The organism is Marinomonas piezotolerans (assembly GCF_003362755.1).
Taxonomy (GTDB): Bacteria; Pseudomonadota; Gammaproteobacteria; order Pseudomonadales; family Marinomonadaceae; genus Marinomonas; species Marinomonas piezotolerans.
Map to the genome: position 1 here is coordinate 1 of NZ_QKRA01000002.1, position 115,343 is coordinate 115,343.

General features: G+C 46.9%; 103 protein-coding genes, 1 tRNA gene, 1 rRNA gene, 2 pseudogenes and 1 riboswitch (1 of these 108 running past the window's edge). Of the genes and pseudogenes, 55 read left to right on the forward strand and 52 right to left on the reverse strand.

What is annotated here, in order from left to right; genetic code table 11:
- The 5 genes from DN730_RS03970 to DN730_RS03990 all read right to left on the reverse strand — a co-directional run.
- Positions 1 to 76: ribosomal RNA gene (locus DN730_RS03970) — 16S ribosomal RNA — on the reverse strand; the annotation flags it as partial.
- 416 nt (positions 77 to 492) lie between these two features.
- Positions 493 to 1,299, reverse strand: coding sequence for an ABC transporter permease (locus DN730_RS03975; RefSeq protein WP_115466822.1), 807 nt, complete (start codon positions 1,297 to 1,299; stop codon positions 493 to 495).
- Positions 1,296 to 2,183 carry an ABC transporter permease gene (locus DN730_RS03980; RefSeq protein WP_115466823.1) on the reverse strand — a complete coding sequence of 296 codons (888 nt, stop codon included), beginning with the start codon at positions 2,181 to 2,183 and terminating at the stop codon, positions 1,296 to 1,298. The genes DN730_RS03975 and DN730_RS03980 overlap by 4 nt, the downstream gene beginning before the upstream one ends.
- The gene (locus DN730_RS03985) at positions 2,176 to 3,258 is read right to left on the reverse strand and encodes an ABC transporter ATP-binding protein (RefSeq protein ID WP_115467480.1); all 1,083 of its coding nucleotides are present in this window, start codon (positions 3,256 to 3,258) and stop codon (positions 2,176 to 2,178) included. The genes DN730_RS03980 and DN730_RS03985 overlap by 8 nt, the downstream gene beginning before the upstream one ends.
- Positions 3,259 to 3,341: 83 nt before the next feature.
- On the reverse strand, positions 3,342 to 4,454 hold the full coding sequence (locus DN730_RS03990) for an extracellular solute-binding protein (protein WP_115466824.1): 1,113 nt from the start codon (positions 4,452 to 4,454) through the stop codon (positions 3,342 to 3,344).
- 304 nt (positions 4,455 to 4,758) lie between these two features.
- Here DN730_RS03990 and DN730_RS19150 point away from each other — a divergent pair, with 304 nt between their 5' ends.
- A complete protein-coding gene (locus DN730_RS19150) occupies positions 4,759 to 6,735 on the forward strand; it encodes a methyl-accepting chemotaxis protein (protein ID WP_115466825.1) in 1,977 nt (658 codons plus the stop codon).
- Positions 6,736 to 6,802: 67 nt separating this feature from the next.
- Here the strand turns inward: DN730_RS19150 and serA are convergent, their stop codons facing one another.
- Positions 6,803 to 8,032 (reverse strand): phosphoglycerate dehydrogenase, encoded by a 1,230-nt coding sequence (gene serA, locus DN730_RS04000; protein ID WP_115466826.1) that lies wholly within the window; start codon positions 8,030 to 8,032, stop codon positions 6,803 to 6,805.
- A 220-nt stretch (positions 8,033 to 8,252) separates the two neighbouring features.
- Between serA and DN730_RS04005 the strand changes: the two genes are divergently transcribed.
- The gene (locus DN730_RS04005; protein ID WP_115466827.1) at positions 8,253 to 8,651 is read left to right on the forward strand and encodes a hypothetical protein; all 399 of its coding nucleotides are present in this window, start codon (positions 8,253 to 8,255) and stop codon (positions 8,649 to 8,651) included.
- A gap of 23 nt (positions 8,652 to 8,674) precedes the next feature.
- Here DN730_RS04005 and trmA read toward each other — a convergent pair whose 3' ends face one another.
- The 10 genes from trmA to tkt all read right to left on the reverse strand — a co-directional run bounded on the left by trmA (position 8,675) and on the right by tkt (position 21,097).
- A complete protein-coding gene (trmA, locus tag DN730_RS04010) occupies positions 8,675 to 9,769 on the reverse strand; it encodes a tRNA (uridine(54)-C5)-methyltransferase TrmA (RefSeq protein ID WP_115466828.1) in 1,095 nt (364 codons plus the stop codon).
- A gap of 86 nt (positions 9,770 to 9,855) precedes the next feature.
- Positions 9,856 to 10,830, reverse strand: a complete 975-nt coding sequence (locus DN730_RS04015) for a hypothetical protein (RefSeq protein ID WP_115466829.1) — start codon at positions 10,828 to 10,830, stop codon at positions 9,856 to 9,858.
- Complete coding sequence (gene mtnN, locus DN730_RS04020) at positions 10,831 to 11,526, reverse strand: 5'-methylthioadenosine/S-adenosylhomocysteine nucleosidase (protein WP_115466830.1); 696 nt, start codon at positions 11,524 to 11,526, stop codon at positions 10,831 to 10,833.
- Between the two features lie 11 nt (positions 11,527 to 11,537).
- Positions 11,538 to 14,096, reverse strand: coding sequence for a PAS domain-containing protein (locus DN730_RS04025; RefSeq protein WP_115466831.1), 2,559 nt, complete (start codon positions 14,094 to 14,096; stop codon positions 11,538 to 11,540).
- Positions 14,084 to 15,202 (reverse strand): type 1 periplasmic-binding domain-containing protein, encoded by a 1,119-nt coding sequence (locus DN730_RS04030; protein ID WP_115466832.1) that lies wholly within the window; start codon positions 15,200 to 15,202, stop codon positions 14,084 to 14,086. Before DN730_RS04030 ends, DN730_RS04025 begins: the two co-directional genes overlap by 13 nt.
- A gap of 107 nt (positions 15,203 to 15,309) precedes the next feature.
- Positions 15,310 to 15,394 (reverse strand) — tRNA-Leu (locus DN730_RS04035).
- A gap of 93 nt (positions 15,395 to 15,487) precedes the next feature.
- On the reverse strand, positions 15,488 to 16,555 hold the full coding sequence (fba, locus tag DN730_RS04040; RefSeq protein ID WP_115466833.1) for a class II fructose-bisphosphate aldolase: 1,068 nt from the start codon (positions 16,553 to 16,555) through the stop codon (positions 15,488 to 15,490).
- A 250-nt stretch (positions 16,556 to 16,805) separates the two neighbouring features.
- The gene (locus tag DN730_RS04045; protein ID WP_115466834.1) at positions 16,806 to 17,969 is read right to left on the reverse strand and encodes a phosphoglycerate kinase; all 1,164 of its coding nucleotides are present in this window, start codon (positions 17,967 to 17,969) and stop codon (positions 16,806 to 16,808) included.
- A gap of 27 nt (positions 17,970 to 17,996) precedes the next feature.
- The gene (locus tag DN730_RS04050) at positions 17,997 to 19,031 is read right to left on the reverse strand and encodes a type I glyceraldehyde-3-phosphate dehydrogenase (RefSeq protein ID WP_115466835.1); all 1,035 of its coding nucleotides are present in this window, start codon (positions 19,029 to 19,031) and stop codon (positions 17,997 to 17,999) included.
- A 65-nt stretch (positions 19,032 to 19,096) separates the two neighbouring features.
- The gene (gene tkt, locus DN730_RS04055; protein WP_115466836.1) at positions 19,097 to 21,097 is read right to left on the reverse strand and encodes a transketolase; all 2,001 of its coding nucleotides are present in this window, start codon (positions 21,095 to 21,097) and stop codon (positions 19,097 to 19,099) included.
- Between the two features lie 364 nt (positions 21,098 to 21,461).
- Between tkt and metK the strand changes: the two genes are divergently transcribed.
- The 6 genes from metK (at position 21,462) to DN730_RS04085 (ending at position 27,613) form a co-directional block, all read left to right on the forward strand.
- On the forward strand, positions 21,462 to 22,625 hold the full coding sequence (metK, locus tag DN730_RS04060; RefSeq protein ID WP_115466837.1) for a methionine adenosyltransferase: 1,164 nt from the start codon (positions 21,462 to 21,464) through the stop codon (positions 22,623 to 22,625).
- A 51-nt stretch (positions 22,626 to 22,676) separates the two neighbouring features.
- Positions 22,677 to 23,408: a 16S rRNA (uracil(1498)-N(3))-methyltransferase gene (locus tag DN730_RS04065; protein WP_115466838.1), complete on the forward strand. Its 732-nt coding sequence runs from the start codon at positions 22,677 to 22,679 to the stop codon at positions 23,406 to 23,408.
- Positions 23,409 to 23,542: 134 nt separating this feature from the next.
- Entirely contained in the window at positions 23,543 to 25,069 is a 1,527-nt protein-coding gene (locus tag DN730_RS04070) for a TolC family outer membrane protein (protein ID WP_115466839.1), read from the forward strand.
- On the forward strand, positions 25,063 to 25,671 hold the full coding sequence (locus tag DN730_RS04075) for an OmpA family protein (protein WP_115466840.1): 609 nt from the start codon (positions 25,063 to 25,065) through the stop codon (positions 25,669 to 25,671). Before DN730_RS04070 ends, DN730_RS04075 begins: the two co-directional genes overlap by 7 nt.
- A gap of 119 nt (positions 25,672 to 25,790) precedes the next feature.
- On the forward strand, positions 25,791 to 26,744 hold the full coding sequence (gene gshB / locus DN730_RS04080) for a glutathione synthase (RefSeq protein ID WP_115466841.1): 954 nt from the start codon (positions 25,791 to 25,793) through the stop codon (positions 26,742 to 26,744).
- Positions 26,745 to 26,749: 5 nt separating this feature from the next.
- On the forward strand, positions 26,750 to 27,613 hold the full coding sequence (locus DN730_RS04085) for an energy transducer TonB (RefSeq protein WP_115466842.1): 864 nt from the start codon (positions 26,750 to 26,752) through the stop codon (positions 27,611 to 27,613).
- A gap of 100 nt (positions 27,614 to 27,713) precedes the next feature.
- Here the strand turns inward: DN730_RS04085 and rpoH are convergent, their stop codons facing one another.
- The 4 genes from rpoH to ftsY all read right to left on the reverse strand — a co-directional run bounded on the left by rpoH (position 27,714) and on the right by ftsY (position 31,727).
- The gene (rpoH, locus tag DN730_RS04090; protein ID WP_115466843.1) at positions 27,714 to 28,580 is read right to left on the reverse strand and encodes an RNA polymerase sigma factor RpoH; all 867 of its coding nucleotides are present in this window, start codon (positions 28,578 to 28,580) and stop codon (positions 27,714 to 27,716) included.
- 128 nt (positions 28,581 to 28,708) lie between these two features.
- Entirely contained in the window at positions 28,709 to 29,725 is a 1,017-nt protein-coding gene (ftsX, locus tag DN730_RS04095) for a permease-like cell division protein FtsX (RefSeq protein ID WP_115466844.1), read from the reverse strand.
- Positions 29,725 to 30,396: a cell division ATP-binding protein FtsE gene (gene ftsE / locus DN730_RS04100; protein ID WP_115466845.1), complete on the reverse strand. Its 672-nt coding sequence runs from the start codon at positions 30,394 to 30,396 to the stop codon at positions 29,725 to 29,727. Before ftsE ends, ftsX begins: the two co-directional genes overlap by 1 nt.
- A 35-nt stretch (positions 30,397 to 30,431) precedes the next feature.
- The gene (ftsY, locus tag DN730_RS04105) at positions 30,432 to 31,727 is read right to left on the reverse strand and encodes a signal recognition particle-docking protein FtsY (protein WP_115466846.1); all 1,296 of its coding nucleotides are present in this window, start codon (positions 31,725 to 31,727) and stop codon (positions 30,432 to 30,434) included.
- Between the two features lie 169 nt (positions 31,728 to 31,896).
- On the opposite strand from ftsY, the gene DN730_RS04110 reads away from it, so the two are divergent.
- The 12 genes from DN730_RS04110 to DN730_RS04165 all read left to right on the forward strand — a co-directional run bounded on the left by DN730_RS04110 (position 31,897) and on the right by DN730_RS04165 (position 45,228).
- On the forward strand, positions 31,897 to 33,189 hold the full coding sequence (locus DN730_RS04110) for a hypothetical protein (RefSeq protein WP_115466847.1): 1,293 nt from the start codon (positions 31,897 to 31,899) through the stop codon (positions 33,187 to 33,189).
- On the forward strand, positions 33,186 to 33,776 hold the full coding sequence (gene rsmD / locus DN730_RS04115; RefSeq protein WP_115466848.1) for a 16S rRNA (guanine(966)-N(2))-methyltransferase RsmD: 591 nt from the start codon (positions 33,186 to 33,188) through the stop codon (positions 33,774 to 33,776). Before DN730_RS04110 ends, rsmD begins: the two co-directional genes overlap by 4 nt.
- A gap of 104 nt (positions 33,777 to 33,880) precedes the next feature.
- A complete protein-coding gene (locus tag DN730_RS04120; protein WP_115466849.1) occupies positions 33,881 to 35,764 on the forward strand; it encodes a methyl-accepting chemotaxis protein in 1,884 nt (627 codons plus the stop codon).
- A gap of 149 nt (positions 35,765 to 35,913) precedes the next feature.
- Positions 35,914 to 37,074 carry a homoserine O-succinyltransferase MetX gene (metX, locus tag DN730_RS04125; RefSeq protein ID WP_115466850.1) on the forward strand — a complete coding sequence of 387 codons (1,161 nt, stop codon included), beginning with the start codon at positions 35,914 to 35,916 and terminating at the stop codon, positions 37,072 to 37,074.
- Positions 37,075 to 37,665 (forward strand): methionine biosynthesis protein MetW, encoded by a 591-nt coding sequence (metW, locus tag DN730_RS04130; RefSeq protein ID WP_115466851.1) that lies wholly within the window; start codon positions 37,075 to 37,077, stop codon positions 37,663 to 37,665.
- A gap of 15 nt (positions 37,666 to 37,680) precedes the next feature.
- Positions 37,681 to 38,115: a DUF4426 domain-containing protein gene (locus DN730_RS04135; protein WP_158541173.1), complete on the forward strand. Its 435-nt coding sequence runs from the start codon at positions 37,681 to 37,683 to the stop codon at positions 38,113 to 38,115.
- An 8-nt stretch (positions 38,116 to 38,123) separates the two neighbouring features.
- Positions 38,124 to 38,732, forward strand: coding sequence for an RdgB/HAM1 family non-canonical purine NTP pyrophosphatase (gene rdgB, locus DN730_RS04140; RefSeq protein WP_115466853.1), 609 nt, complete (start codon positions 38,124 to 38,126; stop codon positions 38,730 to 38,732).
- Positions 38,729 to 39,898, forward strand: a complete 1,170-nt coding sequence (gene hemW / locus DN730_RS04145) for a radical SAM family heme chaperone HemW (protein WP_115466854.1) — start codon at positions 38,729 to 38,731, stop codon at positions 39,896 to 39,898. Before rdgB ends, hemW begins: the two co-directional genes overlap by 4 nt.
- Before the next feature lie 326 nt (positions 39,899 to 40,224).
- Positions 40,225 to 41,811, forward strand: a complete 1,587-nt coding sequence (locus tag DN730_RS04150) for a BCCT family transporter (RefSeq protein WP_115466855.1) — start codon at positions 40,225 to 40,227, stop codon at positions 41,809 to 41,811.
- A gap of 84 nt (positions 41,812 to 41,895) precedes the next feature.
- A riboswitch (yybP-ykoY riboswitch) is annotated at positions 41,896 to 42,082 on the forward strand.
- Positions 42,083 to 42,089: 7 nt separating this feature from the next.
- On the forward strand, positions 42,090 to 42,653 hold the full coding sequence (locus tag DN730_RS04155) for a TMEM165/GDT1 family protein (RefSeq protein WP_115466856.1): 564 nt from the start codon (positions 42,090 to 42,092) through the stop codon (positions 42,651 to 42,653).
- A gap of 13 nt (positions 42,654 to 42,666) precedes the next feature.
- On the forward strand, positions 42,667 to 44,523 hold the full coding sequence (locus tag DN730_RS04160) for a DUF294 nucleotidyltransferase-like domain-containing protein (protein WP_115466857.1): 1,857 nt from the start codon (positions 42,667 to 42,669) through the stop codon (positions 44,521 to 44,523).
- Positions 44,524 to 44,529: 6 nt separating this feature from the next.
- Complete coding sequence (locus DN730_RS04165) at positions 44,530 to 45,228, forward strand: 3'-5' exonuclease (RefSeq protein WP_115466858.1); 699 nt, start codon at positions 44,530 to 44,532, stop codon at positions 45,226 to 45,228.
- Here the strand turns inward: DN730_RS04165 and DN730_RS04170 are convergent.
- The 7 genes from DN730_RS04170 to DN730_RS04200 form a co-directional block, all read right to left on the reverse strand.
- Complete coding sequence (locus DN730_RS04170) at positions 45,225 to 46,283, reverse strand: LacI family DNA-binding transcriptional regulator (RefSeq protein WP_115466859.1); 1,059 nt, start codon at positions 46,281 to 46,283, stop codon at positions 45,225 to 45,227. The genes DN730_RS04165 and DN730_RS04170 overlap by 4 nt on opposite strands.
- 55 nt (positions 46,284 to 46,338) lie before the next feature.
- Positions 46,339 to 47,958, reverse strand: coding sequence for an alpha-glucosidase family protein (locus DN730_RS04175; RefSeq protein ID WP_115466860.1), 1,620 nt, complete (start codon positions 47,956 to 47,958; stop codon positions 46,339 to 46,341).
- 82 nt (positions 47,959 to 48,040) lie between these two features.
- Positions 48,041 to 49,138, reverse strand: coding sequence for an ABC transporter ATP-binding protein (locus tag DN730_RS04180; RefSeq protein ID WP_115466861.1), 1,098 nt, complete (start codon positions 49,136 to 49,138; stop codon positions 48,041 to 48,043).
- Positions 49,139 to 49,194: 56 nt separating this feature from the next.
- A complete protein-coding gene (locus DN730_RS04185) occupies positions 49,195 to 50,337 on the reverse strand; it encodes a carbohydrate ABC transporter permease (RefSeq protein ID WP_115466862.1) in 1,143 nt (380 codons plus the stop codon).
- A 1-nt stretch (position 50,338) separates the two neighbouring features.
- On the reverse strand, positions 50,339 to 51,349 hold the full coding sequence (locus DN730_RS04190) for a carbohydrate ABC transporter permease (protein WP_115466863.1): 1,011 nt from the start codon (positions 51,347 to 51,349) through the stop codon (positions 50,339 to 50,341).
- 103 nt (positions 51,350 to 51,452) lie between these two features.
- On the reverse strand, positions 51,453 to 52,811 hold the full coding sequence (locus tag DN730_RS04195) for an ABC transporter substrate-binding protein (protein ID WP_115466864.1): 1,359 nt from the start codon (positions 52,809 to 52,811) through the stop codon (positions 51,453 to 51,455).
- A gap of 421 nt (positions 52,812 to 53,232) precedes the next feature.
- Positions 53,233 to 54,207: a carbohydrate kinase family protein gene (locus tag DN730_RS04200; RefSeq protein ID WP_115466865.1), complete on the reverse strand. Its 975-nt coding sequence runs from the start codon at positions 54,205 to 54,207 to the stop codon at positions 53,233 to 53,235.
- 188 nt (positions 54,208 to 54,395) lie between these two features.
- On the opposite strand from DN730_RS04200, the gene DN730_RS04205 reads away from it, so the two are divergent.
- Together DN730_RS04205 and DN730_RS04210 are read left to right on the forward strand one after the other, a co-directional pair.
- Entirely contained in the window at positions 54,396 to 55,145 is a 750-nt protein-coding gene (locus DN730_RS04205) for a response regulator (RefSeq protein ID WP_115466866.1), read from the forward strand.
- Positions 55,132 to 56,583 carry an ATP-binding protein gene (locus tag DN730_RS04210; protein WP_115466867.1) on the forward strand — a complete coding sequence of 484 codons (1,452 nt, stop codon included), beginning with the start codon at positions 55,132 to 55,134 and terminating at the stop codon, positions 56,581 to 56,583. The genes DN730_RS04205 and DN730_RS04210 overlap by 14 nt, the downstream gene beginning before the upstream one ends.
- On the opposite strand, the gene DN730_RS04215 is transcribed toward DN730_RS04210, so the two are convergent.
- From DN730_RS04215 to DN730_RS04225, 3 genes are read right to left on the reverse strand one after another with little or no spacing between them, the layout of a single operon-like run.
- Entirely contained in the window at positions 56,563 to 58,281 is a 1,719-nt protein-coding gene (locus DN730_RS04215) for a putative bifunctional diguanylate cyclase/phosphodiesterase (protein ID WP_115466868.1), read from the reverse strand. The genes DN730_RS04210 and DN730_RS04215 overlap by 21 nt on opposite strands.
- 8 nt (positions 58,282 to 58,289) lie before the next feature.
- Positions 58,290 to 58,718 (reverse strand): response regulator, encoded by a 429-nt coding sequence (locus tag DN730_RS04220; RefSeq protein WP_158541174.1) that lies wholly within the window; start codon positions 58,716 to 58,718, stop codon positions 58,290 to 58,292.
- On the reverse strand, positions 58,702 to 60,072 hold the full coding sequence (locus DN730_RS04225) for a sensor histidine kinase (RefSeq protein WP_115466870.1): 1,371 nt from the start codon (positions 60,070 to 60,072) through the stop codon (positions 58,702 to 58,704). Before DN730_RS04225 ends, DN730_RS04220 begins: the two co-directional genes overlap by 17 nt.
- A gap of 270 nt (positions 60,073 to 60,342) precedes the next feature.
- Here DN730_RS04225 and DN730_RS04230 point away from each other — a divergent pair, with 270 nt between their 5' ends.
- The 6 genes from DN730_RS04230 to DN730_RS04255 all read left to right on the forward strand — a co-directional run bounded on the left by DN730_RS04230 (position 60,343) and on the right by DN730_RS04255 (position 66,845).
- On the forward strand, positions 60,343 to 61,593 hold the full coding sequence (locus DN730_RS04230) for an ABC transporter substrate-binding protein (protein ID WP_115466871.1): 1,251 nt from the start codon (positions 60,343 to 60,345) through the stop codon (positions 61,591 to 61,593).
- Between the two features lie 65 nt (positions 61,594 to 61,658).
- The gene (locus DN730_RS04235) at positions 61,659 to 62,588 is read left to right on the forward strand and encodes a carbohydrate ABC transporter permease (RefSeq protein WP_115466872.1); all 930 of its coding nucleotides are present in this window, start codon (positions 61,659 to 61,661) and stop codon (positions 62,586 to 62,588) included.
- Positions 62,581 to 63,462: a carbohydrate ABC transporter permease gene (locus DN730_RS04240; protein ID WP_115466873.1), complete on the forward strand. Its 882-nt coding sequence runs from the start codon at positions 62,581 to 62,583 to the stop codon at positions 63,460 to 63,462. Before DN730_RS04235 ends, DN730_RS04240 begins: the two co-directional genes overlap by 8 nt.
- A 68-nt stretch (positions 63,463 to 63,530) precedes the next feature.
- Positions 63,531 to 64,640 carry an ABC transporter ATP-binding protein gene (locus DN730_RS04245; RefSeq protein WP_115466874.1) on the forward strand — a complete coding sequence of 370 codons (1,110 nt, stop codon included), beginning with the start codon at positions 63,531 to 63,533 and terminating at the stop codon, positions 64,638 to 64,640.
- A gap of 245 nt (positions 64,641 to 64,885) precedes the next feature.
- The gene (ushA, locus tag DN730_RS04250; RefSeq protein ID WP_115466875.1) at positions 64,886 to 66,496 is read left to right on the forward strand and encodes a bifunctional UDP-sugar hydrolase/5'-nucleotidase UshA; all 1,611 of its coding nucleotides are present in this window, start codon (positions 64,886 to 64,888) and stop codon (positions 66,494 to 66,496) included.
- A gap of 157 nt (positions 66,497 to 66,653) precedes the next feature.
- Positions 66,654 to 66,845, forward strand: coding sequence for a YgaP family membrane protein (locus DN730_RS04255; RefSeq protein ID WP_115466876.1), 192 nt, complete (start codon positions 66,654 to 66,656; stop codon positions 66,843 to 66,845).
- Between the two features lie 44 nt (positions 66,846 to 66,889).
- Here the strand turns inward: DN730_RS04255 and DN730_RS04260 are convergent, their stop codons facing one another.
- Together DN730_RS04260 and rph are read right to left on the reverse strand one after the other, a co-directional pair.
- The gene (locus DN730_RS04260; protein WP_115466877.1) at positions 66,890 to 67,405 is read right to left on the reverse strand and encodes a hypothetical protein; all 516 of its coding nucleotides are present in this window, start codon (positions 67,403 to 67,405) and stop codon (positions 66,890 to 66,892) included.
- A 165-nt stretch (positions 67,406 to 67,570) separates the two neighbouring features.
- A complete protein-coding gene (gene rph / locus DN730_RS04265; protein WP_115466878.1) occupies positions 67,571 to 68,290 on the reverse strand; it encodes a ribonuclease PH in 720 nt (239 codons plus the stop codon).
- Positions 68,291 to 68,495: 205 nt separating this feature from the next.
- On the opposite strand from rph, the gene DN730_RS04270 reads away from it, so the two are divergent.
- Positions 68,496 to 69,362 (forward strand): YicC/YloC family endoribonuclease, encoded by an 867-nt coding sequence (locus tag DN730_RS04270; RefSeq protein WP_115466879.1) that lies wholly within the window; start codon positions 68,496 to 68,498, stop codon positions 69,360 to 69,362.
- 24 nt (positions 69,363 to 69,386) lie between these two features.
- Here the strand turns inward: DN730_RS04270 and DN730_RS04275 are convergent.
- Positions 69,387 to 69,581, reverse strand: a pseudogene (locus tag DN730_RS04275) (type II toxin-antitoxin system HipA family toxin); the annotation flags it as partial.
- Entirely contained in the window at positions 69,571 to 69,861 is a 291-nt protein-coding gene (locus DN730_RS04280) for a helix-turn-helix domain-containing protein (protein ID WP_115466880.1), read from the reverse strand. The pseudogene DN730_RS04275 and the gene DN730_RS04280, both read right to left, overlap by 11 nt.
- A 129-nt stretch (positions 69,862 to 69,990) precedes the next feature.
- Here DN730_RS04280 and DN730_RS04285 point away from each other — a divergent pair.
- Positions 69,991 to 70,209, forward strand: a pseudogene (locus DN730_RS04285) (AAA family ATPase); the annotation flags it as partial.
- Between the two features lie 182 nt (positions 70,210 to 70,391).
- Here the strand turns inward: DN730_RS04285 and DN730_RS04290 are convergent.
- The 5 genes from DN730_RS04290 to DN730_RS04320 form a co-directional block, all read right to left on the reverse strand.
- Entirely contained in the window at positions 70,392 to 70,733 is a 342-nt protein-coding gene (locus DN730_RS04290) for a type II toxin-antitoxin system RelE/ParE family toxin (protein WP_158541175.1), read from the reverse strand.
- Complete coding sequence (locus DN730_RS04295; protein WP_067221141.1) at positions 70,726 to 70,950, reverse strand: type II toxin-antitoxin system Phd/YefM family antitoxin; 225 nt, start codon at positions 70,948 to 70,950, stop codon at positions 70,726 to 70,728. Before DN730_RS04295 ends, DN730_RS04290 begins: the two co-directional genes overlap by 8 nt.
- 431 nt (positions 70,951 to 71,381) lie before the next feature.
- Positions 71,382 to 72,494 carry a protein adenylyltransferase Fic gene (fic, locus tag DN730_RS04300; RefSeq protein ID WP_115466882.1) on the reverse strand — a complete coding sequence of 371 codons (1,113 nt, stop codon included), beginning with the start codon at positions 72,492 to 72,494 and terminating at the stop codon, positions 71,382 to 71,384.
- Between the two features lie 801 nt (positions 72,495 to 73,295).
- Positions 73,296 to 74,951 carry a SulP family inorganic anion transporter gene (locus DN730_RS04315; protein WP_115466883.1) on the reverse strand — a complete coding sequence of 552 codons (1,656 nt, stop codon included), beginning with the start codon at positions 74,949 to 74,951 and terminating at the stop codon, positions 73,296 to 73,298.
- A 110-nt stretch (positions 74,952 to 75,061) separates the two neighbouring features.
- Positions 75,062 to 75,961 (reverse strand): LysR family transcriptional regulator, encoded by a 900-nt coding sequence (locus DN730_RS04320; RefSeq protein ID WP_115466884.1) that lies wholly within the window; start codon positions 75,959 to 75,961, stop codon positions 75,062 to 75,064.
- A gap of 111 nt (positions 75,962 to 76,072) precedes the next feature.
- Here DN730_RS04320 and DN730_RS04325 point away from each other — a divergent pair, with 111 nt between their 5' ends.
- From DN730_RS04325 to DN730_RS19330, 3 genes are all read left to right on the forward strand, one after another.
- Entirely contained in the window at positions 76,073 to 76,693 is a 621-nt protein-coding gene (locus tag DN730_RS04325; protein WP_115466885.1) for a DsbA family protein, read from the forward strand.
- 170 nt (positions 76,694 to 76,863) lie between these two features.
- Entirely contained in the window at positions 76,864 to 77,541 is a 678-nt protein-coding gene (locus DN730_RS04330; protein WP_115466886.1) for a type 1 glutamine amidotransferase domain-containing protein, read from the forward strand.
- 85 nt (positions 77,542 to 77,626) lie between these two features.
- Positions 77,627 to 77,761, forward strand: coding sequence for an entericidin EcnAB (locus DN730_RS19330; protein ID WP_115466887.1), 135 nt, complete (start codon positions 77,627 to 77,629; stop codon positions 77,759 to 77,761).
- Positions 77,762 to 77,849: 88 nt separating this feature from the next.
- Here the strand turns inward: DN730_RS19330 and DN730_RS04340 are convergent, their stop codons facing one another.
- The 3 genes from DN730_RS04340 to DN730_RS04350 form a co-directional block, all read right to left on the reverse strand.
- Positions 77,850 to 79,622 carry a sensor domain-containing diguanylate cyclase gene (locus DN730_RS04340; protein WP_115466888.1) on the reverse strand — a complete coding sequence of 591 codons (1,773 nt, stop codon included), beginning with the start codon at positions 79,620 to 79,622 and terminating at the stop codon, positions 77,850 to 77,852.
- Between the two features lie 204 nt (positions 79,623 to 79,826).
- Positions 79,827 to 80,549 carry a TrmH family RNA methyltransferase gene (locus DN730_RS04345; RefSeq protein WP_115466889.1) on the reverse strand — a complete coding sequence of 241 codons (723 nt, stop codon included), beginning with the start codon at positions 80,547 to 80,549 and terminating at the stop codon, positions 79,827 to 79,829.
- A gap of 3 nt (positions 80,550 to 80,552) precedes the next feature.
- Positions 80,553 to 82,172, reverse strand: a complete 1,620-nt coding sequence (locus tag DN730_RS04350; RefSeq protein WP_115466890.1) for an NAD(P)/FAD-dependent oxidoreductase — start codon at positions 82,170 to 82,172, stop codon at positions 80,553 to 80,555.
- 194 nt (positions 82,173 to 82,366) lie between these two features.
- On the opposite strand from DN730_RS04350, the gene DN730_RS04355 reads away from it, so the two are divergent.
- The 3 genes from DN730_RS04355 to rluF all read left to right on the forward strand — a co-directional run bounded on the left by DN730_RS04355 (position 82,367) and on the right by rluF (position 84,760).
- The gene (locus DN730_RS04355) at positions 82,367 to 82,996 is read left to right on the forward strand and encodes a LysE family translocator (protein ID WP_115466891.1); all 630 of its coding nucleotides are present in this window, start codon (positions 82,367 to 82,369) and stop codon (positions 82,994 to 82,996) included.
- Between the two features lie 71 nt (positions 82,997 to 83,067).
- Complete coding sequence (rlmE, locus tag DN730_RS04360) at positions 83,068 to 83,688, forward strand: 23S rRNA (uridine(2552)-2'-O)-methyltransferase RlmE (RefSeq protein ID WP_115466892.1); 621 nt, start codon at positions 83,068 to 83,070, stop codon at positions 83,686 to 83,688.
- Positions 83,689 to 83,692: 4 nt separating this feature from the next.
- Positions 83,693 to 84,760 (forward strand): 23S rRNA pseudouridine(2604) synthase RluF, encoded by a 1,068-nt coding sequence (gene rluF, locus DN730_RS04365; protein WP_115466893.1) that lies wholly within the window; start codon positions 83,693 to 83,695, stop codon positions 84,758 to 84,760.
- Between the two features lie 12 nt (positions 84,761 to 84,772).
- Here the strand turns inward: rluF and DN730_RS04370 are convergent, their stop codons facing one another.
- A complete protein-coding gene (locus tag DN730_RS04370; RefSeq protein WP_115466894.1) occupies positions 84,773 to 85,648 on the reverse strand; it encodes an AraC family transcriptional regulator in 876 nt (291 codons plus the stop codon).
- A 187-nt stretch (positions 85,649 to 85,835) separates the two neighbouring features.
- Between DN730_RS04370 and DN730_RS04375 the strand changes: the two genes are divergently transcribed.
- Entirely contained in the window at positions 85,836 to 87,023 is a 1,188-nt protein-coding gene (locus tag DN730_RS04375; RefSeq protein ID WP_115466895.1) for an MFS transporter, read from the forward strand.
- Positions 87,024 to 87,038: 15 nt separating this feature from the next.
- Here the strand turns inward: DN730_RS04375 and DN730_RS04380 are convergent, their stop codons facing one another.
- Positions 87,039 to 88,880 carry a sensor histidine kinase gene (locus DN730_RS04380; protein WP_115466896.1) on the reverse strand — a complete coding sequence of 614 codons (1,842 nt, stop codon included), beginning with the start codon at positions 88,878 to 88,880 and terminating at the stop codon, positions 87,039 to 87,041.
- A gap of 2 nt (positions 88,881 to 88,882) precedes the next feature.
- Entirely contained in the window at positions 88,883 to 91,090 is a 2,208-nt protein-coding gene (locus DN730_RS04385) for a bifunctional diguanylate cyclase/phosphodiesterase (protein ID WP_115466897.1), read from the reverse strand.
- Positions 91,091 to 91,320: 230 nt separating this feature from the next.
- On the opposite strand from DN730_RS04385, the gene gmk reads away from it, so the two are divergent.
- The 4 genes from gmk (at position 91,321) to DN730_RS04405 (ending at position 94,855) form a co-directional block, all read left to right on the forward strand.
- A complete protein-coding gene (gmk, locus tag DN730_RS04390; protein ID WP_115466898.1) occupies positions 91,321 to 91,941 on the forward strand; it encodes a guanylate kinase in 621 nt (206 codons plus the stop codon).
- A gap of 70 nt (positions 91,942 to 92,011) precedes the next feature.
- Positions 92,012 to 92,239, forward strand: coding sequence for a DNA-directed RNA polymerase subunit omega (gene rpoZ / locus DN730_RS04395; RefSeq protein WP_115466899.1), 228 nt, complete (start codon positions 92,012 to 92,014; stop codon positions 92,237 to 92,239).
- Positions 92,240 to 92,303: 64 nt separating this feature from the next.
- Complete coding sequence (locus tag DN730_RS04400) at positions 92,304 to 94,424, forward strand: RelA/SpoT family protein (RefSeq protein ID WP_115466900.1); 2,121 nt, start codon at positions 92,304 to 92,306, stop codon at positions 94,422 to 94,424.
- Between the two features lie 44 nt (positions 94,425 to 94,468).
- The gene (locus DN730_RS04405) at positions 94,469 to 94,855 is read left to right on the forward strand and encodes a RidA family protein (protein WP_115466901.1); all 387 of its coding nucleotides are present in this window, start codon (positions 94,469 to 94,471) and stop codon (positions 94,853 to 94,855) included.
- Between the two features lie 54 nt (positions 94,856 to 94,909).
- Here DN730_RS04405 and DN730_RS04410 read toward each other — a convergent pair whose 3' ends face one another.
- Positions 94,910 to 95,767, reverse strand: a complete 858-nt coding sequence (locus DN730_RS04410) for an NAD-dependent epimerase/dehydratase family protein (RefSeq protein WP_115466902.1) — start codon at positions 95,765 to 95,767, stop codon at positions 94,910 to 94,912.
- 104 nt (positions 95,768 to 95,871) lie between these two features.
- On the opposite strand from DN730_RS04410, the gene DN730_RS04415 reads away from it, so the two are divergent.
- Together DN730_RS04415 and recG are read left to right on the forward strand one after the other, a co-directional pair.
- Positions 95,872 to 96,780, forward strand: a complete 909-nt coding sequence (locus tag DN730_RS04415) for a hydrogen peroxide-inducible genes activator (protein WP_115466903.1) — start codon at positions 95,872 to 95,874, stop codon at positions 96,778 to 96,780.
- Position 96,781: 1 nt separating this feature from the next.
- On the forward strand, positions 96,782 to 98,863 hold the full coding sequence (gene recG, locus DN730_RS04420) for an ATP-dependent DNA helicase RecG (protein ID WP_115466904.1): 2,082 nt from the start codon (positions 96,782 to 96,784) through the stop codon (positions 98,861 to 98,863).
- Between the two features lie 63 nt (positions 98,864 to 98,926).
- Here the strand turns inward: recG and lrp are convergent, their stop codons facing one another.
- The gene (gene lrp, locus DN730_RS04425) at positions 98,927 to 99,403 is read right to left on the reverse strand and encodes a leucine-responsive transcriptional regulator Lrp (protein WP_115466905.1); all 477 of its coding nucleotides are present in this window, start codon (positions 99,401 to 99,403) and stop codon (positions 98,927 to 98,929) included.
- A gap of 545 nt (positions 99,404 to 99,948) precedes the next feature.
- Between lrp and DN730_RS04430 the strand changes: the two genes are divergently transcribed.
- The 9 genes from DN730_RS04430 to phoR all read left to right on the forward strand — a co-directional run bounded on the left by DN730_RS04430 (position 99,949) and on the right by phoR (position 109,136).
- A complete protein-coding gene (locus DN730_RS04430) occupies positions 99,949 to 100,971 on the forward strand; it encodes an amino acid ABC transporter substrate-binding protein (RefSeq protein WP_115466906.1) in 1,023 nt (340 codons plus the stop codon).
- 107 nt (positions 100,972 to 101,078) lie between these two features.
- Positions 101,079 to 102,251 carry an amino acid ABC transporter permease gene (locus DN730_RS04435; protein ID WP_115466907.1) on the forward strand — a complete coding sequence of 391 codons (1,173 nt, stop codon included), beginning with the start codon at positions 101,079 to 101,081 and terminating at the stop codon, positions 102,249 to 102,251.
- 10 nt (positions 102,252 to 102,261) lie between these two features.
- A complete protein-coding gene (locus DN730_RS04440; protein ID WP_115466908.1) occupies positions 102,262 to 103,362 on the forward strand; it encodes an amino acid ABC transporter permease in 1,101 nt (366 codons plus the stop codon).
- A 24-nt stretch (positions 103,363 to 103,386) separates the two neighbouring features.
- A complete protein-coding gene (locus DN730_RS04445; RefSeq protein WP_115466909.1) occupies positions 103,387 to 104,166 on the forward strand; it encodes an amino acid ABC transporter ATP-binding protein in 780 nt (259 codons plus the stop codon).
- 102 nt (positions 104,167 to 104,268) lie between these two features.
- The gene (locus DN730_RS04450) at positions 104,269 to 105,537 is read left to right on the forward strand and encodes an HDOD domain-containing protein (protein ID WP_245957887.1); all 1,269 of its coding nucleotides are present in this window, start codon (positions 104,269 to 104,271) and stop codon (positions 105,535 to 105,537) included.
- The gene (locus DN730_RS04455) at positions 105,534 to 106,094 is read left to right on the forward strand and encodes a chorismate--pyruvate lyase family protein (protein ID WP_115466911.1); all 561 of its coding nucleotides are present in this window, start codon (positions 105,534 to 105,536) and stop codon (positions 106,092 to 106,094) included. Before DN730_RS04450 ends, DN730_RS04455 begins: the two co-directional genes overlap by 4 nt.
- 25 nt (positions 106,095 to 106,119) lie before the next feature.
- Complete coding sequence (gene ubiA / locus DN730_RS04460) at positions 106,120 to 106,974, forward strand: 4-hydroxybenzoate octaprenyltransferase (RefSeq protein ID WP_115466912.1); 855 nt, start codon at positions 106,120 to 106,122, stop codon at positions 106,972 to 106,974.
- An 83-nt stretch (positions 106,975 to 107,057) separates the two neighbouring features.
- Positions 107,058 to 107,753, forward strand: a complete 696-nt coding sequence (phoB, locus tag DN730_RS04465; RefSeq protein WP_115466913.1) for a phosphate regulon transcriptional regulator PhoB — start codon at positions 107,058 to 107,060, stop codon at positions 107,751 to 107,753.
- Between the two features lie 6 nt (positions 107,754 to 107,759).
- Positions 107,760 to 109,136, forward strand: coding sequence for a phosphate regulon sensor histidine kinase PhoR (gene phoR / locus DN730_RS04470; protein WP_115466914.1), 1,377 nt, complete (start codon positions 107,760 to 107,762; stop codon positions 109,134 to 109,136).
- Between the two features lie 40 nt (positions 109,137 to 109,176).
- Here phoR and DN730_RS04475 read toward each other — a convergent pair whose 3' ends face one another.
- Positions 109,177 to 109,998, reverse strand: a complete 822-nt coding sequence (locus tag DN730_RS04475) for a response regulator (RefSeq protein ID WP_115466915.1) — start codon at positions 109,996 to 109,998, stop codon at positions 109,177 to 109,179.
- A gap of 9 nt (positions 109,999 to 110,007) precedes the next feature.
- Complete coding sequence (gene cysZ / locus DN730_RS04480) at positions 110,008 to 110,778, reverse strand: sulfate transporter CysZ (protein WP_115466916.1); 771 nt, start codon at positions 110,776 to 110,778, stop codon at positions 110,008 to 110,010.
- 237 nt (positions 110,779 to 111,015) lie between these two features.
- Between cysZ and DN730_RS04485 the strand changes: the two genes are divergently transcribed.
- Genes DN730_RS04485 through DN730_RS04495 form a run of 3 tightly spaced genes read left to right on the forward strand, consistent with a single transcriptional unit; the run spans position 111,016 to position 113,674 of the window.
- Positions 111,016 to 111,537, forward strand: coding sequence for a putative pterin-binding protein (locus tag DN730_RS04485; protein ID WP_115466917.1), 522 nt, complete (start codon positions 111,016 to 111,018; stop codon positions 111,535 to 111,537).
- Positions 111,538 to 111,540: 3 nt separating this feature from the next.
- On the forward strand, positions 111,541 to 113,334 hold the full coding sequence (locus tag DN730_RS04490) for a sensor histidine kinase (RefSeq protein ID WP_115466918.1): 1,794 nt from the start codon (positions 111,541 to 111,543) through the stop codon (positions 113,332 to 113,334).
- A 7-nt stretch (positions 113,335 to 113,341) separates the two neighbouring features.
- Positions 113,342 to 113,674, forward strand: a complete 333-nt coding sequence (locus DN730_RS04495; RefSeq protein WP_158541176.1) for an Hpt domain-containing protein — start codon at positions 113,342 to 113,344, stop codon at positions 113,672 to 113,674.
- Positions 113,675 to 113,736: 62 nt separating this feature from the next.
- On the opposite strand, the gene phoU is transcribed toward DN730_RS04495, so the two are convergent.
- The 3 genes in view from phoU to pstA are tightly spaced (at most 23 nt apart) and all read right to left on the reverse strand, a layout consistent with a single transcriptional unit that may run on beyond the window.
- Entirely contained in the window at positions 113,737 to 114,462 is a 726-nt protein-coding gene (gene phoU, locus DN730_RS04500; RefSeq protein ID WP_115466920.1) for a phosphate signaling complex protein PhoU, read from the reverse strand.
- A 17-nt stretch (positions 114,463 to 114,479) separates the two neighbouring features.
- A complete protein-coding gene (gene pstB, locus DN730_RS04505; RefSeq protein ID WP_115466921.1) occupies positions 114,480 to 115,310 on the reverse strand; it encodes a phosphate ABC transporter ATP-binding protein PstB in 831 nt (276 codons plus the stop codon).
- Positions 115,311 to 115,333: 23 nt separating this feature from the next.
- Positions 115,334 to 115,343, reverse strand: the 3' portion of a protein-coding gene (gene pstA, locus DN730_RS04510) for a phosphate ABC transporter permease PstA (protein WP_115466922.1). It continues 1,691 nt past the right edge of the window; 10 of the gene's 1,701 nt are visible here — the last part of the coding sequence; the start codon falls outside the window, past its right edge; its stop codon occupies positions 115,334 to 115,336.

Sequence of the window (115,343 nt, forward strand, 5' to 3'; positions counted from 1 at the left end):
AATGTTACCGCTCGACTTGCATGTGTTAAGCCTGCCGCCAGCGTTCAATCTGAGCCATGATCAAACTCTTCAGTTTAAAAGTTTGCTCAAACTCATGATTACGTCTGACTTTAACTATTGTCGTTCAACCCAAAGGCCAAACAACCGTAAAGCGAATTGACGTGTTCACTCATCTAAGACTTCAATCTTTTTTGACCTCTAAGAGGTCTGCTGAAGTCTCCAGCGAGCGCCCACACAAATTATCTGATTATCTATTTTAAAGAGCGTCTGACTCGTTGTGCTTCGTTGCTCTGAAGCGTTGTCCGTGTCAGTGGGTGCGTATAATACCCACCTAAGATTTCAGCGCAAGTACTTTTTAAATTAATTAATAAAAAAGTCATTCACACGTAACATTTTCTTGGTGGGCGTTAAGTTTTAGTCGTTTTTTTGGTTTAAAGCAAGCCAATTCGTTTATTTTTTAAACAAACTTCCCCACAAACAAACCAATACGCATTACAAAGCCTCTCTTTTACTCTTCTGCTCGCTTCGACGCTTCATTTCATACACAACTGCTAATACTACTGTGATAGCAATTAAAACCAGTCCAAGTGCATTAACTGCTGGGGTTAATCCAGTACGAACCTTTGAAGCGATATAGACGGTTAGAGTTGTATCATAGCCCTTCACGAATAGAGTAGTGTTGTAGTTTTCAAAAGACTGCAGAAACGCTATCGCAGCTGCAGAAAAAATGGCAGGTTTTAAATACGGCAATAATATCCGACGAAAAGTTTGCCACTGCGTAGCCCCCAAGCTAAGTGCTGCATTTTCTAGGGTGCGATCAAAGCGTTGCAACCGTGCTAGCACCATGAGCATGACATAAGCAGCAATAAACGTTGTCTGTGCAATGACAGTTAATGCTATCCCTCCACTAACCGACATACCCCGCCAAAAAATCAGAGTAGAAATACCAACTATTACACCGGGTGTTAATAGCGGTGACATCATAAGAGAGTAAAGAAAGGTTTTACCCTTTCCCTCTACAGTCGAGAGAAAAAGGGCACAAGACACCCCGATAGGTACGGCCACAACCAAAACACCGACAGCAACTATGACACTGTTACCCAAAGCCACCCACATCGCTCCGTCTTGTGCGAGCGCCTCAAACCATTTTAATGTCCCCCCTTTCCAAGGCGACACGGTAGGAAAACGGCTATCGTTAAATGTCGCAAGCCCCATCACGATTAGAGGAGTAAAAAGGTATAGGAAAAAGACACCTATATAGAACCGAATACCATATTTCATGATGACATCAGATCTCATCGCGCAATGTCCCCCAAACCGACTTTAAAGAGCTTCATTACTAACCCTATAAAACCAATACATATAACCAAGAGCAAAAAAGCATAGGCTGCGCCTTGATTCCAATCTCCTCCTTCAAAAAACCAGTTGTAGATAATCTGCGTAAACCAACGACTTCCAGGAGAGCCTAGTAATGCAGGGACAGCATAGCTACCTGCAGCCAGCATGAATGTCATAATGCAACCCGTTGCAATCCCCGGCTTGGCGTGGGGAATGATCACGCGATAATGCGTTCTGATCCAGCCAGCCCCAAGGTTTCGTGCTGCTTTTACTTGATTACCGTCTAAACTCTCGATTGCGTTATAAATGGGGAATATCATGAATAGAATGTAGGCATATACCATCCCAATCAATACACCACCGTCTCCTGAAAGGAAGCGCACGGGACGATCAATAAGCCCAAGGCCTAATAGCAAAGCATTTAATGGGCCTTTGTACGCCAAAATGATGTACCAAGAAAAAGTACGCAGTATCTCATTAATCCAAAAAGGAATTAGAAGAAGTAATAGACAAAGTGCTGCCTGCTTTGGGGTTGCCACTTTTGCCATATAGAATGCCAATGGGTAACTCACTATAAGAGTTAGCAACGTCACCAATACACTCGACCAAATCGTTTTAAAAAAAATGGACAAATGAATCGTGTTACCAAATAAAGTTGCATAGTTGACCAATGAATACTGATCTTTTGGTCCGCCTTCTTCACTGGGTAGCAAATTAGGTTTAAGCGAATAGTCGACCATCAACAACTGGGGCAGAATCACCATCCCAATTAGCCATATTGCGATCAAACCAATAAGCGCAGCAGATAGGGGACCACCAAAGCGATTTGTAAGTTGGCTAAACATCACTAGCCTCCCCAGCAATTACAATCGCATCTTTACTGTTGTAGGATAAGCTTAAAGCTCGGCCAGCAATCATGTCTTCGTGATATTGATTTGCTGCCAACTGCACAGACAGTGTTCGCTGATCAGCTGCTGAGCTGTTCAGCGTCAAATAAGACCCTTCGAAATTCACTTCTTCTAATATCGTTGGCAGCGTGAAATCTAAGCCACTACCTAACTGGAATGACTCGGGACGAATAAATAAAGTCGCACGCTGCCCTTTCTCAATTGGCTGAGTTACGCGGCCAGCCAATTTACCCAATACGCCAGCATCAATCACCACCTCTCCACTGCGGGATTCGACGACCGTACCGGCAATACTGTTGTTTTCTCCAACAAACGACGCAACAAATGATGTTTTAGGATCACGATACAAGGCAATAGGGTCAGCCACCTGCTGCAATCTCCCAGCGGACATAACGGCAACCCGATCAGACATCGTTAACGCCTCGCCTTGATCGTGAGTAATGTAGATAAAAGTGATGCCGGTTTTACGCTGAATTTCTTTTAACTCCGTTCGCATATGTTGACGTAGTTTTAAATCCAAAGCAGATAGCGGCTCGTCGAGAAGCAAAACTTGTGGCTCAACTGCCAACGCTCGTGCAATCGCTATTCGCTGCTTTTGACCGCCCGACAACTCTGAGACTTTCTTGGTGCCACTTCCTTCGAGCGCCACCAACTCAAGCAGTCGATCCGACGCCTTTTTACGTTCAGCTTTTGAAACGCCACGCACTTCTAGCCCAAACTCGATGTTCTCTGCAACGGTCATGAGAGGGAACAAAGCCAAGTTCTGAAAGATCATCGATGTTGGACGTTTGTTCGCTGGCACGGACGTCATGTCTTCACCACCAATTCGAACAACGCCTTCACTTGGCTTTAAAAAACCGCTAACCATATTTAAGATGGTTGTCTTGCCACACCCAGATGGTCCTAAAAAGCTAAAAAACTCCCCTGAGTGGATCCGCAAATCCATTTTTTGAACCGCGGTAAACCCACCAAAACGCATAACGACATTATCTAAATGAACACTACTGTCCATGAGACCTCTCAACTTATTCTTTAATAAACGACAAAAGCCCGCTGGCGCACCAGCAGGCATAGAGATGTGCTTAAGTCTTAAACTTATGCAGATAAATAGCGATCTTGGTACTCATTGCGCAGTGCCACATACCATGGTTCTTGTATTGGCCACCACCATAGGTTCGCTAAATCTTGCTGCGTGTATGAATCATTAAAGAATTGTTTCGTCGCTGTCGGTAAAAGTTCCGCTGCGCCTTTCGCCGTTGAATTATAACCCGTAGCTTTTACAAACATCGCTCCAGCCTCAGGCGTGTAGTACCAATTAATGAACTCGTATACCGAGTCAACATTGTTGGCATTCTTAGGTATCACAAAACCTTCCATCCAAGCTAAGGCACCTTCTTTTGGAGCGCCATAGGCAATAGGCTCGCCTTCTTGACCTAGTTTAAAGGCGGTACTGTCCCAAGTTTGGCCAATTAAAGCTCCATTGGTACGAAACGCACCTTGTGCTTCATTCTCTGTGGACCAGAACTGAGCAATCATATCCTTATGTTTCACAGCTTCTTTTAAGATCACATCAAAATTAGCACGCATCGCTTTTTCGGTTTTGTAGGATTCTAAAAGTGGGTAAGGCAATTTGCCCATTTTCTCTAGCCATAAGCCAACACCCACCAACGCCGAGTGACCACGAACCGTCACACCACCTGCATGCTCAGGTTTCCACAAGTCACCATAGCTTAGGTTACTTGGGTCGACGTCAGCGTAATCTGTATTATAAGCGATCGCCTCAGTCCCCCAATCGGACGGAGCAAAGTAACGTTTGCCATCTACCACACCCCCTACTTCAGAGCCAGAGATTGCACTATCCAAGCAGCCATCCCACTGAATGCGTGATGTGTCTAAAGGCTGAACTAACTCATAATCCACATAACCTGGCACACGATCTACTGTCGGCATGATGATGTCGAACCCCGTACCATCTGTCGCACGTAGTGAGTTCATTAGTTCATCATTTGTGCCATATGGGGTAAACGTAGCATTGATACCTGTTTTCGCTTTGAAGTCTGCCAACATTTCGTCAGTAATGTAGCCAGCCCATGCGTAAATCTTTAATTCTTTGTTCGCTGCGATCGCATTACCGATCGAGAAGGACGTTGCAGCAACAGCACCTGCGGCTGAAGCTCCTTTTAAGAATTGGCGACGAGAGATAGTCATAATTGCTCCTTTAATCCTTGTGACAGTCGTTTCCGCTAAGAGATTTGAGTGCCGTCTTTTATTAAATGATTGTTCAATTATTGACGACAACCATGACAATTTAGTGACGAAAAAATGAACAGTCAATAAAAACTGACCATGAAGTCAATATTAACTATGAATGACTAAGCCCATCTCTATTTTTTAAGCGACCAAAAAGAAACGAAAACATCATTCCCTAGTGTCCCGAAACAAATTCGTAATATTTTGATAATAAAGTGGTTTCCATTCGAATGAGACAGCCAAAAACTTAAGAGAAACTACCGTGAAGATTTCCCACGTTACTCGCATCACAACCTCTAGCTACATTGTCATTGCCGTGGCGTTAATCGCTCTATTACTATGGAGTACGCATAAATACCGTGCCGCCTTCGATCAAAACGATGCATTTAATGCGGTGTGGGAAGCGTCCGCTATAGAGTTAAAGCAAACAATTGAGTCCTATTTATCCACAGGCGAGGCCTCGATTCTTAACGAATCAGAGCTATTCATTACAGATCATATTCTACCTAAGCTTGATCCTCTGCCGACATCGCTAAAGGAATCGCTCACTGAGCGCTTTGACGCCATTCTTCAAAGCCTACAATCTGATGTACGTGCTGCGGGTAAACTTTCTGGTAATCCTTACGCTCTAGTCCACAACAATGAACGTCAAATGTTACTGTCTTTGGACTATCTCAATCAGAAATTAAACGACAAAGATGATGACGTTGATCAACGCCTAGCTGTGCGCTACCTCACAGCACAAGGTAATATATTTGCTGCACTTTCTAGTCTACAACAAGCAGCTGGTAACTATTTGAACAACCCAAGTAGTGATAACCGCAATAGGTTAATTCAAACTAACCAAGATCTAATTAATCAAATAAACACGTTTACACAATTACCTCCGTGGCAGGCTCAGGCGACCGACGATAACTCGTCTAATGATGACTTATCTGCGCTGATGGGGTGGGGAAGTGATAGCGAAGAAGACGAAGCAAGTGACGCTTTCGAAGAAACAAAAAGTGAGCTCAATACCTGGGCAAATCGCTATATGAAAGATATCGACACCACTAGAGCCGTCATCACTCAAGCAGAAACGGCTAAAGTTCGCATCAGACGCCTTATTACTGAACTAGAGGAGGAGCTAAATCAAGGCACAGCGACCATACAAGAAGCGACTGCCGCGACAGAACGCAATACCTTAATCGCCTTCGGTACATTCGTCGTCATTATGATACTCACGACAGTGATCACTCACTTATTCCAAACACGCATCGTCGTAAACAGTGCCAAAGACCTATATAACGCAGTGAAAGCGCTGGTAGAAAGTGATGATATCAATACCTTAAGTGTGCGTAATAACAAAAATGAATTATCAGATATTGCTCGATACCTAAACCGCTATCTTGAACAAATCGCCACTCAACGAATTCAACGAGATACTGAATTAAAGAATATATCGAGCTCACTCAATGAAATGCTCAATGCCTTTGGTCAAGTGCACGATATCAGTGTCACCTCGAAGCAAGCATTAGAGCACACGGTCGAACAAGCCTCTCATGTCGACGTCCTCGCTAACAAAGCCGAGGTAAGGGCAAAAGAAGTCGAAAGTTATGCGGGCGAAACCAGCATTGCCATGCAAACTAGTTTACAACAAGCCTCCACATTAGAAGCCGCGAACCATACCACGGTGGAGCGTCTGCAAAAAAGCAAAACGGCGTTAGAAAACCTTGAGGACTCTGTCTCAAGTGCTAACTCAATTGTTGGAGGTATCAGGGACATTGCTGAACAAACCAACCTCCTCGCCCTGAATGCCGCCATCGAAGCAGCACGAGCAGGCGAGCATGGGCGCGGATTTGCAGTGGTTGCAACGGAAGTTAGGACACTGTCTGGCCGAACACAGCAATCATTAGAAGAGATCACTGCAATCTTTGAATCCCTCACGCAATCTACTACCAACTTGCGTAAAAACTTAAATCTAATTGAGTCAGCAACAGGTGAACAGAAAAACCTAACCACAGAGCTAGGCCAGTCCGCTCAGGAAGTACAAACCAAGTCAGAACAATCCACTAGACTCTCACGCAAGGCCACAGGTTATGCTGCAGAGCAGAAACAAAGCGTGCGCAAATTAACCGAGGCTGTCGAAAGAGTTAAAGAACAAGCAGAAGAGTCAGAACGATTTTTAGCCCAAATGACGACCAATGTTCGCCAGAAAATCCAAGATATCACGACCACCCTCGGCATTCACTCTAAGTAGCCAAAAACAAAAAAACCGATACTATTTGTATCGGTTTTTTATTCGAATTAATCGCTCAGCAAAAATATTAGAACAATACGCGTGCTTTCACCGTACCTTCGACTTCTTTTACCTTCTCAAGCGCTAACTCACCTTCTTCAGCATCCACTTCCATTACCATGTAACCAAGCTTCTCTGTAGTACGAAGAAACTGACCTGTAATGTTGATGTTATTTTCGGAGAAGATCGCGTTGATCTTAGACAAAACGCCAGGGCGGTTTTCGTGTATATGCAAGATACGATGCTTGTCAGCCTGCGCTGGAAGCGCTACTTCAGGGAAATTAACCGCGGCGGTGGTTGTACCCACATCGGAATACTGGATAAGCTTTTCAGCCACTTCCACACCAATGTTTTCTTGCGCTTCCATCGTCGAGCCACCAATGTGTGGTGTCAGGATAACATTATCTAAACCTCGTAACGGCGAAACAAACTCTTCAGCATTACCTTTTGGCTCAACTGGGAACACATCAATCGCTGCACCCGAAATATTGCCGGCTTTAATAGATTCTGCTAACGCTTCCAAATCTACCACTGAACCACGTGACGCATTGATAAAGATGGCGCCTTTTTTGATCTGCGCGATTTCTTCTGGCCCAATCATCATTTTAGTGCTTTGGGTTTCAGGCACATGCAAACTAATAACGTCAGACGTAGATAAAAGCTCACTTAAAGACTTAGTTTGACGCGCATTACCTAATGGCAGCTTCGTTACAATGTCATAGAAACACACATCCATACCAAGGGATTCAGCTAACACACTCAATTGAGTGCCGATACTGCCATATCCCACAACACCCAAGCGCTTCCCGCGAGTCTCGTATGAACCAACCGCAGATTTCATCCAGCCACCACGGTGACAAACAGCATTCTTCTCTGGGATGCCGCGGAGCAATAAAATCAGTTGTCCAATGACCAACTCCGCAACACTTCGAGTGTTGGAGTACGGAGCATTAAACACAACTACACCTTTATCTGATGCAGCATCAAGGTCAACTTGGTTTGTACCAATACAGAAACAGCCGATCGCAACTAGCTTATCTGCATGCTCTAGCACTTTAGCCGTTAACTGAGTACGTGACCGAATACCAATAAAGTGTGCTTCGGAAATTTTATCAATCAGGTCCGCTTCCGATAAAGCAGTCTTGTGGTACTCAATGTTTTCATAGCCAGCTGCATTCAGCGCGTCAATAGCAGACTGATGCACGCCTTCCAATAACAAAATTTTGATTTTTGATTTATTTAAAGAGGTATTGCTCATCGCTTCTTCTGACTTCTCTGTGGTGGTGGGGGAATTTTAAGACGCTATGTTAACACACAACGAAAACTGACCAAGCACAGGATAGAGGAATGTGGCTCATCTTAAGAGGATTGATACTCAACTCAACGAGAAATTACACCATTGATACGCAATTGAACTGGAGAAAATAACGCTTTCAAACTAGAATACACTGATCAATTAATAGTCAGCGAGGTGTTCAATGGACATCGAAAACGTTAACAATGGCTTTGTCAGTCCGATTTCAAGTCAGGCATCTGCCCCGCCGAGCACCAGTAACGCGCCCAGCGTCGCGCCTGCTTCCGTGGACGTTAGTGTTGAGATCTCACCTCAAGCTCAACAACTTGCGCAAGAAAGTATCCAACAAACCACTGTTGCACAAAGTTCGTCTAGTAATACAGTTGGTGATGCCAATACCCCATCGCAGTTTGGGGCCAATGCCACGGCCAACAACGCGACATTAGCCTCTGAGGTGTCAGGCACATCCGGTGATACTTTGAATGCGTCGCCTTCAAACTCTTCGCAAAGTGCGAGCGTGGCCTCTCAATACAACATCAGTCCTGATACTGCACTAGGGCAAACGATTAGTTTTTCTGTTTAGGTTATTTCGGTTTCTAAAGCGACTTAACGTCGCTCTAGAAACACACCTGCTTCGACATGGTGGGTGTATGGGAACTGATCAAACATTGCAAAACGCGTGACCTCATGCGTTGAACTGAGAGACTCAAGGTTCCTTTTCAATGTTTCAGGGTTACATGAAATATAAAGAATCTTATCTATCTTACGAACTAGCTCAACGGTAGCATCATCTAACCCTGCACGTGGCGGATCAACTAATACGACGGAAGGAGACAGTGTATCCATACCCGCTTGAGCCAAAGGTTTTGGAAGCTCACCTTCACCATTTAATGCAGCCGAAACATCCTCACTCGCCATTTTAACGACTTGAACGTTCTTCATGCCATTTATTGCAATATTTAGGGTGGCAGAGTTCACTGATACTTTAGCTATTTCAGTACCAATTACTCGATCAAATCGACGTGCAAGAGGAATCGAGAAATTGCCATTGCCGCAATACATTTCGAGAAGCTCTCCGCTACAGCTTTGAGTCACATCCATCGCCCATTCAAGCATCTTTTCACTGATCCCAGCATTCGGCTGAGTAAAGCTATTCTCCACTTGTTGATAATGATACTTACGACCATGAACAGTAAGCGTTTCCATCACAAAGTCACGTGTCAGTATCTGTTTACGCTTTCGACTACGACCAATAAAGTGGCACGCTGGAAACAATTCATTGAGCGCGACAGCCGCTTCATGCCAGGCCTCGTCTATAGGTTTGTGATAAAGCAGGCTGATAAGTGCCTCGCCTGTTGTGGTGGTCAGAAAATCCACTTGAAAGAGTTTGTGCCGCAAAATGGAAACATCACGAATAGCATCCAATAGCTTCGGCATTAGCTCATTAATCAAACTAGACGCTGGAATAAACTGATCAACACGTATGGGTTGTCGCGGATCTGCGGAATCAAACATGGCGTAGAACAAATCATCGCCTTCGTGCCAAATACGAAATTCCGCTCGCATACGATAATGGCTTGGCGCGCTTTCAAACACCTCTAGCTCAGGTAGGTCTAGACCTTCCATCAACGCTATTAGGGTCTCTTTTTTGCTAATCAGCTGAGCACCGTAATGCTCAGTTTTTATTTCATCCGGTCTCATGCACGTATCCCAATGGAAGTTCGTCGAAGGCGCGGAATTATACAAAGAGTCCGTATATTTTGCGACCATACGCACTCGGTGTATTTTTAAAGGTATTCTTGTCCAAGTAATACTTCTAGGGACAAGGTTAATGACGCGGCAGCCTCGTAATCGTTATCTCGACTATGAGAAATTTGTGGCTTAACAACACCAATTAGCCAGTTTTCATAAAGCAACCGCTGGTATTGAATAAAGTACAGAAAGCTGTCAGAAGATGGCTCAGGCCAACCTGACTGAAGGTAACTTACTTGATAGCGTATTTTACTTTGACTCGATAACGCTTGGTTTATATAGATATTTTCCCGCCAATACGTTTCAGACTCGGAATCAAGATGCGTAATACCTAGATCGGCGTTGAAACCGAGGCTTTCATTGATCCTACGATTAGCGGATATGGCATAACGCCCACCGTTACCCTGTGAGTAATAACTAAATAGTGACTCGCTTTGCGTTAATAGCCAGTCGTTCGTCTGATGCGTCTGCTTTAGTTTAACCCGGACAAAAGGATCCATGGGCATATCAAGTAACACCCCTGCATCAACATTGGCATTCCATTCCTTTTTGATGTAGCGCAAAGCCGTCGAAAATCGGGTTGTACTAGCGGATTCAATAATATTCTGACCCGCTTCATTCTCATTAACTTGGTTATCCTGAGTTAATTGATCACCATTGGTCTCAATTACTAGGCTCAGCCGATCTTCAGTATTAGGCAGGCGAATACGAGTATCGAGATTAAAAAACCCTGAGACACCCTCTTCTTCTTCGATAAGGCTACCAAATTGCATACTTACGAAACTCTGGTTGGCGACCTGATCGCGCCGACCAGAGAAAAAAGAATCCAGTCCGTTGGACCAACTACCGACGCGCTTGGAGACCACTTCGTGCGTTGATATCCACCATTCCTCAGACAGCAAGTCAGAAGTCGCTTTAGAGGATTGCTCTGCACCATAGCTCTGAACACTGGCAAACAATAGTATGCTCAATGCAGATTTTTGATACATGGAACCTTTGTAGAGGCTCACTTATAGCTCCTGCAACATAGCGCGAATCATGTTGGATGAATTCAATGCAGCAACGGCTAGATACTCTTCAAAGCTTGCAGGTGATTCTTTGTCAGCAACATCTGAAAGTGAACGCACTACCACAAACGGAACAGAAAACTTGTAACATACCTGTGCAACCGCTGCGGCCTCCATTTCGACGGCTTTCATCGTCGGAAACAGCTCACGGACTCTCGCTACTCGAGTGGGCTCACACATGAAGACATCGCCCGAGCCAATCAAACCAGTCTTCGCGGACACTTTGCCTACTGTCGCAACCGCCTTTTTCGCCACAGAAACCAAAGCAGCATCTGCTGTGTACGTTTCAGGCATACTAGGGAGCTGTCCAAACTTGTAACCAAACGCGGTGACATCCACATCATGGTGAATCACTTCATCCGATATGATCACATCCCCTACCTCTAGCTCAGGGTCAAAACCTCCTGCAGAGCCAATATTTATAACGTGACTGGGGGCGAACTTGGTCATTAGTAAGGTCGTTGAGATAGCCGCGTTTACTTTCCCAATTCCGGACTTGAGCAGCACAACCGCTTGCCCATCTAAGTAACCGGAATAAAACTCACATCCCGCAAGCGTCGTTTCGGTCATATCTGTCATCCACCCTTTAATGACGGCGACTTCCTCATCCATTGCTCCGATTAAACCGATTACATTCATATCACTTCACCTTAACTATTTAACTGTTGGCATAGACGCGCCACGGTTTCCGAATCGGGTAACTGAGCAGCGGTGTCAAAAAAGTGCATTGTATCAGGTCGCTCAGCAAAATCTTCTATCGTGACAAGCGTAACCTGATCATTAACACGCTCCATTTCCACAAGTTGCTGCGCGACCACCAGATCTAGCGCTAGTACAACCGTCCGCTCGCTATAACGAAGCCTTGAGACCAGATGATCTATGTTAGGCTCCTTACGAGCAATAATACCGAGTTCATCTAGCTCTGACTGCCAAACAGCTTGTACAAGAGCGGTTCCTCCTAACAAAATCCAGTGATCTTTCTGCTCAACAAGATGCTGCATTGATATAGGGGGGGCTTGCAAAGCAGTATTAAGCATCTTGGCGAAATGGTAGCTAAACAGTTGGTACTGCAAAACAGTCAGTGCATGCTCACTCACCTCAGACTCGCTTAAATACAGTAAAGGCAAACTCTGCCCCATAGAGCAGCTCGCGTTCAATTGCGCTATCCCTTGGTCTCGAGTTTGCGCTTCACCGAGGCCAACCAGTAGACAGTCGTACGATCCCATAAACGCGCTGTTGGAATGCAAAAAATCGTTAAACGACCCAAACGTTTCTGCCTGAATCCCTACCGATGATAAAAGCAATTCGACCCGTTCGATCGCAGGGAACGTATTCTCGATTAGCGCCACCTTCTTATTATCAAATTCACCGACTTGCTCACTTTCTTTGATTGGAGGGATAGTTGCCGTTAGCACAATACGACCAGCCCCCTCAAAAGAGACGCGCCCTTTAATGAGCTTAGGAATCGTTTCGAGCATCCACTCTAAAGCAGGCGTTAATTCTGACGCGCCCCCTACTGTCAATGTCAAGACACCTTCAGACCAACCTATCTGAAGCCGTCGACCGGAGATATTACTACTTAAACACAACAATAAAGCCGTCTGCATCCAAATAGCATGATCAGAGCTCCAAGAGGCCTTCTGCTTAGCAATAGTTAGAGGTATATCTAGCGTCAAGTTACTCAATTGTCGAGGCGATAACATCAATGCGCTTCGAATACCTTCTAGGGACTCACTTAACAACTGCCCTAGCGCTTTGCTCTCTGACGAGAGAATGGCTGGTTGGGAGACCTCTCTCAGTAATCGCCCTATCACCATAAGCCAACGCTCAGCTCGAACCTCCTGTTCGTCATCCGCATACCTTTCCAGCAAACTAATTTCTTTGAGTAAAGCCTCTGGACCTGGTTGTGGTCGATCTAATGAGTGGCTCGGATATAAGCTCTCTAACTGCCAAGATAATCTCTTAACCTCAGTGATATCTCGCCCAATCAACATAACACCACGAAAGCCATATTCGTTCACAAATGAGTAAGTCAGCCACTCATAGATCTTGTTAACATCTTTTGCTTCCAACTCAAATCGGACACCATAGTCACCTTTTAACGCACCCTGAATTGGCTGGTGAAACTCCAGTGGCGTCATATCAAAGATGGTTTTCACCGTCGCATGTTCAGGAAACAACGTTTTCGCTTCCTTATTCAATGCGGTCACACGTGCAGATTCGTCGCAGAAAATGATGGCAGACTTCAGTGAATCCAATAGCAATTGTAAGTGCTGCTCGCGCGCTCGAAGTTGGGTCTGAAATCGATCCATTTGCGCAACCAGCGGCTCAAATTCAAGGTAACTTGTACCCTCATGCGAAGACCTAAGCGGCATTGCCGATAGCGGCTGGAACATCCAGCGGCCTGCATAATGTTGCACCAACCAATATAGCAGCGCTATACCAATAAGGATGACACTGCATGCTAACACTAGCCACTGGTTGAGGATTCTAGACAAAGGTTGTATGACGCGTAATTCAAGAGAGAACTTATTTGCCAATGCAGGCACGACCAATACACCAGAGTGCGTAACGAAGGGGACATCGTTAGCGTAATAAGGCTGCTGATCTATCAACAGCGTTTTTCCTGCGACATCCTCTAAGCGCATGTAATCAACCTTTGCCCCCGCCATTAAATCACTCGCAAGAGCTAAATTATTGTTGAGTGATATAAAACCGTATAAATAGCCCTTCACTTCTCCCAACTCATCAGTAGGCAATACCTGCTTGTACACAAGAAGCTCACCATCATCACTGGTCGAGATATGAACCCAAAAATTCAACCTCGCTTGGTTCGCTAACATTTCCAATGTATCGGCGGTATACAAACGAGCTCTAGGATCCACTAACTCTTCACCATCAGACATTCGCGCATAAAAAAAATCTAACCCGCCAAAGAAAAGCACGTCATGAAGCTGAAATAGGCTATCCAAGTTTCCACTATCACCGAGCTGCTGAGCTAAATACTTGGCTTCAAACTGAGCGCGATCCAAATAAGCAGAAAAGCTTAGACGAACCGCTGACGCTCGTTGTTGTAACATTTCATCTGACTGTTCCTGACGAGCCGCATAATCAGCCGCCCCTAACATTAAAACAATCAAAACAGCGACGACGATGAATGGCACCAGTGTCGACTTTATAAATTGGTGCTTTAAACTTAATGAAGCCATATTGATCTCGAATATCTGAAAACTTGCTCATACATGAGGTTAAGCGTTTGTTGATCCATATCTTGAGTAAAAAGTTGGATTGGCTCCACATAAACGGTTGGTAGCAAACGCGACTCTATATTCGCCTTTATCACTTCGGCTGAAGTTATAGCCATATTGTCATGCATTCCTAAAACTGTAACCAATACCCGTCGATCGTCCGCTGTCGTATGCGGTAGTTGCCCGCTCCAGCTATTGGTATAGGTTTGCTCGACTTTGTGATCGTCTAGAGCCAGCAATACACCCGTACTGATCGCTGGCGTACATGAAAAAATAAAGTGCTCTACGTCTTTCTTTTGGGCATTATGCCGCTTTAATAGACTCAAAGCTGCCCGCTTGCCTGCTTGTCTGCTGTCTTGCACTGAGTAGTGCGCTGAAATCGAGCGCCCCATATTTTTCAACTGATTAACAAACACACGACAACGCGCGTCAGACAAGTAGGAACCTTCAACAGAGATGACATCAATAGTCGCCTCCCGTTCTAAACGTCGATTCAGATAGCTAGACAATCGGTTCATCGCTTGGGTGTGATCAACCCCCACATACACTAATGGTGAGTGTAAACGCCAAGCTCGAAATGGCGACGACACATTTAACATGATAACTCTTGGTGAGTTTCGTTTCAGAAGCCTCTCTATTGGTCCGCGAGAATACTCGTTAACACCATCAACAATTAAATAATCGAAGCTGGAATTCCGAACGGACTCGTAAACCGACGCAACCCGCGCTGCTGTCGGCGTATCCGACAAATAAAAAACATCCAGACGATAATCAATACGCAACGCTTGCATTCGCTTTTTAAAAGCGACTAGCCAGGCACGGTTTTCAAGATCAGACTCAGTACCCGTGAAAATCATACCAATCAAAAGTGTTTTAGTTTGTATAAAGTTAAGGGGGACTGGAGGAGAGCTCACTCTTACAGAAAGTTGATCTAGTAATGGCTGTTCACCAGAATTTTCTTCAAGAAAGCGCTGCAGGGTGTAATCAGTTTGATCGTATGTGTATCCCCACAACAGTGGCGATATAAACAAAGACACTAAACAAAAAAAGCGAGAACGTAGCAACATTAATCAGCGAAGTCGTTAGAATATATAACAACATTCTAACGAGAAGCGGGTTGAAAGAAACTACAGACGAAAAAAAAGCCGACATAAAGTCAGCTTTTTTTAAAATTTGGTGCGGAAGGAGAGACTCGAACTCTCACGCCGTGAAGCACTGGAACCTAAATCCAGCGTGTCTACCAATTCCACCACTCCCGCAAGGAATGGCGAGCATTATAGATAAACCATTTTCATGGTCAATACTTTTTTAAAGAATTTTATTAAAAAAGCTGCTCGCACTACCGAGTTATATTAGAAACGACGTCCATCAGCGTACTCGCCACGCTCGTAACGAACCGCCATTTCTTCAAGATCAATTGTTTGAATACGAGATGCTTGACCCGCTGAACCAAATGCTTCGTAACGATCAATACAAACTGCTTTCATCGCTTTGATGCTTTCAGTTAAATATTTACGTGGATCGAAGTTACCTTTGTGCTCAGCAAGGCTGCGACGAATAGCACCCGTTGCCGCCAGACGAAGATCCGTATCAATATTCACCTTACGTACACCGTAGCGAATCGCTTTCACGATTTCTTCAACAGGTACACCATAGGTTTCAGGAATTTCACCGCCAAACTCGTTGATGATTTCTAACCAGTCTTGAGGCACTGAAGAAGAGCCGTGCAAAACGATATGCGTATTCGGTAAGCGCTCAACGATTCTTGCGATGCGCTCAATGTCTAAGATGTCGCCGGTAGGTGGGCGTGTAAACTTGTAAGCTCCATGACTAGTACCGATTGCCACCGCTAATGCATCAATACCTGTCGCCTCAACAAATGCTAAAGCTTCTTCAGGATCAGTAAGCATTTGCGAGTGATCTAAGATCCCTTCTGCACCTACACCATCTTCTTCGCCAGCTTGGCCTGTCTCAAGCGAACCAAGACAACCTAACTCACCCTCTACAGACACACCACACGCGTGAGCGAACTCTACTGTACGACGTGTCACATCAACATTGTACTCATAGCTTGCAGGTGTTTTACCATCTGCCATCAAAGAGCCGTCCATCATCACAGACGAAAAGCCAAGCTGAATAGAACGCTGACAAATTGCTGGGCTGGTTCCGTGGTCTTGGTGCATAACGACTGGGATGTGCGGGTAATCTTCAATCGCCGCCGCAATCAAGTGGCGAAGAAAATGAGAACCAGCGTATTTACGCGCGCCTGCAGAAGCTTGCATGATAACAGGCGAGTTAACCTCGTCCGCTGCTTCCATGATCGCTTTTACCTGCTCCATGTTATTCACATTAAATGCAGGCAAGCCGTAATCATGCTCTGCTGCATGATCCAGCAATTGACGCATACTTATTAAAGGCATAAAAGTTTCCTCTGACAATGAAGTGTTTGGTGCCCAACTAGCGTAACCAGTATAGGTCACCCTGTGATTTTTTATTCATGCGCATGTGTGTCACATGTGGCTTTCGCCTTATCGTTATATTGTCATCCTGTCTAATGACAGACCGGTCACTCTCTAAGTGTTATAGTTATAGAGACGAGACCCCCTTTTGGCAGGCCTCATCTTGCAGGGTCTTCCCTGTCTTATTCAAATCTTAGCGAATAGGCTAGCACTAATTTTGCGTGCGTGACTCCAACATAGCAACCGCTGGAAGTACTTTTCCTTCGACAAATTCAAGGAAAGCCCCTCCACCCGTTGAAATATAAGAGACTTTATCCGCAATCTCATATTTATCGACAGCTGCTAGCGTATCACCACCACCTGCGATAGAGAAGCCATCACTGTTTGCGATCGCCATCGATAACGCTTTCGTGCCTTCACCAAATTGATCAAACTCGAACACACCCACAGGGCCGTTCCAGATAATAGTTTGCGAGCTTTCCAATAATCCTGCCAATTTAGATGCAGCTTTCGGACCGATGTCCAGAATCATATCGTCTTCAGCTACATCCTTCGCGTCTTTGACCGTCGCGGTCGCATCTGCGGAGAACTCTGTCGCGACAATAACGTCTTCCGGCAAAGGAATGTTCACTTTTTCCATCAATGCTTTGGCTTGCGGAATCAAATCTTTTTCATAAAGTGATTTGCCAACAGGAAAACCGGCTGCGGCCAAGAACGTATTAGCAATACCGCCACCGACAATCAACTGATCCACTTTATCAGATAGCGACTCAAGTACCGTCAGCTTAGTAGAGACTTTGGAACCTCCCACAATCGCCGCCATCGGGCGAGCAGGCTTCGCTAACGCTTTTTCTAAAGCTTCCAGTTCCGCAGCCAACAATGGCCCAGCGCACGCAATGGGTGCAAACTTTCCAACACCGTGAGTCGACGCTTGTGCGCGATGAGCCGTACCAAAGGCATCCATTACATAAATGTCGCACAAGGCTGCCATTTTCTTAGACAACACTTCGTCGTCTTTTTTCTCACCTTTGTTGAAACGCACGTTCTCAACCAAAACAAGCTGACCGGACTCAACCTCAACACCTTCTAACCAGTCTTTGATTAAAGGTACATCTTGCCCAAGAAGCCCCGATAGATGATCTGCAACAGGCTGCATGGAGTACTGTTCTTCGTACTCACCCTCTGTTGGACGACCAAGGTGAGACATTACGATCACTTTAGCGCCTGCCTCGATCGCATGCTTCAGTGTTGGCAATGCCGCACGAATTCGCGCATCACTGGTTACTTTGCCTTCTTTCACAGGTACATTAAGATCTTCACGAATCAACACACGTTTATTCGCAAGATCCAAATCGGTCATTTTAATTACGGTCATGCACGATTCCTCGTCGTTATTAAATCGTCAGTGCTCAGCACTGTTTTCCAATTGTTGTTGCCAATAGCATGCCACATCTAACATGCGATTCGCATATCCCCATTCATTATCAAACCAACACAGAAGCTTCACCAGACGACCATCGACTACTTGGGTCTGAGTGCCATCAATAATGACTGAGCGCGGGTCATGATTAAAGTCAACCGACGCATGCGCTTCCTGAGTATAACCCAAGAGACCTGCATACTTAGATGCAGCGGCCCCTTGCAACGCTTGATTGACTTGCTCTGCCGTTACCGGATGATTAGTCCGTATCACCATATCAATAAGCGACACATTAATCGTCGGAACCCGCACTGCATTAGAACTAATTTTACCAGAAAGCTCAGGCATCAGACGCGCAATGCCTCGATCAAGTCCGGTATTCACAGGAATTATCGAACTCATTGCAGAACGCGTAAGTCGTAAATCTTTGGTGTGATAAGCATCGATAATCGGTTGGTCATTCATTGCCGAATGGATCGTTTGCGTCGCTCCATGCTCGACTCCCGCCAACTCTTGCAAAGTATCCAATACAGGGATAACACAGTTAGTCGTGCAAGAAGCTGCCGAGACAATCGTTTGATCGGCAGCCATACTCCGTTCATGGTTAAACCCAAATACAATCGTCGCGTCGACGTCCGCAGATGCGGGCTGAGACAGCAATATGCGTGGTGCACCGGCATTGAGAAAGCGCTGAATTTGCTCACGTTCAGCAAACATGCCTGAACACTCCAACACCAAGTCGACATTAAGACTCGGCCAGTCGAGCTCTTCCGGTGACTCTGAGTTGAAGCATTGAATTTTATCATCACCGATTATTAAGTTTTGACCTTCAATTGACACTGGCTTTGGAAAACGGCCGTGAGTGGTATCGTAACGAGTTAGATAACTAATCGTTTCAATATCCGACAACTCATTGATTGCAACAACATGCAAACGGTCTTGATAACCATTTTCATAAATTGCACGCAGGACAGATCGACCAATACGGCCATAGCCATTAATTGCTATTCGCAACATAGTTCTCTTATCACACTCTTCCAACAAAAAAGAGGAGCTTGCGCTCCTCTTTCATTGCAAAGTCATTAGGCGTCTAGCAGTTTTTCTGCTGTCGCAACGACATTTTCGACAGTGAAGCCGAAATGTTTCATCAGGTCACCACCTGGTGCAGATTCACCAAAGGTACGCATCCCTACCATTGCGCCACCGAAACCAACGTACTTGTACCAGTAATCAACATGTGCTGCTTCAACCGCAACACGTTTTGTCACGCTGCTTGGTAATACAGACTCCTGGTAAGCTGCGTCTTGTGCATCAAAGACATCCGTTGATGGCATCGACACGACACGAACCTTGGTACCTTTTTCAGTCAATGCTTTGGCAGACTCTAGCGCCAAGGACACTTCAGAACCCGTCGCAATTAGGATCAGCTCAGGCGTACCTTCAGAATCAGACAGCACGTAACCACCTTTGGCGATATCTGCGACTTGCGCATCCGTACGAGACAATGCAGGCAAACCTTGACGACTAAACACAAGAGACGTCGGACCAGTACGGCGCTGAATACCCGCAGACCAAGCAACTGCTGTTTCTGTTGCATCAGCTGGGCGCCAGACCGACATATTTGGCGTCATACGCAAGTTAGCAAGCTGTTCAACTGGCTGGTGTGTCGGACCATCTTCACCTTGACCAATTGAGTCATGGGTGTATACGAAGATATTTTGAATGCCCATCAATGCTGACATACGCACTGCGTTACGGGCGTATTCCATAAACATCATGAAAGTCGCGCCGTAGTTGATGAAACCACCGTGTAGAGATACACCATTCATAATACCGCTCATACCGAATTCACGCACACCGTAGTAGATGTAGTTACCGGCAGGATCGTCTTGAATGCCTTTCGAACCCGACCAAAGCGTTAAGTTCGAGCCAGCAAGGTCAGCAGAACCGCCCAGCAATTCTGGTAACATTGCACCAAAAGTACCAATAGCGTTTTGTGATGCTTTACGGCTCGCAATGCTCTCGCCTTTTTCTTGACACTCTTTAATGTAAGCTGCAGCTTTTTCGGCAAAATCAGCAGGAAGCTCGCCTTTTACAACGCGACGATCAAACTCAGCGGCAAGCTCTGGGTAGGCTGCTTGGTAAGCTTCAAATTTCGCTTCCCATGCTGATTGCGCTGCAGCACCTTTTGATTTGGCATCCCAACCTTCATATACGTCCGCTGGAATTTCAAACGGAGCGTGAGACCAACCTAAGAATTCACGTGCTGCGGCAATTTCTTCATCACCTAATGGTGCGCCGTGGCAATCATGTGAACCCGATTTGTTTGGCGAGCCAAAACCGATAACGGTTTTACAACAAATCAACGTCGGCTTCGATGTCTCAGCTTTAGCCGCTTCAATGGCCGCTTTGATCGCTTCAGGATTGTGCCCATCTACGTCGGCAATCACGTGCCAGCCGTATGACTCAAAACGCTTAGGTGTGTTATCTGTAAACCAACCTTCAACATGACCATCGATAGAAATACCGTTGTCATCCCAAAATGCGACCAACTTACCTAGCCCAAGAGTACCTGCCAACGAACATGCTTCGTGTGAGATACCTTCCATCATACAGCCATCGCCAAGGAAGCAGTATGTGTTGTGATCAACGACCGTGTGACCTTCGCGGTTAAATTGTGCAGCAAGTGTTTTCTCCGCAATGGCCATACCTACCGCGTTACTGATACCTGCACCCAAAGGGCCCGTCGTCGTTTCAACACCATCTGTGTAACCATACTCAGGATGACCAGGAGTTTTTGAGTGTAGCTGACGGAATTGTTTAAGCTCTTCCATTGGCAAGTTATAGCCAGAAAGGTGCAACAGAGAATAGATCAACATAGAGCCGTGACCGTTTGATAAAATAAAACGGTCACGATCCACCCAACTAGAATTGCTCGGATTATGTTTTAAAAAGTCATTCCAAAGCACTTCTGCAATGTCAGCCATGCCCATTGGCGCGCCTGGGTGTCCAGATTTTGCTTTTTGAACCGCGTCCATACTCAGTACGCGTATAGCATTAGCAAGTTGTTTACGAGACGGCATTGATCATCCACTCCTGATTAATGTACAAAATGTGATTTCATTTTCCATGCTATCTGTTAAGCATGCAACGGCGCTCAGAGCGTTCTGCTCTATAATTAAGCAAAGAAAATGAAATTGCACAAAGATGAGCAAGAGCATAACAAAAAAGCATCAGAAACTCCCGCCTAAAAGCACCTCCTTGCTTGAATTTTGAGCGCACCTAGTCCATTATTTGCGCCACAGCGTCGATTTGTTTCGGCTTGCGGACGCTATATAAAATCAGCTAAACAGAAGCATGACACGCCTGTTTAGCTCCTTACTCAGCTAAGCGGGTTTTTTTTATGCCTGTTTGGCGCCCTTTAATCCAATTTTTAGAGGCTCAAACATGTCAGAGTATTCATTATTTACCTCAGAATCCGTTTCTGAAGGCCACCCAGATAAAGTTGCAGACCAAGTATCCGATGCGATCTTGGATGCGATTATCAAAGAAGATCCAGAAGCGCGCGTTGCTTGTGAAACTCTTGTCAAAACGGGCATGGTGTTAGTCGCTGGTGAAGTTCGCACTAACGCTTGGGTAGACATCGAGGATATCGCTCGTGGCGTCATCCGTGAGATCGGCTACAACAGCTCCGACATGGGCTTTGACTGGGAATCATGCGCTGTCCTGAACGCAATTGGTAAACAGTCTGCCGACATCGCGGTCGGTGTAGACGAAGCCAACGAAAAAGAACTGGGTGCAGGGGACCAAGGCCTGATGTTTGGTTTCGCAACCAATGAAACGGATGTTCTAATGCCTGCCCCAATCACCTATGCCCATCGCTTGGTTCAACGCCAAGCCGAAGTACGCAAGAACGGCACGTTAGAATTCCTACGCCCAGATGCAAAAAGCCAAGTCACCTTCCGCTACGATGAAAACGGCAAGCCTTGCGCAATCGATGCCGTGGTACTGTCGACACAGCACAGCGCGAGTGTGAAACAAGCTGATCTTCGTGAAGCAGTAATGGAAGAAATCATCAAACCCGTTCTTCCTGAAGAGTGGTTATCGAAAGACACTAAGTTCTTCATCAACCCTACTGGCCAATTCATCATTGGTGGACCTGTGGGTGATTGTGGTTTAACTGGCCGTAAAATCATTGTCGACACTTACGGCGGCATGGCACGTCACGGTGGCGGTGCATTCTCCGGCAAAGACCCATCTAAAGTAGACCGTTCAGCGGCTTACGCTGGGCGCTACGTGGCGAAAAACATCGTGGCTGCAGGCCTTGCCGACAAGTGTGAGATCCAAGTGTCTTATGCCATCGGTGTCGCAGAACCAACGTCGATCAGTATTAATACGTTCGGCACGGGTAAAGTAAGCGATGAGCTTATCTCACAGCTTGTACGTGAGCACTTCGAACTGCGCCCTGCTGGTCTTATTAAGATGCTAGATCTGAAACGCCCTATTTACTTGCCTACAGCGGCATATGGCCACTTTGGTCGTGAAGGAGAGAACTTCACATGGGAACGCACAGACAAAGCCGACACGTTGCGTAACGCTGCTGGTTTATAATTCCTACAATTTCCGTTATAAAAGCCCTCTCAATAGAGGGCTTTCTTATTTATGCGCATTCCACGAATTTTTGTCGACCTTCCCCTTGCGGAAAACGCCACGTTTGATTTACCTGATGGAGCGTTCCAGCATTGCTGTAAGGTGTTGCGATTGAAAACCGATAACCCCGTTGTCTTATTTAACGGACACGGTGGGCAGTATCACGGCTACCTTACTAATGTCCAAAAGCGAAGCGCTCAAGTACACATCGAGCAATTTGAAGATTTGCACAACGAATCACCTCTTCGCATTACTATCGGACAATCTATTTCACGCGGCGAACGAATGGACTATGCCATTCAAAAAGCGGTTGAGTCAGGCGTTTTCAAAATACAGCCGCTATTCAGTGAGCGCTGCGAAGTACGCTTAAACGATGCACGCATGGAGAAGAGAGTACAGCATTGGCAGCAGGTTGCTATTAGTGCCGCGGAACAATGTGGCCGAGGCGTTGTCCCTGAGATATGTATGCCAACGAATCTCTCGGATTGGGTACCAAGGTGTAAAGAATCCTTAAAATTCACGTTACATCACCATAGTGCACAGCCTTTGAGCCGCTTCACCGCTCCCGAAACAAAGGATATCGCTTTACTGATAGGGCCAGAAGGTGGATTAACAGATAACGAAGTGACCCAAGCGCATGAGGTCGGTTTTCACTCAATCGCCCTTGGTCCCCGCGTTTTACGCACAGAAACGGCACCCATTGTTGCGCTCACAGCCATTAATTTACTGTGGGGGGATTTGTAGAGTTACAAAAAATTACATGTGAATCACGTAGATAGGCCGTAAAAGTAAAGATTGGTTAACACGATCCCTACACACAAACCACGCTTTTACCTTAGGATGGGGGATGGAAGCATATTTATTGGGTGGACGAGTTCATGATTCGATTTAAAAGACTGGTATACGGCTTAACGTTAGCCACTTCGTTTTATACGATGCCAGCACTGGCGATAACGTTAGAAGAGGCAACTTACATCGCCATTGAAAACAGTCCAACTGTACGTCAAGCTTTGGCTAAGTACCGAGAAGGCGTCGAAAACACTGAAATATCAAGGAGAGGTGGTTTATACCCATCCATAGACCTATCAGCAGGACTGGGCCATGAGACCACCTATGATTACAACGATACGGGCGAAGACGTAGGTCTCACTCGGAGGGAGCTATCATTAAGTCTGACTCAGCCAATCTTTGATGGGTTTATGTCAAAATACGACGCCCAACGCTTAGCGGAAGAAACGGAAGCCGACCGCTGGCAAGCTCTTATTGCAGTCGAGAATACCGCTCTCAGTGTAGCAGAGGCCTATGCAGACGTTTTACGTTTTCGCGAGTTGGTCGACTTGGCGGACATGAACCGAGAAACGCACGCTCGAATTTATGAACAAATAAAGCTTAAAAGTGATGCGGGAGTTGGACGACAATCCGATCTCAGTCAGATCACTGCGCGATTGGCCAAAGCCAATGCTAATCGCTTATCCGCCATTAATAACCTGCGAGATGCTGAAGCAACATATAAAAACGTTGTCGGTGAATTACCGCCAGAGGAAATGATTTACCCGGTACCGGATCGGGACCTCATTCCGACGTCTTTAGACGACGCTATTTCCCAAGCTATGAAATACAACCCCGCCATTGAAGGCGCGCGCTGGGACGTAAAAGCAACAGAAAGCTTTAAGAATGCTACCGATTCTAATAAGTACCCCGAGCTCAACTTCATCATGGAGCGCACCTTCAACAATAACCTTGATGGTAACGAAGGTCCTTCCGAAGACCTAACTGCGATGTTTCGTCTGACTTACAACATTTACAGTGGTGACACCGACAAACGACGCAAAGAAGTTGCTGTACAACAAAATGTTCAAGCGTCTGAAGTACAGCGAAATACCGTGCGAGAAACTGAACTTTCTGTTCGTTTAGCATGGTCGGCGTACGAGGCGTCATTGGGGTCAAAAGAATACTTACGAGAATATGTTATAGCGACAAAAGAATCGCAGTTAGCATACGAGAAGCAGTTCCGCTTAGGGCGACGCACACTACTTGACGTACTAGACAGTGAGAATGAGCTATTTACTGCCCGCCAAGACTACGTAAACGCCGATTATGATGAGCTATTCTCTGAATTCCGCCTATTTAATGCAAAAGGCGAGCTCATGCGGGCGTTCCGAATCTACCGCCCAACAGTATTAGGATTCAAAAACGCCTTTGATGATGACGAAGAACCGCTCAAGGGAGAATCGGCGATTGACGAGCTCAAAAAAGCCGAGACATCTGTTGAGAACAAAGCGCCTGACGCTAGCGTTCCTAACTCCAGTAATACGGCCACCCCATCCAATGATTCAGCGACGCCAAGCAGCCCTGATGACGAGAGTCTATTTTTGGATGCGACCGAGGAAGGCGGAAGTTGGTAAATTGGCAATATGTTATCGTTACATTTCTGTGTTTATGGAGTGTCGGTACGACGCTCCATGCAGAATCATTGTTTAATCCCAATGTAACAAAAAAACAATTATCCGACGATGATCAAGACGGCGTCATCAATGTCCGTGATAAGTGTCCGGACACGCCACCTAGAGCGCGTGTGGATAATAATGGTTGCCATGAAATTACGACCAAACTATTGTCCGTCGAAATGAACGTTCTTTTTGATTCGGGTAAATATGACGTCAAATCACGCTACTTTTCTGAAATCAAAAAAGTAGCAGACTTTCTTCGTTCACAACCTGGTAGCAGTGTCGTGATTGAAGGCCATACTGACAGTGTCGGTAATGATGAATACAACCTAGCTTTATCGCAAAACCGCGCCAATGCGATCGCCGAAGTTCTAATTAATAACTTCAAAATTGCAAAACGACGCGTTGAAGCTGTTGGTTACGGCGAAACACGCCCAATTGCCAGCAATGACACCAAAGCAGGCCAAGCTCGTAACCGCCGCGTTGTAGCTGAAGTCTTTGCCAACGCTGTCCGCGATGTCGAACGTTGGACGATCTACAGCGTTGATGACATGCGCTAATACTTTTTAAAGGCTTCTCCCCTTATTTTTCCTTCGCTGAATCCTTATACTGCTATACCATCCGCATTAAACTTAGGCTTTTCTCTTTAAGCAAAAGCGACAACAGGAAAAACATTCAGATGACCATTAAACTTGGCATTGTAATGGACCCAATTGAGTCTATTACCTATAAAAAAGATACCTCCTTAGCCATGCTTTGGGCGGCGGCTGATAAAGGCTGGTCGCTATACTATATGGAACAGAAAGACCTTTACCTAAATAATGGTAAAGCTTTCGCTAAAACTAAGCCTTTAACGGTATTTAAGGATCCTGAGCGTTTTTATGAACTCGGAGATGAATCCGATATCGCCATGGGAGACCTAGATGTTGTGCTCATGCGCAAAGATCCGCCTTTTGACGGCGAATTTATGTACAGCACTATGATCTTGGCACAGGCACAGCGCGACGGTGCATTAGTCGTGAATAACCCCAATGCGCTACTTGAATGTAATGAAAAGCTCTTTGCGACACAATTTCCGCAATGTTGTCCTGAAGTCCTAGTAACACGTCGTCCAGACTTGCTTCGAGCATTCCATAAAGAGCATAAAGATGTCATCCTCAAACCGCTTGACGGTATGGGCGGCAGCTCTATCTTCCGAGTTAAAGAAGATGATCCGAATGTCAGCGTCATTATCGAGACGCTGACAAATATGGGTACAGAGCAAATTATGGCGCAAAAGTTTATTCCCGAGATCAAAGACGGTGACAAACGTATTCTGATCGTTGACGGCAAACCTATACCGTATGGCTTATCTCGAATCCCGGCAACGGGTGAGACACGTGGCAATCTAGCCGCCGGTGGTCGCGGGGAAGGTAGACCGCTAACGGATCGTGAGCGTTGGATCTGTGACCAAGTGATTCCAACTCTCAAAGAAAAAGACCTAATGTTTGTAGGTCTAGACGTCATCGGCGACTATCTAACCGAAATCAACGTCACCAGCCCAACGTGCGTACGCGAACTGGACAATCAATTTGGACTAAATATCGCCATGACTCTCATGGATGCCATTGAGGTACGCCTAAAAGGCAACTGATTCCAATGCGTGCGGCCGATCGATTTTCTATCACTCTGTTTATTGCCATTAGCATTCACCTAATGGCAATAACACTGGTTAATTTCGACTTTTTTTCGTCACAAACAACGCCTAGAAAAACATTAGAAGTTACTCTGGTACAACACAAATCAGCCGCACCGAAAGAAGCAGATTTCATCGCCCAAGCCAATCAGCAGGCCAGCGGTACAGAGCTACAAAAGCAGAAATTGACAACAACAGAGACAGCACAATTTCGCGCTGACCAAATTCAAGAAATCACACCGCCAGTCCAACCTCAGCTCGCATCTGCGGAGCCTGTCGAGGACCAGCGATTAATATCCAGCAACAACCAGTCTGATGTCTTCCGTGTACTTGAGGAGCCAGAACAACAAAATAAAACTCTGGAAGAGCAGTTTCTTGGCGAAACGCAGGTTCCAAGTCGCTTATCTTCTGATATTGCGACATTAGAGGCCTTACTCGATCAGCAACGCCAAGCCTATGCGAAACGCCCCCGCATTCGTCGCCTCACTTCCGTCTCCGCTAAATCTGCTATTGATGCAAAGTACTTGGATGATTGGCGCCGAAAGATCGAACGAGTTGGTAATATTCATTACCCATCCGAAGCTAGGCAGCGCCGGCTTTATGGGCAATTAAGGCTCGCAGTGTCACTTTCCCCTAATGGCTACGTAAAAGACATAGAAGTTCTTCATTCATCAGGGTTCCGAGTATTGGATGACGCAGCCATGCGCATCGTAAGACTTGCCGAGCCATTTGATGCATTTCCCACTGAACTAAAAAAAGAAGTAGATCAGCTAGAAATCATTCGAACCTGGCAGTTTGTTCCAGGTAACCGTTTGCGCAGTCAGTGATAGAGACTACACCTAAATCACAATGAACCTCTGTCAAAAACCAAACACAAAAAAGCCCTCACATTGGAGGGCTTTAGTATACTGTTTGACCGGTCGACGGCTAGTGAAACTCTGCTTCACCCATTGCTGCACGGATTTTCTTCATCGCGTTCTTTTCTAATTGACGAATGCGCTCCGCCGAAACGCCGTATTCAGCTGCCAAATCGTGTAAGGTTGCCTTGTGCTCGTTTAACCAGCGGCGAACCAATATATCTCGGCTTCGATCATCCAAATCTGACATCGCATCTTCTAAACGACGGTTAGAATCTGCTTCCCAGTTACCATGTTCTAGCATCGTCGCTGGATCGTAACGCGCATCTTCTAAGAAATTAGCAGGCGCTTGGTAAGCACTGTCATCATCGTCATCGTAAAAAGCGTCAAATGCCATATCAGAGGAGCTCATACGTCCTTCCATCTGGCGCACGACGTCAGGCGTAACACCAAGATCTTCAGCAACAGACTCAACTTCCGAATTACTCAACCAAGTCAGTGACTTTTTAGCACTACGCAAGTTAAAAAACATTTTACGCTGGGCTTTGGTCGTAGCGACTTTCACAATTCGCCAGTTTTTTAGAATAAACTCATGGATTTCAGCTTTAATCCAATGAACAGCAAAGGATACTAGGCGTACACCCACTTCAGGGTTAAATCGTTTTACGGCCTTCATTAGGCCTACGTTACCCTCTTGGATTAAATCACCCTGATTCAATCCGTAGCCGGAATAACTTTTCGCAATATGCACAACGAATCGGAGGTGAGACATAACCAACGAACGTGCCGCTTCAAGATCGCCTTGATAATAAAGCCGTTCCGCTAGTTCATGTTCTTCTTCCACTGACAAAATTGGAATGGTACTAACGCCTTGCATGTATGACTCAAGGTTTTGACCTGGTGTCATCATATCTATTGGCTGGAGAGCTTTACCCATTTCTATTTTACCTCTTAGTGTTCACCTGAGTATGACCACATCTTAGCAACAATGTTCACGCATTATGTGCCACAAATGTGGAGAATTAAGGGGTATCCGTAAATCTACCGCCGACTATTCTTCCACAATCATTGTAGCTCTATATCTCTAATATGGCGGCTTACAGCCAACCAAGAGCCAATCACGCCAATCAGAGCGCTAATAGTTAAACACATTATAATTTCACCTGCATTAAAACTTTGCAGTTCAAAGCCTGCTTGGTACAACTCGACCAAGCGCTGTGCAGGAGAGCTGACCCACCAAGTTAATGACAGGATACATATTGCAGCGATAACACCGCCAATCACCCCAAACCAAAATCCCATATACAAAAACGGGCGTCGAATATAGCTGTTAGTCGCACCGACAAGCTTCATCACCAGCACCTCATCCCTTCGACTCTCAACGGCTGTGCGAATGGTATTTCCCACGATCAGCAGCACCGCCATGACCAACAACGCTGAAATGGCATAAACAAAACGCTGACCAAAATTCAAAATTGTTGCCAACCGTTGTAACCACTCCGCATCCAATTCCGCGTACTCCACCTGAGGTAAGCCTTGTAACTGGTCTCGTAATGATTGCAATTCAGGAAGTGTTTCTAGATCAACTGACGCTTTAGGAATCACATTAAGCACGATCGGCAGGGGGTTCTCAGGCAATGCCGACATGATTTGTTCGTAGCCACTGGATTGCTCAAAATAGCGCAACCCCTCTTCCTTTGATATGTATTCAACGCTTGCGACATCTGCTCGTCCAGATAGCTGATGCGAGAGTGCTAACGCTTCGGTATCTTCTTGCGCGGGAAACAAATACAAGGTAATAACCGACTGCTGCTCCCAACGATCAGTAATCGACTGCACGTTTTTTAGCAGAACAAACATCCCGCCGGGTAACGAAAGTGAAATCGCGATCACAAATACCGTCATCAGGCTCGCTAACGGATATCCGAGTAGTCGCGAAAAGCTCTCCATTAAAACAGCTTGGTGACTACGTAGATATGCACTGAGGCTAAATCGCTCCGCACCTATCCATGGATTCTTGCGCCCCCCAGCGGGCTGTTGACGGGTTGCACCACGCCGTGAAGGAGGCGTTGGCTTAGCCATTATGAGAATCCCCCATCGTTCACCATACGACCTTGATTTAACGTCAGTACGCGGTGACGCATTCGGGCCACAAGCGCTAAGTCATGACTCGCAATCAATACCGTGACACCCACTCGGTTAAATTCCTGAAATAAATTCATAATTTCAGCGGACAAACGTGGGTCTAGGTTACCCGTTGGCTCATCAGCTAATAGCAGCTGAGGCTTATTTACAACCGCTCGCGCGATACCGATACGCTGCTGTTCACCGCCCGACAGCGCCATAGGGTTCAGTTTCTCTTTGCCTAGGAGACCCACTTTATCAAGCGCCGCCCTGACGCGCTTACCGACTTGACTATCATCGGCACCACTGACTTGCAGAGGCAACGCAACGTTATGAAAAACACTGCGGTCAAATAACAGCTGGTGATTCTGAAACACGACGCCTACGCGACGACGATGGAACGGAATAGCGGCCTTCCCTAAAGTACGAAGATCAACATTATCCACTAGGATTTTGCCGTAGCTCTGCCGCTCAATCATCATGATGAGTTTCATAAGAGTACTTTTACCCGCCCCTGAATGACCGGTTAAAAAGGCCATCTCTCCTTGACGCAAATGAAAACTCACCTGCGACAAAGCTTCTTGGCCACTTTCGTACTTCTTGCCTACTTGCTGAAACTCAATTTCCACACAGACTTCCCATTTTGAGTGTACGCTGTTAACTCTTACTCACTATCGAATAATGCGTCAACAAATTCTTGGGATTTAAACGGACGTAGATCGTCCACTTGCTCACCCACGCCAATGTATCGAATCGGCAGCCCAAACTGCTTCGCGATCGCGAAAATAATGCCGCCTTTCGCCGTACCATCGAGTTTTGTTAGGGTTATGCCAGACACACCAACCGCTTCGGTGAATAACTTAGCTTGGCTAAGCGCATTCTGCCCTGTGCCTGCATCTAGAACGAGCATCACTTCATGAGGCGCTTCGACATCTAGCTTTTTCATCACTCGAACGACTTTTTCCAGCTCGTTCATTAGATTCGCTTTATTCTGGAGACGCCCAGCGGTATCGGCGATAACGACATCGACCCCACGAGCTTTGGCAGATTCGATGGCATCGTAAATGACCGAAGCGGAATCTGCACCTGTGTGTTGGGCAACGACAGGTACGTTGTTACGCTCACCCCAGACTTGTAGCTGCTCAACCGCCGCCGCACGGAAGGTGTCCCCCGCCGCTAACATAACGCTTTTGCCATCGGCTTGATATTTCTTGGCTAATTTCCCGATTGTCGTCGTTTTACCAACACCATTAACGCCTACCATCAAAATAACAAATGGGCCGTCGGACTTAGTCGGGTCCAACACTTGTTCTGTGTTAACTAAGATGTCGTTCAGCTCGCCTTTCAGAGTCTTCAAGACCGCACTGCCGTCTTTCAATTCTTTGCGATTCATCTTTTCGGTCAAGGTGGAAATTAAGGATTGTGTCGCCTCCATGCCAACATCCGCCATAAGCAGCTGTGATTCCAACTCTTCTAGAAGGTCATCGTCTATTTTCTTGCTGCCCATTACGATGGACGATAATCCAGCACCAAAGCCATTACGCGTACGAGCAAGCCCCGCTTTAATGCGCTGAGACCATGACAGTACGGGCTCAGGAGCAGCCTGAGCAGCAGGCTCTGGGGGTGATTGCTTAGAAGCTTTTTCCTCCGGCGCTTCCTCCACTTTATCAGCAAGTGCCTCTACGATTTCAGGTTCTGCAATACTCTCCTCAACCGCTTCAACCTCTTCGAGGCTCGTTCGCTCTTCTGGATGGGAATCTACGTGATCCGTGGTACCTTCAGCTGAGACGCCACTGGTCTCATCTTTTACCTTTTCTTTGGACCGCATGCCCTTCATAACCGAGCGTTTTATCAACAAGGCAAAGAGAGCCAAAACGATACCTAGCGCAATCGGTGCAAAGCGAGCATATTCACCGAAGTAAGGTGTTAAGTAAGCGATAATCTGGTTTACAAATTCCATTCACATCTCTCTAAATTCATCCCAACATAGGGCAAGTAGGCGGCGGCAAACACTCTAAAATTAGGTGTTGATGCGTTAAAAATGATGATTTTAGCATCATTCCGATTGGCAAAAAGCCCCACTTTCATGGAAAAATGCATGCTTCATCTTTTAACGACGCAACATCGCTATGTTTAACAGCAACAAACCCTTGTTTAGCCGTCCCGTATTGGCTGTAATAATCTTTGCGAGCACGTTAGCGATTTGGCTGCTCAATCTCACTGCACCCAGTGCCGACCTGCCTAAACCACAACTAGAAACTTGGCAGACTGAATCTGGCATACCGGTCTATTGGGTCACTCAGGACGACTGGTCAGGCAGCGATAAATTGTCGTTATCCTTTGTTTTCCAAGCTAACACCCGCCAGCCAGACCTTGTTGCAACCACACTCGGAATGCTCATGGGCCCTAGCCTGCCCCTTAGTACAGCGACAATCAACCAACGACTGGTATCCGTAGCGGCCAGTGTTGACAGTTTTCATGACTACCAAAAGCAAGTCCTGAATATCTCGTTAAGCAGCCAACCGCAATATATCGCCCCGGCTTTAAGAATACTCAACACCTGGCTTAACCAAGCTCACTTTAAGCAAACACCGCTGTCTACGTGGCAACGACAACAGGCATCAGACCTCGCAGAGACCCAACTGCAACATCAACTCCTTACGCTCAAGGACCAACCATTTTCAGATGCCCCCCCTCCCGCACTGTCTGTAGCGGACCTAACCCAGTATTTAACTCAGATGCGTCACCATGTTTCTCATATCATGATCTCTGGATCGATGAATGACGAAGCACAAAAAGCTATGGCCAAAGGACTGACGATATTAACCTCTCAGCTAAAACCTGCCCGACAAACCCAGTCTTGGCAACTGAGCGATGCACCGTCAACATCTTCCGTCGGATCAGGGGATCTGACCGCCATCTATGGCGCCGTTGGACTCACGTCGCTAACGAGCGTTGAAGATTGGCTCACTCTGCAAATATGGGCCCGTGATATGCTGCAAGCACAGAAAGACCAATTAGGCAGTCAAATAGCTCAATGGAAGTTGCACTTTGGCAGCCAGCTTTCTTACGCTAATTGGAAGCTACAAATCCCAACCGACCTACAACAAGACGCCTCTGTATCAACGCTGCCTCTCTCTAGCTGGAGCGCCCCCAGTTCATTATCCAGCTACAACGACAGCGATCGCTTCAGCGCATTAAAAGCGACGTTAGTACAACAATTAGAAACGCTGACACGCACCCCCAGTTGGTGGGCGGACATTGGTACGCGAATCACACACCCAGACAGCGACTTGACACTGGAGTCCTTTATTGAACACTACAGTGATGCCGCCAACTCTTTTACAATGGAACAATACCAACAGCGTGTCGATACGTTAGTTATCTCCTCCTCTAGACAAGAAGTTCAGGTTAGACCATGAAAAAGCCCGTCACAAAACGCCACCCAGCTAAAACACGCGGCGGCTCCAAGCTACGCATCATTGGCGGCGAGTGGCGCTCGCGCCAATTACCGATTCCAGATGTAGAAGGACTTCGTCCAACAACCGACCGCGTTCGAGAAACTGTTTTCAACTGGTTGAGTTTCAGTATTCCCGGAGCTGAATGCTTAGATCTATTTTGTGGTTCAGGAGCACTCGGATTAGAGTCGCTTTCTCGGGGAGCAAAACATTGCACCTTTGTAGAGCTTAATCGCTCCGTTGCACAACAGATCAAACACAATCTCGCAACGCTTAATGCCAGCCATGCGGATGTCGTACATAGCGACGCCAACGTTTTTCTGAATCAGCCCGCCAAAGCCTATGATGTCCTCTTCTTAGACCCTCCGTTTCGTAAAGGGCTATTAGAAAAAGTTATTCCTAGATTGGCAGAAGGGTGGGTAAAGCCGCAAGGCTACATCTATATAGAGAGAGAAAGTGAAAACCCGCTCGACTGCATACCGGAAAACTGGACCTTAGAAAAAGAAAAAGTAGCAGGACAGCTTACGTTCTCTCTTTATCGCTTTCAATAACAGACATTCATTAGAATCCGACCAATATAGAAAGTTTGCACCATAATTGCATGCCCCCAGCATCCCCCTAGTTTGGGTTTTACATTTTTTCTGAGGGCTGCAGTATGCTCAACAATTTATCTTTCCGTGCTAAGTTAGTCTGTCTTCTTATCTGTGCGGTCATTGGCTTTGCCTTAGTGACAGTCGTTGCAATCGACGGCATGCAGTCACAACAAACCTCTAATGCTCAGCTACAGCGGTTTGGACAGATTCAAACGACAGTAGACAAAATGAGTTTAGGCATTCTGGAGGCCGCGGATCAGCTGCGTAGCTTAAACGATGCTACTTACGAGGCCTACAGCCAAACCTTGACTCAAGAGAAAGACGAAGATTTATCTCGCCTTGAGGATGAAATCAGCCATGCAGCGCGACCAGACCTGAAAGAAGCGCTTGTGGCATCACAAACGACGCTCCAATCTTATAGCAACGCTCTATTAGATCTGGCCTATCAGCGCAGCATCATTGGATTCGATAGCCAATCAGGCTTAAAAAGTGACATTGTAGCGCTCGGCGACGACGTATCAAAAGCCATCGAAAAGCTAAACCTATTAAAACGAGAATTCGTAAACGTCCGTCAAGCAGAGGGTAGCTACTTAGCCGAGCCGCGCCCAGACATATTAGAAAGCTTAAACGCAAGCTTTAAGCGTTTTATGATACGAGTAGAAAACTTTGGTTTTAAAGACACCATTGGTGTCGTGGCTGAAAAATATCACAACACCATACTCAGCTATGGCGATGCATACAAAGCCCTGCAAGACGCAGAGCAACGCTTCACAGACGAGAAAGTGGCATTCGGCGAACGTCAAGAAGTACTAAGCGCGCTCCTTGCCAAGTACCTACAACAAGCGGAACAATACGCTAACGAGCAATCCCAACAGTCCTTAATCACCTTAATCAGCGTCAGCGTATTGGTGTCGATCGTATCCATTATCTTAATGCTGAGTATTGGCCGCAGTGCCCGTAACACCTTAATGCGAATCGTTGCCGATTTAACCAAAGTCAAAGACGGTGATATGACCGCCAAAGCCCGCATTAATACGAAACGTAACGATGAATTTGATGCACTCAGCACTTCGTTAAATGAAATGACCAGTGGCTTAGGTAACGTACTTTCTGAAGTGGTCGGCACCACGTCCAATGTCAGTCAGATGATTAACGGACTAAACAGTGCAATCAACAACATCGCCGACAACAACCGCTCCGTCAACCAACGCACCCATTCACTTGCTGGGGCAACAGAAGACATCTCCCATCGCATTACACAGCTATCTTCAACCACCAATGAATTGCGAGAGCACTCGAGTGAAACCTATGAGTCAGCTAAGGCCGGTGCCGACACTATCCGCGTTGTACTGGATAACTTAAAAGGGACGGTGGAAGCGGTTAATTTAACCAGCCAACAGTTAGATGAACTTGGGCGATCCTCTACTGACATTGATAATGTCATTGGAATGATCAACGACTTAGCCAATCAAACCAACTTACTCGCTCTCAATGCAGCCATAGAAGCCGCTCGCGCAGGAGAAGCAGGGCGTGGATTCTCTGTCGTGGCAGATGAAGTTCGAGCCTTAGCTGAAAAAACCGTTGACGCAACCTCTCGCATAACTGAGATCGTTAGTTCGATTCAATCGTCGACACAAACGGCCATCAGTTCCATGGAACAGGGTAAGGAACGTCTACAGATCATTGAACAAAATGGTGGCCAAGCAGAAGATGCCATTCGTATTATCGAAGCCAATGCACAAACCAGCGCACACTCTTCAGATAGTATGGCGACCGCGATTCAAGATGTCGCGAATACCGCCGTTGGCATGAGCTCAGAAATGGAGCAAATAGCCAAACAACTCGGGGATGACACACAGTCCATTGAGCAAATTGTCGACAGTGCCCAACAGATTCACAAAATGGCGCAAGCATTAGCCGATAAGACACGTGTCTTCACCTTATAATCGGAAAAGCTGACCTACGATGGCTCAGGTCGGCTTTTCACCGCCCTCTCTTGATGCAAACTACCGCAGACGCTAGACTGTCTCGATTCCATCAACCGTGTATCTTTAGCGGTGCTTTCGTTTTTAAATCATCAGGAAACGCACAACTTATGCCGGACACCATTCCTGCCGATTCAGTAGGGCTCGTTACGCCGCAAGTGGCTCAATTCGACGATCCTCTGACGCTTTCTTGTGGCCAAACTCTGCCTAACTATCAGCTTGTCTATGAGACATACGGTGAGCTGAATGCGGATGCCAGTAATGCAATTTTAATCTGTCACGCACTCAGTGGTAATCATCATGCCGCAGGGTACCACACGATGGAAGATCGCAAGCCAGGGTGGTGGGACAGTGCCATCGGCCCAGGCAAACCAATTGATACCAATACATTCTTTGTTATTAGCCTCAATAACTTAGGCGGTTGTAACGGCAGTACTGGCCCGACCACCATCAATCCTGCCACAGGCAAGGCATGGGGGGCTGCATTCCCATTTGTCACGGTAGAAGACTGGGTCGAATCACAAGCACGATTAGCCGACCGTTTTGGTATCAAGACGTTTGCCGCTATCGTCGGAGGCAGCTTAGGAGGGATGCAGGCACTGGAGTGGAGCGTACGCTATCCAGACCGTTTGAAAGCAGCGGCAATCATTGCGTCAGCACCAAAGCTATCGACCCAAAACATTGCTTTTAACGAAGTGGCCCGTCAGTCAATACGCCGCGATCCGGCATTTTTTGATGGACATTATCTAGACAACGAGTCAGTGCCAGAAAACGGCTTAGGGCTGGCGCGCATGCTCGGACACATCACGTATTTGTCCGACGATTCAATGGGCAATAAATTCGGTCGTCAGATGCGCCACGATGAGTATCAATACAACTACGAGATAGAGTTCGAGGTTGAAAGTTACCTACGATACCAAGGTGAAGCTTTCTCACGTCGCTTTGATGCCAACACTTATATGTTAATGACCAAAGCACTCGATTACTTTGATCCCGCGGCAAGGGAGCGTGGTGACTTAGCCAAAGTTCTGAAACAAGCCCAATGTGAGTTTTTATTAGTATCGTTCACGACAGATTGGCGCTTTTCCCCTGCTCGCAGTGAAGAAATTGTCGATGCATTGATCCGTTCAGGAAAACACGTCACCTACACTAAGATTGATTCGATTGAAGGCCACGATGCTTTTCTATTCCCGATTCCGCGTTACATGGCTGCTCTACGAGGGTTCCTTGGTCGCATTGCCAAACGCCTGCCACCAAAGGAGACTGTATAAATGCGTGCTGACCTGGAATTAATCAGCGATTGGATTGCGCCGAATTCTCGTGTTCTGGATCTTGGGTGCGGCAATGGTGACCTACTGGACCACCTCGCAGAGCATAAAAATACGACGGGGTATGGTCTTGAGATCGATGCGGATAACATCAATCTATGCATCGAAAGAGGCATTCCTGTATTAGAGCAAGACATTGACGCTGGACTCGAAAATTTCGACTTACAAAGCTTTGATGTCGTTGTGATGGCGCACGCGTTACAGCAATTTCGGCGCCCTGATTTATTGCTAGACGAGATGCTGCGTATAGGCAAAGAAGCCATCATCACCTTTCCAAATTTCGGGCACTGGCGAAACCGAATTCACCTTGGCGTAAAAGGTCATATGCCAGTTTCTGAATTTTTACCTTACAACTGGTACGACACTCCTAACATTCACTTTTGTACATTCAGCGATTTTCGCGATCTATGTCAGCAAAAAGACTTAAAAGTGCTGCGCTGGGCCGCTGTTGACGGACAATTACGTAATCATTGGTGGACTCGAATGATGCCTAATCTGTTCAGCGAGACCGCCATCTTCCATGTCAGTCGTTAAGTACGAGGTATATCAGTGAAAAAGCTCTGGACGGTATTGTGGTTACTCTGGGGAAGTCATGCTGTAGCAGACCAAGTGCAGTCATTCGGCGCATACCAAGTGCACTACAACACCTTTGAGTCTGCTTTTTTAACACCAGACATTGCGAATCAATATGGGTTTACGCGCAGCAAAGGACAAGCCCTGCTCAACGTAGCAGTCACAACACAAGCCGCAGGCCAACTGCCCCAATCACAGAGAATGATTGTCACAGGAACGGTAACCAACTTACTAGGGCAAATAGTCCCGCTATCGTTTAAAACCATCGATGAAGGTGATGCGGTGTACTACATCGCCGCATTTACAAAAACCGATGACGAGATCCTAAAATTTCAAGTCCATGCACGCCCCAATGCCAATGCAGCCCCTATGACGGTCAACTTTCAACGCCACTTTTATGTGGATAAATAGGTAACGAAATGAGTCAAACCATCGTTCTTGCGAGTAACAACTCAGGCAAAATCAAAGAATTCAATACACTTTTCCAAGTTCTAAACATAGACGTCAAACCGCAAGGCGAATTTGGCGTTGAGGAAGCAGACGAAACCGGCCTAACATTTGTCGAGAACGCTATCCTAAAAGCACGCCATGCATGCGAACACACAGGCATGCCAGCATTAGCAGACGATTCAGGCATTGAAGTGGACTACTTAAACGGAGCACCGGGGATCTACTCAGCTCGCTTTGCAGGTACGCACGGCGATAACGATGCGAACAATGCCTTGTTATTGGAAAAGTTAGCGGGCGTTTCAACGTTGGAGCGCTCGGCCCGTTTCCACTGTGTATTAGTATTCATGCGCCATAAAGACGATCCTACCCCGATCATTGCTCATGGCAGCTGGGAAGGTCGCATCCTAGAATCCTCTGAAGGCGCAGAAGGGTTTGGCTATGATCCTATTTTCTATGTACCAGAGACTGCTTGCAGTGCAGCAAGCTTACCCAAAGAAATTAAAAACCAACTCAGTCACCGCGCCAAAGCTTTAAAAGAGCTGTTTGAAGCCCTGAAAGCACGTAACCTATTTTTATGAGCGCATTGCCCCCGTTAAGCCTTTATATTCATGTACCTTGGTGCGTACGCAAGTGTCCCTACTGCGACTTCAACTCACACCAAGCAGATCGTTTTGAAGAACAAGGTCAACTTCCTGAGCAAGCCTACCTAGAACAACTACTCGCTGACTTAGAGGTCGATCTCCCCTATGTCGCAGGTCGCCCGATACAAACTGCCTTCATCGGCGGCGGTACGCCCAGCCTGATGAGTGCTGATTTTTACTACAAACTCATGGATGCCTTACGCGAAAAGTTAACGTGGGCGGATCATGCGGAAATCACAATGGAAGCGAATCCAGGGACCTTCGAGCAAGAAAAATTCGCGCATTTCTGTCAGGCGGGGATTAATCGCTTATCCATTGGCATTCAGAGTTTTCAGACAAACCTGTTGAAAACCCTAGGAAGAATCCACAACCGCGAAGAAGCCATCCTCGCTGTGGATAAGTCTCGACACGCAGGGTTCGATAATATCAACCTTGATTTAATGCACGGCTTACCTGATCAAAGTGTTGCCATGGCGTTAGAAGATCTTCGCTTGGCCATCGAGCTGAACCCAGAGCATCTTTCATGGTATCAATTGACCATTGAGCCCAATACCGAGTTTTACCGACGCCCGCCTACGCTTCCAGAAGACAATACTCTGTGGAATATTCAAGACGATGGGTTAGCGTTACTTGAGCAGCATGGCTATCACCAATATGAGGTTTCCGCGAATGCCAAGCTTGGAAAAGAAGCGCAGCATAATCTAAATTACTGGCGCTTTGGCGACTACATCGGCATCGGAGCGGGTGCTCATGGAAAAATCACCTTAACAGATGGCCAGATCTTTCGAACCCGAAAGACTCGACACCCTAATCACTATTTAAACAACCTTCCTGAAGCGCTCTGCATCAAGGAGTCAATTGCGAACGAGGATTTACCACTAGAATTTATGATGAATCGTTTACGCCTATTTGAAGCGTTTCCTATCAACGATTTTAAACAATATGGCGGCCGTTCCCTGCCAACTAGCTTAATCGCAGCATGTAATGAAGCGGTAAAGCGCCAATTACTGGACTCAACGGCTTGGCAAAATGGATACGTAGATACCTCTGAAAAGGGGAAATTATTCCTCAATGAATTATTAGAGCTCTTCTTGTCAGAATAATCCTTACACTTACAATCATTTGACATCAAAGTAGTTTGCTGTCATTCTGCGCTCAACGGCGGCCTTACAGCTTTGTAAAAGCCGTCAATTTCCATAACTTACAATGTGTTAAACAATGTAGTTACTGAAGCGTTAGAGCTTCTGTTTCAATCAGGATTTTGCCTGTTACGTATGATTTTTAATCATATTTTTAAGGAATTTTACTCGACGCGTTCGAGTAAAACACAGCAACAATTGGAATAGCGGTTTTAGACAACGCCTCTGTGTGCCGTCTTTTTGCTTGCCGTTATTCCAATTGTTACAACCATACTTTTGGGAGATACAAGATGAGTAAGACTGATCCGGCCAAAGGCCGGGAAGAGTACAGCACATCCTACAAGGTCGGACAGGACAATGTTCAGTTCCTTGGATTGGATGTCCATAACCCTGTTTTCGGCACCAGCGCCTTAATTATCTTTGCCTTCGTGCTAGGGTCTATTATTTTCCCTAACGATGCCAAAGAAATCCTAATGGCGGCCCGCGGTTGGTCCATCAATAATTTTGACTGGTTCTTCTCCATTTCCGGCAACCTATTCGTTTTATTCTGTCTATTACTCATCGTGTTACCCATGGGTAAGATTCGCTTAGGTGGCACCGAAGCCAAAGCGGAACACTCTACGATTACATGGTTCTGTATGCTCTTTGCTGCGGGTATGGGTATCGGTCTAATGTTTTGGAGTGTGGCAGAGCCAGTTGCCTACTACACAGGTTGGTACGGCACACCGCTTAATGTCGAAGCCAATACCCCCGAGGCCGCTAAACTGGCAATGGGTGCAACGATGTTCCACTGGGGTCTTCATCCTTGGGCGATTTATGCCGTGGTAGCATTATCTCTCGCGTTCTTTGCTTACAATAAGGGTCTTCCGCTAACCATTCGTTCTGCGTTTTACCCTCTGTTCGGTGAGCGAGTTTGGGGCACACTAGGTCACTTCGTTGACATCCTAGCTGTCATCGCAACCATCTTTGGTTTGGCGACATCCCTTGGCTTCGGGGCGCAACAAGCGACCAGTGGCCTGCATTTCTTATTCGATATCCCTAACACTCTCACCACTCAGATTGTCGTAATTGCCGCAGTCACCTCTGTTGCAATTATCTCCGTCGCTCGAGGTCTAGATGGTGGGGTCAAACTGCTGTCTAACATCAACATGATCATTGCCGCGATACTTGCGATCTTTATCGTTGTTGTTGGGCAAACGGGGGCAATATTCAGCGCAATCGGTACGTTCTTCCTAGGCTACGTCGAAAATATTATTCCTCTTAGTAACTGGATCGGTCGTGAAGATGACACCTTCTACCACGGTTGGACTGTATTCTACTGGGCTTGGTGGATCAGCTGGTCACCATTTGTAGGCATGTTTATCGCACGCGTATCTCGTGGTCGTACGGTACGTGAATTCATTATTGCAGTGTTGCTCGTGCCAACAGCGGTATCATTAGTTTGGATGGCGATCTTTGGTGGTTCGGCGATCGAACAAGTCGAAAACGGTGTCGGCTCGCTGGCGGGTGGTATTACTGACGTATCCTTGTCCATGTTCCAAATGTTTGAGCAACTGCCATTAACGTCATTGATTTCCTTTGTCGGCATTGTTCTTGTATTGGTGTTCTTTGTAACCTCTTCGGACTCTGGCTCATTGGTTATTGATGGCATCACTGCGGGTGGTAAAACTGATGCTCCTATGTCTCAACGTATTTTCTGGGCAGTCATGGAAGGTATCATCGCAGTTGCTTTGCTTGTCGGCGGTGGCTCTGATGCTCTGTCCGCCATTCAGGCAGCAGCGATAACGATTGGCTTACCATTTACATTGCTCATGTTAGTAATGTGTGTGAGTTTGTTCATTGGTTTGAAGCAAGACCTCAAGTTCGTCACCAAATAAGTAGTAACCTACACGTGTCGAATGAACAATAAAGGCGAGCTAAGCTCGCCTTTATTGTTTTTGTCACAAAGCTTCGCTACTATACAAGCCTTCTTAAGGGAGTAATCTTCTTCACCTTGGTGAAGATTCTCTGTCAACATAATTGAGCCTCAATGCTCATGGCAGAGAAGTCCAACGTTACCAACGCTGGGATTGATGAGACTTAAGACAATCACTTTGCTCAGGTGGGCGCAGGTGTATTGTCTTATGTTTAATCGCCCACCATTGGATCTAGATAAATGGAAGCTATACTCACCTCTATCTCTACGGTTGCGCTCGCTGAAATGGGCGACAAAACGCAACTCCTAGCATTATTTCTTGCCGCTCGTTTTTCATCAAAATTTCAGATCGTACTGGGCATTATTGCCGCCACTTTATTTAACCACCTTATTTCTGCGTGGTTCGGCGTTCAAGTGGCTGAATGGATGCCTAGCTCATGGGTCAACTGGGTAATTGGTGCTAGTTTTATAATCGTTGGTCTATGGATTTTAATTCCTGATAAAGACGACAGCGAAGACAGCAATGTTTTAAAATCAGGGGCATTCATTGCCACGTTTATTTTGTTCTTTATTGCAGAGATAGGTGATAAAACGCAAATTGCGACGGTTTTGTTAGGTGCTTCGTATCAATCCGTCTACTTAGTGACCTTAGGCTCGACCATCGGTATGTTGGTTGCTAATGTACCTGTTGTTTACGCTGGCAATTGGATTATGAGTCGGATTGACCCGAAAAAAACACGTATCGCCGCCTGCATTTTATTTGTCGTGCTAGGCATCAGTGCGATGCTTTACCCTGTGGTCTAAATAAGAGGTCATTATGGATATCGAACTGTCGGAAATACTGGATACGCTTTGCGAATACGCACCTTTTGCTGATCTTAAAGAAGAACCTATCCTGCAAGATATGGTGAAAGACATTGAAATTCAGTATCTCCGAGCAGGGGGATGGGCGATCGCACCCGGTGAAAAAAATGAAACCTTATTTTTTATCCGCAGCGGCGCCATAGAATCCACCAGTAAAAGTGGTAAGTTACTGCAACGAATGCACGAAGGCGATGTCTTTGGATCATCTTCTTTGTTACGTGGCGGAAAGTCATCACACACCATGCGGGCGTTAGAAGATACTCTGTTATATCGGATACCCGCGCGCTGGTTTATTCAATTTTACAACGAGTTTGATGCGTTCTCCGATTTCTTCGAGTTGTCTCGTGAAATTCGACTCAAGACAGCCATGGACAGCCAGTCTTCCGACTTATCGCTTATGACCTGTCCTATCCATAGTTTATTGCGTCGCCCGCCCATTTCCGCGGACCACAATGTTGATATAAAGACCGCAGCCAATATTATGTCCGAGGAGCGAGTGTCGTCTCTGCTCATCACAAACGGTGACAAAGTCGTCGGCATTCTGACCGATCGTGACTTACGTAATCGTGTCGTCGCAAAAGGGTTGCCGCTGGATACGGGGGTCGACCAAGTCATGACCCATGATCCGATCTCCGTTGATGCAGGGGACTTTGCTTCCGAAGCAGTGCTAAAAATGATGGCAACGAATATTCACCACTTGCCGGTGCTTAAAAAAGGTCGGCCCGTTGGCGTCATCAGTACTGGCGACTTGGTGCAACGCGAAAGTCATGGTTCCGTGTACGTCATCAGTGATATCTATAAGCAAGAAGACATTGATGGTCTCGTGCAAATCAGCCAGAAGATGACTCATACCTTCACACAACTGATCAGTGCAGACGCCAACACTCAAATGATCGGTAATGCGCTTTCCCACATTGGTGTCGCATTTGTAAAACGCTTGTTGCAATTAGGCGAGCAAAAACTTGGTCCACCGCCCGTCTCCTATTGCTTTCTAGCCTTAGGCTCGCAAGCGCGGGAAGAGCAAACCATCACCACAGACCAAGACAATGCCATCATATTAAATGACCGCTACAACGACGCGGAGCATGGTGACTACTTTAGAGAATTGAGCGAATTTGTTTGCTACAACCTCGACAAATGTGGTTATCCATTATGTACTGGCGACATCATGGCAATGAATCCCAAATGGCGTATGACCTTGTCACAATGGAAACAGCAGTTCTCCGACTGGATTCAAAAACCTAAGGCTGAAGCCCTGTTAAACCTGTCGATATTTTTCGATTTACGGGGGGTTTATGGCAATAAAACGCTGGCGAAGCAGCTTAATCGTCATATCATCGAACAAGCAAAAGATCACAAAGGCTTTTTATCCGCCTTGGCTCGCAACGCCAACCAGCGTACACCACCTTTAGGGTTCTTCCGACAATTTGTCCTTGACGGCGAAGGCAAACAATCCCGCACCTTTAACTTAAAATCTCGCGGCATTGCGCCTATTAATGACCTTGTACGCGTTCACGCCCTCGCGCTTGGTTCTAATAAGCTGAATACCTTTGAGCGCCTCGAAGACATCGAAGAAGCAGGCGTCATGCCTGATGGTCGGGCACGTGACCTGATCCTCGCTCTGGAAATGATCAGCATGGTTCGCATTAAAAACCAAAAAGCCCAAATTGAGAACGGCGAAGAGCCTAATAACAATGTCAATCCAGAGACGCTCTCTGCTTTCGAAAAACGACATTTACGTGACGCCTTTAATATTGTCGCTCGCCAGCAGGAATTCCTGAAATATCGTTACCCAGGCAAAGGTTCTTAGCCCGATATGACCAAAACCACTGATCAGATTGACGACTGGCAAATAACTTTTGAGAAGCTTGCCGAGGAAGTGAATACGCCTATTTTGAGGTCGTTCTATCAAGCAGGTGTCGCAGGGCTTAGAATCCCCTTGCGTGATGCACCCATGGTCGCATTGGATATTGAAACCACCGGACTAGATCCCAACGGAGACGATATTATTAGCATTGGCCTAGTGGAATTTAGCCTTGACCGTATTCCGCTCAATGCAGCGCAATATTGGCTTGCTAAACCACATGGGCCGCTCACGGCGGAGTCGGTCACCATCCACGAAATTACGCACGACGAAATCAAAGATGCGCCGCGATTATCCAGCTTTTTAGATGAAGTGTTGACAGCGATTGCTGGCAAAATCGTTGTGGTTCATTGTGCAGCGATTGAGCGGCCGTTTCTCAATCAAGCAGCCGAAAAACTATACGGAGAACCACTGATTTTCCCAATCATCGACACCATGGCACTTGAGGCAGAGATTATCCACAAACCTTGGTGGAAGCGCTTCGGCCGCCAACCTTCGATTCGATTGGACTCATGCCGCCAGCGCTATCATTTGCCTCGATATCGTGCGCACCAAGCACTAATCGACGCCATTTCTTGTGCAGAGCTGTTTCAAGCGCAAGCCGCCCATCATTATGATCACGATAAGTTGACACAAGATTTTTGCTGCTAAAGCGCTGGGCTACTTTCGCGAATAATGAGCTCGGTTTCCAATTCCACATCTTTGGACTCTCGTAGGCCCAAAAATATCTCTGCGGCAATACGCCCCTTAGAGACCGTTCGCTGATAAATAGTCGTAATCGACGGGTGAAAGGTCTCGCTCTCAGGAATCCCATCAAAGCCAACCACTTGAAGCTCTTCGGGTACCCGTATCCCCATTTGCAGCGCTGCCTGCAAGGCCGCCAACGCAATACGATCACTCATACACAATAACAGCTGCGGTCGATTTGCCATCATTAAGGCCTCACGCGCGGCTTGATACGCTAGCTTATGGTTGTTATGAGGGATATTCCAAATTCGCTCTGGGGGTAACTCGATGTCGCTTTCGCTTAGCGCACGACGATAACCCGCCAAACGCTGAATCGAAATGGATGCTGCCGCATCAAACAGCTCGTCATCTCGGATGCGACACACACGATCCGTATCCAATAGAGCTAGCCCTAAAATAGCTATGTGCTTTGGTTTATGGACAAGAGCATGCTTCGTAATGTCGTACGCGCCTTGTTCATTCGTCACATTCACCGAGGGTGTTCCAGGAATTGCACTGTCCACCGTGACAACGTTCTTGCGAGCGTCTAGCCAAGGCGCATTATGATATTGCTGAGGTTTGTGACCGTAGACAATGAACCCATCTACCATTGAGGCTTGCATTCGGGTCTGAACGTCTTGTCCAGCTTCCGTGGCTGACAGGAGCAACATATTATAATCATTTGCTTCTAGAACTTCCGCCATACCAGTAATGAATTGATTGGCGACGGGATCAGACAATGAATAACTTAACTCATCGGATAATACGACTCCGACAATACCAGTACGGCCTGTACGCAAACTTCGCGCGGCAGCATTCGGGCCGTAGTAGCCCATTTCTTCACACTGTTTGAGAATATTTTCGCGCAATTCAGCCGAAAGCTGATCTGGACGATTAAACGCATTTGATATCGTAGCAGTGGATACGTTGAGCTTTAGCGCAACGTCTTTCAGGGTGAGTTTTTTTGTATTATTTTTCATGTTGACCTTCAATATCAGCCTATCGCCAGCCCCACCTTTGGGGCTGGCTGAAGGGTTACGCTAATGTTGCGTAGTATGCCTGATAAGGGGGTAACGTGACGACCTGATCTACCAACGTCGCTTGAAAACCGTGACCAGCCAAAGGCTCTGACACAGTATCACTTAAGGTTGCCTGTTGCTCGGTGCCTGTCATATTGATCACGACGACGACCCGTTGTCCCTCATACTCACGTACGAATGCCACAATATCCTTATTCGCAACATCCACTAAGTCTAAAGAACCATTAATCAGAGCGGGTTGCTGTTGACGCCAATGCATCAAACTGCGCATTTTATGCAGCAATGCAGAGCTATCGGCTTCTTGCTCTGCCACGCTCAGCGGCAAATGCGCCTGATCAACGGGCAACCAAGGCTCCACGGTCGAGAAACCACCTAACGGCGTACTATCCCAAACCATCGGTGTTCGACAGCCATCACGACCTTTAAACACCGGCCATAACGGAATGCCATACGGGTCTTGAATGCGCTCAAACGGAACATCCGCTTCCGGCAAGCCAAGCTCTTCACCTTGATACATGCAGACACTGCCACGTAACGATAAGATCAATGCCATCGCAATCAGTGGGTAAGCTTGCGGGTCTTCACCTTCTCCCCAACGGGTTCGAGCACGCACGACATCATGGTTAGACAGCGCCCAGCATGGCCACCCATCTCCGACAATGTCGTTCATATTCGCCAGCACCTGCCGAATGTACTCAGGCGAATGAGGCTTGTTCAAGAAGTCGAACGTATACGCCATATGCAGCTTATCACCGCCAGACGTGTATTCCGCCATGCGCTGCAATGGGAAATCATCCCCAATTTCACCGACCGTCGTCGTACCAGGAAATTCGTCCATTAATGCACGCAGCTCTTTTAAGAAATCTAAGTTCTCAGGACGGCTCAAGTCATACACGTGGCGTTGGTATGTGTACGGGTTATCCTCAGGCGCACCTTTTGTCTTAGGCTCACCAGGCGGAACAGGAGGATTGTCTTCCAGTCCTTGACTGTGGAAATAGAAGTTAACCGTATCCAAGCGGAAACCGTCCACACCTAGCTCCAACCAAAAGCGCATATTATCGAGATGCGCCTGACGAACTTCAGGGTTATGAAAGTTAAAATCAGGCTGACTTTCTAAGAAGTTATGTAGGTAATATTGCAGACGACGACTGTCCCATTTCCATGCGCTGCCACCAAAAATCGACAACCAGTTATTTGGCGGTGAACCGTCAGGTTTTGGGTCGGCCCACACATACCAATCCGCTTTGTCATTCGTCTTGTCTTGGCGGCTTTCTTCAAACCAAGGATGAACATCTGATGAATGACTGATCACCTGATCGACCATGACTTTCAGCCCCAATTCATGGGCACGATCAATCAACCCTTTAAAGTCAGCCAGTGAGCCAAACATGGGGTCAATATCGCGATAATCGCTGATGTCATAACCAAAGTCTTTCATCGGTGACGTAAAAATCGGCGACAACCAAATTGCATCGACTCCCAACGAAGCAACGTAATCCAATTGCTTCGTAATACCCACTAAATCACCGACACCATCGCCATTAGAGTCCATAAAACTGCGTGGGTAAATCTGATAAATTACTCCACCTTTCCACCAGTTTAAATTGGTCGACATAACAACGCTCTCCACTGTTCAATTCAAGCACTGCGCCAAGCACTGCTTACTCATTCTTACTGTTATGCAGCTTATGTACCTATTATTCGGTGCGGTAAGACTGCTCATTCTCATCAAATAAATGCAGACGCTCAGGGTTCGCGACCAAACGCACTTTATCACCTCGCTGAGTCGGTATCGTACCAATCTGTTTCGCAATGACCATGTCATCCATACCCGGTACCGCAATGTACAACAAGGTTGCCTCACCTAAGGATTCAATGAAGGACACTTCCCCTTCTAGAATCGCAGCGTCGCCGTCTCCTGCAATATCAAGATGCTCTGGACGCACGCCAAAATGCGCGGGCTTGCCCTGTTCACTCGACGCCGTTTTAATCGGTAACGTAACGGCTTGACCCGAGCTCAGAGACACCTCAGTGTGATCACCCGTCGATTGCACCGTACACGGAATGATATTCATAGCGGGTGCGCCAATGAACTTCGCAACAAATACATTTTCTGGGCGCTCATAGAGTGCCAAAGGTGACCCCACTTGCTCGATATTGCCCGCAGACAATAAAACGATGCGATCCGCTAATGTCATGGCCTCGACCTGATCATGCGTCACATAAATCATCGTGCTATCAGGCATGCTTTCTTTAAGATTGGCGATTTCCATCCGCGTCGCAACTCGCAACGCTGCATCCAAGTTAGACAGCGGTTCATCAAATAAAAAGACTTTCGGACGACGTACAATCGCTCGACCAATGGCGACACGCTGACGCTGCCCACCTGAAAGCGCTTTAGGTAAGCGATCTAAGTAGGGAGTCAGTTGCAACATCTCAGCCGCTTTACGTACTTGCTGATCAATATCATCCTTCGCCACTTTCGCAATTTGCAAACTGAATGCCATGTTGTCGTATACCGTCATGTGGGGGTACAACGCATAGCTCTGGAATACCATCGCGATACCGCGTAACGAGGGCGGAATATCATTCACCACTTGCCCGTCGATCTCTAACGTTCCGCCGGAAATCTCTTCTAATCCTGAGATCATTCGCAGCAAGGTAGATTTACCACAGCCAGAAGGCCCGACAAATACAATGAACTCACCTTGCTTGATATCTAAATTAATGTCCCGCATCACCTCGACTTGGTTTGCATAGACTTTTTTGACATTGGTTAACTTTACATCAGCCATATTTATTGCCTCTTTTCTCGGATGTGGCGCGCACATCCGGCAATTCAAATTCGAAGTTATTTAACGGATCCAGCTAATAAGCCGCGTACCAAGTAACGTTGTAATCCGAAGAACACACATAAAGGGATAATGATGGTAATAAACGCCGAAGCCGTTAGGATCTCCCAGTTACCACCACGGGACCCTAATAATTCTCGCAGCTGGCCAGTCATAACCAACTGATCTTCGTTATTTCCTAAGAACACCATCGCAATCAACAAGTCGTTCCACACCCAAAGGAATTGGAAAATCGCAAACGACGCCAATGCTGGAAAGGATAACGGCAGGATGATTTTACGGAAGATATCAAAATCCGATGCACCATCAACGCGCGCAGACTCAATGATCTCGCCCGGCAATCCTGCTATATAGTTACGCAACAAATAGATGGCTAACGGCAAGCCAAAGCCCGTATGTGCAAGCCATATGCCGACATAGGTTTTTGCGCCAACTCCAAAAAACTCGCCAATAACGTTGTAGGACTTAAGCAGTGGAATCAACGACATCTGCAATGGCACAACCAACAAGCCAACCACAGCGGCAATCAATAATCCTCGTCCGGGAAACTTCATCCAAGCCAAGGCATAAGCGGCAAAAGCAGCAATCAAAATCGGAATAATCGTCGCCGGGATCGTTACCGTCAGCGAGTTGATAAACGACTTGCCAAGACCTTCAGCGCCCAATACTTCACGATAGTTATCTAAGGTAAAGCGTGGTGGAACCTCTGCGGTATAGAAAATTCGCTGGCCTCGACGACCTTGCATTTCCGTCTCGGAAGAGATTTCATAATCACCGTTGGCCATTACCTGCAAACGTATACCACGTCTTAATTCGGCGGTTTCTCCTGCGGCAAAATCCTCTGGCTTCAGAGAGCTACTACCAAAGCGTGTCACTTCTCCTTCACTGTCACCCAGCACATTGCCGCGAATGACCCACAAACCATTTTCTTGCGTCTGCGATTCAGGTGACGCAGCGCGCTCTACCAGTCTCTGCTCTGATGTCGATAATGCGGTCCACCAACCTGACGTAGACAGCTGGTCTTTGTCACGAATAGACGAAATAAAGAGCCCTGCTGTCGGGATCGTCCACATGACAACTAAAAACAATACCGTTAAATGCACTACCGCGGTTAAGGCGGAGCCTTTTTTCGAGATCACCATGTTAGCGTCCCTCCATTTCTGCGTTGGCACGCTTAATGTTCCACACCATAATCGGGATGACTAACACCATAATGACGATGGCTACCACGGCACCACGACCAAAATCGCCGCCCCCACGGAACATCCAATCAAACATTTGGTTAGCCAGCACTTGAGTGCCCCACTGACCATTGGTCATCGCCAGCACGATATCGAATACTTTCAATACCAGTATGGTGATCGTCGTCCATACGACAGCAATCGTGCCCCAAATTTGTGGCACCATAATCTTGAAGAAAATCTGAACGCCATTCGCGCCATCTAGCACTGCGGCCTCGATCGTTTCATCAGGGATTCCACGTAATGCCGCAGACAGAATCACCATAGCGAATCCAGTTTGAATCCAAACCAAGATGATCATCAAAAAGAAGTTATTCCAGAATGGGATCGTGATCCAAGGTTGTGGATCACCACCAAAAAACACCACAATCGCATTAAGCAAGCCGATTTGAGGGTCGCCACCACTGCGATAATCGTAGATAAACTTCCAAATAACCGATGCACCGATAAACGAAATCGCCATCGGCATAAAAATAAGGCTTTTCGCAATGTTGCCCCACCAGATACGATCCGTCATGGTGGCAATCACCAAACCAAAAAAGGTCGCAGCCGTCGGCACAAAAATAAGCCATAACATGTTATTACGAAACGATTCGTAGAACTCTTCACTGCCAAATAGCCAAGTGTAATTACTCAACCCGACGAACTCTTCCCCCGTACGCCCGAAGAAAGACAAACGCAGAGAGTCGACCACTGGGTAGAATAAGTAAAAGGTCAATATCAGCACCGCTGGGCCCAAAAATAGCCAGGGGCGAATACGGTTACTGATACGCAAGTTGCGTGCGATTTCTGATGCAGGACGATTCTTCCCTGGGAAGATCAAATCCAATAGGGCGTTAGAGCCATAGAAGTATGCCGCGCACGCAAGCACGCCTAAGATCATGGTCACTAACGCTGTTGCAAGCTGTCCCATTGTCTCTCCATTGTGTAGCTAAGGATTCAGGAGTGAGTTGAGCGATGCTCAACGTTAGATAGAAGCTTGGAAACCAGAGCTCTGGCCTCCAAGCGATAGCAGGTTATTTCAGCGCATCCCAGGTACGCTGGATGCTGTCCGCGACCTCTTTCGCGTCTTTTCCGCCTGTGTAATCAACCATGCCTGTCCAAAATGATCCGGCACCGATTTTGCCTGGCATCAAATCTGATCCATCAAAGCGGAACGTCGTCGCGTAACGCAAAATCTCACCTTGCTTACGTGCTGTATCCGTTACGTAAATTTCAGGATTGACCTTCGCATGCGGAGACAAGAAGCCCGTTTGAGCCATCCAAATCTCATGGGCAATCGGCGAACGTAAGAAGTCGATGAATGCACGAGCACCTTTGGAATCCTGCGTAATAGACGCCAACGTACCGGCCCCTAACACAGGATTACCAAGATCCTTCGATTCATAAGAAGGGAAGTAGAAGAAATCTGCATCAAGGCCGACCTCAACATCCTCAGGGAAGAACGCAGGGATAAATGAGGCTTGACGGTGCATGTAACATTTTGGTGGTGATGCAAACAGGCCTTTTGGGCTGTCACGGAAGTCCGTTGATGCAACCGCACCTGCACCGCCGTCTACATAATCATCATTACGCGCAAACCAACCAAACTCATTAATGGTATCGACAATGCGCGGATCGTTGAATTTAATGTCATTGGTTACCCACTTGTCGTACACATCAGCAGGCTGTAGGCGTAGCAGCAAATCCTCTACCCAATCGGTTGCTGGCCAACCTGTTGCGGCACCAGAACCCAGGCCAATACACCAAGGTGTCCCACCGTCGGCAACGATTTGTTTTGTCAGCGCTTTCAGCTCTTCCATGCTTTGCGGCACGTCATAACCCGCATCATAGAAGTTATCAGGCGAATACCACACAAGTGATTTAAGATCCGCTCGGTAAAAGACACCATAGAAATCCTGTTCGCCACTCTCGTTGCTAAAGGTCGCTAAATCAACCCAAGATTGTCCTGCGGCATAATCTTCTTTCACGCCTTGCTTCACGGTATCTGACAACGGCGTAAGTAGACCTTTTGACGCCAAGTCGGCCGCTAAGCCAGGTTGAGGGAAGATGGAAACATTCGGCGCACTGCCTGCTTGGGTGTCGATGACAATTTGCTGCTCAAAGGAATCAGAACCCGCGTAGTTCACGTCCGCGCCTGTCGCTTTCTCAAAGTAGGCGACTACTTTCTCGAAATGCTCTTTCTCTTGGCCCATCCAAGGACCAAACACGGAAATGGTTTCACCTTTGAGATTGTTGGACTTCAACGCTTCGTAGCTCGACCAATCAAAACGTGAGTCTTCACCAGGCTTAAACATCAAGCCGTGGTCGTCAGCATGTACAAAGGGCGCAGTGAGGGTCAGGGCGATCGCCGCTGACAGTAAAGACTTTTTCATTTTCACTCCTCGCAGACCGAATTCGACGGTCTTTATTGTTATTCTCAGATAGGATTGAACTTTTTTAACTCTTACAGCGCTTCTATAAGGATTAAGAAGTAATGAAATTATTGACAAAGTGTGCACGTACTTCAACCCACCTAATCACTTAAATTCTACTTAAATACAGCTACACTCTAGTACGATTTTGAGATATTGCGAATTTGATAGAGATTCTTATTCACTTAATTTCTGCTTAAATAAACAACAATAATTTAAATTTCCGGCTAATTAATAAGCAGAATATGGACGTTGAGCAGTATTTTTGAGACTCCCATCTCGCTTCTAGAAACTCATGTCTGCTAGATTTTTTCACAAAAAAAGCCCACGTTTTAGTACATGGGCTTAAGATTGAGCGTTTACTTACGCTAACTTAATCGTTTTAAGAAATGTCTTTTAATCGCGCGTTGGCTTGTTCGAGACTAGGCAGCGATGGATAAGCGCCGGCGCGCGTCACCGCTTCCGCCCCGCACGCCACAGCAAAGCGAATGCACTCATCTAATTCAGCAGCAGTAAAGTTTTTCAATGCAGAACGATCTCCTCCTCGCTCCGCCAACTGATACAACAGCCCACCGACAAACGCATCCCCTGCCGCAGTCGTATCAACAACCGTGACTTTGGGGGCCACCACCTGACCTTTGACATGGCCGTTCGCAAAATAACGCACTGGATCGCCGCCATCTGTTAATACAAACAATGCGACACCACCTGATATCAGCTCATCGATCAATGCAAACGGATGGTCCGACAGTACCTCCAGCTCTTCTAAGCTCGCTTTAATGACATCACCTTGTTGCATCCAATGAATCACACGCTCTTTATCGATCTTGTGATCAGGCCATAGATTCACACGTAAATTCACATCAATGCTGACAATCCAATCCGCTGCTTTCGCATGGGCAATCCCTGCTAAGGTCGCCTGAGTAATGGATTCATCAGTTAATGTATTGGAACAGGTGTGAAACACGCCTGTTGGTTCTTGAAACCAACTTACATCGAAGTCGTCAGCGCGGAACAACATATCCGCAGAAGGATTGCGATAGAATTCAAAACTGCGCTCACCGGTTGCATCTAAACTCACAAATGCCAACGCTGTTTTCGCTTCTTTGGTCATCAGCATAGTGTCTGTCACGACACCGTACTGGGCTAGCGAAGATTTTAGAAAATGGCCAAAGGCATCGTCACCGACTTGTCCTGCGAAGTGGCTATTCCCCCCTAAACGAGCCACAGCGACCGCGACGTTCGCTGGCGCCCCACCTGGGAACTTCGTAAACGACTCCAATCCATCTAAACTCATGTCACCGTTTGAAAGGAAGTCAATTAAGGCTTCACCGAAAGCCATTACTTTGGTTGTCATCGCGTTTATCTCACTATTATTTTTACAGTCAATTTAAAAAGTATGCGTACACCAGCGCCGATACGCAATGTTCATTACGCCCGATACACAGAACTGCTCCGACTCTATTCTCTCACTCGTTGGTTAACAAACGGTTTCTTGCTAGACTCTTTGTTTAATCTGCTTAATTAATCGCCAGATAGACTCATATGACAAAAACAAAACGTATCTACGTTGTTGACGATGATGATGATATTCGTTCGCTGCTAAAATCCTACTTGGAAAAAAACCAATATTCGGTGTTAACAGCGGATTCAGGAGAGGCTTTTTTAGAAGGCTTTGATCCCGACTTGGGCATTGATCTGGTGATCCTAGACATTCGTTTACCCGGCGCTGATGGCTTCTCAGTCTGTCGTTCGTTACGAACGTTATCGAATGTCCCTGTCATTATGCTCACCGCTAACTCAGACGAAATGGACCGTATTATCGGGCTTGAAATCGGTGCGGATGACTACCTCGCTAAACCATTTAACCCTCGCGAGCTGTTAGCCCGTATCAAGGCAATACACCGCCGAATGGAACAAATCGAAGCGCATGAACCCGCCCCAGAGCCGATTCCTCAAGCGCAACGCTTCTATCGCTTTGCTCAATTTGAGCTGGATACTTTGACGCGTGAATTATGGGTAAATAATGAAAAAGAAGCCTTAAGCGGCGCGGACTACAATTTGCTGATGCTGTTTGTAACCAACCCAGGGGCTGTGCTTAGTCGCGATTACATTGCCGAAAATACACGGGGCCGCGATTCCACTCCGTTAGATCGATTTATTGATGTGCATGTTAGCCGCTTGCGCCAGCGACTGCGTGAGGATGCGCGACAACCACAATTAATTAAAACCGTGCGAGGTCAAGGATACATTCTCACAGCTCAGGTCGAAGCCAGCAACCATGGCCTTCACTAAGCGCTTACGGAACGCCTTCCAATCCCTAACCGGGCAAATTGTCATTATCATGACGGTAGGGGTGGCCGCTGCGCAGCTTATTGGCTCGTCTATCTGGCTCCATCAGGTTGAGGCCGACACCCGCCAAAATGTGCGTGAAGTCTCCAAACACATGGCGTTTCGTATCGCTGCAACCGTTAGTTACTTCAGTTCGTTGCCGCAAAACTATCGCCATATCGTAATCGATCAGCTACAGGACATGGGTGGCACTCGATTTTTTGTCACCTTGAATAAAGAAGAGATCCTAATCAATCCGATTGAAGGCTCGCCTCTAAAAGAAATCGTTAAAGAAGAAGTACAAAACACACTGGCCAAGCAGTTAGGCATAAGGAATGCCAAAATAGCATTTTCACGGCCAGACGACCTCCACGTGATCAACAACCACACAAGGTTAGCCGATTTGCCAGAGCGTTGGGGGCATCATAGCCTCTTAGTGAAGCCGTTAACGCCACCAATCATCGTGATCCAGATCCCTATTAATGATTCGGATTGGCTCTATCTGGCTAGTCTGATGCCGGACCCTTATTTCTTAGAAGAAAGCTCTCCTTTGAGCCGCGACCGTGTGATTTCATTGGTGATTTCTGTCATCGCAGTGCTTCTATTAACCTTGCTCATCTTACGCCGCACGACCCGACCTCTCGCCGTATTAGCGCGTGCTGCAGAGCGATTTGGTCAAGGTGACTACGAGCCATTGCGTGAAGTCGGTGCATTAGAAGTTCGTCATACCGCGCATGCATTTAATGATATGCAATCGCGTATTCAGCGCTATTTAGATGATCGTGAGCGCCTCTTTGTTTCAATATCACATGACCTTAAAACACCGATAACGCGGTTAAGACTGCGTGCTGAAATGCTTGAGGATGAGCCGACCCGCGATGCCATGATTCGCGATCTTGAAGATTTAGATATGTTGGTAAAAGGTGCACTTCAGAGTGTAAAAGAGACCGATATTCACGAAAATCGCGTAGAAGTGAACGTGATGCGTTTCCTACAGGATATCCAAACAAGCGCCAATCAACACCAAGAAAATGTCACCTTACATGGCCACTTAACGCACCCTTTTATCGGCAAACCCCTCGCCATTCGGCGATGCCTTGGCAACCTAGTAGATAACGCATTATTTTACGGCCATCGAGCCAATATATGGATAGAAGACAGCGAAAACGAATTGAGTATTCGTATTTGTGATGATGGCCCCGGTATTCCAGATACGAAAATAAATGAGATGTTCCAGCCCTATACGCGCCTAGCGAACACAAACAGTGGTCGATCAAGCAGCAATATGGGGCTGGGACTGAGCATTGCGAGAAACATTGCCCGCGCACACGGTGGTGAAGTGACACTCAGAAATCGCTCTCAAGGTGGCTTAGAAGCGCGCCTATGGCTGCCCCGACACTAGCGCTGTAGCACGACTCCCCATCCACTCTGTCAAAGCGTCTGCAGTCATAGGTCGAGCATACAAAAAGCCTTGCCCTGTCATGCAGCCCTGTTGCTGCAAGCAATTGGCTTGTTCTTCGCTTTCCACACCTTCCGCCACCAGATCCAGACCTAACCCTTGGCATAGATAAATAATCGCTTGCGTGATCAGGGGGTCCGATAGTGCTTCAAGGTTATCTTCAGAGACAAAACAGCGATCGATTTTTATTCGATCAATCGGCAGTGTTTTCAAATACCGCAGTGACGAATACCCCGTACCAAAATCATCAATCGCTATTTTAATACCCGCGTTTCGCAACGCATTAAGCGTATCGAAACTCGCCACACCAGAGTCAACAAACACCTCTTCCGTCAGCTCTAAAATCAATAAACTAGGCGGTATTTGGTACTTATTGACCGTATCGAGGATCATTTGATCGAAGCCAATATAACGCAAATGATGCGGGGAAATATTGACTGACATGCTTAGCGTAAAACCTTGGTCTAGCCAACATCGCAGCTGTTGGCATGCCGCCTCCACCACCCACTCACCCAATTCTGCCGTCAAACCAACGCGAGTCGCTTCTTGAATAAAGTCGTTTGGCATAACGATCGTACCATCTGGCAAACACCAACGAATCAGTGCTTCCACCCCCAACAAACTGCCATCTTGCATATTGATCACAGGCTGATAATGAAGCTCAAATTCGTTATTGTTCAACGCCCGATGTAAACCGTTTTCTACTCGTATTTCTTTTTGCAGGCGCGCTTGAAGACAATCGGTAAACACAAGATGATGGGCCGCTCCACGAGTCTTACACTCATATAATGCCATGTCGGCTTTGCGCATCAGCTCTGACACTGTAAGTCCATGATCAGGATAGATAGCAATCCCCATGCTGGCAGAAACATCCAGCAATTTGCCGTCCAACTGAGCGGGGCGCATGACCTCAGCTAAGATCTTCTCAGCGACGGTATCCAAACTCTTAATGTCAGACACATTGTCGAGCATCAGAGTAAATTCATCTCCTCCGATACGCGCGACAACATCGCTTTTTCTTGTCGCGGCTTGTATACGGCTACCGATCAAGGTCAGCAGCAGATCGCCCACATGGTGACCCAATGTATCGTTCACGTTTTTAAAACGATCCAAATCTAAAAACGCAATGGCGAGTTGGTTCTTATAGCGTTTCGCCCGAGCAATCGCGAGCTCAGTATGCTCTTCAAAAATCATTCGATTACCCAACCCCGTCAACGGGTCGCGCTTTATCAATAATGAGATTTGTTGCTCAGAGCGCTTACGCTCGATAGCGTGGCGTATGCTGCGCTCTAACAAGCCGGTGGTCACTTCATCTTTGGGAATAAAATCGGACGCCCCTAGTTGCATCAGCGTGTCATCTAAATCCGATGCATCGCCGCCTGTCAGTACAACGACCGGCACATCTAGCCCTGTCAGCTTTAGGTGCTTTAGCAGGTCCATCGCCGTATTACCCTGCAAGAAGTAATCGGCCAAAACAATGTCGAACTCTTGCTCAACGAGCGCTTGCAAGGCCTCTTCAAGCGTCACCACATGCTTTAAATCAAACTGCGATTGCACTGCTCTGTGCAAATACGTTCGCACCAAAAGGTAGTCTTCCCAGTCATCCTCAACAACGAGAACTGATAACGTGTTTTTGTCCATAATTTTCTCTACATAGCGGGCTTTAGCCAACGTTCGTATAGCCGTAACAATTGTTTCTCTAAATCGTTAACACTGTCGGGCTTCCCTAGGTGGTCATCGGCCCCTAACAATCGACTACGGGCGCGCTCCTCCGCCATATTAGACGTAGAAAACACGACAATGGTTAAATCGTTAAAGGCGCTCTGTTCACGGAGTTCACGCAACCACTCGATGCCATTTTTACTTGGCATATTCAGATCGAGTAACAGCAATGTTTGCCGCATACGCTCGGGAGACTGTTTAATCCATTCTAGCTCGGCTAAAAATTCTGTACCCGTTTGTAGGTGCACAAACTGAATCGGATACTCTATTCGCCGTATTGCTGTTTTAACTAATAGCGCATCTTCTGCATCATCGTCAAACATTAGCATTGATGCATGTTTATTCACTTCTGTCATCGCGCCCACCATCCTCGTGAACAAGCTCAATCGTCATACGCGTCCCCTCGCCTTCTTTGGAATGTGCATAAATATGACCGCCGTGTCGCTGGACGATCTTTCGGCAAATCGCCAGCCCCATTCCAGTGCCAGGGAACGCATGCATCGTATGCAAGCGTCTAAAGACCTCAAAGATGTGCTCCGCTTGAGCCTGATCAAACCCAATACCATTATCCTGCACGACGATTCGAGCGTAGTGCTCATCACTGTGATCTTCGATCTGAATAATGGGCACTCGCGAGGGGTGGTGATACTTCAACGCATTACCAATGAGATTTTGAAACAGTTGCCGAAATTGAACTTTGTCCACAGCTAAAATCGGCAAATCGGCCACATGAATCTCGGCTCCCGTCTCTTCAATCATTAATTGCAAATCGTCCAACACTTCATCCAGTAAGCTATTTAAGCGAACCCGCTTGAAGGGGCTAGCTTTCGAAGTCACACGGCTATAGGCCAATAGATCACTCAGCAAATCACGCATACGCTCGGCAGCACTGACGATATAACCTGAGAATTCATTACCTTCTTGAGTAAATTCTCCGTATTCACCTTCTTGTAATAGCGTTGAAAATGAAATGATCTTGCGCAAGGGTTCGCGCAAGTCATGGGACGCGATGAACGCAAACTCCTGCAACTCACGGTTTGAAGATTCCAATGCCGTATTACGTTCATGGATACGCTGCTCGTAAGCTTTTCGCTCACTGATGTCCACCACTGCCGCGACAATTTCGGCACCGCCATCTAGCCCAACAGGGTGCAAGCCAACTTCCACGGGCACCCGTGATCCATCGAAACGGACGCCATACAGATCACGGCGAGCGCCCATCATGCGCTTAGAAGGCTGTTGCTGAAACTCTTGACGATTATGGTGATGCTGTTCGCGCAATTCTTGAGGCACCAAGCTTTCCACCGATTGCCCCACCAACTCTTGTGCAGAACAACGAAAAATAGACGCCACCATACTATTGGCTTGGGTGATCACACCTTCTTTATTGACTACCAACATGCCATTTGGAGCCGACTCAAAGATGCTGGTCATACGCTGTTTTGCTAGCTCGGTTGCCTTCACTTCGCGCTCAAGAGCGACCTGAATGTCTTGTAACTCACGCGTACGCTGATCGACTTCTTGCTCCAATGAATCGGACAGTTGACGCAGCTCTGCCTCGACTTTTTCACGACGTTCAACTTCTGCTTTAAGTCGCTGATTACTGTGTTCTAGCTCACGTGAGCGTCGTTGAACAACCAGTCCAAAGAACAAAAGCACGAGGCAATACACCACCAATATGACAATGTCCTCTCCCATATTTAAGTCCATAACAACTCCTTGTTGGTCTAGCCTTAAGCTACTAACTCAATGAAGTATAGGAGAACTTTGTGACGAGCAGCCGTCATTTTAACCGTTCGGTAAAAGAATTCGTTGGTGACCGATACGGCTTTGCAAGACTTTGATACATTTGGTTGCTCTACTTTACCACTCGGGTTCACAAGGTTTGCTACATTGGATAGGTCTTAATCAGCATTCTTAATGCAAATGACATAACGACATTAGCTAAAAGTGCCATAACAATAACAAGGGTTACTAATCATGAAAAAAATAGCATTAGGTCTATCTAGTCTTGCCATTTCTGTTGCCGCTGCGACAGCTCACGCAGGGGAAGTAGAAGTACTTCATTGGTGGACATCCGGTGGTGAAGCTGCTTCGATCAACGTCCTAAAAGAATTGATGGAAGAACAAGGCCACACCTGGAAAGACTTTGCTGTCGCAGGCGGCGGCGGTGAATCAGCCATGACGGTTCTAAAATCTCGCGCGATTGCAGGCAACCCTCCTGCCGCGGCACAAATCAAAGGTCCTACCATCCAAGAGTGGGGCGATCTCGGATTCCTAACCAATCTTGATGCCGTTGCCGACCAAGGCGATTGGGATGTTGTCCTTCCGCAAGTGGTCAGTGATGTCATGAAATACGATGGCCACTACGTTGCCGCTCCAGTCAACGTACACCGTGTAAACTGGATGTGGGCAAACCCAGAAGTCTTCAAAAAAGCAGGTGCATCGATCCCAGGTACTTGGGACGAGTTCTTCAAAGCCGCAGACAAAATCAAAGCTGCAGGCTTTACACCACTTGCTCACGGTGGCCAAGCTTGGCAGGACGCAACACTGTTCGAAGCCATTGCTTTGTCTAAAGGCTCTCAATTCTACAGCGCCGCATTCATGGGCTTGGATGAGAAAACACTGCGTAGTGACGATATGATTGACGTATTCAAAACGTTCAAAAAAACCCGCGCTTACGTAGACCCTGGCTTCTCAGGCCGCGATTGGAACATCGCAACGTCTATGGTGATCAATGGTGACGCAGCCATGCAAATCATGGGTGACTGGGCGAAAGGCGAATTCACTGCTGCAGGTAAACAAGCAGGCATTGATTACGTTTGTTATGCAGCACCTGGTACAAGCGGCCAATTCACCTTTAACATTGACTCCCTAGCGATGTTTGAAGTGGACGACAAAGAGTCTCAAAAAGCACAACAAGACCTTGCTAAATTGATGCTTGAGCCAACCTTCCAAGAAACATTCAACCTAAATAAAGGTTCCATCCCTGCTCGTTTGAACATGCCACGTGACAAGTTCGACAGCTGTGCACACGCTTCGATGGATGCCTTCTTAGCCAGTTCAACAACGGGTGACCTTGTACCAAGTATGGCGCACGGCATGTCGGTGAACTCTATGGTTCAAGGTGCGATGTTTGACGTTGTAACAAACTTCTACAACAGCGACTCGATGACGGCTGAAGAGGCCGTAGACCGTCTAGCTCGCGCTGTAAAAGCTAGCACATACTAAGTGTTAAAACCGAGGCCAGCCGCTAGGTTGGCCTCTCTTCTCTCCTTAAAGTAGAAGCACCCATTATGAATAAAATTGCCGCCAAAGCTGGGTCTGGAGCGACTCAAGCTGGTCGTCCTGCGCGCCTAAGTTTGGCCGATTGGATGCCCAAAATTGTCATGGCACCGACGGCCGTAGCCGCCATCGTGTGTATCTACGGCTATATGATATGGACGGCCGTACTCTCTTTCACAAACTCTCGTATGTTACCGACCTATAAGTTCGTTGGTTTTGATCAATACGAGCGTTTATTTATGAACGACCGTTGGATGGTTGCCCTATCAAACTTGGGCGTCTTCGGTGGATTGTTCATCTTGATCTGTCTATTTTTAGGCGTCATGTTGGCCATCTTCTTGGATCAGAAGATCCGCGCCGAAGGTGCTATTCGCACCATTTACCTTTACCCCATGGCGATTTCTTTCATCGTGACAGGTACCGCATGGAAATGGTTGCTTAACCCAACCAACGGTATCGAGAAAATGATGATCGAATTCGGCTTCGAAGACTTCCGCTTCAACTGGCTGTCTGACCCAGACATGGTGGTCTACTGTTTGGTTATTGCAGCGGTGTGGCAAGCCTCTGGCTTTGTTATGGCGCTCTTCTTAGCAGGGCTACGCGGTGTCGACGGCGAAATGATTAAAGCCGCACAATTGGATGGTGCGAGCACATTTACCACTTATCGTCGTATTATTCTGCCGTCGCTTAAACCTGTATTTTTCAGTGCGCTGGTGATCCTGTCACACATTGCCATCAAGAGCTTTGACTTAGTCGCAGCGTTGACGAATGGTGGTCCAGGCTACTCGTCTGACTTACCCGCTAACTTCATGTACGCCCATGCCTTTACCCGTAGCCAAATCGGCCTAGGTGCCGCCTCTGCTATGGTGATGTTGGGCTGCGTATTAGCCATCTTGATTCCATATTTGTACTCAGAACTACGAGGTGAGCGCCATGAGTAACGTAGCAAAACGCCAAACCTCAGGGTTAGATAAAGTCCTTCGTGTCGCGCTCTATGTTTGCCTACTCGGCATGGCGACCGTGTACTTGGCTCCTTTCATTGTCATGCTGCTTACGTCTTTAAAAGACGTGGAAGAAATCCGATCAGGCACCTTGTTATCATTGCCAAGCTCGCTGGATTTCAGCGCTTGGTCAAAAGCATGGAACGGAGCGTGTACTGGGAGCCAGTGTGAAGGCATGGCACCGTACTTCTTCAACTCATTTAAAATCGTTATCCCTGCCGTTGCCATTTCAACGCTGTTGGGTGCCCTGAATGGCTATGTGATTTCTCACTGGAAATTCAAAGGCAGTGACTTATTCTTCGCAGCGTTATTGGTGGGCTGTTTCATTCCCTTCCAAGTGATCTTGTTGCCGATGGCACGCACACTAGGTTGGTTAGGCATCGCGAACACCACAACCGGCTTGGTGATGGTGCACGTCGTGTATGGTGTGGCCTTTACCACGCTGTTTTTCCGTAACTTCTACCAATCTATTCCGGTGGAGCTTGTGAAAGCAGCGCGCCTTGACGGTGCAGGGTTCTTCACTATCTTCTATCGCATCATCTTGCCCGTTTCGACGCCGATCATCGTCGTCACGGTTATTTGGCAGTTCACTCAAATCTGGAACGACTTCCTGTTTGGTGTGGCATTCTCTGGCTTCGACACACAACCTGTGACGGTAGCCCTTAACAACCTAGTCAACACCAGCTTTGGTGGTAAGGAATACAACGTCGATATGGCCGCGGCCATCATCGCGGCCCTGCCTACCTTATTAGTGTATGTGCTTGCAGGTAAATACTTCGTTCGCGGCCTAACCGCTGGTGCAGTGAAAGGTTAAGTTTTTAAGGTTGAACACAGTGCCGGCGACAACATCCGCTGGCCCGTTACAGAATTTGGAGAAATAACATGGCAAGTCTAGTCATTGAAAATGTAAAAAAACGCTACGGCGAAACCGAGATCCTAAAAGGGATCAATATCTCAATTGAACCTGGTGAATTCTTGATCTTGGTTGGGCCGTCTGGCTGTGGTAAATCCACGCTCATGAATTCTATTGCAGGCTTAGAAGACGTATCCGAAGGCCGGATTCTAATCGGCGATAAAGACGTCACTTTCTCAAGCCCAAAAGATCGTGATATTGCAATGGTATTCCAGTCTTACGCGCTGTATCCCAACATGACCGTCGCCGCAAACATCTCTTTCGGCCTAGAAATGCGCAAGGTTCCGAAAGAGGAACGCGAAGCGGAAGTACAACGTGTCGCTGACATGCTGCAAATCGGCCACTTGCTGAAGCGCAAGCCAGCACAACTCTCTGGTGGTCAGCGCCAACGTGTGGCGATGGGTCGCGCCCTAGCCCGTCGTCCAAAGATGTATCTATTCGACGAGCCACTGTCTAACCTGGATGCGAAACTACGCGTCGAGATGCGTACCGAAATCAAAAAGCTGCATCAGAAACTGGGCACGACCATCGTCTACGTCACCCACGATCAAATCGAAGCCATGACCCTTGCTGATCGCATCGCGGTGATGAAAGACGGCGAAGTACAACAACTCGGCACACCACAAGAAATCTACGACAACCCAACGAACTTATTTGTCGCGGGCTTCATGGGTTCTCCAGCAATGAACTTCGTCCCTGCGAAAGTGGTTGAGCAAAACGGCGCATACGCATTGGAACTGCAAGCAACTAAACCAACGGTGTTACCGTTCCCTGATCAAGAGAGCCTGAAATCCTACTTAGGTAAGGAAGTGCTGTTGGGACTGCGCCCAGAGATGATCACAGAGCCTCAGCCTCACAAAGAAGGCGCAAATTTTGTCGTCAAAGCAGACATCGATGTCGAAGTCACTGAGCCGATGGGCGCAGACACTATGGTACTGACTCGTATCTCTGGCGCCGAAGTAAACTGTCGCTCAAACCCAGCTTATCCAGCCAAAGCAGGTGAAACCATCCCAATGATGTTTGACACCTCAAAAGCGGTCGCCTTTGATCCAGCCAATGGCCAACGAATTGATGGTTAGTGTGTTTAGGTAAGGCTGATAAAAGTTTTAGCCGGCGTGAGCCGGCTTTTTTTTGCTTGTAAAACAACGTTATGAACAAGCTGCTTGAGAACCCATAAAATTTTTGCACAAAAGGTCAGGATTAACCTCGAACTTGTCATAATATTCAGTTACATTGATTTGTAAGTGGATAAAAAATCTACTACTTCATAATGGGTCAAGAAACCTTGGCTATTCGATATGAACATCACAGAAAGGACACAAGAATGAACGCAAAACGCTATTTTGCTCAATTTGCCTTATCGGGTGTGGTGATTGCCCTAACGGGCTGTTCTGTCATGAGCACAGATGAATCAGCACCGATGTGGGAAGACGGCAAGGAATACCACCTGACGATTCTGCACACTAATGACCACCATGGTCGCTTCTGGGAAAACCGCAACGGTGAGTACGGCATGGCGGCTCGCAAAACCCTAGTGGATAATATTCGCGAAGAAGTTGCCTTAGCCGATGGTAATACGTTGTTGCTATCAGGTGGTGATATCAACACAGGGGTTCCAGAATCCGATCTACAAGATGCAGAGCCAGATTTTCGCGGCATGAACATGTTGCAATACGATGCGATGGCACTGGGTAACCACGAATTTGATAACCCCGTCGAAGTGTTACGACAACAACATGAATGGGCGGGCTTCCCGTTCCTATCAGCGAACATCATTGATGACAGTACTGGCGAGCCGCTGTTTGACGCGTACAAAATCTTCCAAGTCGACGACCTTCGGGTTGCGGTGGTTGGCTTTACGACAGACGATACAGCTAAAATCGGTAATCCCGAGTACCTAACAGGCCTAACGATCAAATCGCCAATCGAAGTGGCCAAAGAGTTAATTCCTGAGCTACAAGAAAAATCGGATCTTATTGTTGCCGTGACACATATGGGGCACTACGACAATGGCAACTATGGTGGCAACGCACCGGGCGATGTCACGCTTGCGCGCACCGTTCCTGGGATCGATGTCATCGTTGGCGGTCACTCACAAAATCCGCTGTTCGAACCTGATGTACAAAGCGGCACACTGATTCTACAAGCACACGAATGGGGTAAATATGTTGGTCGCCTAGATATGACCATCGTAGATGGCGACATCGTAGCGTCTGACTACAAACTGATCCCGGTAAACTTGAAGAAGAAAGTTGAAAAAGATGACGGTACGAGCGAACGCGTCTACGTTGATAAAGAAATCGCCAAAGACCCGACTATGTTGGCCATGCTTCAGCCTTACCAAGAGCTAGGTCAGGAAAAGCTCAATGTGGAAATCGGTTATACCGATGGCAAGCTAGTCGGAGAGCGCTCTGTTGTGCGGTCAGAGGAAACCAACCTCGGTAACTTAATTGCGGCGGCCATGATGAAAAAAGTCGATGCCGATATCGCCATCATGAACTCCGGTGGTATCCGTGATGACATCCCTGCAGGGAAAATCACCTACAAATCTGTCCTGCAGGTACAACCATTTGGTAACGCTCTGTCATACGTGGACTTGTCAGCCGAAGATCTAAAAGACTACCTATCTGTCGCAGCGAGCAAGCAAGCGGGATCAGGTGCTTTTGCTCAGTTCCAAGGTGTGTCATTAGTTCTACAAGACGGCAAAGCGACCCAAATCAAAGTAGACGGTAAGCCATTAGACGATAGCCGCACTTACCGCATTGCGATCAACAGCTTCACTGCATCAGGTGGTGATGGTTACCCAAAAGTGACCGACCATCCAACCTACGTGAACTCTGGTTACGTCGATGCTGACGTATTAGTGCAATACATTCGTGATTACTCACCCATCGCCATATCTCAATACGCGCCAACGGGTGATGTGATGCGTTAAGCATTATTCACCCTGACCGACAAAACAACGCCCAATATGCGATGCATCTTGGGCATTTTTTTGATCTACGTTCGCCTTTTCAATTATTAGCATTTGCTAATGTAATAATTACACCTATACTCAGGTTATTTATTAGAGTCTTTAAAAGGGAGTCATCATGAAAGCGAATGTCGGCGGGTTAGACAAAGGACTACGAATAGGCGTTGGTGTGTTACTCATTGCACTGGCGCTCACAGGCGTCATCGGTGCTTGGGGCTACCTTGGCGTTATCCCATTAGCAACAGGCGTCTTTAACTTTTGCGGGTTATACACCTTGCTGGGGATTAATACCTGCAAGTTAAAAAAGTAATCACTTAAAAGATCACCTAAAAAAAGCGAGCATTGGCTCGCTTTCTAGGGTGTAACTCGACGATAGATCAATGTCCACTGGAGTGGCTTCGGTAGCTTCTCCGACTCCAATACGGCTGTATACGCCAACTCTTCTGAAGAGTTTAACTGCCATATATTTGTACGCTTGCCCCGCTCAGACACCAGCGTCGTCTCCACACGACCGCCCGTCTCACGCATTGTCGCCGTAATCGTACGATCATCATCGCCTTTGAGCGACATGGCACCGATTCGCGAAATCGTCACAGGTGCTTGGTCATCACATTGCCACGTAAAGTGTTTCGCATCGGATTGCATCTGCCATTGCTGGCAAACAACCGCTTCCTTCTCAAGCGCAGATCGAGCAAACCCGCGAATAAAGAAATTCATTTCCTTTACCACCGTATCGACCGCTTCATCTAAAGTGGCTTGCGTATTGCTGGGGCTTTGCAGCTGCCAATCGCCATCAATAGGCGTTTGACCATATACCGAAGCCGTTAGGCAAGTGGCCAATGCAATAACGAGTCTTTTTTTATTATTCATAGTCTTTCCTCCGCTAGAGCATCATGCCACATAGCAACCTAGAGAGAATGACCATAACCCATCATATCCAATAACAAAAAAGAGCAATCAACCACTCTGGCTGACTCTCGACACCCCATAAAAAAAGGCCCTCAATAGGGCCTTCCAAATCATTCGTAGCGGCGTTTACGCATCAAATAACACGTCGCGCTGCATCGCCATAATTTCGTTGATGCCTTTGCGGGCCACCTTTAACATGCCCATCATGTGCTCATCATCAAACGCTTCGCCTTCTGCGGTGCCTTGAATCTCGATGAAGCCACCTTTGTCATTCATGATCACATTCATATCGGTTTCAGCGCTAGAGTCTTCTGGGTAATCCAAATCCAGTACTGGCGTGCCCTTGTAAACACCCACTGAAATCGCACCAATCTGAGACACAATTGGATTTTGTTTGATCTTCTTATTCTCGACCAACGTCTTCACCGCGTCCGCCAGCGCAACAAAACCACCTGAAATAGACGCGGTACGTGTGCCGCCATCAGCTTGAATCACATCGCAATCGATGGTGATGGTGTATTCACCCAATTTCTTCAAATCAATCGCAGCACGTAACGAACGACCAATCAGACGTTGAATTTCAACCGTGCGGCCACCTTGCTTACCACGAGCGGCTTCTCGATCCATTCGACTGTGTGTAGAACGTGGCAACATGCCGTATTCAGCGGTGATCCAACCTTGACCTTTACCTTTCAAAAAACGCGGCACACCAGGTACCACCGTCGCGGTGCAAATCACTTTGGTATCGCCACACTCGACCAAGACGGACCCTTCAGCGTGCTTAGTAAAGTTACGAGTAAATTTCATCGGACGTAATTGATCGGCTGCTCTACCGCTAGGACGCATATATAAGACTCTCTGTTCATCGTTTCAAAGCCATGATTATAACGAACCACACATAAAATGCCTGCCCAACGACAGAAAAACACGCCCTAAACACCTGAATCTTGTCCTGCCTTAACACAATCAAATATTACTGGCCCTAACCTGACGCGATAAACCAAGTTGCGTTACACTAGCGGCATATTTTATTGAGCTACTAGGGATTTTTATGACTGCAAGCATGACCGCCTTTTCACGCCAAGAAGCTGTGTACGATTGGGGGACGATTAGCTGGGAAGTTCGCTCTGTTAACCAACGCTACCTTGAGCCACACTTTCGTCTACCTGAGCAATTCCGTGAATTGGAATTCAGCTTCCGCGATGTACTGCGCAAAAAGCTCAACCGCGGCAAAGTAGAATGCCAACTGCGCTTCTACGCCGAGGACACCGCTGCCAAAGGTCTTAAAATCAATGCCGACAATGCCCAAGCGCTCGCCAATGCCGTGAACGAGCTAGGCACCTGGTTTGGCAACCTTAACGCGCCGTCGCCACTAGACGTCCTCCAATGGCCTGGCATCCTAAGTGATGACAGCGTAGACGCCGATATGATGAAAAAAGCCGTAGTGGAGTTGTTTCACAAAGCCGTCGACGAAATGATCACCGTGCGTAACCGTGAAGGCGAGCAGCTCGACGCCATCATTATTGAACGACTGGATGCCATCGACGCCATCGTCGCTGATGTAAAAGAGAAACTGCCGACCATCATCGCCGCGCAGAAACAAAACCTGCTAGATAAGCTGGAAGCAGCCAAAGTCGAACTTGACCCGATGCGCGTCGAAGCGGAAATCGTCATGCTGGCACAAAAAGCCGACGTCGCCGAAGAAGTGGATCGTCTTGCCACCCACACCAAAGAAGTCCGCCGTCAGCTACAACAAAAAGGCCCCATCGGCCGCCGACTCGACTTCCTCATGCAAGAACTAAACCGCGAAGCCAACACCCTTTCGTCTAAATCCATCGTCGTGGAAACCACCCAAAGCGCCGTGGAATTGAAGGTGTTGATTGAACAGATGAGAGAGCAGATTCAAAACATCGAATAATTTCGATCAAGGGGTTGGTAGCAATGCTTTAGGTGCGGCTTGAACCTGCGCGTTCGCTTGCAAGGTAAAAGGTGATAAATTGCCAAACTGCTGCAAATAGCCGTCTGCATACTGAAAAAAAACGCCTTGCCGATTCTGCGCCAAGACCCCTACAGCAACCTGCTCACCTGAGCTTAACGTACGAGTTACCATGAGTTTTTGAATGGGTTTAAAACTCATCTTTTAGCACCTCATCAATACTCGTGGGTATAGCAGCGCGTTCTTTGCTCGGCTGTGTGAGCTGATAAAGCCTATCTAGCGAATCAAGGGTCTGCCAAAGCAACAGCAATTGGCGAAACGAAATTTGCCCGGTCAGCTCAAATTTCTTAATGGTGGCCGCAGGTACACAGCTTCGTTCAGCCAGTGCCGCTCGTGACAGCTTTGCTTGTTGGCGTAACTCTCGCAAATAAGCCGCATAGGCTTGGCTGACATCGGTATCATCAAGTAAGGTAAAATTCATCTGCAAAGACCAAATGGATACAGTATTGGAACTTTACTCGATAAAGCCTTTCAAAACTGCTATTTGTTACCTCTGACAGAAAAACAAAACCAACATTTTTATGCGCATAAAAGTGCTAAAGGGATTACCGAAATCGAATTTATTTTGGCAACCGATGAAGGCGATATCGTCCCTGTTGAAGTCAAAAGCGGTAAACGTACCCTCGCAAAATCATTCGCGTCTTACATTGATAAATGCGCACCAAACAAAACATTCAAACTCACTGATGCACAAGGCTCATCGGCGTTAGAGCAAACCAACATCGTGATGCCATTGTATTTCACCCAGTATTTACCGCAGAGATGGTAAAAGAGCGTTGCGAACCCTGTGTTCTAAACAAAGTGACTCTAAGCTTAATTTAACTCTGACTCGTTTTACTTACTAGCGCTCTAATTCTGGCTCTAAACCGACAGGATTAATGGGAATTTTAGGTGTCATATTTTACTTCTCTCCCAGTCCTTCGCTTTCAGATTCTTGGGCTCTTTCATCCTCTAAAGCACCAGCATGGTTTCATAAAGCAGCTGTTCAATGCTTTGTCGACTGTCCATCACAGCAATAAGTACAACCTTGTTTGCCTCTTCATCGACCCGATAGAACACTAAGTTATGCTGAGCGACCAGCATTTGGCGATAGTCCATAAAACCCAAAGCAGCTAACCGCTCACTAATCGGGGAGGAAAAGGGATGATGACTCAGTTCCAGAACCTGTTGCTTAATTAAGTTCCTTGCGTCACCAGCTACAACGGCTCCATGTTTGCGTGTTAAAAATGCTGATAGCTTTTTGAGTGTCTCTTTAAATACTGGCGAAGCAACAATTTGAAAAGACTCAGACATCAAAGGCCTCATCCAAAGACAGCTCACCCTTTTGATTCAAACTGCGCTCAGAAAGGTTAATCAGCTTAAGCAAAGCAATGGTTTCTTGCTGCTCATAGTAAGCCTGCGAGTCTTGTACAACATACACTTCTTTTCCGTTTTGAGTGACGTGCAAAGGATCATCTAAAGAGAGGTTATTGGCATTTGCTTTCAGGTAGGACACGGTTTGAATATTCATAAAAATCCCATTAGTCTAAATATGGACTAATTATAGACCGACAATTTACTTTAGCCTACCTCACGTTTTCTCTATCACTGGGAATCTAGAATGGACTCGCCTTAATATAGTTTAAAACTATAGTTTGTGACTAACAGATAGTTTATGTCGAATCCAACATTGCCAAAATGATCACTATTATAAGTCTTACAACTCAGCCTTGTACGCAGCGATTCAGTTACGCTTGCTGTTAAGGCGAAAAAATCGGCTTCGGCCGATTTTTTCTAATCTAAGGATAAATAAAATGAGAACAGCTTTTGAGAAAGCCAAATAGTGTCTTCTTCATAACGCGCTTCAATGCTCTATCAATCGACTCATCATTCATCCTTCAATCATATTAACGGTATATAAAACGGCTTCCCAGGTTAAAGTAATACAATAGATCCCAAGACTCACTCAACATCATAAGCTCTCACGTCGTTGTCATCTTGTGTCATGAGTTGCATCAGCTTGGGGTGAACAAAAAGCTTTTCCTTTCCTACTGACACTTCTTTTAAAACACCAATGTCTGTCAGTTTTTTAAGGTAGGTCGAGGCTGTTTGTCGCTTGGCGATGTGTTTTTCGACGAGATTACTAATACGGCAATAAGGTTGTTCGAATATGAGTTGAACGAGTTCATAGCTGTATATTTTTGGCAGTTGGTCACGGACATAGTCTGCAGTGATGTCGATCAACGCTTTAATGGCGGCGATTTTTTTACACGTCCAAAGGCAAGTCTGCTCTACACCTTGTAAGATAAAGAGCAACCAATCTTGCCAGTTTTGCTCACGCGTAACTTGGTTGAGGAGCCGATAGTAGTCTCGCTTGTTCTGCACGATATAACGACTTAAATATAAAATCGGTAAGCTGAGCAGTTTTTGTTCAATCAGAAACAGTACATTCAAAATCCGTCCAGTACGGCCATTGCCATCGTAAAAAGGATGGATCGCTTCGAACTGGTAGTGACTCACCGCCATTTTAATCAGAGGGTCAATGTCATCCTCGTCGTGTAAAAAACGCTCCCAATTGGCCAGTAAACCACGAATAACGTCTTCACCAACAGGTGGCGTATAAACAATCTCTCCCGTTGTTTGGTTGCCAATGACAGTCCCAGGGACTTTACGAATATCCATATCCGTATTTTTCAAGGTGCTGCACACTTCAACTGCTGTATTGCTGCATAACGGTCTGTGGGTCAGTTGTTTAAAACCTTGATTCAGTGCCGTTCGGTAGCGTAATGCTTCCTTTGTCGCGTGGTCAGCCCCTGTGTCTTCTTGTGCATATTGGAATAACTGGTCAGTCGTCGTGACAATGTTCTCTATTTCAGAGCTGTCTTTTGCCTCTAAGAGAGGTAGCAAATTGATCAACATCCCCTGATTCGGAAGTAATTCTCCCGCTTGTTTTAACTCTGCCAATGCGGCTCTCGCACTAATGCAGGCTTTAAGTACGACTCTTGTTTCTATCAAATCAATATTGGGAGGAAGTGGCGGCAACTGGTTATATGGCTGATCAGAACGAAAGCTCATGTTTAAATTCCCTCACAATTTCGACATATCTTCATTTGTTTTGTAGCTTATGTCGATACCATCGACATAACAAGACTTCATGTCGAAATTTTCTCATTTTTTCGACATGAAAATAAAAAATCCTGATGACATGTCTATTTTTTCGTATTTTTTATACATAACCCAACAAACATTAATCGATTTTTGTTTAGCAAGTTGTGCGCTGAGGCGGATGCCGAGCTGGTTTGTGATGCTTTGCCATCAAAGCGCAGGGCAATGAACGGTTTCTTTTCGATAAGCTATTGATATTTTGAGAATTTAGACCACTACTCCATGAGCAGGCCCTGAATCTTGAGTCATTATTCTCTTGGCTTGTTCATTTCCCAGCGCAGTGCTTGCACTTCGCTCTGTAGTTGTTGCATTTGATCAAATAGCTGTTGCTGGGTGGCTAAGTGGCGTTAAATAAGGCTTTGACCATTCAACCCCAAAAGCCTAAGGGATAAGTGGTGTGTTACAAAAATGAAGTGTGAGGCAAAGACTGAAAGCGAAACTATCATTTCACTTACTCATTAAACGTTAAACGCCGATTGTTTCATGGCTTGCTCGGCTCGGATGATCCCTAGCTGCTTAGCAACGGTTTGCCATTGCTTAACCGCATTTAATACTTCATCGTAAATTTGTGTGACTTGGGTATCATTTAGATTGAGAAACTTGGCGATCCATAAATGACATTTTATAAGCAGCCGAAAATAGACTCTCTCGAAATGAAAAAGCCCTGCTCATACATTCGTATCAGAAGGGCTTTCTACTCTCAGGCAGAGATTAGGCTTTTGCTTCTATATACTCCAACGCCGCTTGGAGGGCTTGTTTGCGGGAGGTGCAGTTGTTGCCTTCTGAGATGAGGTTCATCATTTGGAATTTATCGAGTTGCTCTTGAGTGCGTTCATTAGGGCAGAGTAAGAACACTTCGCAGTGGGCGTCGTTGGCGTCTTTGATGGCGTTTTCAAGCGCGAGTCCGACGGTGACGTCGATCATGGGGACGTCGCTCAGGTCGAGGATCATGACTTCATAGTCGGCGATGCGCGCATGTTGGCGTGAGATCGCTTTAGAGACGCTGAAGATCATTGGCCCAGATAGGTAGAAGAACAGCACTTTACCTTGGGCTTGGTCGAGCATGGCGCTTTCATCTGGGGTCAGCGGCACGTCGTTGTTGTCCGAGTCACTGATGGCTTTGACTTGGCGGGTTTGTTCGCGGCTTAGTTTTTCAATGATGATGATATTGGAGATGAAAACCCCCAAGCCCACCGCAGCGATGAGGTCGACAAAGACGGTCAGCAACATCACGCCGTACATCACTGCCATGCCGGATAAGCTGACTTTATGAGCGCGCTGCAAAAAGCTCCAGTCCAAGATGTTAAAGCCGACATACACCGCAATACCCGCCAAGACCGCCATCGGAATCGGTTCGGTTAAGCCGCCAGCGACCAATACTACAATCGCCAACACCAAGGCGCGCACGATGCCCGATACAGGAGAGCGCGCGCCGACTTGAATATTGGTCACGGTTCCCATGGTCGCACCCGCGCCCGGCAAAGCACCGAACAACCCAGAAATCATATTGGCTAACCCCTGCCCGCGCAGCTCTTTATCCGAGTCATGCTCTTTACGCGTCAAGGAATCGCCGATGACAGCGGTCAGCAAGGTATCAATGCACCCTAATGTGCCAAGCACCAAAGCATCTACAACCATTTTGGTAAACATCTCGGTATTAAAGTGCGGCAGCACCAAAGAAGGTAATCCCGACGGAATCTCACCGATACGACGAATGCTGTCGGTATCAAACAAGATGACGGAAAACAGCGTGACCGCGACCAGCGCCACCAATTGCGCAGGGACATACTTGCGGTACTGCTTTGGTAGAAAGAACAAGATAGACAAAGTCAAAATGCCGAGTAGCAACTCGCGCCATTGGATATTGGCCAAGGTATCGGGAAGTGCCGCTAAGGTGCCGCTGACTCCGCCCGCTGGCGCAGCCGAGCCTAACAGCGGAGACAATTGGAGAATAATCAAAATCACGCCGATCCCCGACATAAAGCCAGAGACCACACTGTAGGGCATTAAGGTGACGTACTTGCCGAGCTTCAACCACCCCAGCAACATCTGAAAAGCACCGGCCATCATCACCACGGTAAAGCCCATTGCCATCCCTGTCTCGGGGTAATCCGCCATCATACTGGTCAACACGGCCGTCATGATCACGGTCATCGGGCCTGTCGGCTCGGAAATCAGCGTGGACGAACCACCAAACAGTGCAGCAAATAAACCAACGAGAATGGCGCCCCAAAGCCCTGCTTCAGCTCCCGCGCCAGACGCGACACCAAACGCCAATGCCAACGGCAAAGAGATAATCGCAGTCGTTACACCGCCAAATACATCGCCCTTGAAATCAAACGTGGCAAAACGTCGAGAATCTAACAACAAACACCCCCAGTGGTAGCGACAGTACGTCTTTACAAAGATGACCAAAATTGTTGCAAAGATAGCATAAAACAGGGCCTGGCTGGCAGATCTTAAGGCGACCTAAATCGTCACCATTGATGCGTTACAAAATACTGCTGTAAATGATCAATCAAAGCGCGAACAGAGGGCGACAGATGCTTTCGAGATGAATACAGAACGTAAATCGACAAATCCTTTGGCTGCCATTCGGGCAATACACGCACCAAGCGACCTTGCTGAATGTACGGATTTGCTAAATACGCAGGTTGTACGGCGACGCCCATACCCTGTAACGCCGCATGCAGCAGGGTTGTGGTTTCATTTGCGCTGAAGCGACAAGTGATGTTGACCGCGGCGAACTCATCTAGGTTGGTTAAATGCCATACGTGCCGATCGAAATTCTTATAGCCTAGACATTCGTGATGTTCGAGGTCACTCGGGATCTGAATCTCGCCCAGCGTCGCCGCGACATTCTCCAAATAATGAGGCGCCGCAACCAAAACAGAATCACACACGGCAATGGGCTTTCCAATTAGAGAGGGATCTGGGGCAGCGGAAATGCGCACTGCCAAATCAATGCTTTTTTCAATGAGATCCGAGGCGCTGTCTTCTAGATCAATATCAATGGACACCTTGGGGTGTTGCTCCAGAAACGTTTTGATCGCTGGCAGCAAGCTCGAATAACCAAACGACACACTCGCGGCAACGCGAATAAGACCGCTTAATTCACCACGGGTGTTAGCCAAGTTGGTAATGTGCTCAGCTTGCTGTAACCAGCGTTCGATGTCTTGCAAACAGGCTTCGCCAGCACTAGTGAGAGAGACATTACGTGTCGTTCGATGCAGCAAGCGAACATTCAGCCAATCTTCCACCGCTTCCACATGTCGCGTCACCATCGGGCGTGACATGTTCAAACGCTCTGCGGTTTTGGTGAAGCTACGCGACATGGCGACGTCGACAAAGACTTTCGCTGCGGTTAGTTTATCCACCTGCCCTCTCATTTGAACGAAAAATGAAACAATGATGCTTAGTTTGAGATGTTTTTCTGATCTATTCAACCAATTAGTATCTTGTCATAAACTCAATGTTGGACATTAATCATGACGAAAATACATTACTTCTTTGACCCTATGTGTGGCTGGTGTTACGGCGCCTCATCATTGGTAAACATCTTATCCGAGCAACAGGACATCGAAGTGCTTTATCATCCGGGGGGCATGTTGCCCAAGCAGGCAATCGACCCTTCTTTTCAACAGCATATTTTGCGCGCAGACCAACACATTGCTGAGTTGACGCATGTTACCTTCAGTGATGATTACGTGAAGCGCATTGCCAGTAATGAAGACGTTATCTTGGATTCGTTTGTCACCACACAAGCATTCTATGCCGGCAAACAATTGGGTGTGGAAGGCGCGACCATGCTCGCCGCCATTCAATCTGCCCATTATGTTGATGCATTGCCTACTTATAAACCAGAAGTACTGGCACACATCGGTGCAACGCTGGGATTGGAGGCTTCGGCATGGCAAACAGCGTTTGCCGAGGCCGAAGCCTTAACGCACGAAAGCATTCAAGCCACACAACAGCTTATGCCGAGTATGCAGGTTCGAGGTTACCCTACGTTCATCATGGAAACAGAAAAGGGATTATATCGCTTACCTCACACGGACTATTACGGCAGACCCGATGCTTGGAAAGCCTATTTAGCGACATTGATGTAAGCCCACTTGCTCAAAAGGCCTCTTCTCCATCGGTTTAGGAGGTCTTTTTCCCATCTTGTTTACGAATATGCAGCAACTATGTTTTTACGACTTTTTTCGACGACAACGGTTGTAGCAGAACTAGGTTGCCCATAAGGATGTTTCATAACGAAGATAAAGCGAGGTAAGTTATGAACATTTTAATGGTACTGACATCTCATGACCAACTGGGTGATACAGGTGAAAAAACGGGCTTTTGGCTAGAAGAGTTCGCCTCTCCGTACTACGCCTTTTTGGATGCAGGAGCACATATTACGCTCGCCTCACCTGCTGGCGGCCAACCTCCATTGGATCCTAAAAGTGATTCAGAAGAGGCTCAAACAGACGCGACGAATCGCTTTAAAGACGATCCAGACGCGCAAAAATTACTCGCAAACACCCACAAACTGGCCAACATTAAAGCCGATGATTACGATGCTGTTTTCTACCCTGGCGGGCATGGACCATTATGGGATTTGGCGCACTCACAAGATTCGATCAACTTAATTGAAGCCTTCGACCGCTCCGGCAAACCCATCAGTTTTGTATGCCATGCGCCAGGCGTATTGCGCCATGTCAGCGCTGAAAATGGCGAGCCATTAGTAAAAGGCCGCGATGTCACAGGCTTTGCTAATTCAGAAGAAGAAGGTGTTGGCCTGACTGATATCGTGCCATTCCTATTGGAGGACGAATTCAAAAACTTGGGAGCACATTACAAAAAAGGTCCCGACTGGGAGACCTTTATTGTTGAAGATGGTCGACTGATCACAGGGCAAAACCCTGCCAGCTCGCAAGCCGTCGCAGAAGCCTTGATCAAGCGTTTGAGTTAGCCGCTTTCAAATTTGGGCGTCTCTAGCGGCAATCGTATAAAAACTTTGGTATGGTCAAGTAACTCACAAACCAGAGAGGTACACTATGAAATACCCATTACTCGCGATTGCATTGACGCTTTTTCTAAGTGGCTGTTCCAGCACATGGGAAGGCGTTAAAGACGATTCGTCTGACATTTGGAATGACACCAAAGAAACCATTAATGACGCAACCGACTAACCGATTGTGTGATTATGCTTCGCCGCCACGGGCTCAAGCATCTCGCTCTGCGCCCGTGGCAGTACCACTGCCCACACATAGAAAATACTCAGCTCACAACCTTATCTCGACCTGTATTCTTCGCTTGGTAAAGCTTCGCGTCGACCTCGTCAATCAGCGTATCTAACGTCTCATCTGCAACATGATCAAGATAGGTTACTCCGTAGCTCAGCGTCAAAATCACGTCTTGGGGATTCGGGTGCTCAATCAACGTTTGCCGTACACGATGTAAGCGCGTCATCACGTCTCGTTTCTGCATGTTTGTGGTGATCACAACAAACTCTTCCCCCCCATAACGGGCGACAATATCGTCACCTCTAAAGTGCTGTTTCAACGCTCGTGCAACGGATATCAACGCTTGATCGCCAACCGTATGACCTAATGAGTCGTTCACTTCTTTGAAGTGATCAATATCGCACAGCACCATACATAATGACTGGTCTAGCCGTTTGGCTTCAGTTAATGCACGCTCCGAGACAAGTTTAAAACCACGTCGGTTATACAAAGCCGTTAATTCATCCGTGGAGCTCTGTTCCTGCAAAACTTCATTTTCATCTTTTAGGTAGGAAGTACGCTGCGCGACCTTTTTCTCTAGGTTTTGCATGACGTCAGACAGGGTATCAGCCATGCCCTGTAGCCCCTGCCCAAGGCTGTAGATCTCACGCACACGGCTCAGCGGCTGTGGCAGTGTGCGAATCCGCTCTAGTGAGTTAGAGTTTACCGCATCGTTGAGCTGTAAAATGGGCTGTCCTATAAAACGTGCGATCAATGACCCCGCTAGCGCAATACTGATAAAGATTACCAGTATGATGAACAAGATGGCTGCAGAATACTCCATGAGCATGTTGCGGTAATAGGACTCGGGAATAAGCACCCCCATATACCACTCTTCTCCAAGTGGTAATTCAATGGGATGTAAGTGATATAAGTAGTTTTCGCCCTCGACCCTAAATTGATAAGCGCCCTCTGTGAGCTGCTGCCCAGCACGCTGTAGAACGGGATTTAAATGTTCACCCAACGACATCCGCTCGTTATAACCATCGGTTTTGTCATACAGCGTCTCTTGGCTTGATGTTGCGATAAGGTCGCCATTTTTTTCTGCTAAAAAGATATAAGAGTTGTCGACTAAATCAATCGACTGCAGATACTTATCCAGCGATATCAGCGCAACACTGGTCGCCGTCACGCCAAGTAGTGATCCTTGATCATCATAAATCGGGGCCGACAGACTGATGCCCAGTGAATTGTAACCGTAATAAGGGCTGATAGAGCTCCATGTCATACCTTGCTGGCGAACCGCCTCTCTATAGAACGGGCGCATTCTAGGGTCATACCCTTCATAGCTCGGTTCACCTTCCATTCTTGGGCCGACATACACAACGGGATCGTATTCATAAGCCTCTAGGCGACGTGACTCACTGGTGTAGTTATTAGCGATATGATGATCTTCTGGACCACCGAACGGGTCTCGAGTCGAATTGACATAACGGCCATCTGCCGTTGCCAGTGAAATAAAGGTCATAAATGGGTAAGGGATGGCTTGCTCATACAAGCGGCTGCTGACACGATCTAAATCGTCTAACCATTCTGGATGATGAGCGATGGCATCGCGGTTGATCTCGACGATCGTGCTAAGCGGTATCATAAATTCTTTAACGCGTCGGTGGACCCGAGACTCGGTCTCTTTTATGTAATGCAAACCAACATTGTCAGACACATTCGTAATTGTCACGGCTGACAGAACAAACACCGTGACACCGCCAAGCGTTGCTAATAGTGCAAAGGGGATCACGATTAACCCCCATAACGAAACCTGCCTCATAACACCCCACCTTGCCGATCTTATTTTGATATGAACCCAGCCGTACATCCGTTGTACAGGAACTGGGCGATAGCAATTAGTATTAATATCGGCCAAGAATCAGAGAACATAAGACTTAGGTGCGCGCAGCACTCGGCTACACCGTATTAATTGTTGGCTTCGATTGTTAACAGCCGATGAACAATCAAGCATTCAGCTGTCGATTTAACGCTGGCGTTCATAAACACTTATATTCACCGCCGTCGCGAGATTCAGCGACTCAATCAAACCGACACCTGGGATGGTAAACGCTTTCGCATTCAAGCTGTCCAAATACTCGCGTGGTACGCCGCGTGCTTCGTTGCCAAAAATATAGCAATCACACGCTTTGAATTCGGGCGCACTTAGCGACGCACCCTCCATATCTAAGCAACCAATTGCGTTGAAGCGCTCAGGTAGAGTGGTGATATCGACATCCAGCTCCATCGGCACATGGAACAAGGCACCCATGCTAGAACGAATCACCTTAGGATTGAACGGGTCCACGCTCCCTGCGCTGAGCAACAGACGAAAGCCGCCAAACCACGCCAGCGTACGCAGGATGGTTCCCAAATTACCTGGATCTTGGATCTCGTGCAGGTATATCGCCGTCAGTTGTTCATGATTGGTTGGTGCGATGGCATCCATTGGCACGACGGCCAAGATACCTTGAGGCGTTTTGGTGTCGGACATGCTCGCCATTTGCTTAGCACTGACCTCCACCTTTTCAAATGGCGAAGACCAATCAGCATAGTCTGAGGTGACATAGAGCGTTGCGGCCGCAAGCTTCGGGTTATGCTTCGCCGCATTTTCAAGCTCTAGTACCAAATGCTCGCCTTCCACTAAGCAACAACCAAACTCTTGGCGGTACTTTTTTTGATGGAGTTTTTTGATCTGATCGATTTTCATGCACTAGCCGCCCTGTTGGTTCAGCATATCAAGCGCCACCGCTTCGGCCACTTTGATGCCGTCAATCCCTGCTGACAAAATGCCGCCCGCATACCCTGCACCTTCACCCGCTGGATACAAACCCTGCGTATTCAGACTTTGATAGGTGGTATTGTCACGGGTAATTCGAATCGGTGAGGACGTACGCGTCTCAATGCCCGTTAAGATGGCATCGTCTCGATCAAAACCGCGAATTTTCTTACCAAACGCAGGCAAGGCTTCGCGTACTGCTTCAATAATAAAGTCAGGTAACGCATCCGCTAAATCGCACAACTGAATACCAGGTTTGTAAGATGGTTCCACCTCACCTAGCTTGGTCGACGCTTGGCCTTTGATGAAATCTCCCACCAATTGAGCTGGCGCTTTATAATCCGAACCACCGAGTTTATAGGCGACCTCTTCTAAGCGCTCTTGCAGCTCCACGCCCGCCAAAATGCCATCGGGGTAATCTTGCTCTGGGTTGATGCCGACCACAATGCCTGAGTTCGCATTACGCTCGTTACGCGAATACTGGCTCATGCCATTGGTCACGACGCGCCCTTCTTCAGACGTCGCCGCAACGACTGTCCCACCTGGACACATACAGAAGCTGTATACTGCTCGCCCATTCTTCGCATGATGGATCAACTTGTAATCCGCGGCGCCAAGCTCTGGATGACCGGCGTATTTGCCCAACCGAGCGCGGTCGATCAAAGACTGGGGGTGCTCAATTCGAAAACCGATGGCAAACGGTTTTGGCTCAATGAACACCTCATTTTTATGTAGCATACGGAAGGTATCTCGGGCACTGTGACCTAGCGCCAATACCACGTGCTGGCTGTGAAGTTCGCTGCCATCGGATAGCGCCACGCCAGTCACCTTTTGGTCTTCTAGCAATAAGTCGGTGACTTTGGCTTCAAAGCGAATGTCTCCGCCCAAGGCGATGATTTCTTCGCGCATTTTTGCAACAACGCCGGTCAATCGGAAGGTACCAATGTGTGGCTTGCTGACGAATAGAATCTCACTCGGAGCGCCTGCGCGAACGAACTCATGCATTACCTTGCGGCCATAGAATTTTGGGTCTTTGACTTGGCTGTATAGTTTGCCATCCGAGAACAGACCGGCACCGCCTTCGCCATATTGAACGTTGGATTCCGTATCAAGCTTGTGATTTCGCCACAATGCCCACGTGTCTTTGGTACGCTGGCGCACATTACGACCACGCTCCAAAACAATCGGCTTGAACCCCATTTGCGCTAAAGTGAGCGCTGCAAACAAGCCACACGGCCCAAAACCTACAACTATTGGCCGTTCCGTTAAGCCTTCTGGGGCTTTTGCGACTGGATGATAATCAATGTCTGGCGCAGCTTTAACATGTACATCGTCTTCAAAACGAGCCAAAACCGCGTCATTGTTGCTGGTATTAAGATGAATAATATAAACAAACGTAATCTCTGTATTTTTTTTGCGCGCGTCGTAGCTGCGTTTGAATACAAAGAAATCCAACAACGTCTCATCCACCAGCTTTAGGCGAGAAACAATAGCCTCGCGCAGTGCGGATTCTGGATGATCAAGGGGTAAGGAAAGCTCAGATAAACGAATCATGGAAAGGTCCCGGCCGGTGACTCCGGCAAAAGAAATATGAAGACGACATTATACGCTGGGCGGGACAACAAGTCAGGCGATACGCATCGGTGACCCAAACAATTTCGCGGATATTCGTGCTAATGGACGATAAAAGCTGCTATCGTCAGCATCGCTTAAAACTGACTTGTTGGACAACACATAAGGAGCGCCCCATGACACTGGCGATATGGCTTTCACTGTTTATGATTTGCTTGCTTGGTGCAATGTCACCTGGGCCAAGCCTTGTTACGGTGACTAAACATAGCTTAGCAGGGGGGAAAGCAAACGGCTTTGCTGCCGCGTGGGCGCACGCCTTCGGCATCGGTGTCTACGCACTGATTTCTATGCTGGGTCTTGCCGTGATTTTTCATCAATTACCTTGGCTCTTTTTGCTTATCAGTTACGCTGGAGCAGCGTATTTGGCGTATTTAGGTATTAACGCCCTGCGCTCCCAAGGGGGGATTGCGGCCAAGCTCGAAGCTGGTCGTACGGTAAGCATCTGGCAATCCGCGAAAGAAGGCTTATTGATTTCATTGCTGAGCCCTAAAATCGCGCTTTTTTTTGCCGCGTTATTCAGTCCGTTTGTCGCGGCGGTCAGCGCGTTTGAAGGGCAAATGCTAATCGTCGCAACCCCTTTCGTCGTAGATGGGCTGTGGTACACCTTCATTACCTTAATGCTCTCGAATTCCCATATTTTAGATAAGCTTCGCCGTCATGCTGTGGTGATCGACCGTCTCTCTGGGCTGGTTTTGATCGCTTTGGCCGTCAAGATTCTGATCTCAGCAGACACAATGATTGTCTAGACCTCGCTTGCTTTGCTGATTGCCTAGCGGCAGGTACAATAGCGGTTTCACCCATTACTATCGGTATATTCATGGCTCGCTCGAAAAGCAGTAATCGTTGGCTTGATGAACACGTCAACGATCCCTACGTCAAAAAAGCCCAAGCGGACGGCTATCGCTCCCGCGCCAGTTACAAACTGCTATCTCTCAATGATAAAGATAAGCTGATCAAGTCTGGAAACTTGGTGCTGGATCTAGGCTCTGCGCCAGGTGGGTGGTCACAAGTCGCCTCTAAGCTTGTGGGTGATAAAGGCAAGGTGATCGCATCGGACATCCTGCCGATGGATTCGATTGCGGGCGTTGAGTTTATCCAAGGTGACTTCACTGAACAGGAGGTCTTCGATCAGATCATGACGGCGGTCAATGGTGCACCGGTGGATGTGGTGATTTCTGATATGGCTCCAAACATGAGTGGGGTTTCCACTGTTGATCAGGCTTCGTCAATGTACTTGGTTGAGTTGGCGCTCGATATGGCCATTCAAACCCTCAAACCAAAAGGCTTCTTTGCGGTGAAAGTGTTCCAAGGGGAAGGCTATGAGGAGTTCGTTAAGCAAATGCGTCCGCATTTTGACAATGTAGTGGTCCGCAAACCTGATTCCTCACGCGCACGCTCCCGTGAAGTGTATTTGGTCGGTCGCGGTTTTAAAGGCTAATTTCATGCAACTCAAAACCTCGATTCGACTCAACAAATACATTAGCGAAAGTGGCCTTTGCTCACGACGTGAAGCCGATCGCTTTATCGAGCAAGGCAGTGTGTTTATTAATGGCAAACGGGCTGGCATCGGTGATCAAGTCACGCCCGGTGATTTAGTCAAAGTGAATGGTCAAACCATCGAGCCGATGGAAGCGGAAGATCTGATCTTCATCGCCGTTAACAAGCCCGTCGGTATCGTCAGTACGACAGAGTCCAGCGAACCCAACAACATTGTCCGCTTTGTGAAGCACGGTGCTCGCATCTTCCCGATTGGTCGTCTAGACAAAGACTCTCAAGGTCTGATCTTTATGACCAACAACGGCGACTTAGTGAATAAAATTCTACGCGCGTCGAACAATCACGAGAAAGAATACCTCGTAACGGTCAATAAGCCGATCACGGATGCCTTTATTGATGGCATGAGTAACGGCGTACCGATCTTGGGTCAGATGACCAAGAAATGTAAGGTGAAGAAAGAATCGACTTTTGTCTTTAACATTACGTTAGTGCAAGGTTTGAACCGTCAAATTCGCCGCATGGCGGAGCATTTTGGCTACGAAGTGGTTCAGCTTGAGCGTATTCGTATTATGAACGTCTCTCTCAAAGGCTTAGCCTTGGGGGACTGGCGCGATTTGACGCAAAAAGAAATTAATACCATTGCCGAGCTGACCAAAGACTCCGACGGCAACGCAGCGCCCAAGGCAAGCAATCCACGAAAACCGAAAAAGAAGCCTCACCAAGGTAGTTCAGGCGCACGCGGCGGTCAGAGTCGCAACGATTCACGCTCTGGAAAGCCCAGTAACAACAGCAAAAGTGGTCGCCCTGCCAACGGCAAACCTACTGCGAGTGGCAAAGGGAAAAGCGCGCCAAATGGTCGTGGTGGTGCAAACAGTGCTGGCAAAGGTAAACCTAGCAACAGCGGTAAAGGTGGTAAGTCGACAATCGGAACAGGTGGTCGTGGCAAGCCTTCATCCTCTGGCAAAGGGGGTGCGCCAGCGAATAAGGGCAAGTCACGCAACCGCCCGCGCTAACCTAATAAAAAACTACCCAGCTATCGGTAGATAGACATCGGTTAGCAGCTCATGCTCTGGCACTTCGGGATACAAGTTCATGTAATGAAAGAAAATCGGCGCGTCGTTCGGTTCTTCATCGTGCTGTGGTAGCCATTGCTGGTATAAGTAATACACCGTATCGCCGATTGCATCTCTAGAACCTACGTGTCGAGCAACGGCATAGCGGCCACCACGAATGGTTTTATTCACGATGCCAAACGCATTGTCCTCCGGTATCGGGGCATCAACCTCTCCCGCGACGTCAAAGCGAAACTCTTCTGCTGGCACACTTTTCGGATCGTGGTAAACGATGCCAAATGAACGACTTTGGGTAATCGGGGATAGCCCTGTTGTTTTACGCCAAGTAATAAACTTCGCTACCGTTTCCATAACGCGAGTTGGGGAACCATGATGCTCAATGACCGCTACAGGAATCTCTTCAATACGCTTGACCACGACATCCATTGTTATCTCCTTTCTGAACTCAATATGATGATGTTGTTGATGCCAACTGTCCCAATCTGGGTGAAGGCGAAATTTAGAAGGAGACTGCAAATAGCGTTTTTTAAACGCCCTATTAAATGATTCAGGGTGCTCAAAGCCAGCTTGTAATGCGATGTCTAATATCGTCAGTTGCGAATTAAATACCAACTGATAGGCTGCTCTCTTGAGACGAATTTGCTGAATGTATTGATATACACTGATCCCCATCATCGCTGAGAATTGACGATGGAAATGGTATTTCGAGAAATGGGCTACATCGCATAGCGTTTCTACATTTAGCACGTCGTCCAAATGGTGATCAATATACTCACAAACCTTTGCTAATCGCTCCACAATACGAGCATGGCTCGTGTTCTGACTCATCGCCGTCTCCTATCTATGGGCCGCAGTATGGCATGCTGCTGCGCCTCAGTGCCTAGCCGAAATTGCGCACATCATTGCCTTCCTCTCTTTGTTATATGGCTATAACAGACTGATTTGTTCGCTATGACGGTGATACACTACAGCGCGCCCCTTAATGGGAGAACGTCTTTGTTGGTCGAGATTACTCATGCTGTATCGTGTTCGTCACCGAAAGTGGTTGTTACTGGCTTTTATTTTACTCTTATCATTGAGTCTTCGCGGGCCCGTGGTTGGCATCGCGCCCTTACTAGAATCCATTGAGCACGATCTGTCTCTGACTAGCTTTGCGTCGGGCTTACTCACCACATTACCGATCCTAAGCTTTGCTCTATTTGCGCCCGTTGCAACGCGACTTGGCCGCCGATTCGGCATCGAATCCGCATTGCTCGTAGGAACCTTGCTCATTTTAGCGGGCATGATATTACGCTCGCTAGGAGTTTTGCCGACTCTATACTCTGGCGTATTTCTCATCGGTGCCGGGATTGCGATCGGCAACGTGTTATTGCCTATTTTATTAAAGCGAGACTTTTCGAATCACATCATTCAGCTAACCGCTGTGTATGTCTTGATGATGAATATTGGTGGCGCGCTCATCACGGGAACGGCCGTCCCTCTGACCTTAGTGTCAGAGCAATGGATTGGCAATCTATGGCCAAGCTGGTCTTTTGCGCTCGCCTGCCAGACACTTCTACTGATACTCCCATTAGTACTCTGGTTTGCTCTAACAAAGCCCAATCAAACGCCACAACCGACCGCAGCAGACCTCATCAAAGCCTCCGTTTGGCGCTCACCTGTTGCTTGGCTCATCACCTTCTTTATTGCAGTGAATTCCGTCACCAACTATATCGTGAACACTTGGCTACCCACGATATTAATCGACCACGGTTTCAGTGCGGTCACGGCTGGTTTGTATCACAGCTATATTCAATTAGCGGGCATGATCCCTGCTCTTACTTTGCCCTTCATACAGCGATTTGTACCGACCAAACGTCAGCTGTGCTGTATCGCGACATTTAGCACGCTTCTGAGCTTGGTGGGTTTCACGGTTATGATCGAATTCGCTGTGATCTGGTCTTTTATTTACGGCTTTGGCGTCACGCTCGGGTTTGTCGTGGGTATCTCGCTTATTAGCTTACGAACAAACAGCGTCAGAGAAGCCGCGGCCTTATCGGGTATGGCACAATTTGTTGGTTACCTTTTGGCAGCAATTGGCCCGATGGCCATTGGCGGCTTACATGATTGGTTAGACGAATGGCAAACAGCGCTCTATTGCTTGATCGCGCTCGGTATAATCTGGATTTTTCTAGGTTGGTTCGCAAGCTCAGAGGACACTTAGTATTGCTGTATTGTGCTACACGACGTTTATCGGAATGAAGACGGTAAACATAGCACCACCTGCGGGGTTATTTTCTGCTTTGATTTTTCCGTGCAGTAGTTGCGTCACCCACTGATGGACCATAAATAACCCAAGACCCGTATGATGACCACCACGACCCGTTGTGACAAACGGTTCCCAAATGGTCGATATGATAGACTGATCAAGCCCTACCCCATCATCACTAACCGTGATGACATAGTGCTCTTCTTTACTGAATGTGATCGTCAAATTGCCTTGTTGCCCAGATGGAAATGCATGATCAAACGCATTCACAATAAGGCTCTGCAAAACCTGTGAGATCACACCCGCCACGGAATAAAACTCTAGCTCGGATTCACCTCGGTGGGTGATGGTGATGTTTGGATAATGCTTACGTAAAGGCTTCAAAGCAGCAAGAGTATCCTCTAATATTTGACTGACTTTAAAATGCTGCAGCGTTTGCTGGGTTCGATTGTCCGTAATCCGCTTAAATTGCTCTACGACACTAAACGCTCGATCTAGGTTTTGCTCCGCAATGAGCACAGTATCTTTAATCGCTTGGTTGGCTCTGGATACGGGTTCTGGCAACGAGTCTGACGATTTTTCAATACGCTTTTGTGCATGAGCAATAGAAGAAAGCGTCATGCGCAGACCACCCAATGGCGTATTAAGTTCGTGCCCCACGCCTGCGACCAGCATCCCTAATGCAGAGAGTTTACTTTGCTCAACCAGCTCCTGCTGCAATAACACCAAGTTACGATTACTTTCGATCAAACTGGCATGCGCACTTTCGACACGCGCTTTATCCCGCTTTACTTTTTTAATGTATTTACGCTGTTGCTCTGAAAGTCGCCATCGCAACCAACATGACGACACCACAGCGAAATACAACAGCACGGAGACCAACGCCACCGTAATATAAATGGCATAGCGCTCATCTTTCCATACGTCTGTCCGCACTCGTGAAAGCATGTATTTCTCAGGGAATACATCATCCATGCCTTCTGAGCTGGCTATTCTGGCGACACTAGGAGCGCCTCCAATGACAAAGTTGGATAAAGATGAGCCGTTTTTAATTTGTTGCCAAGCCTGAGGCGCAGTGTGTGACAATGAGGTGGTGTAATCACCGTATAGATGCAGCCATTCAAGTCCTGCATTGGAAGACAGTAACCAATTACCCTCTCCATCTAACAGCTCTAAAGTGCTTTGATCCGTTTGCATGCCCCTCAATTTTTCAAAGACACCATTGAGATCAAAATTAAGTACTAATAGCCCCAATATACTGCCATGCACATCCTGTAATTTTGTCGTCGCGCGTATGGTCACCCTATAAGGCTCTTCAATCAGGCCATGCTCAACATTTAGATCAATGGGGGTAAACGCGATATCGCCGTACGGTGCACGTCGGCCTTTTATAAAATAATAGCGATTTGATTTATCTTGCAATTGTTTCGCATTCACCACCTCTACACGCCCATTATCAACGTTCACACGCGCCGCTTCCTGACCCGCCAGAGTGATCCAACGCAGCTGCGATATGTTTGAAGACAAGCGGTGGGCGCTAATGAGCTTGGTTTCGACAGCATGACGCCAAGCATCTTGATTATTGAATGCACCTGGCGGAAGGACTTCTAGCTCCACTCGAAGAAAGTCAACGATCTGATTAATATAACTGAGTTCTTGTGAAAGCAACGCGCTGGCACGATTGACTAGCTCACTTTGTTGATCTTCAAACTGTTTGACCACCAAACTTTGCCAAACATTTATCGACACACCCGCCAATATTGCGACGCACACGAAAGGCAGTACAAAGATCCACATGGAAGGGTGCTTCATCGTCAACTACCCCATTGATGAGGGGTATGATGCCATGTTAACACCTCATCCAATGGCATAGGCTTCGCCATATAGTACCCTTGCCCCGTATCGCACCCCAATGACTTCAATTGTTCGTATTGCTCTTTTGTCTCGATACCTTCTGCCAAGACCTCCATGTTCAATGTGTGCCCGAGATCAATGATCATTTTTACGACTTGAAGGTCTTCTTTCGTATCGAGCATACGAGCGATAAACTGGCGATCAATTTTTAACACTTCCGTATTGAGAGTCGATAAGTACGCAAGCGAAGAATAGCCTGCACCAAAATCATCAATGCTGACTCGAATAGCCAAGGACTTAAAGCGTTTGAGGTGCTCCATAATTGCCTTGCGCTCATTCATGAGCTGAGTTTCGGTTACTTCTATATCAATTTTGGTTGGCTCAACCTGCTCTTCTCGTAACAGGTCAAGGAAGTTGTCCACATAATCTGGGCGCGATATTTCTGCTCCTGACACATTGACCGATAATGAGACATTCACAATGCCATTGGATTCAAGTGCCTTAGCAGCTCGACATGCTAAGCGCGTAATGCGACGGTCCAAGCGATCAATCAACCCAGATGTCTCAGCCATTTTTATAAATTGATCGGGAGGAATCATACTGCCATCTTTATGCTGCCATCGGGCCAGCACTTCATAACCGATCACTTGGTCGTCTTGCAGTCGAATTTTTGGCTGTAAATGAATGAAGAGCTTGTCGGTAGGTATCGCTTCCCGTAGCGCTTTCAACAACGTGTAGCGCTGTTGATGTAGCTGCAGTTGAGATTGACTGAATACCCCGAAATCGACGTTGTCATGTTTGGCGTATTCCAATGTGCTTTTCGCCACACCTAAGATTTGAGCCGGAGTTTTATCTTCTACATCGCTCAGTTTGACTAAACTTCCCATCAAATCAATAACATGAAGGCTGTCATCGATTTGCAAACGCGGATGCAATACATGCTCCAAATCCTCCCGCGTATAATCTTGGCGATCGTACACCAGCAGTATCAAGGTATCACGCTCATACAGGGCAATATCAACCGACCGCACAAAGCAGGCTTTCAAATGCGCGTGCAAATGCTTCATCAAGCTACGGCCAAACTGCACGCCAAACATGACTTCACTGTAAGACATGTCCTCTACAAACAGCATCAGGAGCTTACTATTATTGCGCTCTATCGCAGACAAACCTGCTAACTGGCGCAATAACCAGTTTTTATTATGTAACCCTGTAATTGTGTCGTAATACGCCAGCTCCGCTAACCGTCCATGTAACGCAACGTTTTTGAATCCTAAGTTTACATTTTCACAAAACACTTTAAGCATTTCGATTTGATAGTCTTGCAGGGCACTATGGTGCTTTACTAACACCGCATAATCCCGCTGATCAATATCTTCTTCAGAAAAGTATAAAACTGAGATAGGAGAGCCAAACACGTGCTTTTCAGTGCTAAAGCTCTTTTTCAACATTTGTAATGTATATTCATCAACTTCAATGCTGCCAATATATTGGTTGGCCCAAGATTGAAACTCTCCTGCCGCCGCAAAGACCAGCGCTTTATCAGGCACATCTTCATGTTGATGAGCCATACAAACGATGCCACCCTTTTCAAATTCGAATAACTTAACGACTTCATGCAAAATGGCTTGTGTATAGCTTTTCAAATCGTATTTGCTGCTAATACGTTGACTGGACTCAATAAGCAACTGCATCCCATGGCGAGCCTTTTGAATGACAGAAAGATGCTCCCAAGTTCTCAAGTTGCTCAACACAATCGTTTGCAAGTGATCCTGTGTCAGCTCACTTTTATTCCAGTAATCATCAATATCATACGTAGACATCAGATCATCTAGCGGCATCATGCCGGGTTGCCCCGTCAGCAATACAATACGAACTAGCTGGTTACCAATGCCTTCTCGGATGCTTTGTACTAAGCGCAACCCCGCATCATCTGTCTCCATCACAACATCTAACAGAATCATGCCTATATCTGGGTTTTGCGCTAAAAGGCTACCCGCTTCTTGAGCGCTGTTTGCCGTGAGAAACTCGACTTTTCTATTTCCATAATCAAGTGTCTTAAGTCCATTAACGAGCGCGCTTTGGTAGCTGATATCGTCTTCTACCGATAAAATTTTCCACATCACTTCAGTTTCTGGCAAACAATCAACAGCTCCATGTGATTCCATATCATTCAACCTATTACATAAACAGTGAACGGCTAGTCATTTGAATAACAACTGGAGTGTGTTACGCAAAATGCATAAACATATAACCTTTGTAGTATAGACAGTTTGCGTCACAATTCCTGTACGTAAATGTAACGGCAAATCCTTTTCAGAACGTAGAGTCAGCACACAAATATGCTACACTCGCCTCCCTACATTCACTTTCGAACTTGCTCAGCAAGGTACGCTTAATGACACAACATAAAGGCAATCTTTTTATCTTATCAGCGCCCTCTGGGGCAGGTAAGTCATCGCTTTATAAGGCATTACTGGAAGCGGATTCAAACGTACGTATCTCCGTTTCTCATACCACACGAGCCCCTCGTACGGGTGAACAGCATGGCCGCGAATACTTCTTTATAGACAGTAGTTCATTTTTAGATATGATCGCCGAGGATGCTTTTTTTGAGCACGCTCAGGTCTTCGATAATTATTACGGCACATCTAAAAAAGCGATTTTTGATATGCTGGATCAAGGTCTCGATGTGATTCTAGAAATTGACTGGCAAGGTGCTCGCCAAGTTCGAGCACTCTACCCTGATGCAATTGGCATTTTCATCCTACCGCCTTCGATGAAAGCACTTGAAGCACGTTTGATTGGGCGTGGAACAGACGCTGAAGACGTCATCGCTCGACGAATGGCCAAGGCCGTTAATGAAATATCGCATTATGATGAATACGAATACGTCATCATTAATGATGATTTTGAGGTAGCATTTGAACAATTGCAGGCGATTTTCGTCGCTATGCGCACCAGAACGCCATTAATACGTGAGATTCATAGCGATCTTATCAATGATCTCTTGTCATAGTGACAGGTGGTTAAGTAAAATTGGCTATTACTAATTAGTGATTAAATTTTACCCTATATAGAGGTTACCCATGGCTCGAGTTACTGTAGAAGACTGTCTTGAAAACGTAGACAACCGTTTTGAATTAGTGATGGTTGCTGCAAAACGTGCACGCCAGCTTGCAACAGGCGGCGCTGACGCTAAGTTGCCACTTGAAGACGACAAAATGACAGTGGTAGCGCTACGTGAAATCGCAGAGGATCTGATCAATGCTCACAACGTAGACTTCCAAAACAAGCCGGCTCCAACAGAGTTCTAATTCTATGATGTTCATCGCTCAGCACACGTATTTCTGATTATGCTTTTCTGATGTGAGGTGAGCGATGTCTACTATTGAAAAATTAGCCGAAAACCTGGGGCAATATTTGCCATATGAGCAAATAGCCACAGTGAAGCGCGCTTACTACTACGCCGAGCAAGCTCATGACGGCCAAAAACGTAAAAGTGGCGAGCATTATGTAACTCACCCACTTGCCGTAGCATTCATTCTTGCGGATTTGCGAATGGATTGCGATGGTCTCACCGCAGCCTTGCTGCACGATGTTATTGAAGACACGGGCATACCTCGTGAAGCCTTGGCTGAACAGTTCGGTGAAGGGGTAGCAAGCCTGGTAGACGGTGTCAGCAAGCTGACGCACCTAGAATTCAACAGTCAAATCGAAAAACAAGCGCATAACTTCCAAAAAATGGCCATGGCGATGGCAGATGACATCCGAGTCATCATGGTGAAGTTAGCAGATCGCTTGCATAACATGCGCACGCTCGATGCCATGCCTGCCCATAAGAAACGTCGCATAGCGAAAGAAACTCTCGATATCTATGCGCCAATCGCTAATCGTTTGGGGATGTACAATCTACGTATCGACTTGGAGTCGCTTGCCTTCCAAGCTTACTACCCGATGCGTTCCAATATGCTCAAAAAGGCGATTAATAAGCGCTATGGACAGCGTGATAAAGCCATGGAGAAGCTTGAAGACTTTATCCATTCTGAGTTAGCCGCTGACTACATTGACTCGTCCATCAGTGTGCGCGAGAAACATACCTATAGCATTTATCAGAAGATGAAGAAGAAGCGTCGCTCACTGGAAGAGGTGATGGACGTGCTTGGTGTGCGTATTGTGACAGATCGTCATGATAGCTGTTACCGAATTTTAGGGGTGATTCATGCGCTATTTAAACCCATTGAGGGGCGCTTTAAGGATTATATCGCCGTCCCCAAATCGAATGGTTATCAATCCCTTCATACCACTGTAGTCGGCACCAACGGTCTGCCTCTAGAGGTACAGATTCGCACCAAAGAAATGGATGTCGTCGCCGTTAACGGTATCGCGGCGCATTGGACATATAAGTCGCAGGGTAATGCGGTCAGTATCCCCGCGACCAATCATGAGCGAGCTACTAAGTGGGTGAAGAGCTTGCTTGAGATTCAAGAGAAAGCTCACAACCCGATGGAATTCATCGACAACGTCAAAAGTGACCTATTCCCTGACGAAGTCTATGTATTCACTCCAAAAGGTGAAATTATTGAGCTGCCATCTGGTGCGACACCTGTCGATTTTGCGTACGGCGTACACACAGAGATTGGTAACACCTGTATCTCATGCCGCATCAACCGCCGCTTAGCGCCTCTAAGTACTCAGCTTGAAAGTGGTCAGACGGTGGAAGTGATTACCGCCAAAAGTGCACAGCCGAATGTCGCTTGGCTCAGTTTCGCCATCACCGGTAAAGCACGTACCAATATTCGTCATTATCTGAAAACCAAACAACGCGAAAATGCGATCTCATTCGGTTATCGCCTTCTCATGCGTTCGCTGAATGCGTTTCAAACAACGATCGAAGAGCTACCGACAGAACGTGTACAGTCGGTGCTCGAACACTATCAGTTTGAGTGCTTAGATGACCTTCTAGAATCTATCGGTAAAGGTCGTCATGTTGGCTATGTTGTCGCTCGGCAGTTATTCCCTGATTACAATGAAGAAGAGCTGATTTCACCGAAATCCTTTAAAGTTAATGGCTCGGAAGGCATGCTTATCTCCTACGCGAAGTGTTGTTCGCCGATTCCTGGAGACCCTATTGTCGGTTATGTGCAAGTCGATAAGGGCATAATCATTCATCATCGTGGTTGCCCAAATATTCAAGATCATCTCTCCAACCCAGAGCGCTATATCCGAATGAGTTGGAGCAAAGAAATCGAAGAAGAGTTAAACGTCAGCTTAATCGTTACCTATGTTAACGAGCGTGGTGCGGTCGCAAAAATTGCCAGTTCAATCAGTGATACCGATTTCCAAGTGTCCAATCTAGACATCATTGAGCGTGGCAAAATCTCTCGTCTTCGATTGAATATTGCCATCTCAAGCCGAGTTGGCTTGGCCGATGTAATGCGCCGCATAAAAGCCGTGCGTTGCGTCGAAAAAGTATCGCGTGAAAACCTCGTTGGACGTTAAGCGCCCAGTCGTACCATTTTGATATCTAAAACAGGATTTAAACCATGGCAAAGCAAGTCATCTTCTCTGAAAACGCTCCTGCAGCAATTGGCCCCTATTCTCAAGCGGTACGCGCAGGCAACACCGTGTACCTATCCGGCCAAATCCCACTGGTACCTGCGACCATGGAAATCATCAGTGATGATGTCACAGAGCAAACTCAACAAGTCTTCAAAAACCTACAAGCAGTCTGTGAAGCCGCTGGCGGCTCGCTAAAAGACATCGTTAAACTGAACATTTACATGACTGATCTAGGCAACTTCGCTACGGTTAACGAAGTGATGACTCAGTTCTTCGAGCAACCCTACCCTGCACGCGCAGCACTAGGTGTACGTGCACTACCAAAAGACGTTGCGGTAGAAATCGAAGGCGTCATGGTGCTTGAAGATTAAGCTCTGATAAACATTGTAAAAAAGAGGCTTCGGCCTCTTTTTTTTGTCTCTGAATCAAGCATTCCGGTGCGCGAGGTAATGATCGAGCATACTTTCATACCCCGACACATAAGAAGGGTACTGCGGTCGCCACCCCATCTGCTTAAGCTTACTGGCCACAATACGCTTGCCTGACGTTGGAAAATAATCCGAGAAGGCAATCTGATCAGGTAACGGAGGAGCGACATTAAGCTGATGCGATAACCACAGTTTCACCTCCCACATGGACACAGGCTGCTCATCACTGGCCAAGACCGCTCTGGGTAACGTTTCTCCGGCGAGTGCTAAATCACCTAATAGGCACAGTCCACTGACCACGTCATCACGATGAATACGATTCGTCCAGCTATTCGCTTTCCATGGCTCGGCTTGTCGAACACCATCTAACAATCGATACCTGCCAGGACCATAAATCCCTGAGCATCGAACCGCGGTGGTCGGCAATGCATTCGCCAGAATTGTTTCTGCCTCGAGCAATTTCTCCGCCGTTGCAGTGGCAGGCAAAGCAACCGACTCATCTGTGATCAATTGCCCCTGACTCTGACCATAAACGCTGGTACTCGAAACAAACACCACATTTGGCTTGTTAGGTCGATGTTGGTACGCACTTACAACCGCGTTGGCTGCATCGACATAAGCTTTTTGATACGCATCAGCAGTGCGCCCTAAAGGGGTCATGATGAGATACAACAAATCCACATCCGGCCAAGCACCTTCCCCCAGCTGAGTCAGGTCACCAGTGATGCCTGTTACACCCATCGGGAACTCAGTGCTTTGACGACGCATACCCGTCACTTGGGCACCTTGCGCCACGAAATGAGACGCAACTAAGCGCCCTAAATCCCCACATCCTGCTACCAATACATTGACCATCTTCACCTCAACCCTATTGCAAATAAGGAGTCTCTGTTAAGTTCTAGCAAAGCTTATCAAATTATGTAATATAATAGTTATTACCAATAATAAGAGCACGCATCATGACGCTAACAGAGCTTAAATACATTGTTATGCTAGCAGAAGAAAAGCATTTCGGCCGTGCTGCAGAGCGCAGCAATGTTTCCCAGCCAACGCTCAGTGTGGCGGTAAAAAAACTTGAGGACGAACTAGGCGCTGCGATTTTTGAACGCAGCAAAAGCTCTGTCTACATCACCCCACTTGGTGAGCAAATCATTGATCAAGCGCGCCGAGTACTTGACCAAGCCAACATGATCAAAGAACTTGCATCATCCGGCAAAGATCAGCTTCATGGCCCGGTGAAAGTGGGCGCCATCTTTACCATTGCCCCTTACTTGTTCCCTTACATGATTCCAGAGCTAAAACAGCACGCTCAAGACATGCCGCTGGTAATAGAAGAAGATCTAACAGAAAACCTGCGCCCTAAATTACGTAACGGTGAACTCGACGCCATCATCGTGGCGCTGCCGTTCCATGAACCCGATGTCGTCACACAACCTATCTATGAAGAAGAATTTGTCGTTTTGATGCCAAAGGATCACCCTTGGACAAAATTAGAGTGCATCACCACCAGTCAACTCAGCACCGACAATCTTTTATTGCTCGGCAAGGGCCATTGTTTCAGTGATCAAGTAATGGAAGCCTGCCCTATCGTAGGTGAAGACGAATTGAACGCTGGCCGTACGATTGTCAATGGTAGCTCCCTTGAGACGATTCGTTATATGGTTTCATCCGGTCTAGGCGTCACCGTATTGCCCAAGTCGGCCGTCACAAATATTGATGAGCGGATGCTTGAAGTACGCCCATTCCGTTCACCGGTCCCAAAACGCACGGTCGCTCTTGCATGGCGTGCTAGCTTCCCGCGTCCAAAAGCGATCGAATCCCTCAGCCAAGCCATCCGTTCTGCCTGTCACAATCTCAATCTCGACTAATATGATTGACGCATTAGACACTCAGGATATAAAAGAGCTTAAAGGCGTTGGCACAGCAATGGCGGAAAAGCTCGCGAAGCTTAATTTACACACCGTCCAAGACTTGTTGTTTCACTTACCGATTCGCTACCAAGATCGCACCCGCATCGTGCCAATTGGTCAATTACGCTTCGGCGATGAAGCCGTGATTGAAGGCGAAGTCACGGGGTGCGAAATAAAAATGGGTAAGCGACGTAGCCTTATCTGCCGGCTACGAGATCATTCAGGATCCTTGTGTTTACGCTTTTTCCATTTCTCTGCCGCGCAAAAAAAGCAGCTTGAGCAAGGTAAACGTGTCCGCTGCTTTGGAGAGATACGCCGTGGCAGCACTGGGTTTGAGATTTACCACCCTGAATACAGTATTCTAAAAGACGATGAACCGCTAGATGGCATCGACCTACTCACTCCCATCTACCCGCTAACAGAAGGTTTGACACAGACCAAAATTCGTCAATTGTGCGAACAAGCACTTGATCGGCTTACGCCTTACAACCTACGCGAGTGGCTTCCAGATCGCCTCCGCGAGTCATTTAGTTTGCCATCGCTGGCCGATGCAATTAAGTTTTTACATCACCCAACACAAGACACAAACTTAGAGCAACTCAAACTCGGCAGCCACCCCGCACAATACCGTTTGTCGTTCGAAGAACTCATGGCTCATCAATTATCGTTGATCAATAAGCGCGTCCTATCAAAAGAAGATAAGGCCATCACGATTTCAGAAGCCGGAGCGCTGCAGCAAGCACTGCTCGCACAGCTGCCTTTTTCGCCAACCAATGCTCAGCTGCGTGTATCGCAAGAAATTCTGCAAGATTTCTCTACTGGTCACCCCATGCTCCGTCTCGTCCAAGGCGATGTTGGCTCGGGTAAAACATTGGTTGCAGCAATGGCCGCTGCGAGTATCGTGCAGCAAGGACACCAAGTTGCCGTCATGGCCCCTACTGAAATCCTCGCTGAGCAGCACTACCTAAACTTTAAAGGCTGGTTTGAACCGTTAGGCATCAAAGTGGCTTGGATGATCGGTAAGCTCAAAGGTAAACAAAGAGAAGCCGAATTGGCCCGCATTGCCTCGGGTGAAGCCGCGATTGTAGTCGGCACCCATGCATTATTCCAAGAAAGCGTCACGTTTCATTCTATGGCCTTAGCCATCATTGATGAACAACATCGCTTTGGCGTGCATCAACGCATGGCACTTCGCGAGAAAGGCTTACAAGCAGGTTTCCAGCCACACCAGCTCATCATGACGGCCACCCCTATTCCTCGCACCTTGGCGATGTCTGCGTACGCGGACTTGGACAGCTCGGTGATCGACGAACTACCACCAGGGCGTACCCCTGTAAATACGGTCGTCATATCAGACCAACGTCGAGAAGAGGTTATTCAAAGAGTTCGTCACGCTTGTGAGGAAGGAAAACAAGCCTACTGGGTGTGTACGCTAATTGAGGAGTCAGAAGCTCTACAATGCCAAGCAGCGGAAGACACCGCGCTGTTGCTCACCGAACAGCTACAAGGCATTAAGGTTGGTCTCGTACATGGGCGCATGAAAGCTCAAGAAAAAGCCGACATCATGGCAAGTTTTAAGGCTGGGGCACTGCAATTATTAGTCGCCACAACGGTCATCGAAGTCGGGGTAGATGTTCCTAATGCAAGCTTAATGGTCATAGAAAACCCCGAACGACTTGGTTTAGCCCAGCTACACCAGCTAAGAGGGCGCGTGGGTCGAGGCCAGGCTGCCAGTCACTGTGTCTTACTCTATCGCGCCCCGTTAGGACAACAAGGTCGAGCGCGTTTGTCTATTATGCGCGAAACCAGTGATGGGTTTAAAATAGCAGAAAAGGATCTGGAGCTCAGGGGACCAGGAGAATTGCTTGGTTCACGTCAAACAGGTCTGTTGGAATTTAAAGTCGCAGACTTACAAAGAGACAAAGCATTACTCGGTGATGTTCAGCGCGCAGCAACCGAGCTCTACCAGAACTATCCTGATCATGTGTCACCCTTGCTTTCGCGCTGGCTACCAAAACACAACCAGTATCTTAACGTCTAACTTCTATCGGGGTGTAAAACGGTTTTGGCACAGCTACATCAGTGAGCCACGCAGCTCGATGCGCTAAGAAATCTTAACCACGGTTGTATTTTTCACTTCTTCCATCGCGACATAAGTGCGTGATTCACGAACATGGGGTAACGTTAGTAATGTCTCCCCTAAAAGATGACGGTAAGCATCCATATTCGACACGCGCGCTTTGAGTAGATATTCAAAGTCACCTGCAATGAGATGACATTCCAATACTTCTGGGATTTTCGCAACAGCCTCTTTAAATTCGTTGAACCCTTCGGGCGAAGTCGCCTTAAGCCGGATTTCAACAAATACCAATAAGCCTGCTTCAACTTTACGCGGATCAACTAACGCGCAATATCCAGTGATATAGCCATTACGCTCCAAGCGTCTCACCCGTTCAAGACACGGTGTTGCACTGAGGCCTACACGACTGGCTAATTCAACATTCGACAAGCGTCCATTAATTTGCAGCTCCCGAAGGATCTTCTTATCTAATCTGTCTAAAGGCTTTGCAGACGTTTCCATTAACTCGATTCTCCGAAGATAACTGACAACTAATTTAGCGCGATTCTAACACGTGGCAAATACCTTAGGAAAAATAAGGGGAATAAACCACTTAGCCAAGGCTAAATTTAGGTTCGCACCAACTCATTACAACCAGCATCAGGTAGCACCAAAAATAAACAAATAGAATCAAATCGGCCATATAACGATCAGAAACTAGCATTTTCTTGCATCAAATGAGCGCATTTCAAAATTAAATTGCACTAAATCAAAACAGAATAACTTCAGGCTATTAGACTTTATTTTTCAATTGCACTTTATATATAAGATGCAAAAAAAAAGGATAAAAAAGGCTATATAACAGTCATTTAACCTTGACGATCAGCTATATTCAGTCATTCTATATGGTGTTAGCGTGATAAATAGAAAGATTGCACTAGACTTAGTAAACAACAAAAACAATTAAACGTGTTGGCAAGCAAATTGCTTTATCAATAGTGAATTTGGGAAAACCCCTAAATTAACTTTAACAACATAAAAACTAGTAATGCCTGGGAGGCACAATCATGAAATCGAACGTTGGTAAAATTCTATCTACCGCCGCGATTGCAGCAACTATCAGCACTGGTGCTGCAGCAGCAACACTTGACGATGTGAAGGCAAAAGGATTTATTCAGTGTGGTGTAAGTACGGGTGTTCCGGGCTTCTCAAACGCTGATAACAAAGGTACATGGTCGGGCATCGACGTTGATGCATGTCGTGCTGTTTCCGCTGCTATTTTTGGTGATGCAGACAAAGTAAAATACACACCACTTTCTGCGAAAGAACGTTTCACAGCACTACAGTCTGGCGAGATCGACATCTTATCTCGTAACACTACTTGGACTTACACTCGCGATACGTCTCTAGGTTTAGACTTCACTACTACAAACTTCTATGACGGCCAAGGTTTTATGGTTCGTAAAGATTTGGGCGTAGAATCAGCAATGGATCTTGATGGCGCGACCGTTTGTACAGAACAGGGTACAACAACTGAGCTGAACATGGCTGACTTCTTCCGTAAACACAGCATGGATTACGTTCCAGTTGTTGTACAAAAAGCTGACGAAGCACTGTCTGCATACGCTTCTGGCCGTTGTGACGTGTATACAACCGATAAATCTGGTTTAGCAGCTCACCGTTCGAAGTTGTCTGATCCAAACCAGCACATGATCCTTCCTGAGACAATCTCCAAAGAGCCTCTAGGCCCAGTGGTTCGTCATGGTGACAACCAGTGGAAAGATATTGCGACTTGGGCGCTTTTTGTTCAAATCAACGCAGAAGAAATGGGCATCACGTCTAAGAACGTAGCGAAGATCAAGAAAGAATCTACTGACCCAGGTATCCGTCGTCTGCTAGGTGCGGAAGGTAACATGGGTGAGTCTCTAGGCCTAAGCTCTGATTGGGCTTACAACATCATCGCAGAAGTCGGTAACTACGGCGAAGTATTCGAGCGTAACGTAGGTCCGAATACACCTGTTGGCTTACCACGTGGTGTGAACAATCTTTGGACTGAAGGCGGTGTTCTATACGCGCCACCAGTACGCTAACACGTAAACATCCCTTATCTCTCTAGGGATATGCCCAGTGGTGGTATGCACCACTGGGCTCCTCCTTCCGAATATCCATCTGACGAGCATTTATTGCCTGAACCAAGATGAGCGAAAATATTAAAAGTAATACGAGCTTCTTAAACGATGCTGGAAATCGGGCTTTGCTGTTTCAAGCCGTTCTCCTAGTTGTCGTACTCGCTGTAGGCTATTATCTATTCCATAACTTACAAGCTAACTTGCAGACGCAAGGGATCTCGACTGGTTTTGCATTCTTAAACGAACCAGCGGGCTTTCCGATTCTGATTCATTTAATCGAGTATACTGAGGCTGGCACCTATGGCCGTGCATTCTTGGTTGCTTTGATTAACACGATACTAATTTCACTAATGGGTATCGTATTGGCGACCATCATTGGCGTCATTATGGGGCTAGCGCGACTGTCTCAAAACTGGCTAGTTGCTAGACTGGCAACGGTATACATTGAGACCCTACGTAACTTACCTTTACTACTGCAAATGTTCTTTTGGTACTTCGCAGTATTGGCAGCACTTCCCCACCCGCGCGACAGCATCGTTTTTGGTGACTTCTTTTTAAACAAGCGTGGGATCTACTCTCCAAATCCAATTTTTGAAGACGGTTTCGGAGTCGTAATATTTGGTTTTCTTGCTACGATTGTTGCCTCAATTGGCTTAGTTATTTGGGCGAAGAAGCGTCAAACACGCACTGGCTTGTGGTTTCCCGCTTACTGGTCTTCACTAGGTATCATTGTAATCGGCACGATTGCTTTTTACTTCTTAGCAGGCTCTCCCATTACCTTTGATTTACCCGAAGCAAGCCGCTTTAACGTCAAAGGCGGAATGGTACTGGTCCCAGAATTTGTTGCCGTTCTTGTAGCGTTATCAACTTATACTGGAGCGTTCATCGCTGAGATTGTTCGAGCAGGTATTCTCTCGGTAAGCTGGGGGCAAACGGAAGCGGCTCGATCGCTCGGTATGCGTGACAGCATCACACAACGTTTGATCGTATTGCCGCAGGCATTGCGAGTCATCATCCCACCACTTACTAGCCAATATTTGAACCTCGCCAAAAACTCGTCTCTTGGGGCTGCGATTGCCTACCCTGAGCTGGTGGCCGTTGTTATGGGAACGACGCTTAACCAAACGGGACAGGCGATTGAGACCATAGGGTTGTGTATGTTGGTATACGGCACATTAAGTTTGTCCATTTCATTCTTTATGAACTGGTATAACAAAAAAATGTCATTGATTGAGCGATAAGGAGGCACACATGGCGATTGAATTTAAACCTTCTCCCAGCCTTCCACCACCGAGCAATGCTGTCGGTGCGACCGCTTGGATTAAGAACAATCTGTTTTCATCACCACTGAATATTTTTCTTACCGTATTCAGTCTTTACATCGTTTATTTGCTGGTGCCGCCAGCCATCCAATGGGCATTTATCGATGCGACTTGGTCTGGCGAAAGCAAAGCTGCGTGTACGGCAGGAGGTGCCTGCTGGGCATTTGTTGCGTCTTACTTTGATCAGTTTATGTATGGCCTCTACCCCTCAGCTGAGTACTGGCGCATTAACTTAGCAGCAATTATGTTGGTCGTGTTGGTTGGCATGTTTGCGATCAAAGCCGTCAATAAAATGTTGCTATCGATTGCGATCATTGTTGTGTACCCAGTCGTTGCTTACTTCTTGTTCGCAGGCGGTATATTTGGCTTAGAAATCGTTGAAACCTCACTATGGGGCGGACTGTTTCTTACTACTTTACTGGGTATTGTCGGCATTGTGGCTTCACTGCCTTTAGGGGTTGTCTTAGCACTTGGGCGCCGCTCAAATATGCCAATTGTTAAATCTGTGTGTGTTGTCTTTATTGAGACGGTACGTGCAGTGCCGTTGATTACGATTTTGTTCATGGCGTCGGTCATGATTCCGCTTTTCTTACCTGACGGCCTCAACTTCAACAAGCTACTTCGGGTGTTGATCGGTATCACCTTGTTCTCTGCAGCCTACATGGCAGAGGTAATTCGTGGTGGACTGCAAGCTATTCCAAAAGGTCAATATGAAGCGGCTGATGCAATGGGCTTAACCTATTGGCAATCAATGATTTTGGTCATTCTGCCTCAGGCACTCAAGCTGGTTATTCCTGGTATCGTTAACACCTTTATCGGCTTATTTAAAGATACAACACTGGTCTACATCGTTGGGATGTTTGATCTACTTGGGCGGATCCAGTCAGCGACACATGATGCTAATTGGCTTGGTACAACCGCTGAAGGCTATGCCTTCGCAGGCTTTATCTATTGGGTTATCTGCTTCGGTATGTCCCGCTACTCTATGGCGGTTGAGCGTAAGTTAGATACCGGACACAAGCGGAATTAATAACAGAATTTGAGGCCTTAACTTATGACAGACAAAAATATGGCACTCGCTCAATTAGAGCAAGGCGAAAAAGCAATCATCGAGTTTAACGATGTTAACAAGTGGTACGGTGATTTCCATGTGCTGAAAAACATTGATTTCAGTGTAAAGAAGGGTGAGAGAATCGTCGTATGTGGACCTTCGGGTTCAGGTAAATCGACGATGACTCGCTGTATCAACCGTCTCGAAGAACACCAAAAGGGGTCTATTTTGGTGGATGGTATCGAGATGAATGATAACCTAAAAAACATTGAAACTATTCGCAAAGACGTGGGTATGGTGTTTCAGCATTTTAACCTATTCCCACATCTAACCATTTTAGAGAACCTAACGTTGGCACCTATCTGGGTGCGTAAAACGCCTAAGAAAGAAGCCGAAGAAATGGCGATGCATTACTTGGAACGAGTCAAGATTGCTAACCAGGCATTAAAGTACCCAGGACAACTGTCGGGCGGTCAGCAACAACGTGTCGCGATTGCTCGCGGATTGTGTATGCGTCCTCGCATCATGTTGTTCGACGAACCAACTTCTGCACTGGATCCAGAAATGATCAAAGAAGTGCTGGATGTTATGGTTCAGTTGGCTGATGAGGGCATGACAATGGTTTGTGTAACTCATGAAATGGGCTTTGCAAAAACGGTCGCAGACCGAGTTGTCTTTATGGACGCGGGAGAAATCGTCGAGGCCAACACGCCACACGAATTCTTTGACAACCCGCAGCACGACCGTACTCAGTTGTTCTTAAGTCAAATTCTGAACCACTAGTACTGTAATTTCTTGCTATCCTTGTATAAAAAGCCCCGTATGGGGCTTTTTGTTGTTTATAATGGCAGCAAATATGTTTGTGATTTAAAACAGGGGATAGCTTTGTCTAACGATCAAGCCGGCGAAAGTGCTTCCACCAAAGTACGCATCGTACATTTGGCCGACCACACAGGAAAACTACAAGTCATTTTCCCATACGACAGCATGCTGGATATGGCGGCCTTGTCGCGTTTAACAAAACGTCGATTTGACCCAGTTGCCAACTACAACATTGATGGCGACCCCCTAGTTAAACCGAGCACGTGCCCCACTCTTATTGACAGTGAGCTACTAAACAGTGAGTTTATTGAGCTACGCAGTCACTCTCAACAGAACTACAAAACGATCCCTTTGGAAGAATTCAAAGCACGCTTTCAAGGCCCGCTAGCACGCTACGAATCGTTAGCGATTCCTGTAAAGTCGATTCCGAAAGCCGCAGAGAGCATTGACGGAGATGTTGACCAGTTATTTCAAGCGCTTGGTAAGTTTCAAGCCGTTCGGTTAAAACAACGTATTGAAGAAACGCTAGAAATCCCGCCTCTACCTGCGTCCTCACACCGTATCATTCAGTTGTGTGGGAACGATCATGCAGGGACAGATGATCTATGTGACGTCATCAACCTAGACCCCTCGCTGTCCGCGCAAGTCATTAGTTGGGCCTCATCACCTTATTACGGTGTGAAGGGTGAGATCGAGTCCGTTGAAGATGCCATCATTCGGGTACTTGGCTTTGACATGGTTATGAATCTCGCACTAGGTTTATCCATGGGAAATGCCTTTCAGCTACCGCAAGATGGACCACGCCACTATGAAGATTTCTGGTACAGTGCCGTGTCGCACGCGGTTCTAATGGAAGCACTAGTACGCAAAATGCCGTCAGGGCAACGACCTCGACTAGGTCATGCATACTTAGCTGGCTTACTACACAACTTTGGTTACTTAACGATCTCCGTTGTTCTGCCGCCGCATTTTGCGATCTTGTCACGCTACATTGAGGCCAATGCACACCTTCCTGCTGACGTCATTGAAATGCAGACTCTACGCTTTACAAAAGAGCAGTTGGGCGCTTGGCTTTTGAAACATTGGGGGTTACCAGAAAGTATCTACACAGGGATACGTTACAGCCGCACCGCGGACTATCGCGGCGCCCATGATGGGATCGCCAATCTGCTGTATCTCGCTCATCAACTGTTCAATGGTGATGACTTAAATGCCACATTGCTGGAAAAAGTAAACATTGCTCACGATGACGCACTGGCGTGCTACAAAAAAGTCATGAGTTCGTCCAAGGAGCTGATGACAATGGTCGACTTGATAAGCGGCCAGAAATGACACAAATAAACACCAGAGTCACACAACAGCTGGATTATCGCTGGCGGCCAATTGAACAGACCCGACATGCGGACATTCCCAAAGATATTCTTCCATGGCTACGCACGGATCAATCCATTACGACCAAATTGCGTACAGCGGGTGATTTAATTGTCGAACTGGTAAGCGAATACTGGGGAACTCCTACACCGCGAGAACGTATGAGATTAGGCCTCAAGACGCGTGAGTTTGCCAGAATTCGTACTGTGATCCTTAAAGTAGATGGGACGGCTGTCATCTATGCTCGTTCTATCATCCCTGCGCGCTCACTAAAGGGGAGTTGGCGTTACTTGCCATACCTTAATAATGCCCCCCTCGGCGGCTATGTTTACCGATCACGGAACCTCATACGTAGCCCAATCGAAATCACTAAACTCCCAGCGGGTATATTATCCAATTGTTCAGAGCCATTATGGGCGCGACGTTCAATTTTTCAGGAATATGGGCCTGGGATTTTGGTGAATGAAGTGTTTTATCCTAGTATAAGCGAACTGACTAACGCCGCTGGGCGTTTCTGATTCACCAACAACACTAGAAGGACATATGAGTAAGCTCCAAGACTACGCGGATTTAACACGTTTTAATCGCCCTATCGGCTCCCTCCTGCTCATGTGGCCAACACTCTGGGCGCTGTGGCTGGCTGCGGGAGGCATGCCTCAGTGGCACCTGATTGTGATTTTTGTCTTAGGTGTGTTTGCCATGCGTTCTGCAGGTTGTGTGATCAATGACTACGCTGACAGAAAAGTCGATGGACACGTTGATCGTACAAAAAACCGTCCACTTCCTTCAGGCCGGGTTACCGAAAAAGAAGCATTATGGTTATTTGCAAGCTTAGCAATATTAAGCTTTGTGTTAGTTCTTTTTACCGATTTTCAAACCATTTTACTGTCATTTGTAGGCTTGTTCTTAGCCTCTTTGTATCCATTCATGAAGCGTTACACGCACTTACCACAGCTGTTTTTGGGGCTTGCCTTCTCTTGGGCGATTCCTATGGCTTACAGCGCTCAAGGCGGTAGCTTAGCTGACCCAGAGCTATGGATGTTATTTGTCGCCAATTGCTTTTGGACCATTGCTTACGACACCTACTACGCCATGACAGACCGCCCTGATGATTTAAAAATCGGTATAAAATCTACGGCCATTCTATTTGGTCGCTATGATTTATTGGTCATTACATTACTTCAAGGGCTGACGCTATCAATGATGACTTGGATCGGTGTACTGGCTGAGCTAAGCTGGATTTACTTTGTCAGTATTGCTGGCGCAGTGGTACTGTTTTATCTGCAATTCCAACAAGCACGAGGGCGTGACCGACAAGCGTGCTTCCGCTCTTTCTTAGATAACAACCGAGTTGGCTATTGTTTGTTTGCAGGTATATTACTGAACTATTACATTTAGTGAGGCATCGATGTGACAATTTAACATAGCTGTCACATTTAATCGCTTTAATATCTACCGTTCCTGAGATGAGGATAAATCCTGTGACCGGTAAAAAAGTACTAATTATCGACGACGAAGCACCCATCCGCGAAATGATCGCGGTGGCTCTAGAGATGGCGGGCTACGAGTATATAGAAGCCGAAAATAGCCAAGAAGCGCATGAAATTGTGGTTGATCACCGACCTGACTTGATTTTGTGTGACTGGATGATGCCTGGCGGTAGCGGTATTGAGTTGACCCGTCGACTTAAAAAAGACCCAACTACGGCCGAAATCCCTGTCATCATGTTGACGGCAAAAAGCGAAGAAGATAACAAGATTCAAGGTCTTGAAGTGGGTGCGGATGATTACATCACCAAACCGTTTTCACCAAGAGAACTTGTTGCGCGTCTAAAAGCAGTATTGCGTCGCGCCACCCCTCAAGGTGTGGACGACCCAATTGAAGTCGAAGGCTTATTGCTTGACCCAATTAGCCAGCGGGTATCCATCGGTACATCACCCATCGAAATGGGACCGACCGAGTATCGTTTGCTAAAGTTTTTGATGACGCATCAAGAGCGCGCCTACTCGCGAGCGCAATTGCTGGATCAAGTGTGGGGTGGCAATGTGTATGTAGAAGAGCGTACAGTGGATGTTCATATACGCCGCTTGCGTAAAGCTATTGGCGAATCGCACGACTTTTTGATCCAAACCGTTCGAGGCACTGGCTATCGTTTCTCGACAAAACGCACGGCTTAACTTTATATGAAGCAAACTTGGCGACAAGCGATCCTAACTTGGGTAAGCGGACTGGCTGCTGTGTTAGTTATTGGGTTCGTCATTGATAGAATCCTTGCAACGACACTGCTTTACACGCTCGGTACGCTCTACTGGCAGCTATATCAGCTTTACAAGTTTCAAGCTTGGTTACGACGCTCTGGTAAATCAGCACCACCTGAAGCCAGTGGCATCTGGGGCGAAGTCTTCGACTCAGTCTATCGCCTTCAAAAGAAGCAACGTAAATCCAAGCGTCGCATGCGTCAGGCACTTAACCGCATTGAAAACTCCACAGCCGCTCTCAAAGAGGGCGTAATCATGGCCGATAGTAACGGCAACCTAGAGTGGTGGAACAACTCGGCGGGGCTGCTCTTGGGTCTGATGCGTCCGGTAGATCGGGGGCAACCTATCACCAACATCTTACGCAATCCCGAGTTTTTTCGTTACTTCTCCCAAAAACGATTTGGAGAGCCTTTGGTCATTAAGTCGCCATCAAAGGAAGGCGTCTATCTAGAAGTCCAAACAACTCTCTATGATCAAAATGACCATCTTATTTTTATACGAGACGTAACACGCCTTTATCTGCTTGAGCAAATGCGTAAAGACTTCGTAGCGAATGCATCCCATGAGTTAAAAACGCCGCTTACCGTTATTAAAGGGTATCTAGAAACCTTGAGCATGTTCAAAGACTCATTACCGGCCAGTATGCAGCGCGGTATTGTAAGCATGACGGATCAATCGCAGCGCATGGAACATTTAATTGAGGATTTGCTATTACTCTCTCGTTTAGAGACCAATGAAAAACGAGAGGAACATCAGTGGCACAGTATTCAAGATGTTCTAGAAACAATTGAAAGAACCGTCAAACCCATTATCAGCGAAAACCATACTTTAACTGTCAGCGTACCCAATGACAGCTACCTTTATGGTGCCCACTCCGAGCTGTACAGCGCGTTCTCAAATCTGATCGTAAACGCCATCAAGTACTCTCCTAATGGCGGCCAAATTTCAGTGATATGGGAAAACAATGAGCACAGTGGTGTGTTTTCCGTTGCTGACCAAGGGTTAGGTATCGACCCCCGTTTTATACCACGTCTTACTGAGCGTTTTTTCCGTGTTGATAAAGGGCGAGGCTCGAGCACAGGGGGAACTGGCTTAGGGTTAGCGATCGTAAAGCACGTACTCATTCATCATAATGCGAAGCTGCAAATCAGTAGCCAACCAAATATTGGAAGTACTTTCTCTTGTCATTTCCCGATTGACCGTGTGCGTCAAGACGCAATGCTGGCGTCCGTTGCAGCCAATAATCAGGAACCAGAAACAATCGACTCACAATCTTCGACGAAAGAAGTCATCTCGAGGTAGAGATCTAAGAGCCACCTTATTCTTAGGTGGTCTTAGTTATTTATAGTGAATCAAACAAAGCCGAAATAAACGCTTCTTTTTCCGTATCTTGATCAATCAGGGCCAATGTAACGGTCAAAAAAGCGGAGTCAGGCTTTTTCTCGGTCGTTGCAATCGCCTGTACATAGTAATTCAAGCGGTTAACCTGCCCTTCATGAGATAGATCTAGCACGGCTTGATCCAGTACCGTAGGAATCACTTCATCGCTTTTTATCAACAGGGTCGCTTCTTGCTTCGCGAAGTGGACTACCATACAGCGAAACTCTTTTCCCGCAAAGCGAACCATACTTGGGATCTTGACGTCTTTTGAAGAGACCGCTGGTTGGATAATAGCCCCTCTTGATGTCGCTCTTTTCGCTCCCGCCGTTAAAATGCTCAGCGAGTCCGCGCCAATGCTACCCGACGACGTGGCGGGCTTATCAGCCTGCCCTAATGCCTTTTCCATACCATGTTTTTTAGCCGCCGAAAGGATTTTCTGTATCAATTGATCGGGTGAAAATGGCTTACCAAGATAGTCTGTCACACCGGATTTAACTGCTTCCACAACGTGTGACTTATCTCCCCGACTGGTGATCATAACAAAGGGTAATGTTTCCTTAGCGTACTGGGGTTGCTCACGACACCACTGCAATAGCTCAACCCCCGTCATTTCAGGCATTTCCCAATCACACAACACCATGTCGAACTGAATTTTCTCTAGCATCTGCTGAGCTTTACGTCCGTTAATGGCCTCTTCCACAGTACAAGCAGGGAAGCGCTTGCGCACCGTACGCCTAATCAGATCACGAGTAAAAGATGCATCGTCTACAACAAGGATTTTCAACGTTTTTTCCTACTTAGTTTGCGAAAGCAAATCGGCATAATTCTTAAATTGATCAGAATACAGTTTAATCCATAAAAGAGTCGCTGCGACGACCGCAATCGGCATTACAAACAGGTTCAAGATCGGTATCGTCACTCCCACCATTATGATGAAACCAAACGTCCAGCATAATAGCGGTCGTTCTCTCAACGCTCCACGCATCTCTGAAAAGCTGACCTTGTTGTTATCAAAAGCATAATCCATATATTGCAGGGCCAGCATCCAAGCTGAGAACAACAGCAATAAGACAGGCGATACAGCATTCACAAGAGGGATGAATGACAACACTAACAAACCTATAAAACGCGGCAAGAAGTACATGAGTTTCTGTAATTCACGCTTGAGGCTGCGAACCACAGTAAGAGAGATAGTGCGCACATTCAACACTTCGTCAAATACTTTGTCCGTTTGCTGCTCCTCTACTTTCTCAGCCAAAAATGCCATAAATGGCGCAGCTAAAATATTTACGCCTACTGAAAAGCTGTAAAACAATAATAATCCCACAACAATATTAAGAATCAGATAAAACAGCCAGTTCAAAAAGGCTAACCAATCAGGCATGTAGGCCATCATTTCGTCCACAGCGACGGTCATATAATTCAGCGCAACCGTGTACAACAGTGCAATGAGTGCAATATTGGCGACAATGGGTGCTAACAAAAATAGACGAAGACGGCGTTTTGAGAGTAGCGGGATCGCTTTAATAAACGCACCTGCCGCCGTAAAGGGTTGAGTAATCACAAGATAAATCCTTCAACAAACCAATCAATAATCACGAAAAAATTAGCTATATTTAACCATATAAAAACGGGCCACAGGGTAGTAACGAGCACTATTTTATAATTAAAAACACCACGCTAATATTTTCGGCGTAGGCATTTTTTCATGTTCGTGTGGCTTTTCCCGACGCATACAAAATAATTTTGATACACTGAAATTAGTATTCTTTCCTATATACCGTATAAATAAGACTAAGTTATGAAACATTTCTACTGCTGGCTATTAGCAATCCTATGTCTTAGCTCTTGGGCACATGCCGACAGCGTCGAGTTCGGACCGCCAAAAGGTCCGGTTATCCTAACGGTCAGCGGTGATATAGGTGTGACAAACCAAGACGATGGCACCATGGTTTTTGATCTGGATATGCTACGCTCGTTGCCAAACCTCACCCTCAGCACCGATAACCCATGGAAAGAAGGCAAGCATAGTTACCAAGGTTTCAGCGCCATTGACCTGCTCGATGCAATTGATGCGTCAGGCGATATGCTCCGAATCACGGCTCTCAACTACTATATCACCGAAGTTCCCATCAGTGACTTCAACCAATTCGGAACCATCATTGCTCATTCCATAGACGGCCGCACCATGTCTGTACGCACAAAAGGCCCCCTAATGGTGGTGTATGACTTTGATGACCACCCTCAACTGCGATCTGAAACCTATTACGGCCGTTCTATTTGGCAAATTCAGTCCATTGAGGTGTTTAATTCAGAGGATTAAAGCGTGCCAATCATAAATCGTACAAAGACTTGGCACCCTCGTGTGCACAGATGGCTCACCTATGTGCTTGTGTTTAGCGTCGTCACATTATCGGTGATTGCATTCACGCTCATCTCGATGAGCAGTAATAGCAGCCGTCTCAACGCTCGACAAGTATTTGAAAGCTCCCGCTGGAATGCCCTGCAATTGCAACTTCAAACCTATCGCCTATTAGACTATGTCTCTGAATTATCCAACCAAGATATGCCACTTAATGGCGATGGTTATTTTCAATACGACTTAGTGATGAGTCGCATCGATTTACTGAGACAAGGCGAAATTGGCAATCATATCCGCAACTTTTCGAACGGCCGAGCCGTACGACTGCTCAACATCATTACTGGTGAATTAGAGCTGATCAGTCTCAATATCGAACATTTAGAACAGGGACAGCTAGACCAAATCCCTATTATTGTTCAACGATTACGATCGTTGGACAGTCAAATTACGGACTTTGTCGTGATCGTAAATCAAGGTGCCAACAACTATGTTACGGAACAGCGCACCTTGTTAAAAAACCAATTAAACAAGACACAGAATGTCGCGTTAGGACTACTCGCTGCGATGCTCTTACTGGTACTCGTCGCGCTCAAAGTACTCAGAGAGCAACGTATCATCTTTACGCGGAACAAGAACTTAGAAGCACGTGTTAAAGCTGTACAGGATGAAAAAACCGAAGTGATCGCTCGTATCGCAAACGAGCTAAGACCCAGTATTACTTCAATGGTTGGGTTATCGTCCGGCGCACATATTGACAGTGACATCGGCGCTTTAACTAAGCGTTTACGAACCACTGCGGACATGAGCAGCCATTTACTGACACAAATAGACAGTTATCAAGATCTTAGTCAGATCGAATCAAATCAACTTGTGTTGAACCTCAGTAGTGCCAAGTTAAACACTCATATTGAAGACACACTTTCTACCTTGTCTAATGTGTTTCATAGCCACCATGTGCGAGTCATCAATACGATTGACTCGTCATTATCCACGTTTCTGGTTTTCGACTACGACCGCCTAAACGAGGTCTTAACCAATCTGATCACGCAAATAATTCCCTACGCTCAGCGATCATCTTTGGTGCTTCACACACGACCTTCGACCCTCCCAACCGCGGATTTTTCCAGCCATCAAGGAGGCCTGCCTCAAAAAATGGTACAGATCACGGTACGTGATGGCGGAACCGGATTACCAAGCTCATTACAGTCAGGGCTTCGTCTAAACCCACACAATCCTATCAACACTATCTCAAAGCAGATTCACGAAATAGGTGTCGGATTGACCCTTTGCCATCGCTTAATTGTGGCAATGGGCGGCGAGCTGCATTTTTCTAGCTCTGCTGAGAGTGGTACAGAAATTTGGATCAATATTCCGATGGGAATCAATACGAGCTCAAAAGCTGTTAAGGCACCTGTCCCTGCAGATAAAAGCATCGCTATACTCGATTCAGATCCACTGTTCTCAAGGGCGCTCGTACAGGCTCTAGAGCCATACTATCAAAACGTGATATCGGTCACACAAACTCAACTTCAAGACTACACTAACGACCAAGATACCGTAGACTTTGAGCAACTTATTATCATGGATAAAAACCAGCTGGATCCTGGCACCCGCAGTGCACTGGGCCCCTTGACTCAACGAGGTGTCACACTGATTGCCAGTATCGATGTTGCGGACCAATTTACTGATATAGATGCACATCACATACTGGACTACCCCATTACACAGACACAACTCCAACAATTCAGTACTCAGTAGGATCGCTATGCCAATAGATACCGCTCAGCTTCAAAACCTAATCAACCTTTTAGGCGCAGATATGTTACAGCGAGTGCGTCAAAGCTTTTTAGAGGATAGTGAGCCCAAAATAGCACAACTAAAACACGCCATAGCAGAGCGAGATTTCGCCGCGATAGAGCAGCTCAGCCATTCACTCAAATCCGCCAGTAGTAATCTTGCCCTAACGGAATTGGCCGCAGAGCTGGCTCAACTAGAGGCTCAAGCCACGGCACACAATGACGCTGATTTTCAGCGCCTCTATGACAACATTGAGTCTCTTTACGTTCAGAGTGTGAAGGCCCTATCAGACTACTTCTAAATCAAAAAAGGCAGAGCGAATATCGCTCTGCCTTCTGGGGAATAGACCAACGCTAAACCATATTACTCGTCTTCGCTTTGCTGCTTGGAGGTATTTTCAAGCTGCTCCGCTGGTATGTGTCGCACATCCACACCGTTAATTAAATACACTAGATGCTGACACACGTGACGCGAGTGATCTCCAATACGTTCAAGTGAACGAAGCGTCCAAATCACATTAAACACACGTCCGATCGATCTAGGATCTTCCATCATATAAGTAATCAACGAGCGAATCGCCGTTTTGTATTCCAAATCAACCGAGCGGTCGGCTTTCGCCACTCGAATGGCTGCATCCACATCTAGGCGCGCGTACGCATCTAAGCTATCACGCACCATACGTGTGACCATTTGGCCAATACGATTGATCTCTACGTAACCACGTGGAGACTCACCCTCGTTGATCAGCTTCATAGATAAATTGGCGATTTTCTTTGCCTCATCACCAATACGCTCAAGCTCCGTGACAGCTTTGCTGATCGAGAGAATCATACGCAAATCCGTTGCTGCTGGCTGACGCTTCGCTAAGATTCGAGTACATTCTTCATCAATGATGCCATCTAATTCATTAACCGTCGTATCCTTGTCTTTGACTTCTTCGGCTAATTCACCGTCGCTTTCCAACAATGCTTGAATCGCATCCGCAACTTGGTTTTCAACCACGCCACCCATTGTTAGGAAGTGCTGGCGTAAAGTCTCCAGCTCATTATTGAACTGTTGAGAGATATGATCTGTTGTAAGTTCTCGCATGTTTGCAGTTCCTTTTCCTAACCGTAACGACCGGTAATGTAGTCTTCGGTTTGTTGTTTTGTAGGGTTGGTAAATAAGGTATTGGTATCACCGAATTCAACCATGTCCCCCATGTACATGAACGCCGTGTAGTCAGATACACGTGCTGCCTGTTGCATGTTGTGTGTAACGATGGCAATCGTGAACTCGTTTTTCAGTTCGTGAATCAACTCTTCGATCTTCAGTGTCGAGATTGGGTCAAGCGCTGATGCAGGCTCATCCAACAATAAAACTTCAGGTTTTACTGCAACAGTACGTGCGATAACTAGACGCTGCTGCTGACCGCCAGACATCCCTAACGCACTTTCGTGCAAACGGTCCTTAACCTCATCCCAAAGCGCCGCTGAGCGAAGTGCCCATTCAACAGTTTCGTCAATCACACGCTTTTTGTTAATGCCCTGAATACGTAAACCGTAAGCAACGTTTTCATAAATGCTTTTCGGGAATGGGTTTGGCTTTTGGAATACCATGCCGATGCGACGACGTAACTCCGCAACATCCGTACCTTTAGCATAGATGTTTTGGTTGTGTAAGTTAATGTCCCCTGTGATACGGCAGCTATCAACCAGATCGTTCATACGGTTAAAGCAGCGTAGTAACGTCGATTTACCACAACCAGATGGGCCGATAAACGCCGTCACTTTCTTTTCAGGAATGATCATATCAATCCCTTTTAACGCTTCTTTTTCACCGTAATACAGGTGTAAGTCTTTAACGGAAAGACAAACTTTTTCGTCTTCGATACGCAACGTGTTATGGCTACGCTGCATCGTTGAAATATCAATTGAGTGTGTTTTAGTATCGCTCATAATCGTCTCTTCTCTCCGCCGTCTTACATTTCC

Excerpts from the sequence above, each read along its gene's own strand:
- DN730_RS03975 (WP_115466822.1), bottom strand. The coding sequence starts at position 1,299 with ATGAGATCTGATGTCATCATGAAATATGGTATTCGGTTCTATATAGGT.
- DN730_RS03980 (WP_115466823.1), bottom strand. The coding sequence starts at position 2,183 with ATGTTTAGCCAACTTACAAATCGCTTTGGTGGTCCCCTATCTGCTGCG.
- DN730_RS03985 (WP_115467480.1), bottom strand. The coding sequence starts at position 3,258 with ATGGACAGTAGTGTTCATTTAGATAATGTCGTTATGCGTTTTGGTGGG.
- DN730_RS03990 (WP_115466824.1), bottom strand. The coding sequence starts at position 4,454 with ATGACTATCTCTCGTCGCCAATTCTTAAAAGGAGCTTCAGCCGCAGGT.
- serA (WP_115466826.1), bottom strand. The coding sequence starts at position 8,032 with ATGAGCAATACCTCTTTAAATAAATCAAAAATCAAAATTTTGTTATTG.
- DN730_RS04005 (WP_115466827.1), top strand. The coding sequence starts at position 8,253 with ATGGACATCGAAAACGTTAACAATGGCTTTGTCAGTCCGATTTCAAGT.
- trmA (WP_115466828.1), bottom strand. The coding sequence starts at position 9,769 with ATGAGACCGGATGAAATAAAAACTGAGCATTACGGTGCTCAGCTGATT.
- mtnN (WP_115466830.1), bottom strand. The coding sequence starts at position 11,526 with ATGAATGTAATCGGTTTAATCGGAGCAATGGATGAGGAAGTCGCCGTC.
- DN730_RS04025 (WP_115466831.1), bottom strand. The coding sequence starts at position 14,096 with ATGGCTTCATTAAGTTTAAAGCACCAATTTATAAAGTCGACACTGGTG.
- DN730_RS04030 (WP_115466832.1), bottom strand. The coding sequence starts at position 15,202 with ATGTTGCTACGTTCTCGCTTTTTTTGTTTAGTGTCTTTGTTTATATCG.
- fba (WP_115466833.1), bottom strand. The coding sequence starts at position 16,555 with ATGCCTTTAATAAGTATGCGTCAATTGCTGGATCATGCAGCAGAGCAT.
- DN730_RS04045 (WP_115466834.1), bottom strand. The coding sequence starts at position 17,969 with ATGACCGTAATTAAAATGACCGATTTGGATCTTGCGAATAAACGTGTG.
- DN730_RS04050 (WP_115466835.1), bottom strand. The coding sequence starts at position 19,031 with ATGTTGCGAATAGCAATTAATGGCTATGGCCGTATTGGTCGATCTGTC.
- tkt (WP_115466836.1), bottom strand. The coding sequence starts at position 21,097 with ATGCCGTCTCGTAAACAACTTGCTAATGCTATACGCGTACTGAGTATG.
- metK (WP_115466837.1), top strand. The coding sequence starts at position 21,462 with ATGTCAGAGTATTCATTATTTACCTCAGAATCCGTTTCTGAAGGCCAC.
- DN730_RS04065 (WP_115466838.1), top strand. The coding sequence starts at position 22,677 with ATGCGCATTCCACGAATTTTTGTCGACCTTCCCCTTGCGGAAAACGCC.
- DN730_RS04070 (WP_115466839.1), top strand. The coding sequence starts at position 23,543 with ATGATTCGATTTAAAAGACTGGTATACGGCTTAACGTTAGCCACTTCG.
- gshB (WP_115466841.1), top strand. The coding sequence starts at position 25,791 with ATGACCATTAAACTTGGCATTGTAATGGACCCAATTGAGTCTATTACC.
- DN730_RS04085 (WP_115466842.1), top strand. The coding sequence starts at position 26,750 with ATGCGTGCGGCCGATCGATTTTCTATCACTCTGTTTATTGCCATTAGC.
- rpoH (WP_115466843.1), bottom strand. The coding sequence starts at position 28,580 with ATGGGTAAAGCTCTCCAGCCAATAGATATGATGACACCAGGTCAAAAC.
- ftsX (WP_115466844.1), bottom strand. The coding sequence starts at position 29,725 with ATGGCTAAGCCAACGCCTCCTTCACGGCGTGGTGCAACCCGTCAACAG.
- ftsY (WP_115466846.1), bottom strand. The coding sequence starts at position 31,727 with ATGGAATTTGTAAACCAGATTATCGCTTACTTAACACCTTACTTCGGT.
- DN730_RS04110 (WP_115466847.1), top strand. The coding sequence starts at position 31,897 with ATGTTTAACAGCAACAAACCCTTGTTTAGCCGTCCCGTATTGGCTGTA.
- rsmD (WP_115466848.1), top strand. The coding sequence starts at position 33,186 with ATGAAAAAGCCCGTCACAAAACGCCACCCAGCTAAAACACGCGGCGGC.
- DN730_RS04120 (WP_115466849.1), top strand. The coding sequence starts at position 33,881 with ATGCTCAACAATTTATCTTTCCGTGCTAAGTTAGTCTGTCTTCTTATC.
- metX (WP_115466850.1), top strand. The coding sequence starts at position 35,914 with ATGCCGGACACCATTCCTGCCGATTCAGTAGGGCTCGTTACGCCGCAA.
- metW (WP_115466851.1), top strand. The coding sequence starts at position 37,075 with ATGCGTGCTGACCTGGAATTAATCAGCGATTGGATTGCGCCGAATTCT.
- rdgB (WP_115466853.1), top strand. The coding sequence starts at position 38,124 with ATGAGTCAAACCATCGTTCTTGCGAGTAACAACTCAGGCAAAATCAAA.
- hemW (WP_115466854.1), top strand. The coding sequence starts at position 38,729 with ATGAGCGCATTGCCCCCGTTAAGCCTTTATATTCATGTACCTTGGTGC.
- DN730_RS04150 (WP_115466855.1), top strand. The coding sequence starts at position 40,225 with ATGAGTAAGACTGATCCGGCCAAAGGCCGGGAAGAGTACAGCACATCC.
- DN730_RS04155 (WP_115466856.1), top strand. The coding sequence starts at position 42,090 with ATGGAAGCTATACTCACCTCTATCTCTACGGTTGCGCTCGCTGAAATG.
- DN730_RS04160 (WP_115466857.1), top strand. The coding sequence starts at position 42,667 with ATGGATATCGAACTGTCGGAAATACTGGATACGCTTTGCGAATACGCA.
- DN730_RS04165 (WP_115466858.1), top strand. The coding sequence starts at position 44,530 with ATGACCAAAACCACTGATCAGATTGACGACTGGCAAATAACTTTTGAG.
- DN730_RS04170 (WP_115466859.1), bottom strand. The coding sequence starts at position 46,283 with ATGAAAAATAATACAAAAAAACTCACCCTGAAAGACGTTGCGCTAAAG.
- DN730_RS04175 (WP_115466860.1), bottom strand. The coding sequence starts at position 47,958 with ATGTCGACCAATTTAAACTGGTGGAAAGGTGGAGTAATTTATCAGATT.
- DN730_RS04180 (WP_115466861.1), bottom strand. The coding sequence starts at position 49,138 with ATGGCTGATGTAAAGTTAACCAATGTCAAAAAAGTCTATGCAAACCAA.
- DN730_RS04185 (WP_115466862.1), bottom strand. The coding sequence starts at position 50,337 with ATGGTGATCTCGAAAAAAGGCTCCGCCTTAACCGCGGTAGTGCATTTA.
- DN730_RS04190 (WP_115466863.1), bottom strand. The coding sequence starts at position 51,349 with ATGGGACAGCTTGCAACAGCGTTAGTGACCATGATCTTAGGCGTGCTT.
- DN730_RS04195 (WP_115466864.1), bottom strand. The coding sequence starts at position 52,811 with ATGAAAAAGTCTTTACTGTCAGCGGCGATCGCCCTGACCCTCACTGCG.
- DN730_RS04200 (WP_115466865.1), bottom strand. The coding sequence starts at position 54,207 with ATGACAACCAAAGTAATGGCTTTCGGTGAAGCCTTAATTGACTTCCTT.
- DN730_RS04205 (WP_115466866.1), top strand. The coding sequence starts at position 54,396 with ATGACAAAAACAAAACGTATCTACGTTGTTGACGATGATGATGATATT.
- DN730_RS04210 (WP_115466867.1), top strand. The coding sequence starts at position 55,132 with ATGGCCTTCACTAAGCGCTTACGGAACGCCTTCCAATCCCTAACCGGG.
- DN730_RS04215 (WP_115466868.1), bottom strand. The coding sequence starts at position 58,281 with ATGGACAAAAACACGTTATCAGTTCTCGTTGTTGAGGATGACTGGGAA.
- DN730_RS04220 (WP_158541174.1), bottom strand. The coding sequence starts at position 58,718 with ATGACAGAAGTGAATAAACATGCATCAATGCTAATGTTTGACGATGAT.
- DN730_RS04225 (WP_115466870.1), bottom strand. The coding sequence starts at position 60,072 with ATGGACTTAAATATGGGAGAGGACATTGTCATATTGGTGGTGTATTGC.
- DN730_RS04230 (WP_115466871.1), top strand. The coding sequence starts at position 60,343 with ATGAAAAAAATAGCATTAGGTCTATCTAGTCTTGCCATTTCTGTTGCC.
- DN730_RS04235 (WP_115466872.1), top strand. The coding sequence starts at position 61,659 with ATGAATAAAATTGCCGCCAAAGCTGGGTCTGGAGCGACTCAAGCTGGT.
- DN730_RS04240 (WP_115466873.1), top strand. The coding sequence starts at position 62,581 with ATGAGTAACGTAGCAAAACGCCAAACCTCAGGGTTAGATAAAGTCCTT.
- DN730_RS04245 (WP_115466874.1), top strand. The coding sequence starts at position 63,531 with ATGGCAAGTCTAGTCATTGAAAATGTAAAAAAACGCTACGGCGAAACC.
- ushA (WP_115466875.1), top strand. The coding sequence starts at position 64,886 with ATGAACGCAAAACGCTATTTTGCTCAATTTGCCTTATCGGGTGTGGTG.
- DN730_RS04255 (WP_115466876.1), top strand. The coding sequence starts at position 66,654 with ATGAAAGCGAATGTCGGCGGGTTAGACAAAGGACTACGAATAGGCGTT.
- DN730_RS04260 (WP_115466877.1), bottom strand. The coding sequence starts at position 67,405 with ATGAATAATAAAAAAAGACTCGTTATTGCATTGGCCACTTGCCTAACG.
- rph (WP_115466878.1), bottom strand. The coding sequence starts at position 68,290 with ATGCGTCCTAGCGGTAGAGCAGCCGATCAATTACGTCCGATGAAATTT.
- DN730_RS04270 (WP_115466879.1), top strand. The coding sequence starts at position 68,496 with ATGACTGCAAGCATGACCGCCTTTTCACGCCAAGAAGCTGTGTACGAT.
- DN730_RS04280 (WP_115466880.1), bottom strand. The coding sequence starts at position 69,861 with ATGAATTTTACCTTACTTGATGATACCGATGTCAGCCAAGCCTATGCG.
- DN730_RS04290 (WP_158541175.1), bottom strand. The coding sequence starts at position 70,733 with ATGTCTGAGTCTTTTCAAATTGTTGCTTCGCCAGTATTTAAAGAGACA.
- DN730_RS04295 (WP_067221141.1), bottom strand. The coding sequence starts at position 70,950 with ATGAATATTCAAACCGTGTCCTACCTGAAAGCAAATGCCAATAACCTC.
- fic (WP_115466882.1), bottom strand. The coding sequence starts at position 72,494 with ATGAGCTTTCGTTCTGATCAGCCATATAACCAGTTGCCGCCACTTCCT.
- DN730_RS04325 (WP_115466885.1), top strand. The coding sequence starts at position 76,073 with ATGACGAAAATACATTACTTCTTTGACCCTATGTGTGGCTGGTGTTAC.
- DN730_RS04330 (WP_115466886.1), top strand. The coding sequence starts at position 76,864 with ATGAACATTTTAATGGTACTGACATCTCATGACCAACTGGGTGATACA.
- DN730_RS19330 (WP_115466887.1), top strand. The coding sequence starts at position 77,627 with ATGAAATACCCATTACTCGCGATTGCATTGACGCTTTTTCTAAGTGGC.
- DN730_RS04340 (WP_115466888.1), bottom strand. The coding sequence starts at position 79,622 with ATGAGGCAGGTTTCGTTATGGGGGTTAATCGTGATCCCCTTTGCACTA.
- DN730_RS04345 (WP_115466889.1), bottom strand. The coding sequence starts at position 80,549 with ATGAAAATCGATCAGATCAAAAAACTCCATCAAAAAAAGTACCGCCAA.
- DN730_RS04350 (WP_115466890.1), bottom strand. The coding sequence starts at position 82,172 with ATGATTCGTTTATCTGAGCTTTCCTTACCCCTTGATCATCCAGAATCC.
- DN730_RS04355 (WP_115466891.1), top strand. The coding sequence starts at position 82,367 with ATGACACTGGCGATATGGCTTTCACTGTTTATGATTTGCTTGCTTGGT.
- rlmE (WP_115466892.1), top strand. The coding sequence starts at position 83,068 with ATGGCTCGCTCGAAAAGCAGTAATCGTTGGCTTGATGAACACGTCAAC.
- rluF (WP_115466893.1), top strand. The coding sequence starts at position 83,693 with ATGCAACTCAAAACCTCGATTCGACTCAACAAATACATTAGCGAAAGT.
- DN730_RS04370 (WP_115466894.1), bottom strand. The coding sequence starts at position 85,648 with ATGAGTCAGAACACGAGCCATGCTCGTATTGTGGAGCGATTAGCAAAG.
- DN730_RS04375 (WP_115466895.1), top strand. The coding sequence starts at position 85,836 with ATGCTGTATCGTGTTCGTCACCGAAAGTGGTTGTTACTGGCTTTTATT.
- DN730_RS04380 (WP_115466896.1), bottom strand. The coding sequence starts at position 88,880 with ATGAAGCACCCTTCCATGTGGATCTTTGTACTGCCTTTCGTGTGCGTC.
- DN730_RS04385 (WP_115466897.1), bottom strand. The coding sequence starts at position 91,090 with ATGGAATCACATGGAGCTGTTGATTGTTTGCCAGAAACTGAAGTGATG.
- gmk (WP_115466898.1), top strand. The coding sequence starts at position 91,321 with ATGACACAACATAAAGGCAATCTTTTTATCTTATCAGCGCCCTCTGGG.
- rpoZ (WP_115466899.1), top strand. The coding sequence starts at position 92,012 with ATGGCTCGAGTTACTGTAGAAGACTGTCTTGAAAACGTAGACAACCGT.
- DN730_RS04400 (WP_115466900.1), top strand. The coding sequence starts at position 92,304 with ATGTCTACTATTGAAAAATTAGCCGAAAACCTGGGGCAATATTTGCCA.
- DN730_RS04405 (WP_115466901.1), top strand. The coding sequence starts at position 94,469 with ATGGCAAAGCAAGTCATCTTCTCTGAAAACGCTCCTGCAGCAATTGGC.
- DN730_RS04410 (WP_115466902.1), bottom strand. The coding sequence starts at position 95,767 with ATGGTCAATGTATTGGTAGCAGGATGTGGGGATTTAGGGCGCTTAGTT.
- DN730_RS04415 (WP_115466903.1), top strand. The coding sequence starts at position 95,872 with ATGACGCTAACAGAGCTTAAATACATTGTTATGCTAGCAGAAGAAAAG.
- recG (WP_115466904.1), top strand. The coding sequence starts at position 96,782 with ATGATTGACGCATTAGACACTCAGGATATAAAAGAGCTTAAAGGCGTT.
- lrp (WP_115466905.1), bottom strand. The coding sequence starts at position 99,403 with ATGGAAACGTCTGCAAAGCCTTTAGACAGATTAGATAAGAAGATCCTT.
- DN730_RS04430 (WP_115466906.1), top strand. The coding sequence starts at position 99,949 with ATGAAATCGAACGTTGGTAAAATTCTATCTACCGCCGCGATTGCAGCA.
- DN730_RS04435 (WP_115466907.1), top strand. The coding sequence starts at position 101,079 with ATGAGCGAAAATATTAAAAGTAATACGAGCTTCTTAAACGATGCTGGA.
- DN730_RS04440 (WP_115466908.1), top strand. The coding sequence starts at position 102,262 with ATGGCGATTGAATTTAAACCTTCTCCCAGCCTTCCACCACCGAGCAAT.
- DN730_RS04445 (WP_115466909.1), top strand. The coding sequence starts at position 103,387 with ATGACAGACAAAAATATGGCACTCGCTCAATTAGAGCAAGGCGAAAAA.
- DN730_RS04455 (WP_115466911.1), top strand. The coding sequence starts at position 105,534 with ATGACACAAATAAACACCAGAGTCACACAACAGCTGGATTATCGCTGG.
- ubiA (WP_115466912.1), top strand. The coding sequence starts at position 106,120 with ATGAGTAAGCTCCAAGACTACGCGGATTTAACACGTTTTAATCGCCCT.
- phoR (WP_115466914.1), top strand. The coding sequence starts at position 107,760 with ATGAAGCAAACTTGGCGACAAGCGATCCTAACTTGGGTAAGCGGACTG.
- DN730_RS04485 (WP_115466917.1), top strand. The coding sequence starts at position 111,016 with ATGAAACATTTCTACTGCTGGCTATTAGCAATCCTATGTCTTAGCTCT.
- DN730_RS04495 (WP_158541176.1), top strand. The coding sequence starts at position 113,342 with ATGCCAATAGATACCGCTCAGCTTCAAAACCTAATCAACCTTTTAGGC.
- phoU (WP_115466920.1), bottom strand. The coding sequence starts at position 114,462 with ATGCGAGAACTTACAACAGATCATATCTCTCAACAGTTCAATAATGAG.
- pstB (WP_115466921.1), bottom strand. The coding sequence starts at position 115,310 with ATGAGCGATACTAAAACACACTCAATTGATATTTCAACGATGCAGCGT.